Origin of the sequence: Rhodanobacter sp. MP7CTX1, from assembly GCF_014205795.1 — a bacterium.
In the GTDB taxonomy this organism is placed as follows: Bacteria; Pseudomonadota; Gammaproteobacteria; order Xanthomonadales; family Rhodanobacteraceae; genus Rhodanobacter.
Window position 1 is genome coordinate 115,343 of record NZ_JACHCN010000008.1, and the last position, 98,549, is coordinate 213,891.

Sequence of the window (98,549 nt, forward strand, 5' to 3'; positions counted from 1 at the left end):
GACAGATGCCGCGCCGCACGTTCGGCCATCCGCCGCGTGTTGACGAAGATCAGCGTGGTGCGATGTGTCTGTACCAGCGCGGCCAATCGGTCATAGACCAGCTCCCAGCAATCGTTCGACATCACCGCTTCGAGTGGGACGGGTGGTACCTCGATCGCGAGATCGCGCGCGCGGGTGTGGCCCACGTCGATGATGGTGCACAGAGGTGCGGTGCTCTCTCCTCTGCGAGCGGGGGGAGGAGCAGAAACGGCGAGCGCCTTGCTATCGTCCGAACCCACCAGAAACCGCGCCACTTCCCCGATCGGCTTCTGCGTCGCCGACAAGCCAATTCGCAGCAAGCGCCGCTGGCACAGCGACTCCAGCCGTTCCAGCGACAGCGCCAGATGTGAGCCACGCTTGCTGCCGGCGATCGCGTGAATTTCATCGACGATCACCGAGCGTGTGCCGGCCAGCATCGCGCGACCGGAGTCCGAGCCAAGCAGTACGTACAGCGATTCCGGTGTAGTCACCAGAATATGCGGCGGCTGCTTGCGCAACAGTGTGCGCTCGGCCTGCGGGGTATCGCCAGTGCGCACGGCAGTGCGAATCGCCACGTCAGGCAATCCGAGCTTCTCGAGTTCGGCGCGGATGCCTTCCAGTGGCGCTTCCAGATTGATATGGATGTCGTTCGAGAGGGCCTTCAGCGGTGACACGTAAACCACCGTGGTGGCATCGGCCAGCACGCCACCATTCGCTACACCCTCACGCACCAGTGCGTCGATCGCCGCCAAAAATGCGGTGAGCGTCTTGCCCGAACCGGTCGGTGCGGCCACCAGCGTGTGATTGCCGGCTCGGATCGACGGCCAGGCCGCCGCCTGCGCCGCGGTTGGCGCGGCGAACGCGTGACGAAACCAGGCCGCGACGGCCGGGTGGAAATCGTCCAGGGGGCAGGGGTCCAGGCTCATCGGGATTTGCCTGTGCGGCGGCGAGCGGAGGGTCACGTCATCATATATGGGGCCGTCTTCAGCGTGGTCAATCGGCTGCCGGGGCCGCCGCTGAAGATGGCACTGCAAGCGTCACGCCGCCATGTCAATATTCAGCTGCGGCCGTCGCAACTCAGGACTCCCGACGGGGATTCCGGCGACGGCCTTCATGTGAAGGATGCCCATGCACGTTCTGGAAGTGGTTCTGCGGAGAACCGGCACGCTGATGCCGATGTGCCGCCGGCTGGCGTTGATTCTGCTCATTGGGGTTTGTGGTGTCAGCGCTGTCCGTGCTGCCAGCCTGGATCCTGAGGTGTTGCCGAAGATCCAGGCGGCCACGTTCGAGGTGGTCGCCGCCAAGCCGGTCAACGATCCCCTGACGTACGAAAAGCCGTTGCCGCTGGAACTGCTGCCGTATCAGGAACGCAGCGACAAATACTTCTCGATCGGCACCGCTTTCGCGCTCGGCAATAATCGCTATGTCACGGCGGCCCATGTGCTGCAGATCGGCATCGGCAGCCTGTGGGGTAATCCCGCATTGCGCGACGCCACTGGCCATGTGTATGCGATCGACAAGATCGAAAAGTACTCCCTGCAGCAGGATTTCGTGGTCTTCTCGCTGGCCGAACAGCCTGCAAACGCGGCGGCGCTGGAGGTCAATCCAAAACCGGCGTTGAACGAAGTGGTTTATGCCGTTGGCAATGCGCTGGGCACCGGCGTGGTGATTCGCGACGGTCTGTATACCTCCGACACCCCAGAAGATCAGGACGGCCGCTGGAAATGGATGCGCTTTTCGGCAGCCGCGTCGCCGGGCAACAGCGGCGGCCCGCTGCTGGACAAGGATGGCAAGCTGATCGGCATCGTGCTGATGAAATCGGCCAATGAAAACCTCAACTACGCGCTGTCGATAAACGATGTGCTGAAGGCGCCGGATCACCTGGCCGTGATGGATACACGGATGCCTTACCAGCTCGACATTTTCGATTCGGTTCAGAACGGCACGTTCAAGCAGCAGTTCGCGCTGCCGATGAGTTTCGCCGAATTCAGTGCGGCTTTCCGCCAGCGGTTCGACGCCTATACGGATATGCAGCTCAAGGCGCTACTGAGCAAGGAACCGGAGCGACTCTTCCCGCACGGCGAAGGCTCCAGCCGTCTGCTGCATAGCGTGCCCTGGCAAAGCGGCTTTCCGGCACTGATCACGCGCAGCAGCAGTGGCGAATGGGGGTTGTCGGCCAAACCGGCGCAAAAAATTTCGCTGTCTGCCAACGGGTACGTGGTACCCGGCATCGTCGGGCACAACTTCATGTTTCATCTGCGCAAGCCGGATAACCTGCCGGCTAGCGAGCTCTACGGCAACCCGGCGGTGCTGATGCAGCAGCTGTCGAAGGTGGGCTTTCTGCAGCGCGATGTCGGCACCGAGCGGGTGAAGATCACCTCGCTGGGCAAGCCGACCAGCGACACGATCCACACCGATGCATGGCAGCGGCATTGGCAGGTGCGCGTATGGCCAATGCCGTACATGAATGTACGGGTGATCGCGTTCTCGCTGCCGGTGCCCGATGGCTATGTGACGATGTTGCGCTTTGCCTCGCCAGGGCACGAATACGACAGCATGGCCGACTTGAATGCGATCACGGACTTCGTCAGCGTGGCTTACAACGGCACGCTGGCGCAGTGGAAGGATTACCTGAAAAACACTGCGCTGCTGCCGGCGGCGTTCAAGGACCTCAAGATCGATTTCGACTACGGCCATCGTTTCGGTTACAGCTCGAAGCGGCTGGCGTTCTCCTTCACGCCGGAGCTGCAGAAGATCGAGCAGAACAGCGAGCTGACGCTGGGGTTTGGCTACTTCGACGACCATGGCAAGGTGGTGTGGGACGTGGGCAACGTGCGCGTGGCCGCCAATGCCACTGATCCGGACCGGATCAGCATCCTGCGGCATGTGGCACCTTCCGCTGACCTTGATGACGAGTACAAGAGCGAGTGGAACAAGCTTGCGCATCAGCTGCACCCGTACGATGGGGTCGCCCAGAGCGACAACGACGAGATGAGCATCTCGGCGGTTGTCGATGCGTCGGCGGGCGCAGCGCCTGCGGTGCTCTACAGCGCGGTCTACGCTGTCGAGGGGACGCAACCGCAGGCCGCCATGAAAGCCAAGCTCGACCTGCTCATGAAAAATCTGCACGTCGACGAGCACTGACCCTGCTCGGTGTCGACGCCATCGTTGCTGGTCATGGCTTGCCTGGCCAGCATCGGGTTAGCGAGCACCCTGTGCAGCACGGGCCGATCGGGTTACGGTAACCAACTTGGGTAGCAGGGAGGGCAGCGGGTGGAGCAACGGGTACCAGCGGCGTCGCAGGATAGCGACGCGGACGGCAGCACAAGCTGGCTGGCTATGGCCGATGGCCAGCAGCTGTTTCTGCGTGACTGGGCGACGCCGCAGGCCCGCGGCGCCGTGTTGATCGTGCATGGGCTGGGCGAACACAGCGGCCGCTATGAGCGTCTGGCGCAATGGTTCAATCAGCGCGGCTATGCCGTGCGCAGCTACGACCAGCGCGGCCACGGACAGACGCCTGGCCAGCGCGGCGCGCTGCGGGATGGCGATGATCTGCTGGAAGATCTGGCCACGGTTTATATCGACTACATGAACGGTTTACCGCACGCCCCGCTGCTGCTCGGCCACAGCATGGGCGGCCTGGTGGCCGTGCGCGCCGTGCTGGATGGTCGTATCACGCCACCGGCGCTGCTGCTGTCGTCGCCCGCGCTGCGTACCTGGGAGTCGGCGTGGCTGCAACGACTGGCCCACCGGCTGACGCACATCACACCGAATTTGCCGCTGCGCAATGGGTTGAAGTTCGAGAAGATCTCGCACGACGAAGCCGTGGTCGTTGCCTATCGCAGGGATTCGCTGCGTACGGGCTGGATCACCCCGCGACTGGCGAATTTCATCTTCCGCGCCGGTCCGGCCTGCATTGCTGACGCGGCCAAACTAGCCATACCCACACTGCTGCTGGTCGCCGATAGCGATGAACTGGTCGATCCCTCGGGCAGCCGTGCGTTCTCGAAGAAGGCAGCGCCGACACGCCAGTTGACCACCCGGTATTTTTCAACGCTCTATCACGAGCTGTTCAACGAATCCGAACCGGGACGCAGCCAGGTACTGATGCAGCTGTCCGATTGGCTGGGCCGGCATGCGGGGTGAGCGGCGCTTGGCGAATTATGCTGCGCCGGCGTAGAGAGATCCGCCGGTTCAAGCTAGTTTTCCGATATCCGATGTCATCGAAAACCGTGCCCGAGCCACTGAAGTGCCTTACAACATGGCGGGCCATAGCGAAGCCCAAGTAATGACGCTGCGAGCGTAGATGCCGGCGACAGCCGAACTATGGCAAACCCGTACCGCTGCGCGCGTAGCGCGCAAGCGAGATCGTATCCAGCAGGCAGGGAAGCTCAACGGTGACGCTGTGGCCGGTGCGCTGGTACTCATCATGGGCGGCTTCGCGAGCGAGCTTGATCGCTGCTCCGATCTGTTCGGCCTCATACAGTACGTTGTCACCGCAGCAAACGCCCCACAAGCCCGCGGGCTGCTCCCTGATTGAATAGACAATCGGTGAATGCATGACCGCGGCCTCGCGTGAAGAGAGAGCGCCCGGTGCATCGGTTCAGCCGTTCGCGACGTGGCATCGTCCTGACTTCCCGGGCGTGCATAGAGTGCTAGCAACGGGTAGCCGACTGAAGCGGCGACTGACTCGGCATGGTGTAGGCGCTCGCCTACTTATGCTGTCCATCAGCGCGTACGTGATCTGGGCGGGGATTGACGGGGTACGAGGCTCAAGCCGGCCTCCGTCGCGTCGGCTTGCCTTACTGGGCGGCGTGCCGGGGCGCTTGGGACTGTTCAACGCAGTTCGCCAGTAGTGGTGGTGCGCCAGAATCACCCTCCCGGGTGAGATTGCCCAGTGGGCCTTTGGTCCACCATACGTAGGGACCCGACGCGTACTTCGCGCCGGACCCGGACATCACCGTGACAAATACATGCCGTGCGCCATCGACCGACAGGTAGGCAAACGAATCGCCGTCGGTCGCATTGATATACAAAACGCTGATTCGTTTGTTGCGGTCACACTGATAGGCCCTGACCTGCTTGTTCGCGACGACGACGTCTGGAAACGACAGGCTTTCGCTCGAGGCCGCGGCAAGCGATGGAAGCAGAAACATCACGGTGTACAGCAACGAAAGAGTTTTCATGGCCGAGACCTATGGGGTTGCACCGCAGACATCATGCCGCAGATCGAAGTTTCCGTCTGTGGGCATTTGCCAGGCAGTTGCATGAGCTCTCGTAGAACGCGCACGGAACGGACACTCGTTCGCTGCCCTGCAAAAAATGACGCAAGATTTCATTCACGCCGAGCGAGTGGCCTCAACGGGTGACACGCGCGAGGCACGCAGCGCCGGTGCCGGCACGGCCGCCATGTCGGCGGAACGCGCTTCCTGCATCTCGAAACGCTGCGCCACCTGCAGGAGTCGCTCGACTAAAATCACTTCCTGCGCATTCATCGCAGCACGGTGGTGAACGTGGAACGAGTCCGCGAAGTCCACGTGCTGTTCCAGGGTCATGCCGAAGTCGTGCTGCACGACGCAAACTGGTTAGACCTCAGCCGGCGCTTCCGTGCCAGTGCGCGCGCCATCCTCGGGCTGCGTTGACCCTCCGCACCGGCTTGTCCGCCGATGGTCGTTGCCTCTTCACTCTCCCACTGGCTCCGGTGTTATTCCAGGAATGGCAGCCCGTCCTTGTCCGGTCTTGATCCTGAAGGACTCATTCTCAGCGCGCTCTTGAGAGAGTCGTTCTCAGCACGAAAGGACGTCTTCTCTCGTCATGTCGCAGTCGGAGAAAATGCAGAAAATTTACGCAGCGTGGCCCATCTGCATATAGAGCCTTTACGCCAACGCGTGGCAACATTCCCCGCTCGCTGCGCGCATAGGCACGGGCGTGCCATGGCGGCCATCGTGATTGTCAGCGGCGCATGGGCGCCAGATCATCCGGTGATGAACTTTCGGGTGATCTGCGGCCTTTGACATATGTCGCGGGCTGCGGCGAAGGGCTTGGCGCCGATGCGTGGCCTTACGCGATCTGATTAGACCGACTTGCTCGCCCGCCGTACGTGTCACCGCATTCACGGAAGCAAGTCATGATCAAGCATTCCATTCGGGCCGGCGCCGACAAGGTGGCCAGCAAGGACGCAGTCGCTCCGCAGCGGGTTGCCGTCGCGCTGGAGGCGTTCCGCGCCAACGACGCACTGCTCGCCGCATTGGATTCCACCATCGCCGGCCTCGATGAACCACAGATCGCCGAGCGGCTGGATCGCGATGGCTTCAACGAGGTGTCGCACGAGAAGCCACCGCACTGGTTGCTCCAGTTGCTGCGCGCGTTCAAGAATCCGTTCATTGTCGTGCTGCTGGTGCTGGCTGGCGTGCAGCTAGCCACGGACCCCACGAATCTGACTGGCCCGACCATCATCTCGGTGATGGTGGCGATCAGCGTGCTGCTCAGCTTCAGTCAGGAATACCGCTCGTCGAAAGCTGCCGAAAAGCTGAAGGCGATGGTGCGCAACACGGCCACGGTGACACGTCGCGCCTCGGACGGTCATAGCGAACGCATCGACGTGCCGGTCGGCGAAATCGTCGCTGGCGACATTGTGCATCTGGCCGCTGGCGACATGGTACCTGCCGACTTGCGCCTGCTCAGTGCGAAAGACTTGTTCATCAGTCAGGCCATACTTACGGGTGAATCGCTGCCGGTTGAGAAGTCGGCGCTGCAGAATGGAGCGCTTCCGGACGCGACGGGGCAGACCGCAGTCGACAGTCCCCTGGATCTCGCCACAGTCTGCTACATGGGCACGAACGTGGTCAGCGGCACGGCGGCGGCGGTGGTCGTGGCCACGGGCCCGCGCAGCTATCTGGGCTCGCTGGCGCGTACCGTCGTCGGTCAACGTGTGCAGACCAGCTTCGACCGTGGCGTCAAGAGCGTCAGTTGGCTGTTGATCCGCTTCATGGCGGTGATGGTGCCGATCGTCTTCATCATCAACGGTCTGGACAAACAAAACTGGGGACAGGCATTTCTGTTTGCATTGTCCGTCGCGGTTGGACTGACGCCGGAGATGCTTCCGCTCATTGTCACGGCGAATCTCGCCAAGGGTGCCATCGCCATGTCGCGCCGCAAGGTGGTGGTGAAGCGTCTCAACGCGATCCAGAACTTTGGCGCGATGGACGTGTTGTGCACCGACAAGACCGGCACGCTGACGCTGGACAGGATCGTCCTGGAGCGACACCTGGACCTGTGCGGCGAGGAGTCGGAAGAGGCGCTGGAATACGGCTACCTCAACAGCCGTTTCCAGACCGGCTTGAAGAATCTACTGGACAAAGCGGTACTGTCGCATCGAGACCTCGAGCCCACCGCTGCGCATTACAACATCGTCGACGAAATCCCGTTCGACTTCCAGCGCCGTCGCATGTCGGTCGTGGTAGGCGATGGCGATGGCCAGGAGCTACTGGTGTGCAAAGGCGCTGTCGAGGAAATGCTTTCGATCTGTGCGTATGCGAAGGCGGGCGATCGGATCCTGCCGATGACCGACGAGAAGCGCGCCCAGATCAAGGCGATGACCCATCATCTCAACGAGGACGGATTGCGCGTGCTGGTGGTGGCGATCAAACGTCAGCCGCCGACGAATCGTGCTTACAGTGTTGCCGATGAGAGCGGGTTGATCGCCGTGGGCTGCCTGGCGTTTCTCGACCCGCCAAAGGACACGGCCGCCACCGCCATTGCCGCGCTTCACCACCATGGCGTCGCGGTAAAAGTGCTCACCGGCGATAACGAAGCGGTGACGCGAAAGATATGCCGCGAAGTGGGCCTGGATGTGGAGCACTCGACTCAGGGCGGGCTCATCGAGTCGCTCGACGACACCGAGCTGGATGCGCTGGTCGCACGCACGACGGTGTTCGCCAAGATGTCACCGCTGCAGAAGGCGCGCGTGGTGAAGTCGTTGCAGCGCCAGGGTCACACCGTGGGTTTCCTTGGTGACGGCATCAACGACGCACCGGCGTTGCGCGAGGCGGACGTGGGCATCTCCGTGGACACGGCTACCGATATTGCGAAGGAGTCGGCCGACATTATCCTGCTCGAAAAAAACCTGATGGTGCTGGAAGAAGGCGTGATCGAAGGCCGCGTCACCTTCGGCAACATCATCAAGTACATCAAGATGACCGCCAGCTCGAACTTCGGCAATATGTTCTCGGTGTTGATAGCGAGCGCGTTCCTGCCGTTTCTGCCGATGTTGCCGCTGCAGCTGCTGGTGCTGGACCTGCTCTACCACACCTCGCAGTTGTCGATCCCCTTCGATCGGATGGACGAGGAATATCTGCGCAAGCCGCGCAAGTGGGATGCCAGCGACATCGGACGCTTCATGGTGTGGATCGGTCCGGTCAGCTCGATCTTCGACATCACCACCTTCTGGCTGCTTTGGCATTATTTTGGTGCGAACGGGCCCGCACATCAGTCGTTCTTCCAGTCCGGCTGGTTCGTCGAAAGCCTGCTGACGCAAACCTTGATCGTGCACATGATCCGCACCCGCAAGATCCCGTTCCTGCAGAGCACGGCAGCTGCGCCGGTATTGGGGTTGACCGCGGCAGCCATGCTCGTTGGCATCGTGTTGCCGTTCACGGCATTGGGCGCGAAGTTCGGTATGGTCGCGCTGCCGCCGGTGTACTTTGCCTGGATTGCGCTGACCTTGTTCACTTACTGCGTTCTGACCCAGTTGGTGAAGTCAATCTACATCCGTCGCTATGGACGGTGGCTCTGATTGGAACGCAGCTCTCTTCCCCAGGGATCTGGCCGACCTGACCGTCTTCGAATAGAGCATGTCGTGCCGGGGTCTACGTTGGGCGAATGCGTCGCAGTAGAGGCGTGGTGGGCAACGTGCCTCTGACGAGGCCCTGCCCCTGAAGTGGTTGTGCTTCGGCAGCGGCACTCATCGAGATTTGGGTGGGGAGATTTCGGTGAGAAGTTCACGAATTGCCAGTGAGTGACTTAAAAATGAAGGCTACCTACTATAAAAAAATCGTATTCGTCATGTAGGCAACTTGGTGGCGGATGCGCGTTTCAGTGATGGTAGTGAGGAGCTCTTGAAATCAGCGTCCTACCTTAAAAGGTCAACTCGTTGGTTGGGTGGGCACTCTAGTTCTCAATTCTGGGGAGGGGAAAAAATGTCATATTTTTGTCGTAGCGGCTTGCTCGCTACAAGTTTTTTATTGCTCGGCGGTGGGGTGCCGCTGGGTGCGCACGCGGCCAACGCGCCGCCTACACCGGCTTTTGCGCCGGATACGGCTCGGATCACCGAGGCGGTTGACAATACTCATCTGGTTGCCGTGAAGGGCAGCCGGTCGCTGCGGACGCTCACCGCCACTGACGCTGGCGCGCTGCCGGATAGCAAGCCGATCCGCAACATGAACCTGATGCTGAAGCGCAGTGCGGACAAGCAGAGCCGCTTCGACGCGTACGTCAATCAGCTGAACAACCCCGCCTCGCCGAACTATCACAAGTGGCTGACCGCCAAGCAGGTCGGCAGCATGTTTGGTCCGGCGCAGTCGGATATCGACAAGGTCACGACATGGCTGGCCTCACAGGGCCTGACTGTCAATGGCGTCTATCCCTCGGGCACGAGGATCAGCTTCTCGGGCACCCCTTCGGCAGTGAACCGTGCCTTTCATACCCAGCTGCACAGCTTCAAGAGCAACGGCGAATCGCATTTCGCCAACGTCAGCGAGCAGCAGATTCCCGCCGCGCTAGCCCCCGTCGTCGCGGGTGTCGCCTCACTGGACAACTTTTTCCCGAAGCCGCAGTACCGCAATGTCGGTGTGGTCAGCAAGGACAAGCGCAGCGGAAAGTGGAAGCAGGTGTCCACCAGTCCGGACTTCACTGTGCCGCCCGGCGGCCTTCCGCAGGATTCCCAAACGGCCTATGACGTGGTGCCGGCGGACTTCAACAAGATCTATAACGTCGAGCCATTGTGGACCCAGTCCACGCCGATCCGCGGCGCTGGCCAGACGGTCGCGGTGCTGGAACGCACGGATGTGCAACCCGCTGATATCGCGACGTTCCGCAGTGCATTCCTGCCGGCGGATGCCCAAGGCGTCGTCAGTTATGTGAATCCGCAGGCAAGCTATGTTGAGGCGCCGGGAGGGCTTTCGTTCGGCGCCTGCAATGATCCGGGCCTGAATGGCGACGAGGCCGAAGCGGCACTGGATGCCGAGTGGATCGGTGCGGCCGCACCGGATGCAAACGTCCTCTTTGCCTCGTGCGACGACACCAACAGCCCGGAATTCGGTCCGTTCACCGCGGCGCTGGCTTTGCTCAACAGTGCTGACGGTACCCCGCCACCGCCGGTGTTCAGCCTCAGCTACGGCGAATGCGAAGTCCTCAGCATCACCAACGTGGTCAATGACGCCGGCGAGCTGTGGGAGCTGGCCGCGTCTGAAGGCGTGACGGTATTTGTGGCGTCGGGCGACGCCGGCTCCGTCGGTTGCGATCAGAACCAGAGTGCGGCGACGTTCGGCATCAACGTCAATGCGATGTCCTCGACACCATGGAACGTCTCCGTGGGCGGTACCGACTTCGACGACTATGGCAAGCAGAACAACTACTGGACCTCGACGAACCTGACCAATGGCCTGTCGGCGATCAGCTATGTCCCGGAGCAGACCTGGAACGATTCCTGCGCCAGCAGCAAGCTCGATGCGGTCTTGAAACTCAGCGATGGCGTGACCGCGTGCAACACGGCGACCGGTCAGCAGTTCATGAATACGGCGGGCGGCAGCGGTGGTCCCAGCGTCTTCTGGTCGCAGCCTGCCTGGCAGGCCGGCGTCTACGGTGTTCCAGCCAACGCCACTACCCGTATGCAGCCAGATCTGTCCCTGTTTGCGGCCAATGGTCTGTACGGTCATGCGTTGGTGTTCTGCATGTCCGATCCGAACGCCGGTGGCACGACCTGCGACTACAGCAATCCAGACAACGTGCTGTTCAACAGTGCCGGTGGTACATCGTTCGCCGCACCGGCGATGGCGGGCGTCCAGGCGCTGATCAACCAGGCAACCGGTCAGAGCAACGGTCTGATCACGCCGACGCTGTATGCCCTCGCCGCGAAGGAATATGGCACGAACGAATCGCCGAATTTCGCCTCGTTGAATGCGTGCAATTCATCCAGCGGCGCGGCGATCGGCAGCACCTGCGTGTTCAACGACGTCACCCAGGGTGACAACAATGAGCCCTGCTATGCAGGCACGTCCGACTGCTACTCGGGTGCGCTGGGTAATCAGTTCGGCGTCGTGAGCCATGGCGGCGATGTCACGCTCGCACCGGCGTGGAAGACGAACGTAGGCTACGACTATGCAACCGGCCTGGGCAGCATCAACGCGACCAACCTGGTCAACGCGGTGGTCAAATACAACCAGGCGGCCAAGCGTGGGTATGCGGCACCGGGCGACTTCCTGTCCTCGTACTTTCCCGGAACCGATGGCAATAGCGATATCGCCCTGGTCGATCCCGTGCAGGGCATTTTCACCGGCATCTCCATGAAAGGCAGTGTTGCGATACGTACCCAGTCGCAGGCGGTTGCCAAGGGCTATACGGCCCTTCCCGGCTTCTTTTATCCGCACATCAACAGTAACGTTGGCGGTGGATCGTCGCTGGCTCTGACGTTGTTCAATCTGGCCAGCCTCGCCTGGACGGGGCCGGACAATCAGCTCTATGTGTGGCTCTCCGATGGCGATGGTTCCAGCGCTGGTTACCTACGGCATGCCGTAGGTAGTCCCTATCCGGCGGGCTGGACACTGGTGGGCGCAGGCGACTTCAACGGACCCGATGGCACGGGTGTCACCAGATCTGACTTGCTCTGGCGTAACGACAGCACCGGTCAGATCGGCTGGTGGCAGCTGAACGTGGGACTCCTCTTCCGTCAGCATGCATTTGAAGTGAAATTCTCCAATGACGTCTCGCCGATAATGAGTGCCGCATCCGGCTACGTGCCCACCATCGCGGACGTCAACGGTGATGGCTATGCCGATATCGTGTGGACCAACCCCAACAACAACAGCGTCTATGTCTGGATCAACAACCAGGCAGGTGATTTCGTCCGCCGCCAGATCCAGGACCATCCGGCAGGTTTCACCCTGTACGGTGCCGGCGATATCACGGGCACCGGCAAGACGGATCTGATCTGGACCAACCCGACTAGCAACCAGATGTCCTGGTGGGTCATGAATGGGTTCAACGTGGTCGATCAGCAAACGCGCAGCGTGGCTCCGGGCTACACGATGTCCAGCATCGCGGACTACGACGGCGACGGTCTGGCCGATATCCTGTGGGTCGGTACCGCTGGCGATGTTTACGAGTGGCAGAGCAACGGCAGCAGTTTCACGTCGCTCCGCGTTAGCGACACCACCGGTGCACCGATTGTCATTCCTGCGGGTGCCAAGGTGCAGCCGATTCGTCTGCAAGGCACGATTGCCTCGGGTGGCGTAGACACGGGCGGGCTGTAAAATTTCACACGACCACCGGGCGATGCCTGGTGGTTCGTGGTGTTGAAGCAAGGCCGGGCAGCGATGCCCGGCCTTTTTCTTGTTGGGGACTTTGTCGATCCCGGGCAAATCTTTTGCCAGGCTAAATTCGAGGTAGCCTTGCCACGCTGTGTCCACAACTCGGTGTGCATGGGTTGCCAGCTGAGTTGGCTACGGCAACACACTTGCCATCTCGCTCTACATGAAGCTGGGAGCGCGCACAGACGCTTTGCACTTTGATATCGCCATGGCTGACGGCCATGGCAATGCACAGCATCCGATCGCAGTTTGCGCAGCGCCCGGTCTGGGCATCAGGCAGACCAGGGCGAGGTGTCGCGCCGAAGCCGCGCCATCAAGCGGCTGCGCCGGTGGCGGGACATTGAGCGACCTGCCAAAGTGAGGCTCGCCTAAGGGTGCACGAGGAGGGGGTGCCGTGGCAGTTTCTGCATTTAAGGGGTCGAGGCTTCGAGCAATTTTGAAGACAAAACGGATTGTCGGGCAACCATGCTCGTCGTCGGCGATTCACACGTTCGTTCGATCCGGCATCGCGGTACTCCTTTGGCTCGGACTGTCGCCAGCCGTATCCGCGGCGGCAACTCAAACGGCGGTCGCTGAAATTGCGGAGCAATTCGACAACCACCCACTGATCATGATCGGGGAGCTGCATCGCAGCAGGGAAATACACGCTTTCCTGCAGCAGATGCTTCGCGACCCAGTGTTTATCTGCAGAGCGGACGACATCGTTGTCGAATTCGGAAACTCGCGCCTGCAACATCTGGCGGACACCTATATTTCAGGTGGCAACGTCACGCAAACCCAACTGCAAAGTTTATGGCGGGAGACGGCGGTGCCGCTCACATGGAATTCGCCTCTCTACCAGCAATTCTACGAAACCGCACGCGACATCAATGAGAAGCACCTCTGCACGCATTCCATTCGAGTCGTGCTTGGGGATCCGCCGCTGGATTGGTCGAAAATCAAAACCGTAAAAGACTACGCACGGTTTACCGACCGCGACGGCAGTTATGCCGATGTCGTCGAGCGAGAAGTCCTCTCCAGACATCATCGCGCGTTGCTGGTGGCCGGAGAGCTGCATGCGATGAAACAGCTACCCAAAGACTATCAAAGCCAACCCGAGGACCCGACCGTCGCCCAGCGCATCGAGCGCAAGTACCCTGGCGCGCTGTTCAGTATTGTGTCCGTGCCCTTGCCGAATGCCGCAAAAGCCCTGAGCCTGGGGCCGGCCCCAAGCTTCAGCGTCGTGCGGGGAAGCGCGCTGGAGCACGCGGACTTTCAGTTGACCGACTACGACGCCACGGTGACGCTGGCTTCCGTCAACGGGAAGGAGGTCTGGAAACTGGAACCCGCCAAGCATTGGCCACCGATGGGCAACGTCGTCGATGGACTTTTGTATGTCGGTGGCAATCACAGCTTGTATCCCTCGCCAACGATTTATTTGGACCCGGTTTATCAGCGGGAGCTTCGCCGCCGCGCCTTGATCATCAAGAACTACAACGGTCAGGATTTCATGCCGGGAATTGATGAGCTTGTGAAGGAAGGTAAGGCCTTGGAGAAGAACAGCCATTGAGTGATGCGTTTTGAGGCCGATGGCTGCGGGCTCAGTCAGACAATTTTGACGGGCCGTAAAAGGTGATGAATTGCGCCGAAGTCCAGACCTTGGTGGTTCTGACCACCATCGCGCTCGCGATCTATGGCGTGTTCGTCTTCAAGCATCAGATAATAGGTGTCAGCAGCACGCGGGATACTGTGCGGGCGAACTTCCAATTCCAGCTGCAACTGATGCTCGAGCCACGCGCTACCAGCACTTTTGCTTCGAAAACACTGACATATCAGGCCCGCGTGAAAGCAATCCCACGACTACCACCGAGCCAAGATCATTCGCGAGAGTCAATCATCTTGTTTCATGTAGTTTTTCGTAGCACGAAGCTACTTGTCGTGTTGATTTCACCGCCTTGCATTTTGAAAGCACTCCTGGCGTTGGCTGGCCCCGTTGTAGGCGATCGTATCTGATGACCGTAACCGCGAGTTCCCTTTGCAGAGAGTCCCGATTCGATGGCTGTGCGGCATGGTTACGCCACCTGGCAATGGTCCTCCTTGCTGCGGTCATAGCCTTCGCAACATTTCTGGCCGAACGCCACTGGGGTTTCGGTCTTGCCGATGAAAGCTATCTTTGGTACGGCACACAGCGCCTGCTTCAGGGTGAGGTACCTGTACGCGACTTCATGTCCTATGACCTTGGTCGCTATGCACTGGCTGGTGCCTGGATGTGGCTGGAAGGCGACAGCGGTATTCTGGCACTGCGTGATCTGTTGGGTTTGGTGACGGTAGTCGGCGTCGTACTGGCCTCGATGCTGGTTGTGCGTGCGAAGCGACTCGATGGTGAAAGTGCTTGGCGAATTGTCCCGGTGGCACTGCTCTTTGCGCTGTGGATGGCTCCGCGTTACAAAGTATTCGACCTGACAGCTTCGATCGTACTGGTTGCCGGCATTAGCTGGATGTTGGCACGACCGAATCGCGCGCGGTTCTTCGGACTGGGTCTGCTGATTGGATTGCTTGCCGTGTTGGGGCGCAATCATGGTGTCTATGCCGTCATGGCAACGGGCCTTGCCTGTGCCTGGCTCATTCGTCATGGAGAATTGCCGTGCTGGTGGCGTGCGTTTGGTTCGCTCCTTGCGGGGCTTGCTCTGGGTTACGCTCCGGTCTGGGTCGGTATGCTCTTGATCCATGGATTCGTTGCGGCGATGTGGCAGAGCGTGCTGCTCATGTTCTATCAGGGCGCGACCAACCTGCCGCTGCCGGTGCCATGGCCCTGGAAAAGCTTGTCTGCCAGTCACCCGGATATCGGGACGTTAATAGCAGGATGCTTTTTCGTGGGTCTGCTGATGTTCGATGTGACTGGAGTGCTGCTGCTTTCGTTGCGAAAACGTAGCGCGTGGATGTCACCGGTCTTCATCGCGGCAGTTTGTACATCCATCCCATATACACACTATGCCTTTTCACGTGCAAATATCAGTCACCTCAGTCATGGCGTGATGCCGATGCTGATTGGCCTGTTAGCTGCATGCAACGGCATTCAGTCACAAACGGCTCGGCGCTACTTTCTGCCCCCACTGCTGCTGGCATTGTCCATGCCGACGGCATTGCGCCTGCATCCACGTTACGATGCCTTGCAATACGGTGATCACTGGCGCCGCGTGAGCATTGGTGCTGATGCGCTGATGCTGTCACCACAGGAGGCATCCAGCGTTGATCTGATCGAGCACTTGCGCAGCACCAACCATGCCCAGGGCCCAGTGTTTTTTGCTCCGCTTTGGCCTGGAGCTTATTCACTCTATGAACAGCGCTCCCCGGTGTGGGAGATACTGCCTTTGGTTATGCGCCCCATCGCCCTTCAGGAAGAAGAAATTGCGCGGCTACGCGCAGCACGAATCAGCATGGCCGTTATTCTCGATACGTCAATCGACGGTCGCGATGTGTTGCGGTATCGGAATAATCATTCATTGATATTCGACTATCTAAGTCGTTGCCTCACCCTTCGGCCACCGTCACTGGAGTCCCCTCTCGTGTTGGTATTCGATGGACCCCTCCACTGCAACTGATACGCGCTGCCCATGGACAAAGTATCTTTCATCGCGCCTCCCTCAAGTATGAAATCTTCGATTTTCAAGCTCCAGGGCGAATTGCTTCCTGATGCCGAAGCTTCGGTGGCGCCGTTGGCACCGCGCCAAATTCGCCCAGGCACGGTGGTCGCGGTTGACGGTTAAACGACCTGGCAAGCGCGGTGGCATGAAAGTAGAGGAACAAGGATGGCGATTGCCCTTTCAAATGATGCGTGGCATCGATGAGCTCATTTGCTACCAGGGAAGAATTCGGTGTGGGTCTCGGCCGTTCGCCCGAAGTAAAGGACACGCTTGCCGGGAAAGGACACGAGGTAGCCCGCGCAGCCGGCGCCCGTGACTGCCTTGCAGAAACCGCCATACGTATAGCCGGCAACCCGCCGCTGGGCATCTCGGATGGCTTGGCGAACAACCTCCACGTCAAATTGCTCGGCAATGGGATGGCCGACCTGCGCGGCTTTGAGCTGGACCAGGTCGCCATCCGGTAGGTAGTACGTGATGCTGCCTTGGCGGAAGTCCACCAGGTAGCCATCGAAGCCAGCCGCGATGAGCGTCTGCACGATCTGGGGGAACGTCATGCTGCCGGACTCGGCGCCGTTCATACATGACTGGGCCATGTCTTGAAGTTGCTGTTTCATGGATAACCTCGTTGCCATTCGGCAATCGCGTCTTCTTTAGCTAGTGGGGGTGTCCCGCAGGTCTTTGGCCTTGGCGACTCGCTGCATCAGTACCATGAGCATCGAGCGCTCGCTCGCGCTGAGGTCGGCGAAGAACTCCTCATCATTGGCATCGGCCAGTGCCGCGAGCACAGGCACAGCTCTCTGCCTTTTCGGGTGAGGGCCAACGTGTGCGCCCGGCCGACCTGCTCGTGGGCGATACAGGTAAGCAGCTTCTTCGCGAGCAGGCGGTCGGACAATTTACTGATGGCGCCACGCGTGATGCCTGGCGTTTCCGCCAATGGGCTCGGCGATACGTCCTCTCGTGAAATGAGCGCGCGCAGGAACACCCATTCGGCAACGGTCACACCTGCGTCCCCGACCTTGCGGGCAAAGGCCTGTGACACATGGTTAGACACCAGACGCAACCAATAGCCGAGGTGGGTGATGAGATCAGAGGTTTGGTTATGGGTCGACATTGGCGCCATCTAGTTTCCTAGTAAACGAGATACGCCTGGGTTGAAAGTCAATGACCAACGGACGCGGCATCAGCCACGTGTATCTGCAAGGCGCAGGAGCGTGATGGGCGGTGATTCAAAGCGATACGCGAGATCGCGACCTCGCACTTGCCAGTGTTCGCCGCATAGTCACCGCGCAGAATTATTTGGCCTCGACACTCAGGAGGTGGGCACGGCTCACGTTTCCAGGTGCGCGCGCGTGGAATTTCCATGTCTGGCCGGGCTCAAGGTCGTGCACCTCATCCACAGCCAGTCCAATTCCGCGCCCCGTCGCGTCAAACAACCTGAAACGGACCTTGGCTACGCGAACCGGTGCTCGGCTGACATTGGTCAACGTCCCCACCACCTTATTGCGACCGGGCGTTATGTCCCGCTCAACACGGAACGAATCGACTCGAACGCGATGTTTCAAAGGCTCGCCGGCAAAGGCGGCCGATGAGGCCAATCCAGAAACAAGCAACAACAGAGGTACGGCGAAACGGAGCTTCATCAGGGAATTCGAGCTTCAAACGGTGCCACGTAGATTAGCTCACGAACTCTCGTCCGTCCGTTGTCGGCCGCTCAGTTTCCAGTGGACAAACCATGCTTTCCGCGACACAGAGTGCATCCCGTTAAAGATTCAGAGTCCTGTTCAGTGAAGCTTGAGCGATGTGGTGAGGCAGGTACATTCCCACCGGAAGGTCCGCTCTCGACTGAGGGGGAGCGGCTCAACCTTTATCGCACCGGATACGCCGTATAAATGTAATCCTGCGACGCCACGGGCGTGTGGCAAGCATATCCACACTCTGGTCCCGTCACTGATGGTTTGAACGTCCGCGATGGCGTGTCGTAAGTGAATTGGGCATAGGCCCACCCATGCGTGTTCGGGAATCTTTTGGAGTCCTTCTCGATAAAGGAGAGCGACTTCAAGGTGTCCGGTACGTGGACGAAGTATGGGGCTTTCGTATTGACCTTCTTGAGCCATTCTATTTTTACGACCTTGGAGCCTTCAGGGAAGGTCTTGCCGTTACTCGGAACGCCATCTTTGTAAGCCTGGATCATCGTGTCGTTAGCCAGTATCGCTTTCACGCTGGTCTTGGTTTCACTGACTGCGACAGTTTGCCAACCGTCGTATCCCCTGAAATCAGAAAACGCGAGGCCCCCACCGGGAACGGTCAGAGAGTACCTGTCCTGCGTTGAATTATCCTGCGCGGCGAGTGCAATGCTTCCAATGCTGCCGATAACAGCTACCGTTGCGGCAACGCCTACGACTTGGGTGATGTTTTTTGACTTCATATCAAGTCTCTCTCATCCAGGAAGGATTGATCGCTCAATAGAAGTGCTCGCTGCGCGGGCACCTTCCACGCGAACCCCGTGAATATCACGCGCGGCGTCACAAGGAGGTCGCATCAAGGTGAAAAGCATCTTAAGCAAACGTCGCGCAATGAAAATCGGCGAATCCATCGTGATTTCAGAGCTACAACGATTTGTGGTACCGGTCTGAACCTCGGCCGGCGCTTCCGCGCCAGTGCTCGCCTCATTCCCGGGCTGCGTTGATCCTCTGCACCGGCCTGTCCGCCGGTGGTCGGTGCCTCGCGGCGGCTAGTTTGGTAGCGGGGGTTCTTCCAACGGTGGCAGCCCGCCTTTATACCGTCTTGATACGCCAGGGCAGATTCTCAGCGCCATCTTGAGGCACGCGTCCCTAGCATGAGAGGTCTTCTTCTCTTGTAGGCACGACGATGCACGCCATCCACCTATCGTTACCACCCGTGGTTCCCGCCGCGATGTCCCCGATCGCGTGGCCGTTTGTTTCTTGCTCGAGGCAGACGCCGTGATCTGGCTGGGCGTGCTCTGCCTGGCAGCCCTATTTGGGTACTTGCTCTACGCCTTGATCAAGCCCGAGCGCTTCTAGTTCGCGCCCTCGCCATCCAGGACCAAGGAAATTTATGTATGACTTCGTATTTGTCGCGGTGACGCTGGCCTTCTTCGTCACCACGGCCGCGTTCATCGTCGCGATGGACAGGATCTGAGGACACCACCACATGTCACTTGATTACGCACAATTTGCCATCGTCGTGGCGGGGATGCTTTTGTTGGTAGGCGCCGGAGGCACCTGGCTGACGCGTGTCCTGACGAGTCCTCACCACGGCTCACCCGAACGCCTGACGTATCGGTTGCTCAGCGTCGACCCCGGCGAAGCCATGGGTTGGAAGCGCTATGGGCTGGCCTTGCTTCTCAGCAACGCCGCTATGCTGCTGCTCGGCTATCTACTGCTACGTATCCAGGGTCTGCTGCCGTTCGACTCATTGCAGCGTGCCGCGCAGACCCCCGACTTGGCGTTCAATACGGCGGCCTCGTTCGTCACCAATACCAATTGGCAGTCTTACTCGGGCGAGTCGAGCCTGTCGAACTTCTCGCAAATGGCCGTCATCACTTTTCTGATGGTGATGAGTGCGGCGGCGGGCATCGCTGGCTGCGCGGCGTTCATTCGCGGACTGAGCCGCAAGTGCACGAACGATCTCGGCAACTACTGGGTCGATCTGGTTCGGGTGACCTATCGCGTGCTGCTGCCAGCATGTCTTGTGCTCGCGCTGGTCTATGTGTGGCAGGGCATTCCGCAGACACTGACCGACGCCGTCAACGCGACGACGCTGGAAGGGGTGAAGCAGCAGATTCTGATGGGTCCGGTCGCCAGTCTCGAAGCGATCAAGCACATCGGCACCAACGGTGGTGGCTTCTTCGGCATGAATGCTGCACATCCGTTCGAAAATCCCACGCCGCTTACCAACACGTTGCACATGCTGGCAATGCTGCTGATTCCTTCGGCACTGACCTACACCTTCGGCAGCATGCTGATGCGCCGTCGCCAGGGCTGGGCTTTCCTTGCCGCATTTCTGGTGATGTTCGTCGGCTTCCTGGCGCTGGTCTACCACGCCGAGCAACAAGGCAATCCGATGCTCACGCAGGCAGGTGCCGATCAGCAGTGGAGCGCACTGCAATCGGGCGGCAACCTGGAAGGTAAGGAAATGCGCTTCGGCATCGCGCAGACCAGCGTGTTCGTGGCCGTCACCACGGCGGCGACGACGGGTTCAGTCAATGCGATGCACGATTCACTCACGCCGATGGGCGGGCTGGTTCCGCTTGCGCTGATGATGATGAATGACGTCTTCGGTGGTGTCGGCGTGGGGTTCATCAACCTTGTCGGCTACGCCATCCTGACCGTGTTCCTGGTTGGCATGATGATCGGGCGAACGCCGGAGTTTCTCGGCAAGAAGATCGAGGCGCGTGAGATGAAGCTGGTGATGTTTGCCGTGCTCGCGCATCCGTTCTGCATTCTCGGGCTTACGGCGTTGGCGGCGGTGTGGCCTACCACGGCCGCAAGTTTGAACAACACCGGTCCGCACGGTTTCAGCGAATTGCTCTACGCCTATACATCGGGCACGGCGAACAACGGCTCCGCATTCGGCGGACTCAATACGAACACGCCTTTCTTCAACACCACGATCGGTCTGGCGATGCTGTTTGGCCGCTATTTCACCCTGCTGCCGATGCTCGCCGTGGCCGGATCGCTGGCTGCGAAGAAGTCGGTTCCCGAAGGTCCGGGCACGTTGCCTACGGCGACGCCGCTGTTCACCGGCCTGTTGATCTTCGTCATCCTGGTGGTGGGTGGTCTCACCTTCCTGCCGGTACTCGCACTCGGACCGATCATCGAGCACTTGCTGATGTCGGCCGGTCAATTGTTCTGAGGGTTTTACCATGATCGATAACCGATCGACCTCGCTCGCTCCTGCTGGAAACGTGCGTCAGCTGATCCGTCCCGCCCTGGTATCGGCCGTGCTGTTCATGCTGCTCACTGGGCTAGCCTATCCGCTCGCGACCACCGGCCTGGCGCAGTTATTGTTTCCTGTGCAGGCGGGCGGAAGCCTTATTGGCCATCACGATCAGTGGAGTGGCTCTGCCCTGATTGGCCAGGATTTCAAGCAGGCGCGTTACTTTCATCCACGTCCCAGCGCCACGACCGGCACTGATCCTGCCAACGCCAGCCTGACCGTTGACCAGCCGTACAACGCGGCCCTCAGTGGCGCGAGCAACCTGGGTCCGACCAGCAAGAAGCTGTTTGATCAAGTGAGCGCGCGAGCGCGCGCTTATCGGAACGAGAACCATCTGGCCGCGGCCGCACTTGTCCCGGTGGATGCGGTCACCGCGTCTGCATCGGGGCTTGATCCTGATATCTCGCTGGCCAACGCGCACCTGCAGGTGGAACGCGTTGCCAACGTGCGTGGATTGTCCGCGCCGCAAGTGCAGGCGCTGGTCGATAAACAAACCTCGCCGCGCCAACTTGGCGTGCTCGGCGAGCCGCGTGTGAATGTGCTCCAGCTCAACCTGGCGCTTGACGCCATGGCGGCGCGCGCCGTCGCGACGCCGTAATCAAGAGGCAAACCTTTATGTCGCAGAACGAAACCTTGCTAGCAACCAACCCTGTCACGCGGCCGTACGCCACGTCGCCCGGCTGGGCCTCTGTGATTGCCGATGCATTCAGGAAGCTGGCGCCACAGGCGCAGTGGAAGAATCCGGTGATGTTCGTTGTCTACCTCGGCAGCATGGCTACCACGCTGCTATGGGTGCGCGCGTTGCTGGGTCACGGCGACGCGCCGACCGGATTCATCTTCGCGATTGCCGTGTGGCTGTGGTTCACGGTCATCTTTGCCAATGCGGCGGAAGCGCTCGCTGAAGGCCGTGGCAAGGCGCAGGCTGCCGCCCTGCGCGCATCGCGGCAGCGGGTGTACGCCAAGGTGCTGCGTGAGCCGCGTTTCAACTCCAGCTGGTACATGGCGACCAGCGAAGAGGTCACCGCGGGCATGCTGGTACTTGTTGAGGCGGGCGATACGGTTCCTGCGGACGGCGAAGTCGTGCTTGGAGTGGCATCGGTCGACGAGTCGGCCATCACCGGCGAGTCTGCGCCGGTGGTGCGTGAGTCCGGCGGTGATTTCTGCTCGGTCACCGGCGGTACGCGTGTCTTGTCCGACTGGATCATCGTAAGGGTGACTGCCAACCCCGGCGAAACCTTCCTCGACCGCATGATCGCGATGGTCGAAGGGGCCAAGCGCAACAAGACGCCCAACGAGATTGCGCTGACGATTCTGCTGGTCGCGCTGACGCTCATCTTCCTGATGGTCTGCGCCACGTTGCTACCGTTTTCCAGCATGAGCGTGGCGCTCAATGGATCGGGCAAGATAGTAAGTGTCACGGTGCTTATCGCGCTGCTGGTGTGTCTTATCCCGACCACCATCGGTGCCTTGCTGTCTGCCATCGGCATCGCGGGCATGAGCCGCATGCTCAAGGCCAATGTCGTGGCGATCTCGGGACGCGCGATCGAGGCAGCTGGCGACGTCGATGTATTGCTGCTCGACAAGACCGGCACGATCACCCTGGGAAATCGCGAAGCCTCGGCCTTTCTGCCGGCGACCGGCATAGATGAGGCCAGCCTGGCCGATGCTGCCCAACTGGCTTCGATGGCCGATGAAACACCCGAGGGCCGCTCCATCATGGTGCTCGCCAAGCAGCGTTTCGGCCTGCGCGGGCGATCGCTTGGCGATAGTCAGCCGGTACCCTTCAGCGCACGTACGCGTATGAGTGGCGTGGACATGGATGGTCGATCCATCCGCAAAGGCGCGGCATCCGCGATCCGCGAGCACGTCCAGTCACTCGGCGGTATCTATCCCGCCGATGTCGAACGTAGCGTCGATGAAGTGTCGCGCCGTGGCAGTACGCCACTGGTGGTGGCCGATGGCTCGCGCATTTTGGGCGTGGTCGAGCTCAAGGACATCGTCAAGGGAGGCATCCGCGAGCAATTCGCCAAGCTGCATCTGATGGGTATCAAGACGGTGATGGTCACCGGCGACAACCGGCTTACCGCAGCGGCCATTGCGGCCGAGGCGGGAGTGAACGATTTTCTCGCCGAAGCGACGCCAGAGGACAAGCTGAAGCTGATTCGTCAGTACCAGGCAGAAGGCTGGCTGGTAGCGATGACTGGCGATGGCACGAACGATGCGCCCGCGCTGGCCCAGGCCGACGTGGCCGTGGCGATGAATAGCGGCACGCAGGCGGCGAAGGAGGCGGGCAACATGGTCGACCTCGACAGCAACCCGACCAAGTTGCTGCAGGTCGTCGAGGTGGGCAAGCAGATGATCATGACGCGCGGCGCCCTGACGACATTCAGTGTCGCCAATGATCTGGCCAAGTACTTCGCGATCATTCCGGCGGCGTTCGTGGCGACGTATCCGCCCCTGGCCAAGTTGAACGTGATGGGCCTGCACAGCCCCACGTCGGCGATCCTGTCCGCCGTGATTTTCAATGCCTTGATCATCGTCGTGCTGGTGCCTCTGGCATTGCGCGGTGTGCGCTATCGCGCCGCCTCGGCCCAGCAGCTGCTTTGGCGCAATCTCCTGATCTACGGCGTGGGCGGTCTCATCGCGCCGTTTGTCGGGATCAAGCTGATCGATCTTCTGCTCACGCCGTTCATGTGAGCTGGAACGCGGGTCCTCCGGTCGTGTCGTCCGCGCGAGTATCATGGGTGTCATCCGTCCGGAGGCGGCGGCACCTCATGACAAGCGATAGACGGCCAGATCCGGACCAGCTTCTCGAAGCCATCACCGGCGAATTCAAGCGACAAGCGGGCGGCCGCCTCAGGATTTTCTTTGGCGCCTGCGCGGGGGTCGGCAAAACGTACGCGATGCTGCAGGCTGCGCATCGACAGCAGGAGAGCGGAGTTCACGTATGCGTCGGCGTGGTGGAGACCCACGATCGCGCACCGATCAGCCGGTTGCTCGATGGCCTGCCGCAGCTGCCTGCTCGCGGGTTGCCCCATCAGTCGCCATCGCCGCAGGAGTTCGATCTCGATGGCGCTTTGGCGCTGCATCCGGACCTGGTGCTGATTGATGAACTGGCGCATGCCAATGCGCCGGGCAGTCGTCACGGCAGGCGCTGGCAGGACGTCGAGGAACTGTTGCGTGCGGGGATCAGCGTGTACACCACGCTCAACGTCCAGCAGCTGGAAAGCCTGAACGATGTCGTTGGCGACATCACCGGGATCCGTGTGCGCGAAGTCGTGCCGGATCAATGTTTCGATGCGGCGCATGACGTAGTGCTGGTGGATCTTTCGCCGGAAGACCTGCTGCATCGGCTGGAGGACGGCGAGATCTACCCGCCCGCGGCCGCACAGCAAGCCCGTAATCATTTTTTCCGCAAGGGCAATCTCGTCTCGCTGCGCGAGCTGGCGCTGCGGCGTCTGGCCGACCGGGTCAGTGTGGATGTCCGTGCGTACAGAAACCATCACGCCATCGACGGCGTCTGGCCAACCGATGAACGCCTGCTGGTCTGCGTGCGGGCGGATGTCGCTCACGAAAAATTGATACGCGAGGGCTCACGGCTCGCGCAACGGCTGCGTGCCGACTGGATGGTGGTGCATGTCGATGAGTCGCGGCGTAGCCGCCACCCGTTGGAACGTGAGGCGTTGCTACGGCTGGCAAAGCTGGCCGAGAGCCTCGGTGCCGAGTTCCTGAGTATCCCGGGCGAGCATGTCGCCGACGCGTTGCTTGAATGCGTGCGCACCCGCAACGCGACCCGGCTTGTGCTGGGGCACCGCGAGGCGCGTTGGCGTTCGCCATGGCGCAAGTCACTTGCGCGTGTCATCGCTGAAGCCAATCCCGAGGTGGGGCTGATTCTTCTGCAGCCGTCGCCACCATCGGCCATCCCGAGAAAGCGTATATCCAGGCCCAGCGTCGGGGCGAAGGCGCTCCTGCTGTCGCTACTGGCCTGCGGGCTGACCACGTTCGTGGCAGCATTGCTGCTGCGCGTGTTCGATCTGTCGAACGTCGTCATGCTGTTTCTGCTGACCGTCGTGCTCGTGGCGCTGCGTTGGGGCAAGGCCGCTGGCGCACTCGCGGCACTGGTCAGCGTGGCGAGTTTTGACTTCTTCTTCGTGCCGCCGATTCTGTCCTTCCATGTTTCCGACACTCAATACATCTTCACCTTTGTGTTGATGCTGGTCGTGGCACTGGTCACCGGTCAACTGGCGGCGAGGCTGCGTTCGGAGGCGACGCTGGCAACAGCAGGCGAACGCCGTGCCACCGCACTGGCGCGTGTGGCGCGCGATCTGTCGGCAGCGATGACAACCGAACAGATCGTGGCGGTATGTACGGATACCATCGCACCGATGTTTGCGTCGCGCGGCGCCCTGATGCTGCCGGATCTCGACGGACGCATACCGAACGACGCCGCGTTCGATGCCGGGGTCGCCCAATGGGTATACGAGCACGTGCAGCCCGCCGGCCACGGCAAGTCCACGTTGGCGAGTGCCGATGCCGAGTACCTTCCGTTGAAGGCCCCGCTGCGCACCCGAGGTGTGCTGGCCTTGCGTGCGGAAGGCCAGGCATCGGCCGCGGAGCCCGATGATCGCCGTCTGCTCGACGCCTGTTGCGCGCTCATCGCGCTGGCGCTTGAGCGCATCCATTTCGTCGATGTCGCACGCGACACATTGGTGCGGATGGAAGGGGAGCGACTGCGCCACACATTGTTGGCCGCCGTCTCGCACGACCTGAAAACTCCGCTCACCGCCATCCGCGGTATGGCTGAAACCCTCGAAACCATGGAAGGCCTGTCGCGCGACGAACGTGATCTGCTCGCGCGATCCATCCACCAACAGGCCGATGCGTTGCACCGACTGGTCGTCAACTTGCTGGATCTTGCGCGGATGCAGAGCGATGGCGTCCGGCTCAACCTCGAGTGGCATGCCGTGAGTGAAATCGTCGGTAGCGCGCTGGCAAGCCTGGGTACGACACTGGGCGATCGGCGCGTTCATGTCGATCTGCCGGCAGACCTCCCGTTGGTTGAGCTCGATGCGAACCCGTTCGAGCGCGTCCTGGTCAACCTGCTGGACAACGCGGCGAAATACACGCCGGCCGAGGCCACGATCTGGATTCGCGCGATGGCCATGGGCGACACAATGTACCTGTGCATTGACGATGATGGCCCCGGCCTGCCGTCTGGCTCCCAGCCGGAAGCACTATTCGAACCTTTTACCCGTGGAGTGAAGGAATCCTCGATCACGGGCGTGGGGTTGGGCCTCGCGCTGTGTCGCAGTATCGTCGCCGCACACGGCGGGACGATCGAGGCGATGCCACTGATGCCGCGCGGTGCACGCTTCGAAATCCGCTTGCCGATCGGCAAGCAACCTGAAGTTGAAAGCGAGATGTTGCCATGAGCAAGCCGAGGATCCTGGTCGTCGAGGACGAAGCCGATATCCGCCACTTCATCCGCCTGTCGCTCGAGCGCGAGGACATGACGGTATTCGAGGCCGGCGACGCGATGCAGGCACGTATCGATGCGGCCAGTCGGCAGCCGCAGCTCGTCATCGTGGATCTCGGTCTGCCGGACGGCGATGGAAAGACATTCATCCGGCAATTGCGCGGATGGTCCACGGCGCCCGTCATCGTGCTTTCTGCGCGCGATCATGAGCAGGAAAAAGTCGACGCTCTTGAAGCCGGCGCCGATGACTATCTGGTGAAGCCGTTTGGCGTACCGGAACTGGTCGCCCGCGTCAGGGCCCAGCTGCGTCGTGCAAGCATCGTGGCGGGGGATGGGGTGGCGCCGTCGGCGCTGGTATTTGGTGCCGTCCGCGTGGACCTCGCCACTTACGTCGTCACGCGGGATGGTGAGCCGGTGCATCTCACTCCCATCGAATTTCGACTGCTTGCGGCGCTGAGCCGGGGGCATGGCAAAGTCCTCACCTATCGCCAACTGCTGCTCGACGTGTGGGGACCCGGTTACGCCGATCGTCCTCACTACGTGCGCGTCTACATGGCCAATCTGCGACAGAAGCTCGAAGACGATCCGGCGCGACCGCAGTACCTGATGACTGAATTGCAGGTCGGTTACCGTCTGGCCGGTTTGGGGAAGGGGAGCTGATCTCCGGTCAGCTCCCCTGCGCGAGATCGTCACGCGCATCCCGGGGCGTCTTTAGAACGTTGCCTTGAGCGCGGCGACCACGCGCGATTGATAGATATCGCCCACGGCATGCTGGTCAGTGTCCCAGTAGCGAATATCCAGCGACGTGTGGTCGTTGATGGCGTAGGTGATGCCGGCGTTCCAGGTGTTGTAGTTGAAACTCTCGGCACTCCCGCTGGCGGAGAGTGAAGCGTTCGCTTCGGTCTGGCGACCCACTGCAGCCGAAGCCGTCCAGGCCGAGTTGATGGCGTAGGCGATATTGGCTTCGGTGTAGAGCGCATGCTTTGCCATGCCGGGGAAGTTCGGCGAATACGCGACACCGCCTCCCAGCGTTACTGGACCAAACGCGTGAGTGGCGCGCAGATAACCCTCGGCATAGGACTCGCGGATATCCTGCGGCTGGTTTTTGTAGCCGTAGTAGATGTAGCCGAGATCGAAGTTGATGCCAGCCAGCGTCGGCCGCCAACCACCGTAGAGATCAACCTCCTGGCTGGTATGCGTATCGCCCGAGGGGCTGAAGTCGACATTGGACGACCATGCGCCGACATACCACTGGCTGAGATAGGTGGCATCGGCGCCAGCGAATCCCGACGGGTGACCGTTGGTCTGGCTGATGCCCCGAAAGACGTAGTCAGACTGGGCGCCGACGTTATAGGTGATCTGCCAGTCCGGCGTCGCAGCTGCTGCAGTTGTAGTGGTAGGGGTGGATGCAGTGGCGTCTTGTGCAAGAGCATGGCTGCAAACGGCGAGTGGCAACAGGGACAGTACAAAGAGGGGAACCAATTTCATCGTTATTCATCCGGGTGTTGGACATGCGAACCGAGGTCGCATGTCGGAAAGGAACGGAGCGGATGTTAGAAACGACGGTCTAAAGATGGCGCTGAGTTTTGACGCAGGCCATCAAGACGAAATAAAGACGACAGCAAGCGATCAGGAGGTCATCCACTACCCAAAGGCATGGGACGCAATGCGCATCGAGCACTCGCGCTAGCCAGCGGCGGTCGACGTCGGTCGGTACGGTCACTTCGCGAGAGCCCGGGAACACGTCGACCTGACAGCCGAATCGGGTCAGCGCATCGGTGATCCTCTGGATCGCGCACGGGTCCTCGCGGCACAGGTGCAGCCGTCCGGGTGCAGCCTCGACCATGCGGCGCACGGTTTCTTAAGCACTGACACCGAATCGTCAGATGGATGCCGGGCCGCACTGACCGGCTGAAACCGCCACCGGAGGCAATGGGATGGACTCCTCCTCACCTACGGCATCGTTGAGTGCCAGACTGGAATCGCGACACCCCAGTCACGGCGTTGAAGGCCTCAGGGTCGCTAACAGAGCTGGCGGAAACGCGATTCGACACCAGGCCAGCCAGTAGTCGCGTCGCCAACTCCGGCCTCATACTGCGAAGCATCCTCAGCCTCGTTCCGGAGTCTCCATGCGTCGTCGCGACTTTCTCACTGGAACTGTAGCCGCCACCGCCGCCGCGTCCACCGGCCTTTTGCTCGCCGGCCGGCCGGCGCAGGCTGCGCCTGCTGCAGCTACCGGGCTGGCCGGATTGGCTTCCATGACCGCCGGCGCCAAGCCGATTTCGGTGGACGAGCGCCTGGCGCGGATCGCCAAACTGCAACGGCTGATGGTCGATCAAAAGATTGGCGCCTTGATCCTGGAGTCGGGCTCGAGCCTGGACTACTTCACCGGCGTCCAGTGGCATCGCTCGGAACGTACGACGGCGGCCGTGATCCCGGCCCGGGGTGACATCGTCGTCGTGACCCCGGCCTTCGAAGAGCCGTCGATCCGCGAGACCCTGGCGGTGAAGGGCGATGTGCAGCCCTGGAATGAGCATGAGAGCCCGTTCGCCCGGCTTGTTGGCGCGCTTCGCGATCGCGGCGTTAGCTCCGGCCCGATCGCCTTCGAAGCCACCACGCGTTTGTTCATCGTCGACGGGGTGCGCGACGCAAGCGGCGGGGCCTACCGAGTGGTTTCCGGCGACGCCCTGGTAAAAGCCGTTCGGCTGATCAAGTCCCCGGCCGAACTCGCGCTGATGCAAACCGCCAATGACGTCACCCTGGCGGCGCTGCGCTACGTCCATGGCAACGTCCGCCCCGGCATGCGCCCTGACGAGATCGGCGCCATGATGAACGCCGCCACCGTGGCCCTTGGCGGCGCACCGGAGTTCGCCCTCGTGTTGATCAACGAGGCCAGCGCCTACCCGCATGGCTCGCGCCAGCCGCAGACCCTGCACGAGGGTTCAGTCATTCTGATGGACGTGGGCTGCACCGTGCATGGCTATCAATCGGACATCTCGCGTACCTGGGTGATGGGCCAGCCGACGGCGAAACAGCGGAAGGTCTGGGACACCGTCAAGCGAGGCCAGGAGATCGCGTTGAGCACCGCCAAGCTGGGCACCCCGGTGGGCGCCATCGACGATGCCGTGCGCGCCTACTACGAAAAGGAAGGGTGGGGTCCCGGCTACCATCTGCCAGGCCTTCCCCACCGCACCGGCCATGGCATCGGCCTGGACGGCCACGAGCCGCCCTATCTCGTACATGGCGACTCCACGCCGCTGGCACCCGGCATGTGTTTTTCCGACGAGCCGGGGATCTACATTCCCGGCGAATTCGGCATCCGGCTGGAAGACTGCTGGCACATGACCGAAGCCGGTCCGAAGCTTTTCACCGAGCTCGCCAAGTCGATCGAAGACCCGATCTGATCGGTTTCCTTGCGAAAAGTGTCAAAACTGCCACTTATCGCTGGGAAGACCAACCTTGTGTGGCGGAAAGCATAGTTTGGCCGTCACTGGAAAGCATAGATTGGCCGAGCTACCCGAATTCATTTGCTGCCAGGGAAGAGCTCGGCGTGCGTCTCGGCGGCTCGCCAGAAGCAAAGGATGAGTCTGCCGAGGAAGGACACAAAGTAGTCCGCACAGCTGGTGCTCGTGAGTGTCTTGCAGCAATTCCCGTATTTGCGGCCGGTACGGGCCAGGTTGCCTGACTACACGATCGTCTTCGCTGCCGGCAACTACAGCCAGACCCTGAAGCCCACAGAGAATCCGGGTGTAACGCGTGCCCGCGAGGCTGCAGCAGAGATCGGCGTCCTGGTCGCTATGCGGAGGAGCCTGGTTACGCGAAGGGAGTTGCAAAGAAGTTCGCTGATCTCACTGCGGGTAGCACTGCTCTGCCTAACACGGGACGCGCCAACAACGCGATGGCCTCGACGGTGCCGCAAGATCAAACGTTTACTTTTGATCACAACATCACATTGCATTATCCGAACGGCCAACCCGCCGCAGCGCCGCTATCGATTTCCAAGACCATTGCTACGCCGCAGCCGTTCGGGCGCGCAAATTGAAAGTTGCGAGCGCCTAGCCATGTCGAACCGCGAAGCGGAGCGCCGGTGCTCTCGGACGGCAGAACCCCACCTAGTGGAAGCGTATCTGGTGCATGACTCCGCCGAGTCCCTTGCATTCACTTGGCGGGCTCTGATTGCTTGGGTGACAGTTGGCACCACATGCGCGATGATGAGGACCGCGATGGTCAGGACTGACCGAGGGGGTCGCATGATTCCGCAATTTAACCAGTCGGGGGTGTTACCACCTTTTGACCCGGCTTTAGGGCCGAATACCCAGGCGGGACGGTCCCCGTACAAAGCTAGCACTGTCGACCTAGTCCGTAGATTTGGCACAAGCGCGCCCCGCAATACACTCCTGGGCGGCTTGCTTGAGTATCGAAAGGACCTGCGCAGCATCGGTGTTACCGAGGGCTTCCAATGGATAGATGGAAGCTTTGTCGAAAACGTCGAGATGACGGGCGGTCGCGATCCGCGAGACATAGACATAGTTACACTTGCCCATCGGCCTGCAGGTTTGAACGATTCGGATTGGCGCAGTCTGGTTTCGCGAAGTGGTGATCTGTTCAGTCCTAAGTTGGCCAAAACAAAGTATTTTTGTGACGCATATTTCGTCGACCTTGGCAGCCCCCCGCAATACATTGTGGAGGTTTCGTCGTACTGGAGTGGCTTGTTTTCGCATCAGCGCAACACCAGTCTCTGGAAGGGATTAGTGCAGGTTCCGCTAGTTTGCGACGACGATGCTGCAGCCGCGCTACTAGCCTAGGCGAATCACTATGGTCAAGAAGCTGGAAATCGAAGCGCTTACCTCAGACCTCGCTACGACACTGTCGCTGCTCGAGTCCGCGCGTCACAACCATGACTTCATAGGTGAGGCGCAGCTTACCGAACGTTCCGACGGCCTGTCATTGCAGCTGCAACAGCTCGAAGAATCGCCAGAAAGGGTGGCATCTGTGGCGTTGTTCTTTGGTGGACGACCGGTGCTGGGTTCAAGAGGTGTAGACGCCAAATTTGCGAGCGATGCGCTGGAGAGTTATCAGAGCCTTGTCGCAAAGCACTTCGCATCGATGGAATTTGATGATGCGCTCGGTGCGCGGGGGCGTATTCGCGCATCTAGCGAAGCAAAGCTTATGGTTACCGACGTTGCGCGTGGCTCGTTCGGCTTTCTCATGGAGGAGGCGCCCGAGCAAAGTCAGATCGTGGAAACGAAGGTTGGCGAAGCAATAGAGTCTTTGTCAGCTGCGATGTCCAAATTGTCCTCTACTGATGACGATTGGTCAGACGCAGTTGAGACGCTTGATCAGCGCGTTGTCAGCGCTGTGCATCGGTTTTTCGAGGTGCTGGACGAGGCCGATGCCACGGTGCGCATCGTCGAGGGAGCGCACGATCGCCTTCTCTCCGCCGATGACGTGAAACGAGCCAGACTAAGGACGGAGAATACTTCGATTAGCGAGGTTGAGACGGACTTTATCGAAGGTCAGATTGTTGGATTCTCGAGCAAGGTATTTGAGTTCGCTTATTCGAACGGCGAGAGAGTCTCGGGACGAATCGAAAATGGGCCGGCTCGGAAGATAGCTGAGGCAGGCGAGAGCGGGCACATTCAGTCGCTGTTGTTCACTACGGTTAAAGCGAAGTTTCGGGTTCGTACACTAACCCAGGCGAACTGGATGCGGACGTATCACACTCTAATTGCCATTGACGATCGCGCCGATTCGCTTCGCAGCCATTGAAGCGACAAGTTGGACGTGTTTGACAGGATTCAGTTCGCGCCATCGCGGATGATTCACCGCTGCCACTTATCCTTCGGCTTGGGCCAGTTGCTAGCCTTCAGTCCGTGGTGACCCGATAGTCGCGGAGCTCTTCGTCGTACACAAGTGAAGATCTTCGAACGTAATCTGAGCCGACGAGCCGAAATACTTTTTGAATCTCTTGGACAGATACGCGGTAGATCGCTTTGCGCGCCTCAAAGTCGGAGCAAAGAAGAACTTCTGACCAGTTGCGCGTCTTGTCTCTCATAGTAAATATTGCACGAGAGTGCACAAACTGGTTGGACAGAAATGCAATTGAGACGTGTGATGCTTCTTCGTTCTCCCACCGATATAGGTCACCGATGAGCCAATGATTGAGTACCGTTATTTGCTTACCGTTCCAAGGGGATCTACCCAAGGGAACCTGATATTTGCGAGATCTTGAGGAAACCTTACCTCGCTCAAGAAGAGCTCGAATCATGAAAAAGGAGATCATCAGCTCCTTTTCAAAATTTACGACAGCTCGCTCCGACCAACGTCCCGGTCTTTGGACCGGCGTCAACCGGCTCGCGTGAGCAAGAAGATCTTGCTTCCAGTAGTAAGACTCAATCATTGCCCTACCGGCTTCGGAGCGGAGCAGTTTTCGAATAGCATTGTTTCCTTTCCGTCTGCCGCTATTGAGAGCAACTTCCAACTCGAGAAAAGTGACGACTTATCTGGCTGATCCCAGCTAACCGATCCAGAGAGCAGCTCTACGTAGACGTCCTCGGAGTCGCTGGTCATCGGCCTGGGTGATTTAGCCAGGATGCTCGACCTTCCCGCCCCAGACAGCTAGTTGCCTGCGCGCGCGAGCTCAACGGTTGTACATTGATCATTGCTCAACCTCACGTTCAACCGGTCGACCGGAACGACGATTGCAGGTTTCGCCGCATCGCCGAATGCTGCGTTGAACCAATGCGCTTCGAATGGGCGCTCACCGTTCAGTGTCATGTATCCCTGGGCACCCCCACTCAACGTCTAACACCCGCTACCTACGCACTACAACTGACCGCGAGAGCGGCTACGATGACATCAGGACTCTGAAGGGGGCTGCTACTCAAAGCGGGGGCGTCGTGTTGACTACGAGCTTTCGCTCGAAATCTTAAATGCTCGGTACGATTGCGACAACAAATATTTCAAGGTCGGTGATGGTGTGCTTGACCAATGTGTGGGGACGAGTGAGCTGTAGCTGGTCCCTCCAGACTTCCTTAGATGAACACGACTTTTTAGGAGAGGCGTCGATGGACCTTACTACGGCCTTAAAGCCCGATATTTACCGCGTGGTGGCTGTTGTCATGGTTCCGGGTTTTGTCGCCGGCGCGCCATGGGTCGCCGGCGTCTTCTGGCCGTCTCTCCAAGACTCATCGACGTGGGAGCATGCGTCACTGCCGATTTCGATAACGGCGTTTGGGATTGTGCTCGTGCTTGGCTTGGTTCTGGAGAATGCCGGGTCCAGGATAGAGTCCTTAATAGACGGACTGCGGAAGAGCCGGACCCATCCTTCTATCTATGCCACTTGGGAAAAATACTTGGCGATCCCCGCGACTCAAGAACGGATTGGCAGTGGGTACCTGCGCGCTATTCTGCTCCGCTATAAATTCGAACTGTCTATGATCCCGGCGACCATTGGTGCCCTCGCCGGCCTGTGGGTGAGTCAAGCGTGCGGGCACGGATTGGGAGCGATCAAATCTTTGGTCCTTTGTATTGCGCTCTTTTTGTCGACCATTTGGTTTTCCTTCGAGGCATACGGCAGCGCTGGGGTTTTACAGCTTTATCGTGGCACGAGGCCGGTCCTCGCTTGCGATGCTGGCCTGCATCGCAGTCCTAGGCATTCAAATTTACTTTAACTAAAGGCCTAATCCTGCCGCCTGATTGAAACCCCGGGATGTCCGCTTCTGGCCGGAAGCGGAAGTTGCGCAGCGAACGGCAAAACAGCAATCTCGAAACGTCCGCCGTCCGCCGTCCACACTCGACATTTCCGTTGGCCCTTCCCGGTAAAGTTAGGCGACACCGAACCGCTTTTCAGGTGGCGCCAACAGTTCGCCCAATCAGCAACAGAATTCGCGTCCTGCCGAGACACGCAGTGTTGCAGACCAGGCCATACGATCTAGCGACGCTCTAGCAGTACCTCGAGTGGCTCACCGAGATACACGTGCTTCGCTCAACAATGCTGGCCAAATCGTCCAACAGGCTGTTGGACGATTTATGAGGCTTCGATGTTGTTGACCAATTGGGCTCGGCGCAGCCCTTGAGCCTATTTGGGCAGCAGGTTGCTGCCTTAATGGCGGGGACGGAATAGGGATGAGCGCCGCGTAGCCCATGGATCATTCCCCCGCGCTGGTAAGTGACCTCGAGATCACAGTGAAAGGGGCGTTGAAAGACGCGCAGAGCCTGCTTTCCGCGATAGCTGGCATTGACCCGGGCTGACGAATGGCGGCCCGATGGCTCACCGGTACCCGAGGCCTGCGCGGCCAAACTATGCTTTCCAAGAAATCATAATTTGGCCATTCCGGCCAAACTATGCTTTCCGCCACACTTGGGCCATGCGGGGTATGAATTGGTGGGCCCACGAGGACTCGAACCTCGAACCAAAGGATTATGAGTCCTCTGCTCTAACCATTGAGCTATAGGCCCGTGCAAGACGGGAAGTTTACCGTAGCGCGCCCGTCGTGCACGAGGGCAGGCGTTGGAAGGTCGTCATGCTGAGGGGTACGCTTACGTTCCCCTCATGTCGGAGAGTGCGCATGAACACCGTGACGATCGCCAATCGGTTGGTTGAGCTGTGCCGGGAAGGGAAGTACGAGGAAGCGCAGAACGAGCTGTATGCGCAGGATGCGGTAAGTGTCGAGATGGAAGGGTTGCCTGAGGGTGCCCTGGGCAATGCTGTGGGATTGCCGGCCATCCGTGAGAAAGGACGCGTCTGGCGGGAGAGCGTTGAAGCTGTCCACGGAGGCGAGGTGAGTGACCCAGTGATCGCCGACAGCTGGTTCAGTGTATCGATGCGGGTGGATGTCACCTACAAGGGTAGGGGTCGCACCGATATGCGCGAGATTGCCGTTTATCGCGTGCGCGACGGCAAGATCGTGCATGAGCAGTTCTTCTACGACATGGGTTGATACGGTCGTCCGCGCCAGGCCTTGGCTGAGTTGGTGGCCATGAAACGAAGAAGGCCCGCATCGGCGGGCCTTCTTCGTTATCGCGGTGTTGTATTGCTTACTCGACGTCGAGGAACGAGCGCAGCTGTTCGGAGCGGCTCGGGTGGCGCAGCTTGCGCAGTGCCTTGGCTTCGATCTGACGGATCCGTTCGCGGGTGACGTCGAACTGCTTGCCGACTTCTTCCAGCGTGTGATCGGTGTTCATGTCGATGCCGAAGCGCATGCGCAGCACCTTGGCCTCACGCGGGGTGAGTCCGGCGAGCACGTCACGCACGGTTTCCATCAGGCCGGTCTCGGTGGCCGAGTCGATGGGCGAGCTGGCGTTGCCGTCTTCGATGAAATCGCCCAGATGCGAGTCCTCGTCGTCGCCGATCGGGGTCTCCATCGAGATTGGTTCTTTCGCGATCTTCAGCACCTTGCGGATCTTGTCTTCGGGCATCTCCATTTCCTTGGCCAGTTCTTCCGGCGTGGCCTCGCGGCCGAACTGCTGGAGCATCTGGCGGGAAATGCGGTTGAGCTTGTTGATCGTCTCGATCATGTGCACCGGGATACGGATGGTGCGCGCCTGGTCGGCGATCGAGCGGGTGATCGCCTGGCGGATCCACCAGGTTGCATAGGTCGAGAACTTGTAACCACGGCGGTATTCGAACTTGTCGACCGCCTTCATCAGGCCGATGTTGCCTTCCTGGATCAGGTCGAGGAACTGCAGGCCGCGGTTGGTGTACTTCTTGGCGATCGAGATCACCAGGCGCAGGTTCGCCTCGACCATTTCCTTCTTCGCACGACGAGCCTTGGCTTCGCCGCTGGCCATGGCGCGATTGATGTCCTTGATGTCGATCAGCGGCAGGAACAGCTTGCGCTCGATGGTGGCGAGCTTCTCCTGCTCGGCGTCGATGGCCTCGCGGTGGTTCTTGATGTTCGGCGACCACTTCTGACGCTTGCGGCCCAGCTCGGCCACCCATTCGAGGTTGCCCTCGTTGCTGGGGAAGGTCTTGATGAACTCGGCCTTGGGCATCTTCACCTGCTTGACGAAGATGTCCATCAGCACGCGCTCGTGATGGCGGATGTCGTTGACCACTTCGCGCAGCTTGCGCACGAAGCCGTCGATCAGCGCGGACGGCAGCTTGAGCTTGAGGAACTCCTCGGCCATCTGGTCGCGCAGCTTGACGATCTTCTTGTCGGTGATGCTGGCGGCTTTCGGCGCGGCCTTCTGGAACTTGCCGTAGTAGTCGCGCAGCAGCTCCATGCGGCGCTTGACCTCTTCCGGATCGGGACCGGTCGGGCCGGCTTCTTCCTCGTCCTCGGTGGCGGTCTCTTCGTCGGCGTCGTCAGCATCGTCTTCGCTGACTTCGGGTTCCGGCGCCAGCAGGGCGGCGGCTTCTTTTTCCTTGCGGGCGAGGTCGGCGGCTTCTTCCAGATCGAGGAAGCCGGCCAGGATTTCGCTGAGGCGGCGCTTGCCGTCCAGGTGCTGGTCGTACTCTTCCAGCAGCAGTTCGATGGTCAGCGGGAAGCTGGCCAGCGCGGTCTGCACCTGGCCGAGGCCTTCCTCGATGCGCTTGGCGATGGCGATTTCGCCTTCACGCGTGAGCAGCTCGACCGTACCCATTTCGCGCATGTACATGCGCACCGGGTCGGTGGTGCGGCCGACTTCGGCGTCGACGGCGGACAACAGCGCCACGGCTTCTTCGGCGGCGGCTTCGTCGTCGGTGCTGCTGCCGGCCTTGTCGGCCAGCGGGTCGGCATCCGGCGCGGCGTCGTGCACTTCGATGCCGACGCCCTTGAGCACCGCCATGATGTCTTCGATCTGCTCCGGGTCGACGATGTCGTCCGGCAGGTGATCGTTGATTTCGGCGTAGGTCAAATAACCCTGCTCCAGACCTTTGGAGATGAGTGCTTTGATTTCCGACTGTTGCTCGTGGGGAGCTTTGCTATTCATTAACCGACCGCCGCGGGGTTCAAGAACCGGACATTATAGCGATGTGCTGCTTTTTTGACCAGTTTTCAAGTGGGAAAATATTCTGAAAGCACACGCAAAAATCGCGCCAAATCGCGGTCTTGCGCTACTTCTTTCAGGGATCGCGTCGCGCCTGGCCTGCGCTTGTCCATTCAACTGGTGTCGAGCCAGAAAGTCACCGGTCCATCGTTCACCAGCTGGACCTTCATATGGGCGCCAAAGCAGCCGGTTTCCACCCCCGGATGCGCCACGCGCGCGAGTTCCAGTAGCCGGTCGAACCAGCGCCTGCCGTGCTCCGGTGACGCCGCACGCGTGAAACTTGGACGCATGCCCGAACGGGTGTCGGCGGCGAGGGTGAACTGGCTGACCAACAGCAATCCGCCGCCGGTATCGGTAAGCGAACGGTTCATGCGGCCGGCGTCGTCGGCGAATACGCGATAGCCGAGCAGGCGTTCGAGCATGCGTCTGGTCTGGGTTTCGCCGTCGTCCGGCTGCACCGCCACCAGCGCCAGCAGGCCCGGGCCGATTGCGCCGATGGTGGCCTCGTCAACGTCGACGCGGGCGGAGAGTACGCGCTGGATCAGGGCAATCATGGCCGCACGGAGAGGGGCGAGGCGCTCAGCTTAAAACCACCGTGCGGCAGGCGAAAGCGGCCGGGCGTTAGCGCGGCAGTCGGGCCGGTTGAAGTGTCCGCGGGCTAGTCCCGTAAACTGGGCGGATGCGTATCGACATGTACCTCCTCTATCTCCTCTTGCGCCTGCTGGGTCGGTTGCCACTGCGCGTGTTGCATGGCATCGGCAGCGCAGTGGGACGGCTGACGCTGTGGTGGCGCAGCCGCATGGTGCAGAACACCGCCGTGAACCTGCGTATCGTGCGACCGCAACTGGACGACGCGGCGCAGGCGGCATTGCTGCGCGAGGTGCTGATCGAAAGTGGCAAGTCGGCCACCGAGATCGTGAAGATCTGGGGCGGCGGTGCCGAGCGGGCGTTGCAGCTGGTTCGTGAAGTGCGCGGCGAAGCGTTGTTCGATGCCGCGCTGGCGGCGGGCAAGGGCGTGATCATCGCCGCACCGCATCTGGGTTGCTGGGAGTTGTTGAATTATTGGCTATGTCGCAAGACGCCGATGGCGATCCTGTATCGGCCACCGCGGATCGCCGCGATCGAGGGGCTGATGCGCAAGATGCGTGGTGCGCTGGCGCCCGAACAGGTGCGCGCCGACGGTGCCGGCGTGCGCACGTTGTACAAGCGGCTGGCCGCGGGTGGCACGGTTGGCATCCTGCCGGATCAGAAGCCGCGCGCCGGTGAGGGCGAGTTCGCGCCGTTCTTTGGTCGTGATGCCTTGACCATGGTGCTGCTGCCGCGACTGGCCGCGCGAACCGGGGCGACTGTGCTGTTTGCGTTCGCCGAGCGGTTGCCGCGCGGTGCGGGCTATCGCATTCATCTGCTGCCGGCGCCACAGGGCTTGACGGACGCCGATCTGACGGTGGCCTGCGGCGCGCTAAATCGAGGTGTGCAGGCCTGCGTCGAGCTGGCCTTTGCGCAGTACCAGTGGCAATACAAACGTTACTCGGCTGACGATAGGCCCAGCCCTTACGATCGTGAGAACGGGTAGGGGCGCGCTGGCGTAGAAGCTACGCGTCACCCCTGTGGGAGCGACTTCAGTCGCGATGCTTTTCCCGTCGCCCCAGAGCATCGCGACTGAAGTCGCTCCCACAGGGTTTCGTGCTACTTCCACAGGGTTTCGTGCTCCTACGGCTTTTCCAGGCGGCGCAGGAAGACGGTCATTTCCTTTTCGGCCTGCTTGTCGCCGCGTTGCGCGGCAGCGGCGATCCCACTGCGCCAGACATCGGCTGCCGCCTGTGGCTGGTTGGCCTCGAGACAGGCTTTGCCGAGCAGTTTCCACGCCGCCGAATAGGTCGGATCAAACGCCAGTGCGCGGCGCAGCTCGTCCACCGCTGCGGTCGCGTCACCGCCACCGAGCAGCGCGTTGCCCAGTGAGAAGCGCAGCAGTGCGCCGTCGCGTGGGCCGCCGCACTGCTGGCGCAGGCTCGCGATCAGGGTCGCGTTCATGGCTGGGTGTGATAACGCCAGCGGTCGGATGGATAGATCTGGGTCGGCTGTGCCGGTTCCGCTGGCGTGCGTCCGGCGCGCACGTCAGCCAGTGACGTGGCCGGCCAGATCACCACCCACGACGAGCGGAACGGCTGCACCAGCAGCGCATAACGCAGATCGTTGGCGTCGAGCTTTTCCGGATGCGTCACGATCAGCCCGTTCGGGTGAGCGTGCGCGAAGTCCTGCAAAGAATCACCTTCGGTCAGGATAGTGATCGGATGCAGCAACCGGCCCGCGAAATGGAACTCACCTTCGTAATCGCCGGCGTAGCCGATCGCTTGGTTTGCGCTGTCCGCCGCATGCAGCAATTGGGCGGAAGGGCGCAGGTCATATTGGGGCCACAGGGTCAGTGTGAACAAGGTATTGAGGGTGAGTGTGCCGACCAGTCCGGCGACTGCCAGGCGGCGCAATTCGCCACGCCCGCGCAATAGCAGCAAACCCCCGATGAGCAGAAACACCACACTGAAGTAGCGGCTGTAGGGCGCGGCTGCATCCAACCATTCACCGTGCAGGTAATTGTTGGCTACCAGGATCGGCAACAGGAACAGGGCCAGCGCAAGGCCGATGCCGCCCACGCCCAGCGGCCAGGTGCCAAGCCAGCTGTTGTCGGCCAGCGCCGGACGGCGTTCGCGCAGAACGGCGATGGCGCCGGCCATCAGCAGCACCATGCCGGCAAGCTCCGGCAGCAAGTAATACAGCTGCTTGCCGCGGATCAGCGAAAACACGATGAAGGTTGGTAGCACCCAGCACAGTGCAAAACGCAGGCCCGGCTCCAGCGGTCGGCGCAACGTGCCCAGCGCGACCCAGATGCGCGGCCAGCCAATAAAGGGAAACAGCAGCATCGGCAGCATCAGCAGATACCACACGACAGGATGGGCATGGCTCTGCAGATGTTGTTCCGTGCTCACGCCATGAACCACCCGCGCTGCCGTCTGGGTGAAGAACAGTCGGTGCCGGTACTCCTCGCCGCCGGCAAGGCCTGCCGGCAGCGCCCATGCCAGCAACATCGCAAGACCGAGCAGCACCGACAGCACGCCGCGGCCATACCAGCGCGCGCGATGCTGGCGTGCCCAGTCGCTCCACAGCGGGCCGAGCAGCCAAGGGAAAATGACGTGCAGCAGCATCACCGGGCCCTTGGTCAACAGGCCCGCGCCGATGCACAGCCCGAACAGCAGCCAGCGCGGCTCGGCGCGATGTAGCTTCGGGGTCAGGCATAGCAGCGCCGCCAGCGTCCATACCGCCAGCAGCACGTCGTACATGATCTGCAGGCCAAACAGAAATGCGTAGCCCAGCGCCAGCAGCATCCATGGCGCGGCCTTGGTCATCCACGGCCGGCTCGGAAACAGCCGACGCGCAAGCATCGATACCAAGACGAGTTGTGCGCCACCAATCAGTACTTCAAGCACCCGCGGCCAGATATCGTCGACACCGAAGACGTACCAGCCGGCATGGATCAGCCAGAACAGCAGCGGTGCCTTCTCACTGTAGGGTTGTCCGTTGTTGTACGGCACCAGCCAGTGGCTGTGACTCCACATCTCCCACGCCACAGCCAGGGTGCGCGTGGAATACAGCGGCATCGGGCCATGCGAAAAGATCGCCAGCAGGGTGACAAAGGCCCACAGCGGGAGCCAGGGCCACACGGCCCGCAGGTGTTCGGAACGGCTATAGGCGCTGACGGACACAGGCAGACTCTTGGGAGGTGGTATTAAGTTGATTCTAGCCCGCCCTGAATGGTCGCAAGGCCATCGGTGGGTGATCCGTTCCGATCTTAGGCCGGACCCCAATAGCCGATGCGCCGACGGATCCTCAGCTTTCGCCACAGGTTCAGTGGCTTGTGACTGCGATTGCGCGCACCCGCGGCAACGAAGGCATCGATTGCATCCAGCACGCGTTCGCTGGAATGGCCATCACGGTAGGGGTGGATAGCGTCAGCATGGTCGTGAATGGCCTTGAGCAGCTCCGCGGGTCGCGCCAGCGCGCGCTCGATCGCCGGCTCGAATTGCGTCGGGTCGTCGATGTCGATCAGCTGTGGGCCGGGCTGACGGTTCTTGAAGGTCACCACCGGCTTGCCGGTGAGCAGGAATTCGCTGAGCGCGGACGACGTATCCGAACACATGAGGTCGACCTGTGGAAACAGCTCGAGGATGTTGTCGTTCTCGGCGAACGAGAGGAAGTCGTTTTGCAGCGCCTTGTAGCGTGCCACCGTCTCCGGATTCATCTTGGGATGGAAGCTGACGATCCAGCGCCAGCGCCCGTCGCGTGACAGCCGCTTCACTTCTTCGTACAGCGTATCGGCCGCACTCCACTTGGGTGAAAAGGTGGAGTGATAAAGGATCACCGGTGGCTTGCGAACATCAGGCAGCGGACCGGCGATTTCGCGCATGAACGGGTCGAGTTTGGGCCAGCCGGTCTCGGTGACCGTGAAGTGACCAACTCGATCAGCGATCGCCTTGAATTGCGCGGTATCGCGCGGACCGGTGGTGCAATACAGATCGAAGAAGCCGCGGATGTAGATGTGCCGCGGCTTGCCGGCGTTGAAGCCGTGGAACGTCTCCACCTTCACGCCGGGAAAGAAGTGCGGCACGGCATTGCTGGAGGTGATCACCGCCAGCGGGCTCCATGCGCGTACTTCGGCCACGCTGAGCAGGCGCTCGCCTTCCACCAGATCCTCTGCGCCGGGCCCGTCGAAGAACCACGCTGCTTCGTCGCCGCGCGCGCGGATGGCTTCCTGCAGCGGACGCAGGATCGCCAGCGCGTAGCGCTCGGACCCGTACAGCAGGTATCGCTTCTTTGAGGCCGGCCTTTTTGAAGCGGGCTGGTTTGAAGCTGACTTGTCTGAAGCTGGCGTTGGCATGGTCAACGGTCGATTCCGTGCCGGGTGAGGGAGGTCGCCGCCAGCGGTAGCGATTCCGGGTTCTGGCGTATCTCGTAGTAACGCATGCGCTTGTAAACGGCATACACGGCCGCGGTGTGCGCGATCAGATAACCGCGCCAGCCATCCAGAAAGCCGAGCCGGAAAAAATAATCCTTGATGAAGGTCAGCAAGAACAGGAACGGGGTCTGCCACATCCGCACCGGCTTGTTCTTGTCGTTCCAGTCCCGGCACTTCAATTCCGAGTAACGCAACGACTTCAGCTGCTTGTGCACCAGCGTCGGGTTGTTCACATGGTTGAACGGTGCGCGCAGCGTCGGCGCGGGGCCATCGAAGCGCAGCGATTCATGGACCCGTGCGTCGGTCCAGCGCGCGCGATCACGGTGATACAGTCGCGCCATTTTTTCGCCGACCGCGGGCCGATACCAGCGCATCGGCGCCCCCATGAAAATGGTGCTGCGACGCAGCCATGCGGCGCTTGCGTCGCTGGCCATCAACTGGGGCAGCCGCTGCAGCAGTTCGGCCGCCAGCTCAGGCGTCAGATATTCGTCCGCGTCCAGCGCGAGGATCCAGGTATGGCTGCACAGGGTGGTGGCGAAGTTGCGTTGTGGACCAAAGCCCAGCCAGTCCTGGTGGACGACCCTTGCGCCATGCGCGCTCGCCACTGCTACGGTATCGTCATCGCTGCCACTGTCGACCACCAGCTTTTCGGCCGCAAACGGTACGCTGTCAAGGCAGCGCGCAATATTGTCGGCCTCGTTATGGGTTATGACGACAAGGGTCAGTGGCAGGGTTGGCATCGGCGGATTCTAGCTGATCCGTTCTGGTCGGTTCGGCCGGAAGTCCGCCCCCTGCATGAGGGAAGAATTACCCAGATGGGAGATTCACCGCGATGGCTGGCCTGCGTTCGGTATGATACGGGCACGGTGCAAGCCACCCCTGCTGGAATTTCGAGATTGATCAGGCGGAGAACGGGTGTCCATGAGCAACAGTGTGAATGAGGCCGCGATCGCAAGAGATGGCGGCTGCCCCGGCGGGCGACAATGTTCCCGGCGCCTGTCAATAAAGGCCGCTGCATGAGCATCCAGACTACGACCTTCGCAGTCGTCATCACCAGCTACAACTATCGCGATTTCGTGGTGGAGGCCGTCGAAAGTGCACTTGCGCAGAGCCGCAAGCCGGCGCAAGTAGTCGTTGTCGACGATGGCTCGACCGATGGGTCGGACACCCTTCTGCGCCAACACTATGGGGAAGACGAACGTGTCACGCTGATCTGCGGCACAAACGGTGGGCAGTTCGAGGCATTCCAGCGTGGCGTTGCGGCCGTGCAGGCGGAGGTAGTCTGCTTTTTGGACTCCGATGATCACTGGGCACCTGACTACCTGGCTCGGCTGGGCGAGCTATACGACACGCGCGCCGATGTCGGTTTTGTTTTTTCGGATATGCGGCACTTTGGCCAGGAGGACCGGCTCGTCGGGTTCAACCGCAGCGCCGTCGATCTGGGACACACCGCGATCATCACGTACGCCATGGCGCGTTGGTATGGCGCCCCCACGTCAGCGCTGTCGACGCGCACAAAGTGGGCGCGCAAGGTGCTCGATCTGCCCGACTCCTTTCGTGAGACGTGGCGGCTGTCGGCGGACAATTGCCTGGTCTTCGGCAGCAGTGTGCTCGGTGCGCACAAATACTATCTGCCGACCGGCAGCGTCTGGTATCGCATCCACGGCAAGAACGGCTGGTGGTCCAACCTGGGTCCATCCCAAACCTACATCAATCGTTTGCGTTCGCGCGGCCTGATCAACCACTACGCACGAGTGGCCGGGATCGACGATTCCTGTATCGCGCTGTGCAAACTCGAATACCGGACCAAGCCCGCCCCGCTGTGGGCCGAAACCAAGCGCTATGCTGCGCTAGCCTTGCGAAGCCGCGCGCCCTGGTGGAAGCGCATCGAGCACGCGATTGCGATCCTGCTGGGGCATAGCAAGCAGGCCTAGGGACTGTGGCGGGCACTTGCGCGGGCCACTTGGAGACCTTGAACAGGCTCCTACAACAACTGCTCTAGCGACTCCTGCAGCAGACCTGCAAAGGTTCGCTCATTCGTCTCGAACCACGCGCGCGCTTCGGCGCCGATCGCCACACATTGTGCATAGTCCAGGCTGCGCGTGAATTCGATCGCTGCTTCCAACGAAGCTTCATCGAAGTGATAAAGCATCGCGGCGTTCAGCTGCCCGACTGCGGTGGCACTGACCAGTAGACCGCGCCCCGGGCGTACCATTTCGTTCATCGGCGGCACGTCGCAGGTGATCACCACGGCGCCACAACTCATGGCCTCGGCGATGTAGTGGCCCCAACCCTCGGCCTCGGACAGGCAGAGGTGGAAGACGTGGCTGTTTTGCAGGCGACGAACCTCGTCGATGTCGTCGAGAGTGGCGATCCGGTGCTCCACGTTGTCCCGTGCCGGCGTGCTCGGAATGCTCTGGGCGGTCTGTGGTGCTTGCAACACCAGCAACGGCGGCCATTCGGGATGGCGCCGCCATAGCGCCAACAGGCGCCGCGTACCCTTCATCCGGCTGGCCCCGGCCAGGTGCAGGAAGCGTGGTTGCCGGGGTACCTGCGAGATCAGGCAATCGGTACTGCGAAAGCCGATATACAACGTGCGGATGCCGCGGGCCTGAAAGATGCTCGCCGCGACCCGGGTCTTGGCAAGCAAGGCGTCGATCTGGTGCAAATGACGCTCATCTCGCTGCGACATCCATTCCGGATTGGGAATGAACAGGTTGCGCCGTGCCAAGCCCAGGTAGGCCGGGCGTACATGCTCCAGCATGATGTTGGCGTCGAACTTCCAGGGTCCGCGACAGCCACGAAGCAACCAACGCCACAGCAGTCGTATGCACAGCAGCACGGCCGCCGGCGTAAGGCGATGTCGTTTCGGTCCGGTGGGAGTGAAATGGACCTCGTGACCCAGCGACTCTAGCGTTTCGCGCAGTAGCCGCAGGTCATGGCTCAGGCCACGGCCGTTGTCCCAGCCGATCAGGTTGATGCGTGCCCTCCGCCGTTGCTCAACCATGCGGTGCAATCTCCTGCGGCGGAGCGAGCTGACCGATCGATACGGCGAATCCGAGGACCAGAAAGAAATACAGGGAATGCGGCATGGCGCGATAGAATACATTGTCGCTCAACGCACACAGCGCATACATGCTGACCACGGCCAACCCGGCGTTGGCCAGAAGGGCCACAGCACCGTCGGTATGTCTTGAATGGCGGACAAAGTAGCCCAGCGGGAGCCCGAATATCAGCAGCAAAACCAACAGCCCGGGCACACCTCCGGTTGCTGCTGCCTCCAGATATTCACTGTGCGGATGCTCGTACTTTGCGATCGCGGGATTGGCGCGACCGGCCGCCACTTGCTGGCCCACATACACACCGAACTGATCGATGCCAACGCCGGCCAGCGGATGGTCGAGAAAGGCCCGGCTGGCCGTACGCCACATTTCCAGGCGTTCGCGCACGGCACCTGTTGCAAGGGTCTGGTGATCGTAGCTCGACATTTCCGTCTGCACCGCGGCGAGTCGGCTCACGACGACGCCATGCACACTTACTCCAGCCAGCACGCCGCCAACAACAATCGCGCCAATCAGCAGCAAGCTCTGGCGCCAGCGCCGGGTACGTCGCGCGTAAATCAACAGCAGCAGCAGGAGCGCCGGAACGAAAGCCAGCAACGGCCCACGGCTCTGGGTCAGCAATGCGCCATACATGCCGAACACGGCGCCGGCACCGTGCACGCCAGTCTCTAGAGGGCGACTGGCCTGGTCGCCGCCGACCGGATAAAGCACTTGCAGTATCGACATCAACGACAGCGTCAGCATGACCATGGCGAATTCGATGGCGCCCCAATCACCGCCATTCAGGCCATAGGCGCGGTCGACGCCAAAGATGAAATGTTGAACGATGCATACGCCGCCAAGCAGGATGGCGGTGAGGCTGAAACCGAGCCATATCCAGCGCATCCGCAACGGCAGGCTGAAAACCGCAGCCGTCAGCATGAACAGCAGAATGTGCGACGGTACGTCGAATGCGCTCCAGCCGATCCCATGAGCGAGGATGTTGAGCGCCGGATAAAGCAGCCCCAGACCACAGGCGACGAGCACCGACCAGGCATGGCGATAGCTGCTTCGCGTCGCCGCGCGGCTGGCCAGCAGGCCTAGCCCGGTCAGCAACAACACGGCCAGCGGCAGCACTTTTCCGTGCCATCGGATGGCGAACGACAGCGGCATCAGGGCAACCAGCAACGACAGCAGCCCGAGCCAGCATGCCCTCAACTTTTCATTCACCCGGCGCCTCCCTTCAGTCGATGATATCCATTGGGCTGTACGGAAGACCCCCATCTCCAGCATCGGCCAAGCGATACCCCATGGTACTTTAGGCGGCTTCCACGTCCATGTGTGGCGAGTGGCGGCATAACGGCCACGTTCATGTAATTTGTGGTGACCTCGCTCCGTCGACATTTGATCTTGCACGCACAGGCCGACCCTTGAAACTCCTGTTCACCAATTTCCATGACGACGATGGAGGCGGCCATACGACCTATGTGCTGACCCTGGCCAAGGCGCTTGCGAAACGGCATCAGGTGCACGTGGCGGCCCCGCCGACCAGTCGACTGCATCAGGAAACAAACGTGTTGCCCGGCGTGCACGCCTGGGCACAACCGTTCCCGAATGGCCTGAACAAGCTGGCCGCACGTCGCCGCGCGCGCAAACAGTTGGCAGCGCTGCTGCGTGAGTACGATTTTGATCTGGTGCATGTCGCCGGTTCCGCCGACCATCGGTTGGTTATCGCGGCCATGCAGGGGCTGGCGCGCCGGCCGCGGATCGTGTTGACCAAGCACAACTCCAAGCCGATGACCGGGATAGGGCATTGGTGGCGTGCGCGGCGCGGCACGGATGCGGTGATTGCGGTTAGCGACTTCACCTACCGGGCGCTGGCGGTTTCGTCGTACCGGCGCTGCCTGTTGGCAACCGTGCACAACGGCGTGGATATCGAGCATTTTTCGCCCTGGCCAGCCGAGGCGGCGAGCGCGCAACGGCAACGCTGGGTCGGTGAACGGCCGGTGCTGTTGTTGGGCAGCAACGCCGGCACGGCAAGCTACAAGGGCTGGATGGATCTGGTCGAGGCGTTGGCGTTGTTGCCGCTGGATCAGCGCGCGCAGGTGCATCTGCTGATAGCAGGCAAGCCACCGGAAGCGGCTTCGCATCAACGCATCGCTGAGCTGGGGCTGACCGAACAGGTGCATTTCCCCGGGTTGCTTGCGGATGTGCGACCCGCTGTGGCTGCGATCGATGCCGGCTTTGTGCTGTCCTGGGGAGTGGAGACGATCTCGTTCGCCTGCCGCGAAATGATGGCGATGGGCAAGCCGGTGCTGGTCAGTGAGTACGCGGGCCTGCCCGAGAACATCCGTCCGGATGCCGATGGCTGGCCGGTGCCGCCACGCAACCCTCCGGCCATCGCCCAGATGCTGCAGCGGTTGTTGCAGCAGCGCAGCAGGTTGCCGGCTATGGGCGTAGCGGCTCGCCAGCATGCCGAGGAAGCGTTTGGGTTACCCCGCTTCGTCGAGCGCACCGAAGCGGTCTATGAGCAATTGCTCGGGACGCGCTGAGCTTTCGTTCAATCGGTTGAATCGTTGTCGTCAGTACTCGGTACGCAACCGGGCACGACGGCATCGGCCTTGAACATCCACCACGCGCGGCGGTTGGCCAGCCCGACATAGGTGGCTCGCCGGCGATCCACACATCGGCCCATGGCGTCGTCGAGGCTGAAGATCCAGCGCTGCGTCGGGGCGGCCTGCAACCAAGCGATGGCGTCGACATACTGCTGCGGCCAGGGCTTCAGGAAACCAAATTCGGTGACCGGACCCTGCGCCATCAGCAGGTTCTGCTCTTTCCAAGCGAGCAGGCCGATCGTCGCTTCGGGCCCGGCGATGGCGCGTGCGCGAACCATCACATCAAGCGCCGAACGGTCACCGTTGAGCATCGGGTAGCCCCATAGGCCATACAGCGGCCACAGGACGGCAGCGAACAGCAGCCAGCCCAGCGGCGCGCGCTGCACCCGGGTCAGTGCGACGATGAGCAAGCCGGCCAGTCCCACAGTCAGCAACAGCCACCAGATGTGCGGGTTCAAGCTTTGTTCGAGCTGGACCGCCCAGGTTGGATGCTTGCGGATCGCCCATGTAGCGGCGATGGTCGAGGCGATACCCAGCAGCAGGGTCAGCGCGAAGATCGACAGGCGCACGCCGCGCCGACGCAGCAGGCCAGGCAGCAGCGGGGCGAGCACCAGTGCGGTCATCGGCAGCAGCGGCAGGATATAAACATCGCGCTTGCCCGGGCTAATCGAAAAGAACAGCAGCAACAGCACGGCCCAGCCCAGCGGCAGCAGAAAGCGCGCATCGCGACGCTTGATCCGTCGCCACCATGCCGGCAAAGCCCATGGCAACAGCAGCGACAACGGCAGCCAGTCGAACGCGATGATGCCGAGGAAATAAAACGGCGAATGGAAATGCGCCGACGGTGCCGCGTAGCGATGCACGGTCTGACCAAACAGGATGTTCTGCACGTAGGCGGCGTGCTGCAAATCCCCGTCGGCACGTGCGGCAAGCAGCATCGGCACCAGCCACGCCAGGATTGGCACGAAGAACAGCGCCAATCCGCCAGCCCAGCGCCAGCCCCCGGTGGGTATGGCGAGCTGATGCCAGTGGCTCCGCCGCGCAAAGACATAGGGAATCAACAGCAGCAGCGCCAGCACGCCGACGCCCTTGGTCGCCACGCCGACACCTGCGAAAAAACAACCCAGTGCAAACCAACGCCACGATGGTCCCAGCAGCAGATGACGCAGCAGGCCGTAGTTGGCCAGCGTGATCCAGCCCAGCAGCAGCGGATCGATCTGCGCATCGCGCATCTGGTAGGTGAAGTGGATGGTGACCAGCAGCGTCGCCGCCGCAAGCAGCGCGCTGCGGTGATTCCAGAGACGGCGCGCCAGGTCATAGACCAGCGCCAGCACGCCCAGGCCCGCGGCGAGCGACGGCAGCATGAAGGCCACGCGCCAGTTGCCGGTGAGCATGAAGGCCAGCGCCTGCAGCCACATGAAGACTGGCGGCTTGTCCGGGTACAGCTCGTTACCGCGATGCGGGAACAGCCACTGGCCGTGTTCGACCATCAGCCGCGCGACCAGGGCGAAGCGCGGCTCGTCCGATGGCCATGGATCACGCAAGCCGATGCCGACACCCAGCACCAGCAACGCGAACAGCGCGAACAAGAGCAATTCCCAGCGGGCACTGCGCAACCACAGCGGACGCGCTTGGGACAGGGGGGTGTAGGGCTTCACGGCTGAGCGGGTTCCATCAGCGGACGGGCAGCAATACAAAGACAAAGATGAGCCGACAAGCGCCCGGTCCGAAAATCAGAGCGCTCTGCGCGGCAGCGTCGACACGGTGTCACGTCCGGCTTAGTCCTTCCTTAAAGACGCTTCTGCAGAACAGCGTAGTACATCCCGTCCAGATCGCCGTCGCCAGGCAGGATCTGCCAGCCAACCGCAGCGGCGCGTCCGACCGGCAGCGTGAACGCCACGGGTTGTGCATCGGGCTGCGCGGCCAGCAGTTCGCCTACGATCGCCTCGTTCTCTGCGCGCAGCACGGAGCAGGTGATGTAGACCAGTCGCCCGCCCGGGGCCAGCAGCGGCCACAGTGCCGACAGGATCCGGCGTTGCTGTTCGTGCATGGTGGCGATGTCGCTTTCGCGCCGATGCAGACGTACATCCGGCCGCCGTCGCAAAACACCGGTGGCCGAGCAGGGCGCATCGATCAGGATTCGGTCGAATGGCTGGCGCTTCCACCAGCCGGCCGGGGCACCCGCATCACCGATCACCACCTTGGCATTCAGTCGCAGCCGCATCAGGTTCTGGCTGATCCGTTCGGCGCGTTTGGGATCGGACTCCAGCGCGGTCAAATCGATTTCCGCGCGTTCAAGCAAATGGCAGGCCTTGCCACCCGGTGCGGCGCAGGCGTCCAGCACGCGCAGTCCATCCCTGAGATCGGCCAGATCAGCGGCCACTTGCGCGGCGCCGTCCTGCACGGCGAATGCGCCGTCCTCGAAGCCGGGCATGCGCGTGACATCGGTGCTGTGTGGCAGCACCAGTGCGTCAGCCAGCCATGGATGGGCGGTTGCCGCGTAGCCGGCGGCCTGCAATTGCTCAATCAATGCCGACCGCTCGCTGCGCTGGCGATTGACGCGCAGCATCAGCGGCGGTTCGCGATTGTCGGCGGCCATCACCGTCTCGGCCTCGGCCGGCCAGTCGCGGGTCAGCGCGGAGGCCAGCCATGCCGGATGCGCGTGGCGCGTCTGTGGCTTGGCGTCGAGTTTGGCCAGCAGGGTTTCGCGCTCACGCTGCCAGCGACGCAGTACGGCGTTGACCAGTCCGGCCAGCTGCGGCCGCTGCAAGGCGCGCACGGCTTCGACCGTCGCTGCCACCGCGGCGTAGTCCTGCAGCTGGAGGACTTCCAGCTGCACCAGCCCCAGTACCAGCAGTGCGTGGACCGCCGGATCCTTGTGGCGCAGGGACTTTTCCAGCAGCCCGTCGATGGCGGCGTCGAAGCGCAGCCACCAGCGTGCGCCTTCACTGAGCAGTGCCATCAGCAGCGCGCGATCGCGTGGATCACGCAGCCGTGGTGCGTTGCGCTCCATCACGTCGCGCAACGAGGCGCCGCGCATGGCGACTTCGGACAGTGCCCTGGCGGCCAGTGCGCGGGTATCGGTGGTCATCGGGTGCGCAGCTCGGGTCGTGCGTTGAGATAGTCGATCGCGCCGATACGCTTGCCGCCAGCACGCTGCAACGCGGTGACGCGCAATGCGCCCAGACCACAGGCGAGGTCGATGCCGTCGCGGCTGGCGGCCAGCACGCTGCCGGGAGTGGCGTGGTGATCGACTTCAATGGCGCGCGCGGCCCAGATGCGCAATGGCTCGCCGGCGATTTCGCCCTCGGCAACCGGCCATGGATCGAAGGCGCGCACCTGGCGTTCCAGTTCGAGCGCCGGTCGGCTGAAGTCGAGCTTTGCTTCGGCTTTGTCCAGCTTGTGCGCATACACGACGCCGGCCTCGACCTGAGGTTGGGCGATCAACGATTCGCCGGCCAGCAGCCGGGTCAGGCCTTCGGCCAGTGCTTCGGCACCCAGGACGGACAGGCGATCGTGCAGCGACCCGCCGGTATCGTCGCGGGTAATTGGCGTGCGGCGTTCCAGCAGCACCGGGCCAGTGTCCAGGCCTGCTTCCATCTGCATCAGGTCGACGCCGCTTTCGGTATCGCCGGCGAGGATTGCGCGCTGTATGGGCGCGGCACCGCGCCAGCGCGGCAACAGGCTGGCGTGCACGTTCCAGCAGCCGCGGCGCGGAATGGCCAGCACCTTGCGCGGCAGGATCAGGCCGTAGGCGACCACCACCAGCAGATCAAGCCGGTATGCCGCCAGGGCCTGCTGCGCCTCGGCGGATTTCAATGATTCGGGTTGTTCGACCGGGATACCGGCTGCCAGTGCGGCCTGCTTGACCGGGCTGGGCGTGAGCTTGCGGCCGCGTCCCGCGGGTCGGTCGGGCTGGGTATAGACGGCGACCACGTCGGCGCCGCTGGCACGGCAGGCTTCCAGACAGGGGACGGAAAACTCCGGCGTGCCTGCAAATACCACTCGCAGAGGTGTTCCGCGCAAGCCCGACGGGCTTAATGGCGAACTACTCAAGCAGTGGCCGCCTGTTTACGCTGCTTTTCCAGTCGCTTGAGCAGTAGCGTGCGTTTCAGCGCGGACAAGTAGTCGACAAATACCTTGCCGTCCAGATGGTCGAGCTCGTGCTGAATGCACACTGCCAGCGGCCCTTCGACCTCGACGATGATCTCCTGACCATCAACGTCCTGCGCCCGGACCTTCACCTTCAGCGCGCGGGTCACGTCGGCGTACAGGCCGGGAAACGACAGACAGCCTTCCTGATAGACCTGCGAGCCTTCCTTTTCGATGATCTGGGCATTGATCAGCGCCAGCGGATGCTCGCGGTCATCGCTCATGTCGGCGACCAGCACCCGCTGGTGCACGTCGACCTGGGTCGCGGCCAGTCCGACGCCATTGGCGGCGTACATGGTTTCAAACATGTCCGCGACCAGCTGTTTGAGCTTCGCATCAAACGTGTGCACCGGTTCGGCACGAGTGCGCAGGCGGGGGTCGGGGAATTCGAGAATGGATAGTTGGGACATGCAATCACCTCGGCGTCAAAAATGCGGGCGGCTTGGTAAAAATGCCACCCCGACGCGATCTAGAATGTTTCTCATTGTACGTCGGCAAGCACGCGAGTGCAGACGATTTTTGCCAACTGAGACCTGTTGCGCGTGTTAACCATTCGGTTACACTCGACCGAGCATCTGGGGAAGGGGGATTCCCGTCAATGATCAGAAAAATTATCGTGTTGCTGGCCGGCATGCTGGTCACCGTGGCCGTCTATGCGGCTGGCGTGCAGCTACGGACTAATCATCCCGACAGCTACGTCGTGCGCCGCGGCGACACCTTGTGGGATATCTCCGCCAAATTCCTGTCCAAGCCATGGCTTTGGCCGGAGATCTGGCAGGCCAATCCCCAGGTCCGCAATCCGCACCTGATCTACCCCGGGGACGTGCTCAATCTGTCCTTTATCAACGGGCCACGACTGACGCTGCAGCAACAAGTGCGCGTTGAAACCGAAGCCGTACCGGCGATCCCCTTGTCCGAGCTGCGCATGTTCCTGAAGGAAATGCGGGTCATGGACTCGAACGCCGTCAGTGCCGCGCCGTACGTGGTTGGCCTGGAAGAAGGCCAGTTGCGTGCCACGGTCGGCCAGAACCTTTATGTGCGCGGCCTGCAGGGTGCACCGGGCCAGCGCTGGGCGATCGTGCGGCCGAGCCATGTATTCCGTGGTTATGACCAGGACGATGCGGAGAACGCCGATCTGGTCGGCCATGACCTGGACAGCGATGCCGCCATGGTCACTTCGCCATGGCATGAAGATTCCCGCGTCAGCACGCAGACGATGTGGTCCCACGACGACCACATCCATCACACGCGTGGTCAGGATCTCGGGGTCGAAGTCAGCGTGATTGGTACGGCCGAAACGCTGCGTATGGGCGATCCGTCAACCTTGCTGCTGCTCGGTTCGACCAGTGAAATCCGCAGTGGCGACCGCATCATGCCGATTGATGATGCGCCGTACGACGCTTACTACTATCCGCACGCGCCGAAGTCGGTGCCAAACAACGCCCGCGTCATCGCATTTGCCGATGCGCTGGCCGCGGCCGGCTCACGCCAGGTCGTGGTGTTGTCGATCGGCTCCAAGGACGGTGTCGACAATGGCCAGACTTATGCGATGTACGAGCCGGGCAGCAACATCCACGACGACGTGGCCAGCAACAGCTGGACCCGCGACCTCGGCAAGCGGGTCACGCTGCCGGATGAGTACGTCGGGCATGTGATGGTGTTCCGCACCTTCGACCGTGTCAGCTACGGCTTGATCATGGATGGCTTGCGCCCGATCGAAAAAGGCGACCGCCTGCGTCTGCCGGAGTAGTGATCGGCTAACGATCAGGCCACGACGCCGATCGGTATTTTCCTACAGTACGGCGCGGTCTCACCGCGCCGTTTCTGTTTGCACCCAGTCCCTAAACTGCAACGCATGAACGACATGGATGAACTGCGTGCGTGGCTGATTGCCTTGCGCATGCCCGGCCTTGGGCCGGCTGGATTGCGCGAGCGGCTGGATGCGGCGCAGGGTGATATTGGGCGCGCGCTGACAGGTCTGCGGGCTCATGCGGCAACGCTCGGCGAGCCGGCACGGGTATGGCTGGATCAACCTGACGAGGCGCGGTTGGCGGCTGATATGGCCTGGCTGGCTGAGCCGAGCCATCGCTTGCTGCGTTGTACCGAGGCGGATTTTCCGCCGCAACTGGAAAATATTCCCCTGCCGCCGGCGGCGCTGTTCGTTGTCGGCGACGCCAGCCTGCTGCTGTATCCACAGGTGGCGATTGTCGGCGCACGCAACGCCAGCGCGTCCGGGCTGGCGCATGCCCGCGCGTTTGCCTGCGCGCTGGCGCAGGCCGGGTTTGCCATCACCAGCGGCATGGCCGACGGCATCGACGGCGCGGCCCACAGGGCGGCGCTGGATGCCGGTGCCATGACGCTGGCCGTGGTGGGTACCGGGCCGGACAGGGTCTACCCGCGCAAACATCACGCGCTGGCGCAGCGGATCGGCGCGCAAGGCGCCCTGGTCAGCGAGTTTCCGCCTGGCACGGCGGCGCGTGCCGATCATTTTCCACGACGCAACCGGATCATCTCCGGGCTGGCGCTGGGTACGCTGGTGGTCGAGGCAGGCCTGCAATCCGGCTCGCTGATCACGGCGCGGCTGGCTGGCGAACAGGGGAGGGAGGTGTTCGCGCTGCCCGGCTCGATCCATAATCCGCTCGCCCGCGGTTGCCATCGTCTGATTCGTGATGGGGTTCGACTGGTGGAAAGTCCCTCCGAGATTATCGAGACATTGGCGCCGGCAGCGCGCATGCTTGGTGGTGAACTGGCGGCCCGGTTGTCGGCGAAAACCGACAGCCATGTGAGTCAGTCGATGGCTGCAAACGGCAATTCCGTCACTTCAACGGTACGCCCATCGTGGCGGGAAGATCCTGAATATCGCCGATTATGGGCCGCTATTGGCCATGAACCAGCGACGTTGGACGAACTTGCCTTGCGCACCGGAAACTCGGCAGCGGCACTGTCAGGGATGTTGTTAATGTTGGAACTGGAGGTCCGTGTCGAGAGTTTGCCAGGCAACCGCTACCAGCGATTGCCGGACTGAGCGCCGCGTGCGGGACGGTGTTTGTCCAGCGGTTACGTAGGAATACGGGCTTGACAGTCGTTGGCGCGGCGTGGTTTCAACTATATATAGATGTCCGGCGCCTCAAGCGCCGGTGGTTCGCTTCTGGAAATCCAGCTTCATGGCAAAAAACCTGCTCATCGTCGAATCACCGGCCAAGGCCAAGACGATCAACAAATACCTCGGCAAGGACTTCCAGGTCCTGGCCTCCTACGGTCACGTGCGTGACCTGAAGCCGAAGGAGGGCGCGGTCGACACCGAGCACGGTTTCACGATGGCCTACGAGGTGATCGAGCGCAACGAGAAGCATGTCGACGCGATTGCCAAGGCAGCCAAGGCAGCCGACGACATTTATCTCGCGACCGACTTGGATCGCGAAGGTGAAGCGATCTCCTGGCACATCAGCGAGATCCTGAAAGAGCGTGGCCTCACCGAGGGCAAACGGATGCACCGCGTGGTGTTCTCCGAGATCACCCCGAAGGCGATCAAGGCCGCCGTGGCCAACCCCCGGCAGCTGTCGCACGACCTGGTCGATGCCCAGCAGGCGCGTCGCGCGCTGGATTATCTGGTCGGCTTCAACCTGTCGCCCGTGCTGTGGCGCAAAGTGCAGCGCGGCTTGTCCGCCGGCCGCGTGCAGTCGCCCGCCTTGCGCATGATCGTCGAGCGCGAGGAAGAGATCGAGGCGTTCAATGCACGCGAATACTGGAGCATCGAGGCGCAGCTGAAGCACGCGGACGGGGATTTCACGGCTCGTCTGAGCAAGCTCAACGGCAAGAAATTCGAGCAGTTCGACCTCACCAACGAAGCGGATGCCTCGGCTGCGCGCGATGCGTTGAAGCAGGCTGCCCACGGCCGCCTCACTGTCAGCGACGTCGGCTCCAAGGAACGCAAACGCCGCCCCGCGCCACCGTTCACCACCTCGACCTTGCAGCAGGAGGCCGCGCGCAAGCTTGGCTTCACCACCAGCCGCACCATGAAGGTGGCGCAGGGGCTGTACGAGGGCGTAGCGCTCGGTGACGAGGGCAATGTCGGCCTGATTACCTACATGCGTACCGACTCCACCATGCTCGGTGACGATGCGCTGGCCGAGTTGCGCGAGCTGATCGCGCGCGATTTCGGCAAGAAGGCGTTGCCGGACGCTCCGCAGGTCTACAAGACCAAGTCAAAGAACGCGCAGGAAGCGCATGAGGCGATCCGCCCGACCTCGGCGATGCATACGCCGAAGTCGGTTGCTGCGTTCCTCAACGACGACCAGCGCAAGCTGTATGAGCTGATCTGGAAGCGCACCGTCGCCTGCCAGATGATCCATGCCACGTTGAACACCGTCTCGGTGGAGTTCGCCGTGCGTGATGTCGTCGGCGGCGACGCTTCGTTCCGCGCCAGCGGCACCACCGTGATCGATCCGGGCTTTCTTGCTGTCTACGAGGAAGGCCGCGACCAGAAGACCGCCGAGGATGATGACGAAGGCCGTCGTCTCCCGCGGCTCACCGTGGGCGAGCAAGTGCCGTTGCACGACATTGCCGCAGATCAGCATTTCACCGAGCCACCGCCGCGCTACTCCGAAGCCAGCCTGGTCAAGGCGCTGGAAGAACACGGCATCGGTCGACCCTCGACCTACGCCAGCATCATCCAGGTGCTGCAGAATCGCGAATACGTTTATCTCGACAGCCGCCGTTTCAAGCCGAGCGACGTCGGCCGCGCCGTCAGCAAGTTCCTGACTGCGCATTTCACCCGCTACGTCGACTACGACTTCACCGCCAAGATGGAAGACGAGCTCGACGCAGTCAGTCGCGGCGAGGAAGCCTGGGTGCCGCTGATGGAGCGCTTCTGGCTGCCGTTCAAGCAGCAGGTGGACGAAAAAACCGAATCGGTCGACCGCAACGAGGCGACCGGCGCGCGCGAACTGGGGACCGACCCGAAAACCGGCAAGCCGGTGTCGGTGCGCCTGGGACGCTACGGGCCGTTTGTGCAGATCGGCACCAAGGAAGACGAAGACAAACCGACCTTCGCCAGCCTGCGCACCGGCCAGAGCATGCATACGATCAGCATGGTCGATGCGCTCGAGCTGTTCAAACTGCCGCGCAAGCTGGGTCAGGCCGAAAACGGCGACGAGGTCAGCGTGGGCGTGGGCCGCTTCGGTCCGTTTGTGAAGCAGGGCAGCACCTATGCTTCCCTCAAGGCCGAGGACGATCCGTACACCATCGAGTTGCCGCGCGCGCTGCAGATCGTGCAGGAAAAACTGGAGATGCTGGCGAACCGGCTGATCCTCGATTTCGGCAACGGCGTGCAAGTGTTGAACGGCCGCTATGGCGCCTACATCACGGATGGCGAAAAGAACGCGCGCATCCCGAAGGAGCAGGAGCCGAAAGAGCTGACCGAAGCGCAGTGCATCGAGCTGCTCGCTGCCGCGCCGGTGCGCAAGGGCGGGCGTTTCGGCAAGAAGACCGCCTCCAAGAAAACCGCTGCCAAGAAGACCGCGACCAAAAAGGCCGCTGCCGAAAAGGCGCCTGCGGTGAAGAAAGCGGCCACAAAGAAGACGGCCACCAAGAAAACCGCCAGCAAGAAGACCGCGTCCAAAAAGACCGCTGCCAAAAAGGTAGCGGCCAAGAAGGCCGTGGCAAAGAACGCCGAGGCCTGAGTGCTGCGGCGCTTCACGCTTGCCGAACTCGATGCCGCTGCCGCCTTGCTGCATGGTGGCGGAGTGCTGGCGTACCCCACCGAAGCGGTGTTCGGCCTCGGCTGCGATCCGCATGATCGCGCCGCGTTCGAGCGGATATTTGCGCTGAAGCAGCGGCCGCCCACCCAGGGCGTGCTGCTGATTGCGGCGGACTTTGCCCAGGTCGAACGCTACATCGAGCTTGCCGCGGTGCCTGACGATGCCATGCGGCGGGCGCAGGCGAGTTGGCCGGGCCCGCATACCTGGATCTTTCCGCGATCCTCAGCCGTGCCGGCCTGGGTGGCCGGTGGGCATGCCGGCATCGCCTTGAGGGTCACCGCGCACGAACCCGCCGCCGCCCTGTGCCGGGCGTTCGGCGGCGCCCTGGTCTCCACCAGCGCCAACCCGCACGGCCAAGCGCCGGCGCGCTCGGCGCAGGCCGTGGAGGCTTGTTTCGGCGACGAGCTGGACGGCCTGCTGGACGCCCCGTTGGGCTCCCAGGCCACTCCCACCGTGATCCGTGACGTGCTCTCAGGCGCTATCATCCGCGCGTAAGTGTCGAGGGGAGCGCGCTGGATCAGAGTTGCCTTACCGGCAATCTGAACTGTCGCGTGACGGCAGCTTATGCCATTCACGCCGCCGTTCATCGATGGCGGCGATGCTATCCCTCGGAGCGAAGAAGCAGGTTTCCGGGAGATTGCGGCGTGGCCATCGATTACGACACCTTCCAGCGCGAGGCACAGCCGCAGCTATCCCTGCTGAGCGCGGCTGATCCGGCCCGTGTGCTGGCATGGCGCGACGGCGAGGCGATCAGCGCCGCACAGTTTCTGGCCCATGTGGAAATGGTTGCGGCCATGCTGCCGATAGCTGCGGCCGCGGTGAACCTTTGCGAGGATCGCTACGCGTTCCTGGTCGCATTCTGTGCCATTGCGCTGCGCGGCCAGATCAACCTGCTGCCCTCGTCACGCGCACCGCAGGCCGTAGAGGAGGTGATGGCGACTCACCCGGGCTCTTATGCGCTGGGTGAGCAGGCATTGGTGCCAGCGCCGCCGGGCTACCGCCAGTTGCCGTCGCTGAAAGGTACGCCAGCGCTGGAAGCGGACGCGGTATGGCCGTTGATTCCTGCCGATCAGGTGGTCGCGATTGGCTACACCTCTGGCTCCACCGGCACCCCCAGCGCGAACCTGAAGACCTGGCACAACTTCCATGCCAGCAACGCCGGCAACCTGGCGATGCTGCATGCGGCAGTCGGGCCGCGCTTCGAGGTGGTCGCCACCGTACCGCCGCAACATATGTACGGGCTGGAAATGTCGGTGCTGCTGCCGCTGCTCGGCGCGGTGGGCGTACACGCCGGTCGGCCGTTTTTCCCGGCCGATGTCGCGGTCGCGCTGGCCGAGGTACCGACGCCACGCGTGCTGGTGACCACGCCGGTGCACCTGCGCGCGCTGGTCGAATCCGGCATTGCATTGCCGCCGATCGCCGCGATGCTTTCGGCCACCGCGCCGCTGCCGGTCGAGCTGGCGCGTGCGGCTGAGCGATGCTTTGGTGCGCCGGTGCTGGAAGTGTTTGGCTCCACCGAGACCTGCGTGGTGGCCAGCCGTCGCCCAACCGTAGACGAGGACTGGTCGCTGTACACCGGCGTCGTTCTGCATCCGCAACCCGATGGCACCTCGGTCGTGGCACCGCAGCTGGCGGCCCCGGTCACGCTGGCCGACATCGTTCATTTATCGGAAGACGGTCGTCGGTTTCGCCTGCACGGGCGTCAGGCCGACATGCTGGAGATCGCCGGCAAGCGTGCCTCGATCGGCGATCTCAGCCGTCGCCTGCTGGCGATCCCCGGGGTGCAGGACGGCGTAGTGTTCCAGCTCGACGGCGCCGATGCCCTGGGTGTACATCGGATTGCTGCCTTGGCAGTGGCGCCGGGGTTGGACGAGCACGTGATCCTGGACGCACTGCGCCGTGCGATCGATCCGTTGTTCCTGCCTCGTCCATTGCGCCTGGTCGATGCGTTGCCGCGCAACGAGACCGGCAAGCTGCCTCGAGCAGCGCTGCTGGCGTTGCTGGAAGCCCGCGAATAACCAAGCGCAAGCCTTCTCTCCTCGAAGGGGAGAGGATTGAGGTGAGGGGAGGGTGCTCGCCATGCAGCCGACCAAAGCACGCTTCGATGTGGAGTCCCCGCAAGACTGGCCCCTCACCCCATCCCTCTCCCCGCAAGGGAAAAGGGGGCAGCTCCGCACACCCGCAACGGCTCCAACCACCCCTAACGCGCTGCGCAAACCGTAGTCAGCCTCTACAATGCCCAGCTGCGCCGACCCAGGCGCGACCCCTGGTAGTGGAGCAAGCATGAAAGTTCTCGTCATCGGCAGCGGGGGGCGCGAGCACGCTCTGGCGTGGAAGCTCGCGCAATCCGCGCAGGTCAGCGAAGTGATCGTGGCGCCCGGTAATGCCGGCACGGCACATGAGCACCGCGTGCGCAATGCGAACGTTGCGGCGAACGACATCGATGGTCTGCTCAAACTGGCGAAGGACGAGAAGATCGGACTCACCGTGGTTGGTCCCGAAGTGCCATTGGTAGCTGGTGTGGTCGATCGTTTCCGGGCGGCCGGCCTGCGCATCTTCGGTCCGCGCGCGATCGCTGCCCAGCTGGAAGGCTCCAAGGCATTCGCCAAGGATTTTCTGCATCGGCACAACATTCCCACCGCGCGCTACGCGGTGTTCACCGAACTGAATCCGGCATTGGCCTATGTGCGTCAGCACGGCGCGCCGATCGTGATCAAGGCCGACGGCCTCGCCGCCGGCAAGGGTGTTGTGGTCGCGCTGACCAAGGCCGACGCCGAGCTGGCGCTGCATGACATGCTCGGTGCGCACAGTTTCGGCGACGCCTCGGCGCGAGTGGTGATCGAGGAATTCCTGGACGGTGAGGAAGCCAGCTACATCGTGATGAGCGATGGGAGCCATGCGCTACCGATGGCGAGCAGCCAGGATCACAAACGTCGTGACGAAGGCGACCTGGGTCCCAATACCGGCGGCATGGGCGCGTATTCGCCAGCGCCGGTGGTTACGCCCGAGGTCGAGCAACGCATCCTCAAGGAAGTCATCGAGCCGACCCTGCGTGGCATGGCGGCGGAAGGCGCTCCCTTCATGGGCTTCCTCTACGCCGGGTTGATGATCGACAAGAGCGGTGCGCCCAAGGTGATCGAGTTCAACGTGCGCTTCGGCGACCCCGAAACCCAGCCGATCATGCTGCGATTGAAATCCGATCTGGTCGAACTGATCGATGCCGCGCTGGACGGTCGTCTGGAAAACACCCACGCGCACTGGGACGTACGTCCGGCGATTGGCGTGGTGATGGCAGCCGGCGGATACCCTGGACGGGTGCGTGGCGATGACGTCATCGATGGTCTCGACGCGCCGCTCCATCGCGATGTGAAGATTTTCCACGCAGGCACCCGACTTGACGCCCAGGGTCGCGCTGTCACCGCCGGAGGACGCGTGCTGACTGTATGCGCGCTGGGCAGCGACCTTGCTGCCGCCCGTGAGCATGCCTACGCCGCGATCAGCAAGATCCATTACGAAGGGGCTTTTTGCCGCCGCGATATAGCGCACCGTGCCTTGCGGCGGACCTGAGGGCACCCAGGGTTGCCCGTTGCGCCGTTCGGCTGGTCTGGGTCGGAACCTGATATCAGGGCGCGTCATGCCCGACAAGCGTACGCCTGCGCATGGATAGGGCGTTGGTTGGGTTGACTTTTCCGCACCGGTATTTTTGGGCTATGCTTCGAGCTTCCCCCCGCGAAAATGTGACGGCGCACAGCGCCTGACCCCTTTCGTGTTTGTTTTCACGTCGATGAGGTTTTCCCATGCGCAAGATGGTTTTGTCGCTGATGTCGGTAGCAGCCGTGGCTCTGGCCGGCTGCAACAATTCTTCTCCTTCACAGCAGACAGACGCTGGCGCGTCTGCCCCGACATCTGCGTCTACGGCGGCTGCCGCCGCGCCCGCGAATGAGGTGAGCGGCACCATCTCGTTGCGCGAGCCTACGCAGCTGTCGCCGAATGCCCAGCTGGTGGTGAACCTGGTCGACGTGTCCGCCACTGCCGCGGGCGCGGCGCCGCTGGCGAGCAAGACGGCTCCAGCCGGTTCGTTTCCGCAGCAGTTCCAGCTGACGTTCAATCCGGCCAACGAGAAGACGGATGACATCTACGTGGTGCAGGTCACCCTGACCGATGGTGATCGCCACTATGTGATGCCGATCCAGGCACCGGTGCTGACCAAGGGTGCCAAGAACACGGTGTCGATCCAGCTGATGGCCGAGCAGACGCCGGGCGAGAAAATCCTGGCCGCGTTTACCGATGTGCAGAAGCAGATCGGTGGCATGAAAGTCAGCAATGGCACCAAGCTCGAGGCGAACATCTCGCGCGGCTGGCAGGTGTTCCGTCAGGCCGGCGAAGTGAAGTTCATCCGCGAACTGGTGGACTCCGGTGACAAGGGTTTCACTAGCACCGACTATGCCTACAAGAACGGCAACCCATGGGCTGTCGTGCAGCAGACGAAAGCGAACAAGGATGCCAAGCCCAGCGCGATCGACCGTGCTGGTTGGGATGACAGCGGCACGCTGGTGCTGAAGCAGCATCAGGTGGGCAGCGGTGAGGTGCAGACGCTCGATGACGGTACCGCCGCCAGCCTGCACAAGCAGGCACTGACCATTCTGAATCTGGCGACGGGTGGCAAGAACAAGTAAGCCGTCCAGCAAGATCGAACAATAAAAAAGGCCGTCCGATTTCGGACGGCCTTTTTGTTGTGTGCTGCTTGACGCGTACCGCTGAAATCAGAAGCCGACTTTTACGCCGATGTTGACGCTGTCGTATTGCTGGCTGTTGTCATTGAAACGGCCGCTGTAGCCGATCCAGCTGGTCACGCTGGGGCTGAGCTTGGCGGACAGGCCGATGTCGGCCGTGCCCCAGTTCTTGTCGGGGCTGAAGCCGGTCAGCTCGAACGTGCCGTTCATGCTGTTGAGGCCGGCACTGAGCGAGTCGGGGTTGGCCTTGTTGTCGTAGTTCCATGCCAGCTCGGCGTACGGCGAAATCACCGTGTTGGCGAACTCCCAATTGCCTTGCACGCGCCAGCCGGCGGTCGCGATCAGTGCATCGCGCTGCTGCTTTCCAAACCACATCGCGGTGCTGTCGTTGCCACTTTCGTTGTAGCTATCGACCTTGTTTGTCTGCCACTCGAGGTTGGCGAACGGCCCGGTGCGCAGGCCGCTGAAATCAAACCACCAGCCGCCGGTCACGCCGCCACCCAAGTGCGAGCCATCGGTTTTGCCGCCCTCGGTGCGCCGCATCGTACCGAGATCGATGACACGCTCGATATTCGTGAAACCGGAATGGCCGAAATTCGCGTAGCCACCGACGTAGCCACCACCGGCCTGATAGGTGACGTAGCCGAGGCCGCTGATGTCCTGCAGCTTGTAACCACCACCGCCGGCAAAATCGGCGTTGTTCTGGCCAATGCCGAGTGCAATGCCGGCCGAAACATGATCAGTGGCGTGCGCATCGACACCCAGCGTCAAGTTGAAATTGTTGGCGTCGGTCCTGGGCGAGCCGTTGCTGGAATCGAAGCGCTGATCGCCATAGGAGAGGTCGACGAAGGCACGCGTGTCGGCGCCGTTGCTGTCAGCCAGCATCTGGTTGCGGATGCTCTTGGTCTGGGCGGTACTGTCGGCGAGCGCTGTTTCACTGAGCAGGGAAATTTGCGCCGGTGCCTGGATGATCGACAACACGTACTGCGTGAGCAACATGTCGGCGCCGGTGGTCGGATGCACGCCGTCGGCGAACACATAGCTCAGGTTGGTGCCGGGAGCATAGGTATACGGCAGGCCCGAACCCTGGGGTCCGCACGCCACCGAACTCGAGCCGACGCCGCAAGCCGGTGTGCTGGCATTGGTGAAACCGTAAGCGCCCGGATTGCCGATCACTTCTGACAGCAGGCTGTACGCATTAACTGGAATGATGCCTTTGCCCAGCTGTGCCAGGCCGCTGTTGAGCTGGCCGTTGAAGATCAGGCTGAGCCCGGTCAACGAAGCGGCAGCGGAAGCGCCCTGCTCGGTAGCGTCCGGAGTCAGGCCGATATTGGGCAGGTTGAACACCAGGATGTTCTTGACGCCGGCGCTCTGCAGCTGGCCGATCAGCTTCACTTCCTGCTGCGCGGCAGCCGCCACGTTGGCTTGCGCCTGGGCCGCCGTTTGCAGTCCGGCGACGCCGGCTTGTGCGGCAACGGCAGCATCGACCTGCGCGGTAACTATCGGGGTGATCTGTGCAACGAAGGCCGGAACCGCACTCGCCGGCAAGCCCTGCGCTTCGGCACCAGCAACCTGGGCGGCAATCGTCTGCGCGATCAGTTGCTGCGCAACGGCGTTGGCGCCGGCTGCGGTGGCGGCCGAGAAAATGTCATTCGCACCACCCCAGACCGAATACAGCGCATGGCTGTTGATCGTCGGGTTGCTGGCCAGATACGCGGTGACCTGACTGGTCAGGGTCGGCACCACCGACGGCGTGCCGGGCGAGTTGGTGAGCACGCCGGCGCCGCCCCATGCGTAATCACTACCACCCACCAGCGATGGGCTGAGCGTGCTGCCGATCCCGAGCCCATTGGCGATGTCTTCAATCGCCACCAGGCCGGGATTGGTCGTGAAGCGCAACGGCGGCTGCACGCTGGGATTGGTCGCCAGCGAAATATTGCCGTCGTCGCTGAGGCTGTCGCCAAACACGACGACCTGACTGAAATCGGTGGCGACAGCGACACTGCTGAACAGCAAGGTGGCAGCGATGGCGCTGGCGAGGTGGCGGGTGCGAAGCATGGGTGGGACTCCCCTAGACAGACCGGAATGGTCTTGTTATTTGTCCGTTACGTTAATGCACCCCATACGGAAGCGCATGCTGCATCGCAACGCAGTGCGATGCAGCCGCTTCGTCAGCGCTTTCCGGCCCGCGCCAACGCGTCGGCAAATGCGCTGTTGGCCGGTGCCGGCGCCGGTTTCGGCATACCGCCGCCGGGGCGACTGCCGTTACGGCCATCGCGCGGGCCGGCGGACTTTGCGTCGGCCGGCCGGCCGGCGCGGGGCTGTCCTGGCTCATCGTCCAGCCGCATACTGAGGCCGATGCGCTGGCGTGGCAGATCGATCTCCATCACCTTGACCTTGACGATGTCACCGGCCTTCACCGCGTCGCGCGGGTCCTTCACGAAGGTGTGCGACAGCGCAGAGACGTGCACCAGTCCGTCCTGGTGCACGCCGATGTCCACGAAGGCGCCGAACGCAGCGACGTTCGTGACGCGACCTTCGAGGATCATGCCGGGCTTGAGATCTTTAACGTCTTCGACGCCTTCGGCGAAGCTCGGCGCGACGAACTCCGGTCGTGGGTCGCGGCCGGGCTTCTCCAACTCTTTCAGGATGTCCCGCACGGTCGGCACACCGAAGCGCTCGTCGGTGAACTGCTCGGGCTTGAGTGCGCGCAGGAAGCTCACGTCGCCGATGACGTTGCGTACCTCTCGACCGCACTGCGCGATGATCCGCTCGACCACCGGGTAGGCTTCCGGATGCACCGAGCTCGCGTCCAGCGGGTTGTCGCCGTCTGCTACGCGCAAAAAGCCGGCGCATTGCTCGAACGCCTTGTCGCCAAGGCGGGGCACCTTGAGCAACGCCTTGCGGTTCGCAAACGGACCGTTCGCGTCGCGATGCTTCACAACGTTCTCGGCGACCGACGCGGACAGGCCGGCGACGCGCGAGAGCAGGGCAGCGGAAGCGGTGTTCACGTCCACGCCGACGGCGTTGACGCAGTCCTCCACGCGCGCATCCAGTGCGCGCGCCAGCTTCACCTGGTTCACGTCGTGCTGGTACTGACCCACGCCGATCGCCTTCGGCTCGATCTTCACCAGTTCGGCCAGCGGATCCTGCAACCGGCGCGCAATGGAAACGGCGCCACGCAGGCTCACGTCGAGATCCGGAAATTCCTTCGCCGCCATTTCCGACGCGGAATACACAGACGCGCCGGCTTCGCTGACCACGATCTTGGCGAGCTTCGTCTCGGCCACACCCCTGTCAGCCAGGAGTTTGATCAGTTCGCCGGACAGCTTGTCGGTCTCTCGTGAGGCGGTGCCGTTGCCGATCGCGATCAGGTCTACGTGATGCTGCGTGCACAGTTTCGCCAATTGCACGAGGGATTCACGCCATTGCTTGCGTGGCTCGTGTGGATAGATGACGTCGGTGGCAAGCAGTTTGCCGGTCGCGTCGACCACCGCCACTTTGACGCCGGTGCGGATGCCGGGATCCAGACCCATGACGGTTCTTGCACCTGCCGGCGCGGCCAGCATCAGATCCTTCAGGTTGTCGCCGAACACGCGAATAGCTTCGTCCTCCGCGCCTTCGCGCACGCGGCCGAACAAGTCCAGGGTGAGGTGCAGATGCAGTTTCACGCGCCAGGTCAGCCGCACCGTTTCGCGCAGCCAGGCATCGGCGGCGCGGCCGCGGTTGTGGATATTCGCATGCGCGGCGACGCGCCCTTCGCCTTCGACATGACCCTGCTCGCCATCGGAGGCAGGGCTGAGTTCCAGTTCGAGGATGCCTTCGTTGCGCGCGCGCATCAGTGCGAGCAAACGGTGTGAAGGGATCTTGCTGATCGGCTCGATGTGATCGAAGTAATCGCGGAACTTCGCGCCTTCGTTTTCCTTGCCTTCAACCAATTTCGCGCGGATCTGTCCCTGCGCCCACAACCAGTCGCGCAACTCGCCGACCAGATGGGCATCTTCGGCGATCGACTCCATCAGGATCGCGCGTGCGCCGTCGAGCGCGGCGCGCACGTCGGCGATGCCTTTTTCGGCATCGACAAACGACTCAGCGAACGCTTCCGGTGATTGCGTCGGATCTTCGCGCAAGCCGAGTGCGAGCGGTTCCAGGCCGGCCTCGCGGGCAATTTGCGCCTTGGTGCGGCGCTTGGGCTTGTATGGCAGGTACAGATCTTCCAGCCGCGCCTTGGTATCGGCGTTGAGGAGCTCGTTCTTCAGCACATCGTTGAGCTTGCCCTGTTCCTCGACACTGGCCAGGATCGCCGCACGACGTTCCTCCAGTTCGCGCAGATAACGCAGACGCTCTTCCAGCAGGCGCAGCTGGGTATCGTCGAGGCCGCCGGTGGCTTCCTTGCGGTAGCGTGCGATGAAGGGCACCGTGGCGCCGCCGTCGAGCAAATCTACCGCTGCCTGCACCTGGTCGGTTTTTGCAGCGATGTCCTGGGCAATGCGTTGTTCGATACTGAGCATGAGTTGCTGTCGATTCCTTGCAACGACGCGAAGCGCCGGGTGAGATGATCAAGCCCCCGATCATACCAAGCGACCCCGTCGACGGACGTGATCGGCGCACACAAAAACGGCGCCAGAGCGTGGCTCTGGCGCCGTTGCGTTCAGCGCTGAATCAGGCGCTGAACGAACTGTTGCTTCCGCTCGATGCCTGCGTCGGCACGAATTCGCTGGCGCGACCGTTCAGCACCAGAGTGCTGGCGATCAGGTCATGCAGGCCCTGCTTGCGCTTGGTCCAGGCAACCATCAGGAAGCCGATGAAGAAGATCAGGGTGCTGAGATATTTTGCCGGATAGCGACCCAGCGCACGCGGAAAGCTGATTCGTCGGCCCTGCATGTCGGTGACGCGTATACCCAGTGCGAGCTTGCCCACGGTCGCCTGCCAGGCCGAGCTTTCGCAGAACGCAAAGTACAGCCAGGTGAGGACGGTGATGATCAGCATGGCTGGCAGCATCGTGCTGTAGAACTGGCCAAACGCGGTAAGCATCGCCTGGGGGTCGCCCGGTGAGGCCAGCTCCGCCTGTTTCATCGCCGCTTCAGCGGCATCGCCGCCCATCATCTTCTGGATGAGCATGCTGGGGATGTACAGGATGATGGCATCGAGGATGTAGGCGGCCACGCGCTTCCAGAAACCCGCATAGTCTTCCAGTACGGCCGAAATGATCGGTGCCGGCGGCATGCCGACGGCGGCAGAGGGCGCCGCCGGTGGTGCGCTCGTCACGGCATCGGGAAACAGCACCGACAGTGGCTGCCAGTCGGCGAGGCCTTCGTACCAGGCCAGATCCTCACGGCTCACCTGGCCGCTACGCAGCCATTGGCGTACATCGTCTTCCTTGTACGGGCCATGTCGTTCACCGTTGCGACCGATCCAGATTTCCATCGTGCACGCTCCCCATGGCTGTTCAAAGTGCGCATGATGCCATGAGCAGGTGGGCCAGGACGGTGTGGGACAGGCATCGCGGCGGCCGTGCGTCGTTGGCGCGCAGGTGCACAGGACGCCAGATGCCGCAGCGAATCAGGCGGCGTCCCGACGCTTCAGGTGCACCAGCAGCAGCGAGATCGCCGCCGGCGTGACACCGCTGACGCGCGCGGCCTGGCCGATCGTCGCCGGCAGCGTACGCTTGAGCTTGAGCAGCACTTCGGAGGACAGCCCGCGCACCTTGTCGTAGTCGAAGCTGGTGGGGATCGCGGTGTGCTCATTGCGGCGCTGGCGCTCGATCTCCTCGCGCTGGCGTTCGAGATAGCCGGCGTATTTGACCTGCACTTCGACCTGGGCAGCAACGTCCTCGCGTTCGACGGCGGGGCCGAGCTCGGCGACCGTGGCGAGTTTTGCGTAGTCGAGTTCCGGCCGGCGCAGCAGATCCAGCGCGCTGGTTTCGCGGCTGACGGCGATGCCGAGCTGGCGTTCGATTGCTGCGCCCAGCGCATTGTTGGGTGCAGCCCATAGCGTGCCAAGGCGCTGCATTTCGCGCTCGACCGCTTCGCGTTTGGTGCGCAGCGCATCGAAGCGTGCCTGCGGCACCACGCCGAGTTGATGGCCGGTCTCGCTGAGGCGCAGGTCGGCATTGTCTTCCCGCAGATGCAAGCGGTATTCCGCGCGCGAGGTGAACATGCGGTAGGGCTCGATCGTTCCGTTGCTGGTCAGGTCGTCAATCAGCACGCCCACGTACGCCTCGTCGCGACGCGGGAACCATGGCGCCTTGTCCTGGGTTGCGAGCGCGGCATTCAGGCCGGCGATCAAGCCCTGCGCGGCGGCTTCTTCATAGCCCGTCGTGCCGTTGATCTGGCCGGCAAAATACAGGCCGCCGATGGCCTTGGTTTCCAGCCACGGATTGAGCCCGCGCGGATCGAAATAGTCGTACTCGATCGCATAGCCAGGGCGCGTGATGTGGGCGTGCTCGAAACCCTTGATCGAGCGCACCAGCGCAAGTTGCACGTCATACGGCAGCGAAGTGGAGATACCGTTCGGATAAATCTCGAACGTGTCCAGGCCTTCCGGCTCGATGAAGATCTGGTGCGAGGACTTTTCGGCGAAACGCACCACCTTGTCTTCGATCGACGGGCAGTAACGCGGGCCGACACCTTCGATCTGGCCGGTATACAGCGGCGAGCGATCCAGTGCGCCGCGGATGATCTCGTGCGTCTGCTCACTGGTATGAGTGATCCAGCAGCTGACCTGGCGCGGGTGTTCGTCGCGCGTGCCAAGGTAAGAAAACACCGGCGCGGGGTTGTCGCCGGGCTGTTCTTCCAGCCCGCTGAAATCGATGCTGCGCAAATCGATGCGCGGCGGCGTGCCGGTCTTCAGTCGATCGGCGGCGATCGGAAGCTCGCGCAGCTTGGCAGCGAGCGCGCTGGCTGGCGGGTCACCCGCGCGTCCACCGGCGTACTGCGCCGGGCCGATGTGGATCTTGCCGGCAAGGAAGGTGCCGGCGGTGAGCACCACCGTTTTTGCGGCGAACGACAGGCCCATCTGCGTGACCACGCCTGTGACGCGGCCGTTCTCGATCAGCAGATCGTCAACCGCCTGCTGGAACACCTGCAGATTTGGCTGGGTTTCCACCAGGCGGCGGATCGCCGCCTTGTACAGGCCACGATCGGCCTGACAGCGGGTGGCGCGCACGGCAGGCCCCTTCGAGGCGTTCAGCGTGCGCCACTGGATACCGGCGCGATCGGCTGCGTGGGCCATGGCACCGCCGAGTGCGTCGATCTCCTTGACCAGGTGCCCCTTGCCGATGCCGCCGATCGCCGGATTACAGCTCATCTGGCCGATCGTCTCGATGCTGTGGCTGAGTAGCAGGGTGCGCGCACCCGTACGCGCCGCGGCCAGCGCGGCCTCGGTGCCGGCGTGGCCGCCGCCAATCACGATGACGTCGTAGTGGGTCGGGTGGCGCATTGAACTGCCCTGGAAAGGGTAAAAAGTGACGAAACAGGTCGCTATGGTAACGCGATCAACGCCTTGCGGCCGGATCGGACGGAGTGGCATGTTTCCTGCTTGACTATTTCCAGCACTTTCACAGGCAGACGCTGCGCGATACGCGCGCCGAGATCGAACGGACAGGGGTTCGATTGCGTACTGGGAAAGGAAGCAAGACGGCACCTCTCGGGGTGCCGTCGTCTTTTGGCGAGGCCAAAAAGACAAAACCCCGCAGATTCAGTGCGGGGTCTTGTGCTGATAGATCTGGCGCCAGGCGGTCTCAGGAACAGGGGGAATCCAGGATGACCGTGTTGCCGGGCGCCAGAAACTGAAAGTCTTGGCAATGATCAGACAGCGCTGCTGTCGGAGAGCTTGGGGTGCATAGTTATCTCTCATGCGTGAACAAAGGGTGACTGAGAGGTGAATTTGTGTCAGCTCGCGGCAGCAGATGACCCGCAGCGTCAGTCGCGCGGCCAGCTATGCCACATAACTGTGACGCCCCTCACACATTGGCATGGCCGTTGCTTTGTCTGGCTACCAACTGGTTTTCCGTCAATGGGGGTGTGACATGGACATGAATTTCAATTTTGAGCCGGTCTATCCGCGTCACGATCTGATGGTCGAACTTAGCCAGGTCGAGATGGCGATGGACAGCTTGAGCGAAAGCGACGACACCGAACGCGGTGTGCTGCAGCCGGATCTGGAGTCGCGCATGAACAGCCTGCTCGAAGCGCTGGATCATTTGGCCATCTAAAGCATCACCCGTGTGCATGGCGACGATGCCAAGTACATCGAGATTGCCTGTCAGGGGAGCGGCCGCGCGAGAGTGGCCCGGCCGATGATGGCAACCTGTCCAACGTTTCCGGGTAGCTCGCCTTGAGCTGCTGTGGCCGCCATGCGGCGGTGCGTCGCTTGCACCTTCACCGGTGCGCCGCCTGATAGGGGATCAGGTCAAGCCTTGCGCATGCCGCATGGCGACCACAGCAGCTCAACCGTACGTCTGCTTGATTGGGAGCCGGTCTGCGTGCCTCCGGATTTAATGTGCAAACGGATCCCGGCGTAGTCACTGGAGAGCCTTGGAAAGGCTCTAGTGAATGAACACGCTGTCGACAATTTCGGTCAGGTTGCGCGAAAGGCCCTCGTGCCCCGCCAGTTCGGCAATGGCCGCGCGGGCTGCCGCGCGACGCTGCGGTTCCAGTCGCTGCCAGCCATTGAATGCCGTGGCCAGTCTCGCGGCGAGCTGAGGGTTCAAGGCATCGAGTGTGACCAGCCGTTCGGCGAGGAAGCGGTAACCGGCACCATCGAGTCGATGGAAACCGCTGGGATTGATGCGCACGAACGCACCGAGCAAGGCCTGCACGCGGTTCGGATTCTTCAGGGTAAATGCTGGGTCGTTTTCCAACGCGAGTACGCGATCCAGCGCGCCATCGCCCGGCACCTGCGCCTGCACGGCAAACCACTTGTCCAGCGCCAGCGCGTTGTCGGCATAGCGCTCGCGAAAGTAGAGCAAGGCCGGCGCAGCCTCGGGCGCATTGCCGCGTAGCAGCACGGCGAGTGCGGCGAGCCGGTCGGTCATGCCGGGTGCGTCATCGTATTGGGATGCCGCGAGCAGGCGCGTACCGGGCCCGTCGATCAACCCCAGCAATTCCAGCACGCGGCGTTTCAGTCGACGCCGCGCCTGGCTGACAGCATCGAGTGCTGCATTGGTGTCGGCGGCCAGCGCCTGATAGCGCCGGCGAAGCGCCTCTGCGCCGAGCCTGGCGGCCAGCCGGCGCAGCAGACTTTGGCGCAGTGCATGGATGTGCTGCGGGTCGACCGCTTTCTCGCGCTCGGCCAATTCGACTTCACCCGGCGGCGTCAACAAATCGGCCAGCAAAGCGTCGTCGATGGTGCTGTTGTTGAACAACTGCGCCAGCGACTCGCACCAGGCCTGCAGTGCATCAGTAGCCGCGCCGTCGCGCAGGTTCTCGTAGGCGCGCGCCGCAAGTTGCTGGCTGGCCTCCCACCGATTGAAGCCGTCGGCGTCGTGGCCCAGCAGCAGCGCCAGTTCGTCCGGGGTGTAGTCGCATTCCAGGATCACCGGTGCGGAAAAACCGCGCAGCAATGACGGGACCGGTGCAGAGGGGATGCCAGTGAAGACGAAGCTTTGCTCGGCGCCAGTCAGGACGATGACCCGTTCGTTTACTTGCTCGGACGTCTGGCCGTCCATATGCAGCGGTAGCATGTCGCCGTTGCGCGCAAACAGCGCAAGCTTGACTGGGATCGGCAAGGGAAGTGCGGGCTCATGGTCTGCCCCGGCCTGGATGTGCTGCGCCAACGTAAGCGTGTATTCGTGCCGTGCTGCGTCGTACTGGCCATGCGCCTTCAGCCGTGGCGTGCCGGCTTGCGCGTACCAGGCCAGATACGGTGTCAGGTCGATCCCGTTCGCGTCGCCCAGCGACGAGAGAAAATCTTCCAGCGCTGCGGCGCGGCCGTCATTGCGTTCGAAGTACAGATCCATGCCACGACGAAAGCCGTCAGTGCCAAGTCGCCCGGCCAGCATGCGCACCAGCTCGGAACCTTTCTCGTACACCGTCGCGGTATAGAAATTGTTGATTTCACTGTATTGCGCCGGCCGTACCGGATGCGCCAGTGGACCGGCGTCTTCGGGAAATTGGGCGCGCCGCAGCAGCGAAACATCCTCGATGCGTTTCAGTGGCGCCGAGTTCATGTCGGCCGAGAAGCTCTGCTCGCGAAACACCGTGAGCCCTTCCTTCAACGACAGCTGAAACCAGTCGCGACAGGTCACCCGGTTGCCACTCCAGTTATGGAAGTACTCGTGGGCCACTACCGCCTCGACATGTCGGTATTCGTCGTCGGTGGTGCTGTCCGGGTCGGCCAGCAGGCACTTCGCGTTGAAGATGTTGAGACCCTTGTTCTCCATCGCGCCCATGTTGAAATCGTGGGTGGCGACGACGTGGAACACATCCAGGTCGTAATTGCGGCCGTACGTCTGTTCGTCCCAGCGCATCGACCGCTCCAGCGCATCCATCGCGTAGTCGCAACGGCCGATGGCGTCGGCCTCGGCCCAGATATTCAGTGTGACGGCGCGACCGTCGGCGGTGACATAGTCGCGCACGATTTTTTCCAGTCTGCCGGCAACCAGCGCGAACAGGTAGCTCGGTTTCGGATGAGGATCGACGAAGCGCGCCCAATGCCGATCGCCGTCGAGCTCACCGGCACCGTCGGGATTCCCGCCAGCCAATAGCACAGGGAAACGCTCGCGGTCGGCGCGCAGGGTGACGGTGTAGCGAGACTGCACGTCAGGGCGATCGGGGAAGAACGTGATGTGGCGAAAGCCCTCGGCCTCGCACTGGGTCAGCAGAAAGCCGGCTTCACGCGAGCCGGAAAGATACAGGCCTTCCAGTGCGGTATTCACGGCCGGCCGCAGCCGCACGCGCGTCTCCAGGACGCTGCCGTCACGGACGTCGTCGATTTCCAGCACGCGGTCGGCATAGCGGTAGGCGGTGGCTGGCAGCGCCTGGCCATCGAGCATGATCGACAGCAGCTCGAGGTTCTCGCCGTCCAGCCGCAGCGGCTGCGTTTGCGTGCGATCGCGGCGCAACAGCAGGCGCGCGGAAAGTTCAGTGGCATCGATGCCGAGATCGAAATCCAGGTCGACCGTTTCGACTCGCCATGCGGGTGCACGATAGTCGCTGAGACGAATCAACGCGGCTTGCTCGGGGGATACGTTCATGCGACCAGCTGATGTATGGGGAGGGATCACGCTAACATGTAGCGCTTTAACGGCAGGATACTTCAATGACGCGATATGCCGCCGAAAACGCCCGGCTGGGCGAGCAGGAAATCGTGGTTCTGACGGATCACGTCGATAACCGTCGATTGCGCATAGCGCGTCATGGTGCCGCACTTCTCAGCTACGAGGTGGCGTTCGGCGGGGTGACGCAGGACCTCGCCGACGGCTACCGCGATGCCGCCGAGATAGCTGGCCGCCCCGGTTCGCGTTTTGCGGTCATGGTGCCGTTCGCCGGGCGCATCGCCGATGCCCGCTACACGTTCGACGGCCAGCCGCAGGATCTGCAACCAGGCGTCGTCGGCGCGGAGCGGGCCAGTCGGCATGGCTTTGTGCGCGACGCGGCATTCGACGTCACCGCATTGAGCGCTGACGAGAACGGCGCGCAGGTGACGCTGACCACGAAAGCGATCCGGCCACAGCCCGGTTATCCGCATTCGATCGACCTCAGCATCACGTTCATGCTGAACGCTGGCGGCCTCACGCTGGAAGCATCGATGCGCAATGTGGGTGATAGCGCGGCACCTTGTTTCTTCGGCTGGCATCCGTACTTCCGGCTGGCCGCAAGCTCGGTCGATGGCTGGCAACTGCAGATCCCGGCACAGACACTGATCCGCTCCGGTGCCGACCTCATCGCATTACCCGGGGAGGCCGCATACGTGTCGCTGGATGACGTGCCCGCCCTTGATTTTCGCGAACCGCGGCTGCTCGGCGACAGCATTCTCGATCATGAGTACACCGATCTGCATGCCGAAGCGGACGGCCGCTTCCGCACCCGCCTGCGCGATCCAGCCAGCGGACTGGGCATCGCGGTGTGGCAGGAAAGCGGTGTGATGCACGCGTTCACCGCCGACACGGCGAGCCGCGATGCGCGGCGCGCCATCGCGCTTGAGCCGATGGAATGCATGGCCAATGCATTCAACCGGCCCGAATGGGCGCAAGCGATTCGCTTGCTGCCGGGCGCCGAACGCCACTTCCGCTGCGGTGTGGAGGTTGAATTGTCATGAGTACGCTTTTGACCACGCTCGCGCCGACCACAGTCAGCTTGCCAACGTTCGAACAGATCCGAGACGCAGCAGCACGTATCGCACCCTATGCGCAGGTAACGCCGGTGCTGCGCAGCGCGGCGCTGGATGCGTTGAGCGGTTCCGAGCTGCATTTCAAGTGCGAGAACCTGCAGCGCGGCGGCGCGTTCAAATTCCGCGGTGCCTGCAACGCGGTGTGGGCGCTGTCCGATGCGCAGGCGGCGCACGGCGTGGTTACGCATTCTTCCGGCAACCACGGCAACGCACTGGCGCTGGCGGCTGCGACTCGCGGCATCGCCGCCCACGTTGTTGTGCCGGATGGTGCGGTGCGCGCGAAGGTCGAGGCGATCGAGCGCGCAGGGGCAATTCTCCATCGTTGCGCGCCGACCCAGGCAGCGCGCGAGGCGATGTCGGCCGAGGTGCAACGGGCCACGGGTGCTGTGCTGGTGCATCCGTATGCCGACACCCAGGTGATGGCCGGGCAGGGCACGCTCGCACTGGAGTTGCTGCAACAGGTCGCTAGGCTTGATGCGCTGATCACGCCGGTCGGCGGTGGCGGCCTCGCCAGTGGCGTGGCGATTGCCGCGCACGGCATCGACCCCGCGCTGACGCTGTTTGGTGCCGAGCCGCAGGGCGCCGATGATGCCGCGCAGTCGCTGGCGCGCGGTGCGCGGGTGACCACGGTCGTGCCGGACACCCTGTGCGATGGTCTGCGCGCGCTGATCGGCGAACCCAATCTCGATGCGTTGCGTGCGCACCAGGTGGACGTGATCACGGTCAGTGATGCAGAGACGATCGCGGCGATGCAGTTGCTGTGGTCGGAGCTGAAGCTGGTCGTGGAAGTATCCAGCGCCACCGTGCTGGCGGCGGTGCTGCAGCAGCGCGAGCGGTTTGCCGGTCGCCGGGTCGGTGTGGTGCTGACCGGTGGCAATGTCGATCTGCAGGCGTTGCCCTGGTAGTGCGCATCGAGGCGCCGTAGCGGCATTCCCCGTCTTAGCCCAACGCCCCTTCCACCGAAGCGTTGCTGCTGGTCTTCTCCGGCTCAACGACGGCTGCGTTATGCGGCGTTCGTTCGAAGACATGCAGATCCAGACGGCTGACCGGAATCGGTCGGTAATCTTCGCCGAACGCGACTTCACCCGGCGTCCATCCCTCGATGCAGCGCACCGCACCCCAGAAGCGCCTGAGCGCGGCCCAGTGCAGGCCGACCAGGCCATAGTTGTTGTCGGCGTCGACCATCGGGTCACCCACGCCGGTCGGTCGCGCCGGTTCGCCGTAGAGCGAAGTGCCGAACAGCACGTCCCAGATCGAGAGCACCTGCCCGTAGTTGCACACGTGCAGCCTCGGCCGTTCGGGATCGACCAGCATGTGATGCAGGCGATGGAATTTCGGATCGACGAAGATCCGGCCGAACACACGGCCAAATCCGATCCGCGCGTTGATGTGCGAGAAGTTCTGCACCAGTTCGCCGATCAGTATCAGCCAGGCGAACTGGTCCGGATCCACACCGATCACCAAGCCCACCACGGCCAGTACCATCGACTGGATGAAGCCGTCGACGAGACTGCCGCGATCGTTCGTCCAGCAGCTCATCTGGCGCGTGCTGTGATGCATGCTGTGCAGTGCCCACCACCACGGGATCGCGTGCTGGGTGCGGTGCATCCAGTAGTACACGAAGTCGTAGACCAGGTAGTAGACCCCGAACAGCACGAACGGATGCTGGTTGAACCAGGGCACCCAGTGCACCAGCGCGAACGGCGAGCCGGTGCTGGAATCGTCGCTGCCGCCGAACAGGTGACTGAACGGCGTGAGCACCAGATAGGTGAACAGCGGAAAGATGCCGAGCAGCATCAGCAGCGTGTAGTTGCGATCGACCAGGGTCAATCGGCGGTCGGTCCATTGTTCGGCAGGAAAGAACGTTTCCAGCGGACGGAAGATGAAGCCGATAATGCTTACCTGCAGCGCAGCAATCAGCAGCGAGGCGGCAATGTCATCGGGATTGCCGGCCAGCTCGGTCAGATGCAGCGCATCCAGCAGCGGCACGACGGCATGGCCGCTCAGCCAAGCCACCAGGTGGGACCAGAGTTGGGTCAGATCAAACATCGCATTTCTTCATCTTCATCAGCGGCCCATGATATCGCCGTGCGCAACCCCTGATGCTGAATGGCCGGCTCCACCGCAACGTCTTGCGCCCGCCATTTTGCTCCTGCCCCTGCTCGCAGGGGGAGGTTGGGAGGGGGGATTTTGATCGTCGGACAAAGAGCGACCCTACCCCTACCCTCCCCTGCAAGCAGGGGGGAGAAACCCGCAGAGTGGATGTCCAGGCCGCCATCAGCCGAACGCCGGCGGAACGGCGCAGCCAGTACCACCAGCGCACACCTGCGCAAGCCCGTAAGATGACGCTTAGGTTAAGGTCGAGTCCTACAGGGGGACTTTCAATCCATGCATCGCATTTCGTTACGCTTCACGCGGCCCCGCGTGGTCTCGCTGTGTGCGCTGGTTTTCTTCGCTGCCTGTGCCGGCGCTACCGCGCTGCAGGAGCCCAAGGCGTTGCAACAGGGCTTCATCCTGGCCCTGATGCTGTGCGTGGTCGGTGTATGGCTGTTTGCGTTCGCGCGATTTGCCACCGCGCTGGTGGTCAGCGGCGCCTTGTTCGTCGCGCTCAAGTTTCTGGCGGTACTGAAGCTGCAGTATCTCGAAGAGTCGCTGATGCCGTCGGATTTCATCTACTACGCCGGCACCAGTCTGCTCGACACACTGCGCCACTATCCACACCTGTATGCCCTGGGTATCGGCATCTGCGTGGTGGTGCCGCCGCTGCTGTGGCTGATCTGGCGTTGGGATTGGCGCGTGCTGACCGGGTTCCGCTCATGGCTCGGGGTTGGCGTTCGCGTGGGCGGAATCGCTTTGTGCGCGCTGGCGTTCTGGGTCTGCATGCTGCCCAACGGACCCTTCGCGACCGTGCATCAGCGGGGTGTCTGGGAGAAATTATCCGATGACGCCCAGCTGACGAATTTCTTCGTCAACTTCGACGACGCCAAAGTCCATCTTCCGGCGATGGCCAGTGATGCTGCCGCGGAGCAGCAGTGGGGATCGACTGCAGCGGGTGAGCCGGGCACGACCCATCCGCCATATCCCGACATCGTGCAGGTGCTGGAAGAGAGCACGTTCGATCCGTCGATCTACACCGCCTGCACCGCGCCGGAGTGCAGTAGCGTGCAAATGTTCCAGGCCGATGCCCGCACCCGTGGCACCGGTGTGCTGCGCGTGCATACGTTTGGCGGTGGCACCTGGGTCAGCGAGTTCGCGACGCTGACCGGCATGCCGCAGGACATCTTCGGCCCCGGCGGCATGTATGCACCGTACGTGCTGGCGCCGCACGTGCGCGACGCGTTGGCGATGCAGCTGCGTCGGCTCGGTTATCTCACCATCGCGATCTATCCGACCGAGGGCAGCTTCATCAACGGACGCAATGCATACAGGTCGTATGGTTTCGATCACCTGTACGACGTCAATGAGCTCGGCCTGGACGAATGGGAAGAGACCGACAAGCAGATGTTCGACGCCGCCAAGCGCGTCTACGACAAGGTGAAGAAACCGGGCCAGCCGGTGTTCGTGATGATCCTGACGATCAACCAGCACGGCCCGCACAATGATTTGCCTCTGGACAAGCTGCCGCCGCCGTTCAATGGCGGCAAGCTGCAGGGACTGTCAGCGGCTGCGGAAATCAACTTCAGCGCCTACCTGTCGCGCCTGCATGATTCCGATCAGGCCATGCTCGGGCTGGAACACGATTTCCTCGATCGCGAGCAACCGACGCTGTTGATGCATTTCGGCGATCATCAACCGTCTTTCGAGGGCATGATCCGCGGCATGTCGCGCACGCTGCCGCCCGCGCTGCAGCCGTACCGTGACTACCTCACCTACTACATGCTGAAAAGCAACTTTGCCGCAACGCCACTGCCGAGTTACCCCATGCTCGACATCGCGTTCCTGCCCAGCATGGTGCTGCAGGCCGCCGGCCTGCCGAAGGATCCCTACTTTTCCGCCTTGACGGTACTGCGCACCCGCTGCAATGGGCTATACGACGACTGCACCGTGCCGGGCCTGGTGGACTCTTACCACGCGTGGACGTTTGGACGGCTGCACGTATATCAATAAGTAGTGGATTTGGAGTGTGGTATAGGCAGCGACGTAGCGTTGGCCGGTTGAATCCGTAACCTTAAGCGGATATTGCATGGCACTTAATGCGCAGCGATAAAACCGCCGTGCTGCATCCGGTTATGCATCCGATTGTTAGTCGAATCCAGTACGGATAAGCTCCCCGTGGATCAAGCCGTTACGCTTGAACCTCCGGACGTGATCAGGGATGTATGGTCGGACCCACGAGTCTGCATATTAGGTAGTTAGACCGCGTGAAACCCGAAGCCGCCAAGCACTTCGCAATCTTGCTCGCTGTTGTCATTGCAATAGCGTTGCTGCTTTCGCTCGCGTGGCATGTCCCAAAATGACCCGTCAAATCGTGTTCACACCAAAGGCGGCCAAGCCGCCGCCGACTTATAGCCAGGCGGTCAAAGCTGCCGGTCTGGTCTTCGTATCAGGCACAGCTCCAATTGATCCGGCCACGGGTGCGATCAAGGGCGCAACCATTCAGGAGCAGACTCGGCAGTGTCTGGCCAACATACAGGCCATCCTGGAGGAGGCGGGCAGTTCTCTGGACAAGATCGTCAGCGTCACGGTCGTATTGGCGGATGAAGACGACTTCGCTGGCATGAATGAGGAGTGGCTCAACTGGTTCCCTACCCATCCTCCAGCTCGGCAGGGTGCCAAGCTGCCTGCGCGCATTCCTGGGCTCAAGGTCTCCATTGCGGCAATCGCCGAGATCTAACAGCTCATTCTAGGCGGACGGCTTCGCCGCCGCTCAACTCCGGCGTTGGACCTCATGAATATTTCGGTGCAAATTCGTCGCTACATGCCAGGTGAGGAGCGGGCGCTATTTGAGGTGTACTACTCCGCCATTCATCTCACGACCAGCCGCGACTACACGCCCGAACAGATACAAGCTTGGGCGCCCAAGGATCTGGATATGAATCTTTGGGAGAAGCGCATTCGCGGCATCAATCCCTTCGTCGCCGAATTGAACGGGGAGGTTGCCGGATATGCCGATCTCCAGGCGAACGGCTACATCGATCACTTCTTCGTGTCTGGTACCCATTCTCGCAGAGGCATAGGATCGCGGTTGATGGAGCATCTTCTCGAAGAGGCAAAGGCACTTGGACTGTCTGAGTTGACCTCGGACGTAAGTCGCACTGCTCAGCCGTTCTATGAGAAGTTTGGCTTTGTGGTGGTTGAGCAGCGCTGGCCAGAGCGTCGCGGCGTCATCATCCCCAACGCGCTCATGAGGCGCTACGAGGTATGAGTCCACTGAGGCCACGGGTTGATGCCTGAGAATTCATTCAAGCCGACGCCGCTTCGTAGCGCGGCTCGATTCAAACGTCACGCCCCAAGAACCTTGAAGACGAACGAGTGGCATCATCGGGAGAATTTATGACCAACAAGACCGCGCTATCGCAGTACCTAGTCATCTCCCGCGGGCAGTGGGACAAAGACAGATCGCCCGAGGAAATACAGAAGTCGATTGACGACTTCTACGTCTGGCACGATCGACTCGTCAGCGAAGGGAGGCTGAAAGCGGGACAACGGCTCGCCAGAGAGGTGAAAGTTGTCTCGGAGCTCGGCGTGAGTGATGGCCCCTTTGCCGAATCCAAGGAAGTTGTGGGCGGCTACTGGTTTTTCATGGCCGGCAGCCTTGACGAAGCGGCGGCACTTGCCGCGCAGAATCCTTGCCTGGCCTTCGGTTTGATCAACGAGGTTCGACCCATTGAAGAGGAAAAGGCCAGCGCATTCAGGTTGAGCTGTGAAACGCCTGGGAATGCCGGCGATAAAGAATGACTTGCCGTGGAAATCATTGCGCGCGGCAAACTAGCCCTGCTCGTTAGATAGAGAATGCCGACATGTCAGCTTGGGCGAATAGTTCGCCTATGCTGGATTTTCTTTCTTGCCACCAGGAATGTTGGTCATGTCCGTAGTCGCGCACGTCGATGAGAAGCCGCTCGCGGCGAAGGTGGTTGTGATCGGTCACCGGGGCGCCAGCGCGCTGCGGCCGGAACATACTCTGGCTTCATACGGTCACGCGATTGCCGACGGTGCCGACTTCATCGAACCGGACCTGGTGGTGACGAAGGACGGCGTCATGGTCGCGCGGCACGAGAGCGAATTCGGCGGCACTACTGACGTTGCCGAGCATCCTGAATTTGCCGCGCGCAAGACGACAAAGACGATCGATGGCCACGCGGTCAGCGGCTGGTTCGTGGAGGACTTCAACCTGGCCGAACTGAAGACTTTGCGCGCGCGTGAACGACTGCCACAGCTTCGCAGCACGCGCCACGACGGCGAGTTCCCGATTCCTACACTGGAGGAAATCATCGCGTTCGTTGCCGACGAGTCGGCGCGGGTCGGTCGGCCCATCGGCATCATTCCGGAGATCAAGTGCGGCAGCTATTTTCGCAAGCTAGGCCTGCCGATGGAGGACAAGCTTCTGGCGACACTGGCCGCACACCCGTATACGCGTAGTGCCCCGGTGGAAATCCAGTCGTTCGAGATCGCCAATCTCAAGTACCTGCACGACAAGCTCGGTGGGACTCAGAGACGCCATCGGCACCCGAATATCCGTCTGCTGCAGTTGATCGGCGCGGCGGACGCACAACCCTGGGACATAGTGGCGGCAGGCGGACAACTCACTTACGGCCAAATGATGACGCCGACCGGCCTGCGCGACATCGCCAGTTATGCCGATGCGATCGGTCCGGGCATGCGCGCGATCATCCCGCTCGTCGCCGACGGCACGCTCGGCAGGCCCACCACGCTGGCGCATGACGCGCATGCGGCGGGGCTCGAACTCCACCCTTATACATTTCGCCCGGAAAACCAGTTCCAGGCGAAAAACTTCTGGCTGGGCGGCGACCCGGCCACTCGTAACGAGGCTGGCTCGATCGCCGAAATCCGCGCGTACCTCGATGCCGGCATCGATGCGTTCTTCACCGACGATCCGGCGCTCGGCCGCAAGGCAGTCGACCTGCGCTGAGCGTCGCAGGGTAGTGCCGCGCACATCGGCATCCAGCCTTGGCTATGATCGACCGCAGCCCTTCACGGTTACCTGCATGGTTGCGATGCCCTCCCTGATTTTTCCGAACACCCGCCCGCGCTGGCTTTTCCCGCTCATCGCCTGCGCGGCGGTAGGCGCGATCGTGGGCGGGCTGGCGATGGCGCAGGATCCGGCCAGCCCGTGGCGTTGGTTGCACTGGATCGGCAAGCCGCTGGCCACCGTATTCATCTTGCTGTTGGTGTGGCTCACACGGTTGCCGGTATCAGCGCGCTATCGACGCTGGATCGCTACCGGCATCGGCTTCTCGTTGATCGGCGACGTCCTGCTGATGCTGCCAGCTGACTTGTTTGTGCCCGGGCTGGCGGCTTTCCTGCTGGGTCATCTGTGTTTCATTGCGGCGTTTGTCGGTGATAGCCGGTTCGCTGCGCGCCCCATCCTGTTACTGGCCAGTCTCGGCTACGGTGCGATCAACCTGTGTCTGCTGTGGGGCTCGATCGGGGTGCCGCTGCGGTTGCCGGTGATCGTCTACGTGATCGTGCTGACCGGCATGGGCGGGCAGGCGATGGGGCGTGCGCAAGGTTTTTCGATGCATGGTGATCCGAGGGTACGCGGCGCCAGGTTGGCGGCCATTGGAGCGCTGACGTTCATGCTCAGCGATAGTCTGCTGGCGTGGAACCGCTTTCACGCAGCGATCCCGTGGGCCACTTTTTGGGTGCTCTCGACGTATTATCTGGCTTTATGGTGGATCGCATGCTCGGTGCAGAGCAGCAACGAAGCGACTAAGGCAGGCGCAGCAAAGCCGCTACATTGAATCGGGCATATTGAACCGGCCACATTGAATCGGGCACATTGAATTGAACACGCAGGAACTCATCATCACCTGGGCCACGCCGGTGTTCTTCGCGTTGATCGCGCTGGAACTGCTGGTGGCGAAGCTGCGCGGCAAGCGCGCGTATGCCAGCAACGATGCGATCAACAGCATCGGGCTGGGCGTGATTTCGCAGATCGTCGGCGTGTTCAGCAAGTTGCTGACCTTCGGTATCTACGCCTGGTGCGTGCAGCATCTGGCGCTGATCACCTTGCCGGAGGACAACCTGGCGGTGTGGGTCGGTGCGTTGCTGCTGTACGACTTTTGCTACTACTGGCTGCATCGCTGCGGGCACCGGGTGAACATCCTGTGGGCCGCGCATGTGGTGCACCACCAGAGCGAGCACTACAACCTTTCCACCGCGCTGCGCCAGACCGGAAGCGGCGTGCTGCTGGGCTGGCTGTTCTATCTGCCGCTGGCGCTGCTGGGGGTGCCGCTGAAAGTGTTCGTGATCGTGGCGCTGATCGACTTGCTCTATCAGTTCTGGGTGCATACCGAACAGATCGGCCGGCTCGGCTGGTTCGATCGGGTGTTCTGTTCGCCGTCGAACCATCGCGCGCATCACGCGGTGAACGATCGTTACCTGGACCGCAATTACGGCGGCATCCTGATCGTGTGGGACCGGCTGTTCGGTAGCTTCATCGAGGAAGACGATACCGACCCGCCGGTCTACGGCACGCGATCACCGCTGCGCAGCTGGAACCCGCTGTGGGCCAATGCCGAGGTGTACTGGAGCACCGCGGTGGACGCCTGGCACGCGCGGCGTTGGCGCGATAAGTTGCTGCTGTGGCTGAAGCCGCCAGGCTGGCGGCCGACGGATGTGGCGGAGCGTTACCCCAAATCGGCGTTCGTGATGAGCAGTGAGCGTTTCAATCCGCCGGTGTCGCGCGCGCTGACGATTTACGCGTTGCTGCAATTTGCGTTGCTGCTCGCGATGACCACGCAGTTTCTCGGCATGACGAGTACCGCGAGCTTCCCGGCGATGCTGGCTTACGCGGTGTATCTGGTGGCCAGCCTGTGGGTGCTTGGGGCACTGATGGAAGCACGGCGCTGGGCGCCATGGGTGGAAGGGTTGCGTTTGCTGGCGACGGCGCTGGTGCCGGCTTTGAGCGGTCAGTGGTTCGGCAACAGCCATCTGGACGGCCATATCGCGATGGCTATCGCAGCGCTATTCGGACTCAGTGCACTCGCGCTGCCGTGGGTACTCGGCAACCGCCATGCCGATACGTTGCCCGGCAACCCCGCGCCGTTGTAGGAGCGCACCCTGTGCGCGATTTGCGCTGGCGGAAGGGCGTCGCGCATAGGGTGCGCGCCTACCCCCAGGCGCCATGGGAGATTTGCCTGTGGCTCAAGGCATGCAGGCATGGGCGGCAGTATTCGCTATGATCGCCGCTTGCTTACGGGGGTCATGCGATGGGTTTTTTCAGCAAGCTGGTGCGCCACAAGACGGTTGAGCAGTTGCAATCTGAGGTCGGTAAGCGCGGCGATTTCCGCCGTGTGCTGGGGTTGTGGCAGCTCACCGCGATCGGCATCGGCGGCATCATCGGCGTGGGTATTTTCGTGCTGGCTGGCCAGCAGGCTGCCGCCAATGCGGGCCCTGCCGTAGCGCTCAGCTTCATCATCGCCGGTCTCGGCAGCGCCTGCGCGGCGCTGTGCTATGCCGAATTCGCCGGGTTGATCCCGGTCACTGGCAGCGCCTACACCTACGGTTATGCGGTACTCGGTGAATTTGTCGCCTGGATCATCGGCTGGGATCTGCTGCTGGAATACGCGCTGGTGGTGGCGGTGGTGGCGATCGGCTGGTCCGGCTACGTGCAGGTACTGCTGAACTCGGCCGGCGTACATTTGCCGGAGTGGGCCCAGCAGAGCATGAGCACACAGACGATGCAGTACTACCTGCAGCAGGTCTTCGGCGCGCACGGCGCCCAGGCGATCGCGGGACCCAGCGACGGCCACCGTTTCAACGTGATTGCCGCGGGTGTGTCGGTGGCGGTCGCGGTGCTGCTCACCGTGCGCACCGAGTGGGGCGCGCGCTTCAACACGGCGGTGGTGGCGATCAAGGTGATCGGCGTCATGCTAGTGGTCGGCGTGGGCGTGTTCTACATCAACACGGCGAACTGGCATCCGTTCATTCCTGCGCGCATCGTCGACGCCACCACGGGCATCGGCCACTTCGGTTGGCAAGGTGTGCTGACCGGCGCCAGCGTGGTGTTCTTCGCGGTGTTCGGCTACGACACTCTGACCACGGCCGCCGAAGAGGCCAAGCACCCACAGCGCGATCTGCCGCGCGCAGTGCTGCTGTCGCTGGCGATCGCGATGGTGCTGTATATCGCGGTGTCACTGGTGCTCACCGGCATCACGCCTTACAGCCATCTGAGCGGCGAAGCGTCGGTCTCCGATGCATTCGAGTCGATCGGTCTGCACTGGCTCAGCATCACGATCGCGGCCGCCGCGGTGATCGGCGTCACCAGCGTGCTGTTTGCGTTCATGCTCGGCGCGGCGCGGATCTGGTTTGCGCTGGCGCGCGACGGCCTGCTGCCCGGCTGGTTTGCCAAGGTCAGCCCGCGCTTCGGCACACCGGCGCGACCGACCATCATCCTGGGCTTGTTCACCGCGCTGGTGGCCGGCCTGCTGCCGATCGGTCAGGTGGCCGAGCTGGTCAATATCGGCACGCTCAGTGCGTTCATCATCATCTGCGGCTCGATCATGTTGCTGCGTGCGCGCCGACCGGACCTGCAGCGCAACTTCAGGACGCCGGCCGTGTGGTTTACCGGGCCGCTCGGCATCATCTTCTCGGTTGTGCTGATCTATGGCTTGCCGTGGATCACCTACGAGCGCTTCATCATCTGGATGGGGCTGGGCTGCGTGATCTACTTCGGCTATGGCATTCGGCACAGCAAGCTGGAACAGGGCAATGGAGCATGAGGCCGTTGGTGAACTGGTTCGGCTGTCGATAAGCGCTGCTTGCGGCAGGGATCAATGGGCATTGACCGCCCGATCGCGGCCGTCAAACTTGGCGCGACGCATGGCCTGGTCGGCGCGCGCCAGCAAGGCTTCGATATTTTCGGCGGCATGAAGGCATTCGGCGACGCCGATGCTGACGGTCAGCGGGCCGTCCGGGCGTTGCACCGCGTGCACGGCGAGCCGCAGCTGCTCTGCCCTGCGGCTGGCCTGGTGCAGATCGAGACCGGGCAGCAGCATGGCGAATTCCTCGCCGCCGATGCGACCAATTAGGTCGCTTTTGCGCATCTGCGCGCGCAAGGTGGCGGCCAGTGCTATCAGTGCGGCATCGCCAGCAGCGTGGCCGTGGTCGTCGTTGAGCTGTTTGAAGTGGTCTGCGTCCAGGAACAGCGTGGACGCCGGCTTTTGCTGACGATGCGCCTCGCCGAGCGCGAGCCGCGCCAGCTCAAGAAAGCGGTTGCGCAGCAATAATCCGGTCAGGCCGTCAGTATTGGCCTGCTCGCGCAGCTGCCGTTCCAGCCGGAACTGTTCGAACAACGTGCGCGCCATGAACGCGCGCAGCACGGCCGACAGCGAAATGGCAATGGCCATGTAGACGGCGTACTGGACAATCTGCACGCCATCGGCTGCGCCGAGTACCAGCATGGACAGTGGTCCGAAGGCACATAGCGCCATCGCAACGGTGAAGTCCCACAACCCGAGCCAGATCACCGACGACGCCACCGGCAGCAGCAAGCCGGGCAACACCCAGGGCTGTCCCCGCACGTGGCCCATGCCGTTGAGGTTGATGCCAATCTCGAGCAACAGCACGCAAGACAGTGCCAGCAGACTGAGCGATAGCGGCCGCCGCACGCGCGTGGCAGCCGTGGCCACCAGCAGCAGCGGCAGCGCTGGTGTCAGCCTCAGCAGCAGCGGTAGGGATGAAGCAGCGACCAGGGTGCTGGCAGCCGTCGCCGCCACATAGGCCAAACAGGCAACCAGCATCAGCGCCTGGATCATCGGCCGCATGCGCTGGGCCAGATATTGCGTGTATTCGCGGCGCTGATCAGGTTCGCAACTGTGCTGCGGGCTTATGGACAAGGCGTGCATGGCATCTCGGTTGAAAGGAGGACGTGCGGATATTGCCGATGACTCCAGCAAGATGAGTGCCATGATCGTATCGGCCGGAACAGGCGCCGCTTGATCGCAAGCGCTCCCATGACCTTCGGCATGGGTTAAGCGTGGCGGGACCGGTCTAGCATCGACGCCTTGAGTCCATGTCGTGGCAGGTATACGCGTCGTGGATTCCCCCCATCGTCCACCGGAGAACGCATTGAAAGTCACCCGCCTCGCTTCCGCCCTCGTTGCCGCCGCTTTCGGGCTGGGCAGTTTCGCCGCGCTTGCCGATGTACCGGCACCGCAGGATGTGCCGTTTCAGGGCACCTTGAAGATCAATGTGGATGCCACAGACCTGGCCCATCGCGTCTTCCGCGTGCATGAAGTGGTGCCGGCGCAGCCGGGTCCGCTAACGCTGCTGTACCCGCAGTGGCTGCCGGGCAACCACTCGCCGAGTGGCCCGATCGACAAGCTGGCGGGGCTGGTGGTGACGGCGAACGGCAAGCCGCTGCCGTGGAAGCGCGACACGCTGAACGTATACGCGTTCCATGTCGACGTGCCGCAGGGTGTCAATAGCGTGGAGGTGTCGTTCGAGTATCTGTCCGCACAGAACACCCGCGAAGGTCGCGTGGTGATGACGCCGGAAATGCTCAACCTGCAGTGGAACGCGAACACGCTGTATCCGGCCGGCTACTTCAGCAGGCGCATCATGGCCGAGGCCAGCGTGAAGTTCCCCGTCGGCTGGCAGTTCGGCAGCGCGCTGGAAGTGGCTTCGCACGATGGCGACACGGTGAATTTCAAGCCGATCGGCTACAACGATCTGGTCGATTCGCCGATCTACGCCGGCAAGTATTTCAAGCGCGTCGATCTCGATCCGGGTTCGAAGACACCTGTGCACATGGACATCGTGGCGGACGCCGCGAAGTATCTTGAGATCACGCCGGCGCAGCTGAAGTTGCATCAGAATCTGGTGCAGCAGATGTACAAACTTTACGGCGCGCATCACTACGATCACTACGATTTCCTGTTTTCGCTGAGCGATAAGATGAGCGGCAATGGACTGGAGCATCATCGCTCCAGCGAAGATGGCGTGGGCACGGATTACTTCACCGAGTGGGACAAGAATGCGGTGGTCCGCGACCTGCTTCCGCATGAGTTCAACCACTCGTGGGACGGCAAATACCGTCGACCGGCCGACCTGTGGACGCCCAATTTCAATGTGCCGATGCAGGACTCCCTGCTATGGGTATACGAGGGCCAGACCCAGTTCTGGGGCTACGTAATGGCAGCGCGCTCGGGTCTGTGGAACGAGGATCAGGCGCACGACATCCTGGCCCTGGTGGCGGCAACTTATGATCGCGGCCGTCCGGGCCTGGCCAGCTGGCGCAACATCCAGGACACCACCAACGATCCGATCATCGCGCAGCGGGCGCCGCTGCCGTACCGCAATTACCAGGCGAGCGAGGATTATTACTCAGGCGGCCAGATGATCTGGCTCGACGTGGACGCCAAGCTACGTGAGCTGAGCCATGACAAGCATTCCATCGACGACTTCGCCAAGGCGTTCTTCGGCATGGACAACGGCAGCTTCGTCACCAATACCTACACGTTCGACGAGGTGGTGAAGACCCTCAACGACATCCAGCCGTTCGACTGGACCGGCTATCTGCGCGGCCGTCTGGACGGCCATGGTCCGCTGATCGGCGGCATCGAGTCGCATGGCTGGAAGCTGGTGTACAGCGACAAGCCCTCCGCCGCGGTCAAGGCGGTGGAAATGCGTCGCCACTCCGCTGACTTCACCTATTCGCTTGGCGTCTCGGTCGGCAAGGATGGCGAGATCGGCGACGTACTGTGGGATGGTCCGGCGTTCAAGGCCGGTCTATCGCCAGGCATGACGGTCATTGCCGTCAACGGCCATGACTACAACAGCGATGCGCTGAAGGACGCCGTCACCGCGGCAGCGGCAGACAAGAGCCAGTCGGTCGAGTTGCTGGTGAAGAACTTCGACGAGTACAAGACGGTGCGTATCGATTACCACGATGGCCTGAAGTACCCGCACCTGGTACGCGATACCGGCAAGCCCGACACCCTGGGCCTGCTGCTCAAGGCACGCTGAGGCGATCCGCTTCCCGCTTCCCCGAGTCAGTTCGGGGAAGCGCGTTGATTCGGGTGGGCGGAATCCCCCAGTCACGCCCTACGGCAACTCGGCTATACTGCGCTCCCGCGGTATGAGCCTCCGGCTCGGCACCGCGTCGGCCACCATGCGCTCGTAGCTCAGCTGGATAGAGTACTGCCCTCCGAAGGCAGTGGTCGTGGGTTCGAATCCCGCCGAGCGCACCATTCCTCCCGTGACATCTTCCATTCCCGATCCCGGGCAAACAGGTCCGGGTATCGCGTAAGTCAGCAGAGAACCTCGCAAGCCCATCAAGAGGCGTGCGGATTGCCTGTGTTCACCCCTCTCGCAGCGGCTCGCCCTGGGCGCGAAAGTGAGCTGAAAGTGGCAGTGAATGGGTCGCCGCCGTCATCAAAAAAAGCGCAGATCAGATCGACGAATATCATCGCCTGGTTGGCCCTTTCGCGGATTTGCCCTACATTCTGCGTGCCGAGCAAAAAATTCCGGCAAATCATCCATCCAGTACGCGGGGAAATGTATGGCGAAGACCCAGAAGAAAGTAGTGAAAAAGGCAGCTCCGAAGGCTGCTGCGAAACCGGTCGCTAACAAGCCGATCAAGGAAGTCCTGAGCAAGTCGGGACTGGTGGCGCATCTGGCTGAGACCAGCGGCGTGGTGGCCAAGGACGTTCGCGCGGTGATGGCGGCGCTCGAAGGTGCAGTCGTTGCATCCATCCATAAGAAGGGCGCGGGCTCGTTCATGCTGCCCGGCCTGTTGAAGATCTCCGCCATCAGCGTGCCGGCCAAGCCGAAGCGCAAGGGTATCAATCCGTTTACCAAGCTCGAGCAGGTGTTTGCCGCCAAGCCGGCAAGCGTCAAGGTGAAAGTGCGTCCGTTGAAGAAGCTCAAGGACGCGGCAGCCTGATAGGCGTGCCGACAGATGCGGTGACTTCGGTCACCGCATCTCCTGACCGATGGCCGATCGATCTGGCTCGGATCAGCCGGGCTCGAATCAACGCTTCGTGATGACAAAATCCTGGTGGGCCACCGGCCTGCCGTCGAGCGAGATCTCGACCTTGTATTTGCCCTCGGGCCACAGATCAGGATTCTCCACCTTGAAGGTGGTGACCGCCGGACCGTCGGTGGCGATCGATTCGGTGATGCTGCTGATGAGCTGCCCCGGGCCTTCCAGATAGCTCCATTTGGCGTTGAGCGTGGCACCGCTGCTGCGACCTTCGGTGGCGACGCTGGCGTAGATGATCTTGTCGTTGAACGCGAAGTTGTTGCTGGCGTGCGTCACCTCATGGGCGGCATTGACCGCATTGCCGAGCGTCAGCTTGGCCACCGTGAGAGGCGTATTCGCCGACGCTGTTACTGCGGGGCTTGCAACGGATGCGGCAACCACCGCCGAGCTGGCACTAGTTGTGGCGCTGCTGATGGTCGCCGCTGCCTTCGGAGGCGCTGGCGTGATGGCGTTTGCAGCGGCGGGCGTGGTGGGAGCGGCAGCGTGGCTGGCCGCCGGCTCATGTTTTCCGCAGGCGCTGAGCAGCAGCAAGCCGGCGAGTGCAGCGCTGTACGGTACGGCCAAGCGTGATGAACGTGTCATGTGGAAACTCCATGGTCGATGACGTGACGAGTACCGATCCCACCATTGCTCTTATCTAAGACGACACCCTTTATCCAGCCAGCCTGGCCGCACGTGGTGATTGCCAAAGGGAGGTCCGTGCGCTTTGGCCGGTTCACCGAAGCTAACGCCTCCGATCTGAAGCGCCGGTTACCGGGGGAGCGGGGCGCCTGGGGTTTCACCTGGTCACTGGGCGCGCGGCAGAGAGATCATCGGCAAGCTCGTTGCCTGCCACCCGAATCCGATCGGGTGGCACTCGCACACAAAAGGCGAAGCTGAAACAGCGTCTACTGGCGTGCAGTACGCGGGTTGCCCGGCGTTTCCGGGGTGCTGCTGCGAAATGGATTGATGTCCAGGCCGCCGCGCCGGGTGTAGCGCGCGTAAACGCTGAGCTGCTGCGGAGCGCAACGTTCCATCAGGTCGACGAAGATCCGCTCGATGCATTGCTCGTGGAATTCGTTGTGATTGCGGAACGAGACCAGGTAGCGCAGCAGCCCGGCATGCTCGATCGGTGGCCCGCGATAGGTGATCTGCACGCTGCCCCAGTCCGGTTGGCCGGTGACTGGGCAGTTGGAGCGCAGCAGGTGCGAGACCACGGTTTCCTCGACTGCGATGGCGCTGTTGTCCGCGCTCAGAAATTCGGCTTGTGGAGGGCCGTAGTGGTCAATGTCGATCGACTGGCTGTCGAGCAGCCGGCCGTCCAGATCGGTAACCGGATACGCAGCTGCATCGGCCTCACTCAATTGCACGCCGACCAATGCCCCTGCTGCCGCGGACAGGTCGTGCATCAGCGTGGCAGCCAGCGCGGCCGCATCGACAATGCGTTCCTGCGCAAAACCATTCAGATACAGCTTGAACGATTTGGACTCGATGATGTTCGGCGAGGCCGCCGGCACGCGGAACTCGGCCAGCGCCACCACGGGCTTCCCGCGCAAGTCGAGCCACGACAGCTCGTACGCGTTCCAGATGTCCACGCCATGGAATGGCAGCAGTTCGGCCACGCCGATTTCCGCACGCTTCTCGGCGCGCGGTATCGCAAATAGCAGGCTTGGGTCGTAGCGGTCGGCGTAGGGGGTGTTCTTGCCGAGCGGGGAATGTTCAGGAGTGCTCATGGGGAGAAGTTTAACGTGTGTTCGCGACACGCAACCCTGCTTTGCTCCTCCCCTGCCTGCAGGGGGAGGCCGGGAGGGGATGCTTTTGATCTCCAGACGAAGACCGGCCCCACGCCAACCCTCCTCTGCAGGCAGGGGAGGGTTGGCGTGGGGCGGGCGGGCAGCGGGCGGGCAGCGAAAGGTTTTACACGTTGACCATGTGCATCATGGATCTGACATAGCGCTCGCCTGCGGCGGCATCCGGCGGAAACACCGCATCGATGGCCTCAAGCTCGGGGGCGCTGAGTTGCACATCGAGCGCACCGAGATTTTCGTCCAGCCGCGAACGACGCTTGGTGCCGGGAATGGCCAGCACGTCCTTGCCCTGCGCCAGCACCCAGGCCAGCGCCAGCTGTGCCGGCGAGCAGCCCTTGTCCGCAGCCAGGACTTTCACCTGATCGACCAGCTTCAGGTTGCGGGTGAAATTCTCCCCGATAAAGCGCGGGCTCTTACGGCGATAGTCGTCGGCGTCGAAATCATCCGGTTTGGTAATCGCGCCGGTGAGAAAGCCACGGCCAAGCGGTGAATAGGCGATCAGGCTGACGCCCGACCGACGGCAGGCGTCGAGCACGCCGTTCTCTTGTGGATCGCGCGTCCACAGCGAGAACTCACTTTGCAAGGCCACGATCGGATGCACCTTGCAGGCACGCTCCAGCGTCGCGCCGGAGGCTTCGGACAGACCGAGATAACGCACTTTGCCTGCCGTCACCAGCTCCGCCATCGCGCCGACGGTTTCCTCGATCGGCACGTTCTGATCGACGCGATGTTGGTAGTACAGGTCAATGGTCTCGATGCCGAGGCGCTGCAGGCTGGCGTCGCAGGATGCGCGCACATATTCCGGGCGTCCGTTGACCCCGCGCACGGCTGGATCTTTAGGCTCGCGCACGAAGCCGAACTTGGTGGCGATAAAAGCCTGCTCGCGGCGCCCCTTGATGGCCTTGCCGACCAGCACTTCATTGGTGTGCGGTCCATAGACGTCGGCGGTGTCGAGCAGATTGAGGCCGCGCTCCAGCGCGTGGTGGATGGTGGCGATGGATTCGGCGTCGTCGCGCGCCCCGTAGAAATCGCTCATGCCCATGCAGCCGAGGCCGAGGGCGGAGACTTGTGGACCGTTCTTCCCGAGAGTGCGGGTTTGCATGGCGGGTTGCTCGTGGTGGGTGGGGGTGGACGCATGGTGCTCCTCGCCGTAGATCAAATAAATGCTCAATAATGACTATCACTATTCCATTTGCGACAACAATTACCATGGACCGACTCGAAGCCATGCGGTTGTACACGCGGATCGTCGAGCTGGGCAGCTTCACTGCCGCGGCGGACGACTTGAACCTGCCGCGCGCTACGGTCACCCATGCCATCAAGCGGCTGGAAGTGCGGCTCGGTGCGCAACTGCTGCAGCGAACCACGCGCCGTGTACGCACCACCCGCGACGGCGAGGTGTATTACGGCCACTGCGTGCGTCTGCTGGCCGACATGGACGAGGTCGAGACGGATTTCCGTGAGGCGTCGGTGCAGCCGAAAGGGCGCCTGCGCGTCGATCTGTCGGCGGCATTGGCGCGACTGCTGGTGATCCCCGCTTTGCCCGCGTTCTGCGCGCGGTTTCCGCAGATCGAACTGGATATCGGCACAGGTGACCGTTTCGTCGATCTGGTGCGCGAGGGCGTGGATTGCGCGGTGCGCGTCGGCGAGCTGGGAGATACCGGGATGGTTGGTCGTCGCGTCGCCACGTTGACGCAAATCACGGTGGCCAGCGTCGATTACGTACGTCGGCATGGCCGGCCGGAATCGCTCGCCGCCTTGCATGACGGTCACTACGCGGTGAACTGGGCCTCGCCGACGACCCGCCGTGCGGAACCGCTGGAGTTCATGGTCGGCCGCAGGCGGCGTGAGGTGAGCGTGCCTGGAAAAATCACTGTCAGCGGCGCCGATGCGTACCTCAGCTGTTGCAAAGCCGGTCTCGGCATCGCGCAGTTTTCGCGCTACCGCATCGAGCAGGAACTGGCGAGCGGAACGATGTGCGAGCTGCTCGCGGATACGCCGCCGCCGTCGCTGCCGATGACCGTGCTGTATCCACCACAGCAACAGATGCCGGCACGACTTCGCGTCTTCGTCGATTGGCTGGTCGAGCTGACGGCGGGGCAACGGTGAGGCGCACAGATTTTCTGCGCCAGTGCGCAAGGGAGGTGTAGATCAGTCGCCGTCGCGGATCGTGCAGGAAAAGCTATGCGTAGCGCGCTACGCCGCGTCGGGGCGCGCTGGTTCCCAGGGTATCGCTGGTCAGCGGGGCACCGGCGGCCATCAATGCGCTGCGTTGCTCGGCCTGCGGTAGACGCAATATGCAATCCTCCAGGCGGGCGAGCTTCTGAAACACCGGTAGCGCCAGCACCTGCGCGACGAACGCGGCGGTGCGCGGCCAGCGCTCGGCATCGACCGCGTAGCGCACGAACGAGGCCGTGCGGAAAAAACAGGCGATGCTGATGTCGGCAATCGACAGCGCGCCGAACAGGAAACCGTCGTCCGGCAACTGGCTTTCCAGATAGTCCAGCACGGAAGGAATCTCCACATCGCGTGCCTGCCGCACGATCGTCTGATCGGCATCTTCGCCAAAGATGTATCGCCTGAGTGCGAGCTGATAAAACAGCCGCCAGACCAGCGCATCGGCTAGCCGGGTGTCGGCGTACTCCTCCAGCCAGCGTGCCTGCGCGCGATCGCTGATATTGGCGGGATAAAGCACCGGCGACGGGTGTTTATCCTCCAGATACTGGCAGATGACTGACGAGTCGTTCAGTACGAGTCCGTCGTCGACCAAGACCGGGATGCGCCGCAGCGGACTCAGCCGGGAGAAGTGATCGTTGCCGACGAACGGCGCGATCGGGTCGATCTCGTAGTCGAGGCCCTTCAGCTCCAGGCAAACCACCACCTTGCGCACATAGGGCGAGATGTAGTTGCCGATGATTTTCAGGCGAGCAGGCATTTGACGGCTCCGCTGTGCAACAGAACATCAGCCTGAGCGGCGTGCCGGCCACGCGTCAAGTGAATGGCGGGGCCGAGGCGTCAAGTGTTTAGGCTGGCGACAGCCAGCGCCGGGATCGGGGCCGGCGAGCCGTTGGAATCCAGCGCGATCATCACGAAGCGGCCGGTAGTGCACACGCGACGATCACCAGTGAGCAGATCTTCAGCAGTCATCTCGACCTCGACCTGCATCGAACTTCGGCCGACCTTGACGACGCTGGCGACCAGTTCCACCAATTGACCCGTACGCACCGGCACGCGGAAGTTCACCTCTTCGGAGCGCGCGGTGACTACCGTGCGTCGCGCATAGCGCGAAGCCACGATGAACGCGGCCTTGTCCATCCACGCCAGCGCCTGCCCGCCGAACAGCGTGCCGAGATGGTTGGTATGGTCGGGGAAAACCATTTCCAGCAGGCGCGCTTCGATCAGGGCAGTCGTCATTTGGTCATCTGTGTCAGGAGGGGGGGATGGGCAGGCGGCAGTGTAGTTTGTTTGCCTTACACGACCGGGTCCCATGACGGTATGGACCTCTGGCACAGGGTGATCGTGACGGTATCGAGTTAGCATCGCCCTTTTGGGCGTGAACGTGGCTACCAGATCGCGCTCGCGCCGTTCGGTTTCCCGTGGGAGGAAGTGCATGCATTCAATGATTGGCAAGTCGCGCCTTTTTGGCGTCGTGGTGTTGGGGCTGCTTTCTGCTGGCGTCGCCGCGCAGGATAAAACCGCTGCGCAAGATAAAATGCTGAGCGCCCATGACTACGCACAGGCTGAGCGCTTCATGGGTTACAACGTTACGCCGCTGGTCGATCACGACGTGCGCCGCGCGAAATGGCTGGATGACAGCCACTTCTGGTATCGCGACCACGACGTCGCTGGCGATCACGTCATGCTGATGGATGCTGCCACCGGCCACGCCGCCCCGGCGTTCGACCAGGTCAAGCTGGCCGCGGCCTTGAACAAGGCCAGTGACAAGCCGGTGGACGCCAAGAAACTTCCGCCGCTGCTCGACTACAGCGTGAAGCCGGATGGCCGCTACGACGTCGATCTCGAAGGCAAGCACTATCTGTGTGACCTCAAGGGGGCCGGCACCTGCGTCGACGTGGCCAAGCTGGTGAAGACCGGCACGGAGCCTGGCGTGCTGTCGCCGGACAAGCAGACAGCGGCCTTCATTCGTGACTGGAATCTGTGGCTGCGCGACGTTGCCAGCGGCAAGGAGACCCAGCTCACCACCGACGGCGTGGCGAATTTCGGTTACGCCACCGACAACGCGGGCTGGAAGCACAGCGACAACGCCATTCTCGAGTGGTCGCCCGACTCCAGGCGCATCGCCACCTTCCAGCAGGATCAACGCAAGACGGGCGACATGTATCTGGTCAGCACCGGCATCGGTCATCCGAAGCTGGAGGCCTGGAAGTACCCGATGGCCGGCGATAAAGACGTGACCATGATCGAGCGCGTGATCATCGACGTGCCGACGCACAAGATAGTGCGCCTGCAGATGCCGCCCGACCAGCACCGCTCCAGCCTGTGCGACGACGTCAGCTGCGGCCCCGACGGTGGCTGGGACGACGTGAAGTGGGCGCCTGACGGCAAGACGCTGGCGTTTGTCTCCACCTCGCGCGATCACAAGCACGAATGGTTTCGCATCGCCGATGCCGGCACGGGTGCGGTGCGCACCGTTTTCGAGGAAAGCGTACCCACCGATTACGAGAGCGGCAATGACGCGGTGAACTGGCGCTACCTGCCGGAAAGCCACGAGGCCATCTGGTTCAGCGAGCGCACGAACTGGGGCAACCTTTATCTGTATGACCTGGGCACAGGCAAGCCGAGGCAAGCGATCACCAGCGGCGACGGCAATGTCACCCAGGTGCTGAAAGTCGATCCGAAAACGCGCACCGTGTGGTTCCGCGGCGTGGGCCGCACGCCGGGCATCCACCCGTACTACCAGCAGTTCTGGAAGGTCAGTCTCGATGGCGGCGAGCCGACCTTGCTGACGCCGGAAGCCGCCGACCATTCCGTCACGCTGTCGCCGGACGGGAAGTATTTCGTCGATGCCTATTCGACCTCGACGACGCCGACGGTCACGGTGCTGCGCGACGCAAACGATGGGCACATTGTCACTACCGTGGCCAAGGCTGACATCAGTCGCCTCACCGCCGCCGGCTGGGTGCCGCCGGTTCCGTTCACGGTGAAAGCGCGCGATGGCAAAACGGATCTGTACGGCATCATGTACAAGCCGTCGAACTTCGACGCGCACAAGAAATATCCGATCGTCGACTACATCTACCCGGGTCCGCAGACCGGCTCGGTGCGTGGTTACAACTTCATGGCGGCAAGCGGTGACAACCAGTCGCTGGCGGAACTGGGCTTCATCGTGGTCGCGATCGACGGCATGGGAACACCATGGCGCTCCAAGGCATTCCACGACACCTACTTTGCCGACATGGGCGACAACACGCTGCCCGACCAGGTTGGCGGCATCAAGGAACTCGGCCAGCGCTATCCGTGGATCGATCTGGATCGCGTCGGTATCTGGGGTCACTCTGGCGGCGGCAACGCCACGGCCGATGCGCTGTTCCGTTACCCCACGTTCTTCAAGGTCGGCTGGGCTGAAAGTGGCAACCACGAAAACCGCAATTACGAAGACGACTGGGCCGAAAAATGGCAGGGCTTGCTGGTCACCAACAAGGATGGCACGACCAACTACGACAATCAGGCCAACGAGAACGAAGCGAAGAACCTCAAGGGTCGCCTGATGCTGGTGCACGGCACGATGGACGACAACGTGCCGCCCACCAACACGCTGCTGATCGTCGATGCGCTGATCAAGGCGAACAAGGATTTCGACCTGCTGATGATCCCCAACGCCCATCATGGTTATGCCGCCGCCACGCCCTACACCACGCGCCGGCGCTGGGACTATTTCGTGCAATACCTCGCCGGCGAAACGCCGCCGAAGGAGTACGCGCTGAAGCCGTGGCCGTGGATGTAATGCGGCCGACGCAGGACGTGTAGGGATGGATACGTGCTAGATGCCGGACGCTCCATTGATAGAAGAGGTCCAGCGGCGGCGATGGCCTACAAAAGGAAGGATGCGTGGATGGCAGCCGGATGCCGACGCGCAGCACACTATGTGTTTGTCCGGTGAGTCAGTCGTCTTGGGTGGTTCCTGGTGCGACTGAGGCATTGGACACCCCCCGAACAAACCTGCCCCGGTTTGGGGAGACGGCCCCTTCGGGGCCGTCTTTTTTTTGGTTCTTCACGGATTCCCGGGGAAGGCCGCTTTGATCTTCTTGAAGAAGTACTCGCTGTCACGGTAGCCATAAGCCATCCGTTTGATGACCTTGA

At 62.1% G+C, this 98,549-nt stretch carries 75 protein-coding genes and 2 tRNA genes (1 of these 77 cut by a window edge); 42 read left to right on the top strand and 35 right to left on the bottom strand.

Features of this window, described 5'->3' with window-relative positions; all coding sequences use genetic code 11:
- Positions 1-944: the 5' portion of a DEAD/DEAH box helicase gene (locus HDE77_RS11790; protein ID WP_184417529.1), read on the bottom strand. The gene continues 3,628 nt to the left of window position 1, outside the view; only the first 944 of its 4,572 coding nucleotides appear in the window; the start codon lies at positions 942-944; its stop codon lies off the left edge, out of view.
- 202 nt (positions 945-1,146) lie between these two features.
- Between HDE77_RS11790 and HDE77_RS11795 the strand changes: the two genes are divergently transcribed.
- Both HDE77_RS11795 and HDE77_RS11800 read left to right on the top strand, forming a co-directional pair.
- Positions 1,147-3,162: a trypsin-like peptidase domain-containing protein gene (locus tag HDE77_RS11795; RefSeq protein WP_255482685.1), complete on the top strand. Its 2,016-nt coding sequence runs from the start codon at positions 1,147-1,149 to the stop codon at positions 3,160-3,162.
- A gap of 129 nt (positions 3,163-3,291) precedes the next feature.
- On the top strand, positions 3,292-4,164 hold the full coding sequence (locus HDE77_RS11800) for a lysophospholipase (protein WP_343206105.1): 873 nt from the start codon (positions 3,292-3,294) through the stop codon (positions 4,162-4,164).
- Between the two features lie 178 nt (positions 4,165-4,342).
- On the opposite strand, the gene HDE77_RS11805 is transcribed toward HDE77_RS11800, so the two are convergent.
- The 3 genes from HDE77_RS11805 to HDE77_RS11815 form a co-directional block, all read right to left on the bottom strand.
- Positions 4,343-4,579: a hypothetical protein gene (locus HDE77_RS11805; protein WP_184417530.1), complete on the bottom strand. Its 237-nt coding sequence runs from the start codon at positions 4,577-4,579 to the stop codon at positions 4,343-4,345.
- Between the two features lie 241 nt (positions 4,580-4,820).
- Positions 4,821-5,204, bottom strand: a complete 384-nt coding sequence (locus HDE77_RS11810) for an MliC family protein (RefSeq protein ID WP_184417531.1) — start codon at positions 5,202-5,204, stop codon at positions 4,821-4,823.
- Positions 5,205-5,357: 153 nt separating this feature from the next.
- The gene (locus tag HDE77_RS11815; RefSeq protein ID WP_184417614.1) at positions 5,358-5,591 is read right to left on the bottom strand and encodes a hypothetical protein; all 234 of its coding nucleotides are present in this window, start codon (positions 5,589-5,591) and stop codon (positions 5,358-5,360) included.
- Positions 5,592-5,747: 156 nt separating this feature from the next.
- Between HDE77_RS11815 and HDE77_RS11825 the strand changes: the two genes are divergently transcribed.
- The 4 genes from HDE77_RS11825 (at position 5,748) to HDE77_RS11840 (ending at position 14,151) form a co-directional block, all read left to right on the top strand.
- Positions 5,748-6,032 (top strand): hypothetical protein, encoded by a 285-nt coding sequence (locus tag HDE77_RS11825; RefSeq protein ID WP_184417533.1) that lies wholly within the window; start codon positions 5,748-5,750, stop codon positions 6,030-6,032.
- 113 nt (positions 6,033-6,145) lie between these two features.
- Complete coding sequence (mgtA, locus tag HDE77_RS11830; RefSeq protein WP_184417534.1) at positions 6,146-8,812, top strand: magnesium-translocating P-type ATPase; 2,667 nt, start codon at positions 6,146-6,148, stop codon at positions 8,810-8,812.
- A gap of 403 nt (positions 8,813-9,215) precedes the next feature.
- The gene (locus HDE77_RS11835) at positions 9,216-12,545 is read left to right on the top strand and encodes a protease pro-enzyme activation domain-containing protein (protein WP_184417535.1); all 3,330 of its coding nucleotides are present in this window, start codon (positions 9,216-9,218) and stop codon (positions 12,543-12,545) included.
- Positions 12,546-12,996: 451 nt separating this feature from the next.
- Positions 12,997-14,151 carry a hypothetical protein gene (locus tag HDE77_RS11840; protein WP_184417536.1) on the top strand — a complete coding sequence of 385 codons (1,155 nt, stop codon included), beginning with the start codon at positions 12,997-12,999 and terminating at the stop codon, positions 14,149-14,151.
- A gap of 35 nt (positions 14,152-14,186) precedes the next feature.
- Here HDE77_RS11840 and HDE77_RS11845 read toward each other — a convergent pair whose 3' ends face one another.
- Positions 14,187-14,360 carry a hypothetical protein gene (locus HDE77_RS11845; protein WP_184417537.1) on the bottom strand — a complete coding sequence of 58 codons (174 nt, stop codon included), beginning with the start codon at positions 14,358-14,360 and terminating at the stop codon, positions 14,187-14,189.
- A gap of 233 nt (positions 14,361-14,593) precedes the next feature.
- Between HDE77_RS11845 and HDE77_RS11850 the strand changes: the two genes are divergently transcribed.
- Positions 14,594-16,183: a hypothetical protein gene (locus HDE77_RS11850; protein WP_184417538.1), complete on the top strand. Its 1,590-nt coding sequence runs from the start codon at positions 14,594-14,596 to the stop codon at positions 16,181-16,183.
- 248 nt (positions 16,184-16,431) lie between these two features.
- Here the strand turns inward: HDE77_RS11850 and HDE77_RS11855 are convergent, their stop codons facing one another.
- The 4 genes from HDE77_RS11855 to HDE77_RS11870 form a co-directional block, all read right to left on the bottom strand.
- A complete protein-coding gene (locus HDE77_RS11855; RefSeq protein WP_184417539.1) occupies positions 16,432-16,839 on the bottom strand; it encodes a DUF1398 family protein in 408 nt (135 codons plus the stop codon).
- Between the two features lie 86 nt (positions 16,840-16,925).
- A complete protein-coding gene (locus tag HDE77_RS11860) occupies positions 16,926-17,336 on the bottom strand; it encodes a MarR family winged helix-turn-helix transcriptional regulator (protein ID WP_221444253.1) in 411 nt (136 codons plus the stop codon).
- Positions 17,337-17,517: 181 nt separating this feature from the next.
- On the bottom strand, positions 17,518-17,865 hold the full coding sequence (locus tag HDE77_RS11865; protein WP_184417540.1) for an FxLYD domain-containing protein: 348 nt from the start codon (positions 17,863-17,865) through the stop codon (positions 17,518-17,520).
- Between the two features lie 224 nt (positions 17,866-18,089).
- Entirely contained in the window at positions 18,090-18,650 is a 561-nt protein-coding gene (locus HDE77_RS11870) for a cytochrome P460 family protein (RefSeq protein WP_184417541.1), read from the bottom strand.
- Positions 18,651-19,396: 746 nt separating this feature from the next.
- Here HDE77_RS11870 and kdpA point away from each other — a divergent pair.
- The 5 genes from kdpA to HDE77_RS11900 all read left to right on the top strand — a co-directional run bounded on the left by kdpA (position 19,397) and on the right by HDE77_RS11900 (position 27,320).
- Complete coding sequence (gene kdpA, locus HDE77_RS11880; protein WP_184417543.1) at positions 19,397-21,100, top strand: potassium-transporting ATPase subunit KdpA; 1,704 nt, start codon at positions 19,397-19,399, stop codon at positions 21,098-21,100.
- 10 nt (positions 21,101-21,110) lie between these two features.
- The gene (kdpC, locus tag HDE77_RS11885; protein ID WP_184417544.1) at positions 21,111-21,782 is read left to right on the top strand and encodes a potassium-transporting ATPase subunit KdpC; all 672 of its coding nucleotides are present in this window, start codon (positions 21,111-21,113) and stop codon (positions 21,780-21,782) included.
- 17 nt (positions 21,783-21,799) lie between these two features.
- Positions 21,800-23,881: a potassium-transporting ATPase subunit KdpB gene (gene kdpB / locus HDE77_RS11890; protein WP_184417545.1), complete on the top strand. Its 2,082-nt coding sequence runs from the start codon at positions 21,800-21,802 to the stop codon at positions 23,879-23,881.
- A 77-nt stretch (positions 23,882-23,958) separates the two neighbouring features.
- Positions 23,959-26,616, top strand: coding sequence for a sensor histidine kinase KdpD (locus HDE77_RS11895; protein ID WP_184417546.1), 2,658 nt, complete (start codon positions 23,959-23,961; stop codon positions 26,614-26,616).
- A complete protein-coding gene (locus HDE77_RS11900) occupies positions 26,613-27,320 on the top strand; it encodes a response regulator (protein WP_184417547.1) in 708 nt (235 codons plus the stop codon). The genes HDE77_RS11895 and HDE77_RS11900 overlap by 4 nt, the downstream gene beginning before the upstream one ends.
- A gap of 51 nt (positions 27,321-27,371) precedes the next feature.
- Here HDE77_RS11900 and HDE77_RS11905 read toward each other — a convergent pair whose 3' ends face one another.
- The gene (locus HDE77_RS11905) at positions 27,372-28,148 is read right to left on the bottom strand and encodes a TorF family putative porin (RefSeq protein WP_184417548.1); all 777 of its coding nucleotides are present in this window, start codon (positions 28,146-28,148) and stop codon (positions 27,372-27,374) included.
- Positions 28,149-28,789: 641 nt separating this feature from the next.
- Between HDE77_RS11905 and HDE77_RS11910 the strand changes: the two genes are divergently transcribed.
- From HDE77_RS11910 to HDE77_RS11920, 3 genes are all read left to right on the top strand, one after another.
- Positions 28,790-30,064: a Xaa-Pro peptidase family protein gene (locus tag HDE77_RS11910; protein WP_184417549.1), complete on the top strand. Its 1,275-nt coding sequence runs from the start codon at positions 28,790-28,792 to the stop codon at positions 30,062-30,064.
- Between the two features lie 1,411 nt (positions 30,065-31,475).
- Positions 31,476-32,429, top strand: a complete 954-nt coding sequence (locus tag HDE77_RS11915) for a hypothetical protein (RefSeq protein WP_184417550.1) — start codon at positions 31,476-31,478, stop codon at positions 32,427-32,429.
- Positions 32,430-33,727: 1,298 nt separating this feature from the next.
- Positions 33,728-34,333, top strand: a complete 606-nt coding sequence (locus HDE77_RS11920) for a hypothetical protein (RefSeq protein WP_184417551.1) — start codon at positions 33,728-33,730, stop codon at positions 34,331-34,333.
- A 711-nt stretch (positions 34,334-35,044) separates the two neighbouring features.
- On the opposite strand, the gene HDE77_RS11925 is transcribed toward HDE77_RS11920, so the two are convergent.
- Positions 35,045-35,120, bottom strand: a tRNA-Ile gene (locus HDE77_RS11925).
- 110 nt (positions 35,121-35,230) lie between these two features.
- Between HDE77_RS11925 and HDE77_RS11930 the strand changes: the two genes are divergently transcribed.
- Entirely contained in the window at positions 35,231-35,602 is a 372-nt protein-coding gene (locus HDE77_RS11930) for a nuclear transport factor 2 family protein (RefSeq protein WP_184417552.1), read from the top strand.
- A gap of 97 nt (positions 35,603-35,699) precedes the next feature.
- Here HDE77_RS11930 and rpoD read toward each other — a convergent pair whose 3' ends face one another.
- Positions 35,700-37,577 carry an RNA polymerase sigma factor RpoD gene (gene rpoD, locus HDE77_RS11935; RefSeq protein ID WP_184417553.1) on the bottom strand — a complete coding sequence of 626 codons (1,878 nt, stop codon included), beginning with the start codon at positions 37,575-37,577 and terminating at the stop codon, positions 35,700-35,702.
- A 170-nt stretch (positions 37,578-37,747) separates the two neighbouring features.
- Positions 37,748-38,188, bottom strand: a complete 441-nt coding sequence (gene dtd / locus HDE77_RS11940; protein ID WP_184417554.1) for a D-aminoacyl-tRNA deacylase — start codon at positions 38,186-38,188, stop codon at positions 37,748-37,750.
- Positions 38,189-38,313: 125 nt separating this feature from the next.
- Between dtd and HDE77_RS11945 the strand changes: the two genes are divergently transcribed.
- A complete protein-coding gene (locus HDE77_RS11945; protein WP_184417555.1) occupies positions 38,314-39,207 on the top strand; it encodes a lipid A biosynthesis acyltransferase in 894 nt (297 codons plus the stop codon).
- Between the two features lie 137 nt (positions 39,208-39,344).
- Here HDE77_RS11945 and HDE77_RS11950 read toward each other — a convergent pair whose 3' ends face one another.
- The 4 genes from HDE77_RS11950 to HDE77_RS11965 all read right to left on the bottom strand — a co-directional run bounded on the left by HDE77_RS11950 (position 39,345) and on the right by HDE77_RS11965 (position 43,379).
- Complete coding sequence (locus HDE77_RS11950; RefSeq protein WP_184417556.1) at positions 39,345-39,665, bottom strand: tetratricopeptide repeat protein; 321 nt, start codon at positions 39,663-39,665, stop codon at positions 39,345-39,347.
- Positions 39,662-41,389, bottom strand: coding sequence for a glycosyltransferase family 39 protein (locus HDE77_RS11955; protein ID WP_184417557.1), 1,728 nt, complete (start codon positions 41,387-41,389; stop codon positions 39,662-39,664). The genes HDE77_RS11950 and HDE77_RS11955 overlap by 4 nt, the downstream gene beginning before the upstream one ends.
- Before the next feature lie 86 nt (positions 41,390-41,475).
- Positions 41,476-42,561 (bottom strand): CDP-glycerol glycerophosphotransferase family protein, encoded by a 1,086-nt coding sequence (locus HDE77_RS11960; protein ID WP_184417609.1) that lies wholly within the window; start codon positions 42,559-42,561, stop codon positions 41,476-41,478.
- A 2-nt stretch (positions 42,562-42,563) separates the two neighbouring features.
- A complete protein-coding gene (locus HDE77_RS11965; protein ID WP_184417558.1) occupies positions 42,564-43,379 on the bottom strand; it encodes a glycosyltransferase family 2 protein in 816 nt (271 codons plus the stop codon).
- A gap of 276 nt (positions 43,380-43,655) precedes the next feature.
- Here HDE77_RS11965 and HDE77_RS11970 point away from each other — a divergent pair, with 276 nt between their 5' ends.
- Positions 43,656-44,573, top strand: a complete 918-nt coding sequence (locus HDE77_RS11970; protein WP_184417559.1) for a glycosyltransferase family 2 protein — start codon at positions 43,656-43,658, stop codon at positions 44,571-44,573.
- Positions 44,574-44,623: 50 nt separating this feature from the next.
- Here HDE77_RS11970 and HDE77_RS11975 read toward each other — a convergent pair whose 3' ends face one another.
- The gene (locus HDE77_RS11975; protein WP_184417560.1) at positions 44,624-45,646 is read right to left on the bottom strand and encodes a glycosyltransferase; all 1,023 of its coding nucleotides are present in this window, start codon (positions 45,644-45,646) and stop codon (positions 44,624-44,626) included.
- Positions 45,639-46,910, bottom strand: a complete 1,272-nt coding sequence (locus HDE77_RS11980) for an O-antigen ligase family protein (protein ID WP_343206106.1) — start codon at positions 46,908-46,910, stop codon at positions 45,639-45,641. The genes HDE77_RS11975 and HDE77_RS11980 overlap by 8 nt, the downstream gene beginning before the upstream one ends.
- Positions 46,911-47,110: 200 nt before the next feature.
- Here HDE77_RS11980 and HDE77_RS11985 point away from each other — a divergent pair, with 200 nt between their 5' ends.
- Entirely contained in the window at positions 47,111-48,232 is a 1,122-nt protein-coding gene (locus tag HDE77_RS11985) for a glycosyltransferase family 4 protein (RefSeq protein ID WP_184417561.1), read from the top strand.
- Between the two features lie 8 nt (positions 48,233-48,240).
- Here the strand turns inward: HDE77_RS11985 and HDE77_RS11990 are convergent, their stop codons facing one another.
- The 4 genes from HDE77_RS11990 to def all read right to left on the bottom strand — a co-directional run bounded on the left by HDE77_RS11990 (position 48,241) and on the right by def (position 52,857).
- Entirely contained in the window at positions 48,241-49,953 is a 1,713-nt protein-coding gene (locus HDE77_RS11990) for a glycosyltransferase family 39 protein (RefSeq protein ID WP_184417562.1), read from the bottom strand.
- Between the two features lie 131 nt (positions 49,954-50,084).
- Positions 50,085-51,386 carry a 16S rRNA (cytosine(967)-C(5))-methyltransferase RsmB gene (gene rsmB, locus HDE77_RS11995; RefSeq protein ID WP_184417563.1) on the bottom strand — a complete coding sequence of 434 codons (1,302 nt, stop codon included), beginning with the start codon at positions 51,384-51,386 and terminating at the stop codon, positions 50,085-50,087.
- The gene (gene fmt / locus HDE77_RS12000) at positions 51,383-52,321 is read right to left on the bottom strand and encodes a methionyl-tRNA formyltransferase (RefSeq protein WP_184417611.1); all 939 of its coding nucleotides are present in this window, start codon (positions 52,319-52,321) and stop codon (positions 51,383-51,385) included. Before fmt ends, rsmB begins: the two co-directional genes overlap by 4 nt.
- A gap of 26 nt (positions 52,322-52,347) precedes the next feature.
- Positions 52,348-52,857 (bottom strand): peptide deformylase, encoded by a 510-nt coding sequence (gene def / locus HDE77_RS12005; RefSeq protein WP_184417564.1) that lies wholly within the window; start codon positions 52,855-52,857, stop codon positions 52,348-52,350.
- Positions 52,858-53,045: 188 nt separating this feature from the next.
- Between def and HDE77_RS12010 the strand changes: the two genes are divergently transcribed.
- From HDE77_RS12010 to HDE77_RS12040, 7 genes are all read left to right on the top strand, one after another.
- The gene (locus tag HDE77_RS12010; protein WP_184417565.1) at positions 53,046-54,197 is read left to right on the top strand and encodes a LysM peptidoglycan-binding domain-containing protein; all 1,152 of its coding nucleotides are present in this window, start codon (positions 53,046-53,048) and stop codon (positions 54,195-54,197) included.
- A 105-nt stretch (positions 54,198-54,302) separates the two neighbouring features.
- A complete protein-coding gene (gene dprA / locus HDE77_RS12015) occupies positions 54,303-55,472 on the top strand; it encodes a DNA-processing protein DprA (protein WP_184417566.1) in 1,170 nt (389 codons plus the stop codon).
- 139 nt (positions 55,473-55,611) lie between these two features.
- Entirely contained in the window at positions 55,612-58,128 is a 2,517-nt protein-coding gene (locus HDE77_RS12020) for a DNA topoisomerase I (RefSeq protein ID WP_184417567.1), read from the top strand.
- A complete protein-coding gene (locus HDE77_RS12025) occupies positions 58,129-58,701 on the top strand; it encodes a Sua5/YciO/YrdC/YwlC family protein (RefSeq protein WP_184417568.1) in 573 nt (190 codons plus the stop codon).
- A 149-nt stretch (positions 58,702-58,850) separates the two neighbouring features.
- A complete protein-coding gene (locus HDE77_RS12030) occupies positions 58,851-60,224 on the top strand; it encodes an AMP-binding protein (protein ID WP_184417569.1) in 1,374 nt (457 codons plus the stop codon).
- A gap of 265 nt (positions 60,225-60,489) precedes the next feature.
- Positions 60,490-61,773 carry a phosphoribosylamine--glycine ligase gene (gene purD / locus HDE77_RS12035; RefSeq protein ID WP_184417570.1) on the top strand — a complete coding sequence of 428 codons (1,284 nt, stop codon included), beginning with the start codon at positions 60,490-60,492 and terminating at the stop codon, positions 61,771-61,773.
- Between the two features lie 230 nt (positions 61,774-62,003).
- On the top strand, positions 62,004-62,882 hold the full coding sequence (locus HDE77_RS12040) for a YbaY family lipoprotein (RefSeq protein WP_184417571.1): 879 nt from the start codon (positions 62,004-62,006) through the stop codon (positions 62,880-62,882).
- An 87-nt stretch (positions 62,883-62,969) separates the two neighbouring features.
- Here the strand turns inward: HDE77_RS12040 and HDE77_RS12045 are convergent, their stop codons facing one another.
- From HDE77_RS12045 to mnmG, 4 genes are all read right to left on the bottom strand, one after another.
- Positions 62,970-64,997: an autotransporter domain-containing protein gene (locus HDE77_RS12045; protein ID WP_184417572.1), complete on the bottom strand. Its 2,028-nt coding sequence runs from the start codon at positions 64,995-64,997 to the stop codon at positions 62,970-62,972.
- 113 nt (positions 64,998-65,110) lie between these two features.
- Complete coding sequence (locus HDE77_RS12050; protein WP_184417573.1) at positions 65,111-67,450, bottom strand: Tex family protein; 2,340 nt, start codon at positions 67,448-67,450, stop codon at positions 65,111-65,113.
- A gap of 151 nt (positions 67,451-67,601) precedes the next feature.
- Positions 67,602-68,366, bottom strand: coding sequence for an RDD family protein (locus tag HDE77_RS12055; RefSeq protein ID WP_184417574.1), 765 nt, complete (start codon positions 68,364-68,366; stop codon positions 67,602-67,604).
- A 135-nt stretch (positions 68,367-68,501) separates the two neighbouring features.
- On the bottom strand, positions 68,502-70,379 hold the full coding sequence (gene mnmG / locus HDE77_RS12060; RefSeq protein WP_184417575.1) for a tRNA uridine-5-carboxymethylaminomethyl(34) synthesis enzyme MnmG: 1,878 nt from the start codon (positions 70,377-70,379) through the stop codon (positions 68,502-68,504).
- 595 nt (positions 70,380-70,974) lie between these two features.
- Between mnmG and HDE77_RS12065 the strand changes: the two genes are divergently transcribed.
- Entirely contained in the window at positions 70,975-71,154 is a 180-nt protein-coding gene (locus HDE77_RS12065) for a hypothetical protein (protein WP_255482686.1), read from the top strand.
- A gap of 333 nt (positions 71,155-71,487) precedes the next feature.
- Here the strand turns inward: HDE77_RS12065 and pepN are convergent, their stop codons facing one another.
- Complete coding sequence (gene pepN, locus HDE77_RS12070; RefSeq protein ID WP_184417577.1) at positions 71,488-74,136, bottom strand: aminopeptidase N; 2,649 nt, start codon at positions 74,134-74,136, stop codon at positions 71,488-71,490.
- Positions 74,137-74,201: 65 nt separating this feature from the next.
- On the opposite strand from pepN, the gene HDE77_RS12075 reads away from it, so the two are divergent.
- Positions 74,202-75,200: an aldose epimerase gene (locus tag HDE77_RS12075; protein WP_184417578.1), complete on the top strand. Its 999-nt coding sequence runs from the start codon at positions 74,202-74,204 to the stop codon at positions 75,198-75,200.
- Positions 75,197-76,177, top strand: a complete 981-nt coding sequence (locus tag HDE77_RS12080; RefSeq protein ID WP_184417579.1) for a pyridoxal-phosphate dependent enzyme — start codon at positions 75,197-75,199, stop codon at positions 76,175-76,177. The genes HDE77_RS12075 and HDE77_RS12080 overlap by 4 nt, the downstream gene beginning before the upstream one ends.
- Before the next feature lie 34 nt (positions 76,178-76,211).
- Here HDE77_RS12080 and HDE77_RS12085 read toward each other — a convergent pair whose 3' ends face one another.
- Positions 76,212-77,321: a sterol desaturase family protein gene (locus HDE77_RS12085; protein ID WP_184417580.1), complete on the bottom strand. Its 1,110-nt coding sequence runs from the start codon at positions 77,319-77,321 to the stop codon at positions 76,212-76,214.
- Positions 77,322-77,660: 339 nt separating this feature from the next.
- On the opposite strand from HDE77_RS12085, the gene HDE77_RS12090 reads away from it, so the two are divergent.
- The 8 genes from HDE77_RS12090 to HDE77_RS12125 all read left to right on the top strand — a co-directional run bounded on the left by HDE77_RS12090 (position 77,661) and on the right by HDE77_RS12125 (position 86,176).
- On the top strand, positions 77,661-79,379 hold the full coding sequence (locus HDE77_RS12090) for an alkaline phosphatase family protein (RefSeq protein ID WP_184417581.1): 1,719 nt from the start codon (positions 77,661-77,663) through the stop codon (positions 79,377-79,379).
- Between the two features lie 346 nt (positions 79,380-79,725).
- Positions 79,726-80,106, top strand: a complete 381-nt coding sequence (locus HDE77_RS12095) for a RidA family protein (protein WP_184417582.1) — start codon at positions 79,726-79,728, stop codon at positions 80,104-80,106.
- A gap of 54 nt (positions 80,107-80,160) precedes the next feature.
- Positions 80,161-80,637 (top strand): GNAT family N-acetyltransferase, encoded by a 477-nt coding sequence (locus HDE77_RS12100; RefSeq protein ID WP_221444254.1) that lies wholly within the window; start codon positions 80,161-80,163, stop codon positions 80,635-80,637.
- 128 nt (positions 80,638-80,765) lie between these two features.
- Complete coding sequence (locus HDE77_RS12105) at positions 80,766-81,170, top strand: YciI family protein (protein ID WP_184417583.1); 405 nt, start codon at positions 80,766-80,768, stop codon at positions 81,168-81,170.
- 127 nt (positions 81,171-81,297) lie between these two features.
- A complete protein-coding gene (locus HDE77_RS12110) occupies positions 81,298-82,362 on the top strand; it encodes a glycerophosphodiester phosphodiesterase (protein WP_184417584.1) in 1,065 nt (354 codons plus the stop codon).
- Positions 82,363-82,447: 85 nt separating this feature from the next.
- A complete protein-coding gene (locus HDE77_RS12115) occupies positions 82,448-83,194 on the top strand; it encodes a lysoplasmalogenase (protein ID WP_255482687.1) in 747 nt (248 codons plus the stop codon).
- Positions 83,195-83,237: 43 nt separating this feature from the next.
- The gene (locus tag HDE77_RS12120) at positions 83,238-84,506 is read left to right on the top strand and encodes a sterol desaturase family protein (protein WP_184417586.1); all 1,269 of its coding nucleotides are present in this window, start codon (positions 83,238-83,240) and stop codon (positions 84,504-84,506) included.
- A 158-nt stretch (positions 84,507-84,664) separates the two neighbouring features.
- Positions 84,665-86,176: an amino acid permease gene (locus tag HDE77_RS12125; RefSeq protein ID WP_184417587.1), complete on the top strand. Its 1,512-nt coding sequence runs from the start codon at positions 84,665-84,667 to the stop codon at positions 86,174-86,176.
- A gap of 51 nt (positions 86,177-86,227) precedes the next feature.
- Here HDE77_RS12125 and HDE77_RS12130 read toward each other — a convergent pair whose 3' ends face one another.
- Positions 86,228-87,301, bottom strand: a complete 1,074-nt coding sequence (locus tag HDE77_RS12130) for a GGDEF domain-containing protein (protein WP_184417588.1) — start codon at positions 87,299-87,301, stop codon at positions 86,228-86,230.
- Positions 87,302-87,524: 223 nt separating this feature from the next.
- Between HDE77_RS12130 and HDE77_RS12135 the strand changes: the two genes are divergently transcribed.
- From HDE77_RS12135 to HDE77_RS12145, 3 genes are all read left to right on the top strand, one after another.
- Positions 87,525-89,423, top strand: a complete 1,899-nt coding sequence (locus HDE77_RS12135; RefSeq protein WP_184417613.1) for a M61 family metallopeptidase — start codon at positions 87,525-87,527, stop codon at positions 89,421-89,423.
- Between the two features lie 147 nt (positions 89,424-89,570).
- Positions 89,571-89,647 (top strand) — tRNA-Arg (locus tag HDE77_RS12140).
- A 311-nt stretch (positions 89,648-89,958) separates the two neighbouring features.
- Entirely contained in the window at positions 89,959-90,342 is a 384-nt protein-coding gene (locus HDE77_RS12145) for an HU family DNA-binding protein (protein ID WP_184417589.1), read from the top strand.
- 87 nt (positions 90,343-90,429) lie between these two features.
- Here the strand turns inward: HDE77_RS12145 and HDE77_RS12150 are convergent, their stop codons facing one another.
- The 3 genes from HDE77_RS12150 to HDE77_RS12160 all read right to left on the bottom strand — a co-directional run bounded on the left by HDE77_RS12150 (position 90,430) and on the right by HDE77_RS12160 (position 93,330).
- Entirely contained in the window at positions 90,430-91,023 is a 594-nt protein-coding gene (locus HDE77_RS12150) for a hypothetical protein (RefSeq protein WP_184417590.1), read from the bottom strand.
- A gap of 305 nt (positions 91,024-91,328) precedes the next feature.
- Positions 91,329-92,153 carry an NADPH-dependent 7-cyano-7-deazaguanine reductase QueF gene (queF, locus tag HDE77_RS12155; protein ID WP_184417591.1) on the bottom strand — a complete coding sequence of 275 codons (825 nt, stop codon included), beginning with the start codon at positions 92,151-92,153 and terminating at the stop codon, positions 91,329-91,331.
- Positions 92,154-92,337: 184 nt separating this feature from the next.
- A complete protein-coding gene (locus HDE77_RS12160) occupies positions 92,338-93,330 on the bottom strand; it encodes an aldo/keto reductase (RefSeq protein ID WP_184417592.1) in 993 nt (330 codons plus the stop codon).
- A gap of 107 nt (positions 93,331-93,437) precedes the next feature.
- On the opposite strand from HDE77_RS12160, the gene HDE77_RS12165 reads away from it, so the two are divergent.
- Positions 93,438-94,337 carry a LysR family transcriptional regulator gene (locus HDE77_RS12165; RefSeq protein WP_184417593.1) on the top strand — a complete coding sequence of 300 codons (900 nt, stop codon included), beginning with the start codon at positions 93,438-93,440 and terminating at the stop codon, positions 94,335-94,337.
- A 73-nt stretch (positions 94,338-94,410) separates the two neighbouring features.
- Here the strand turns inward: HDE77_RS12165 and HDE77_RS12170 are convergent, their stop codons facing one another.
- Together HDE77_RS12170 and HDE77_RS12175 are read right to left on the bottom strand one after the other, a co-directional pair.
- Complete coding sequence (locus tag HDE77_RS12170) at positions 94,411-95,163, bottom strand: glutathione S-transferase family protein (protein ID WP_184417594.1); 753 nt, start codon at positions 95,161-95,163, stop codon at positions 94,411-94,413.
- 80 nt (positions 95,164-95,243) lie between these two features.
- Positions 95,244-95,642 (bottom strand): acyl-CoA thioesterase, encoded by a 399-nt coding sequence (locus HDE77_RS12175; protein ID WP_184417595.1) that lies wholly within the window; start codon positions 95,640-95,642, stop codon positions 95,244-95,246.
- Between the two features lie 298 nt (positions 95,643-95,940).
- Between HDE77_RS12175 and HDE77_RS12180 the strand changes: the two genes are divergently transcribed.
- Positions 95,941-98,193 carry a S9 family peptidase gene (locus tag HDE77_RS12180; protein ID WP_255482695.1) on the top strand — a complete coding sequence of 751 codons (2,253 nt, stop codon included), beginning with the start codon at positions 95,941-95,943 and terminating at the stop codon, positions 98,191-98,193.
- Positions 98,194-98,549 lie beyond the last annotated feature (356 nt).

What these genes read in the sequence shown, in the direction of transcription:
- HDE77_RS11795 (WP_255482685.1), top strand. Translation starts at nt 1,147, where the DNA reads ATGCACGTTCTGGAAGTGGTTCTGCGGAGAACCGGCACGCTGATGCCG.
- HDE77_RS11805 (WP_184417530.1), bottom strand. Translation starts at nt 4,579, where the DNA reads ATGCATTCACCGATTGTCTATTCAATCAGGGAGCAGCCCGCGGGCTTG.
- HDE77_RS11810 (WP_184417531.1), bottom strand. Translation starts at nt 5,204, where the DNA reads ATGAAAACTCTTTCGTTGCTGTACACCGTGATGTTTCTGCTTCCATCG.
- mgtA (WP_184417534.1), top strand. Translation starts at nt 6,146, where the DNA reads ATGATCAAGCATTCCATTCGGGCCGGCGCCGACAAGGTGGCCAGCAAG.
- HDE77_RS11835 (WP_184417535.1), top strand. Translation starts at nt 9,216, where the DNA reads ATGTCATATTTTTGTCGTAGCGGCTTGCTCGCTACAAGTTTTTTATTG.
- HDE77_RS11850 (WP_184417538.1), top strand. Translation starts at nt 14,594, where the DNA reads ATGACCGTAACCGCGAGTTCCCTTTGCAGAGAGTCCCGATTCGATGGC.
- HDE77_RS11855 (WP_184417539.1), bottom strand. Translation starts at nt 16,839, where the DNA reads ATGAAACAGCAACTTCAAGACATGGCCCAGTCATGTATGAACGGCGCC.
- HDE77_RS11860 (WP_221444253.1), bottom strand. Translation starts at nt 17,336, where the DNA reads ATGTCGACCCATAACCAAACCTCTGATCTCATCACCCACCTCGGCTAT.
- HDE77_RS11865 (WP_184417540.1), bottom strand. Translation starts at nt 17,865, where the DNA reads ATGAAGCTCCGTTTCGCCGTACCTCTGTTGTTGCTTGTTTCTGGATTG.
- HDE77_RS11870 (WP_184417541.1), bottom strand. Translation starts at nt 18,650, where the DNA reads ATGAAGTCAAAAAACATCACCCAAGTCGTAGGCGTTGCCGCAACGGTA.
- kdpA (WP_184417543.1), top strand. Translation starts at nt 19,397, where the DNA reads ATGTCACTTGATTACGCACAATTTGCCATCGTCGTGGCGGGGATGCTT.
- kdpC (WP_184417544.1), top strand. Translation starts at nt 21,111, where the DNA reads ATGATCGATAACCGATCGACCTCGCTCGCTCCTGCTGGAAACGTGCGT.
- kdpB (WP_184417545.1), top strand. Translation starts at nt 21,800, where the DNA reads ATGTCGCAGAACGAAACCTTGCTAGCAACCAACCCTGTCACGCGGCCG.
- HDE77_RS11895 (WP_184417546.1), top strand. Translation starts at nt 23,959, where the DNA reads ATGACAAGCGATAGACGGCCAGATCCGGACCAGCTTCTCGAAGCCATC.
- HDE77_RS11900 (WP_184417547.1), top strand. Translation starts at nt 26,613, where the DNA reads ATGAGCAAGCCGAGGATCCTGGTCGTCGAGGACGAAGCCGATATCCGC.
- HDE77_RS11905 (WP_184417548.1), bottom strand. Translation starts at nt 28,148, where the DNA reads ATGAAATTGGTTCCCCTCTTTGTACTGTCCCTGTTGCCACTCGCCGTT.
- HDE77_RS11910 (WP_184417549.1), top strand. Translation starts at nt 28,790, where the DNA reads ATGCGTCGTCGCGACTTTCTCACTGGAACTGTAGCCGCCACCGCCGCC.
- HDE77_RS11915 (WP_184417550.1), top strand. Translation starts at nt 31,476, where the DNA reads ATGGTCAAGAAGCTGGAAATCGAAGCGCTTACCTCAGACCTCGCTACG.
- HDE77_RS11920 (WP_184417551.1), top strand. Translation starts at nt 33,728, where the DNA reads ATGGACCTTACTACGGCCTTAAAGCCCGATATTTACCGCGTGGTGGCT.
- HDE77_RS11930 (WP_184417552.1), top strand. Translation starts at nt 35,231, where the DNA reads ATGAACACCGTGACGATCGCCAATCGGTTGGTTGAGCTGTGCCGGGAA.
- rpoD (WP_184417553.1), bottom strand. Translation starts at nt 37,577, where the DNA reads ATGAATAGCAAAGCTCCCCACGAGCAACAGTCGGAAATCAAAGCACTC.
- dtd (WP_184417554.1), bottom strand. Translation starts at nt 38,188, where the DNA reads ATGATTGCCCTGATCCAGCGCGTACTCTCCGCCCGCGTCGACGTTGAC.
- HDE77_RS11945 (WP_184417555.1), top strand. Translation starts at nt 38,314, where the DNA reads ATGCGTATCGACATGTACCTCCTCTATCTCCTCTTGCGCCTGCTGGGT.
- HDE77_RS11950 (WP_184417556.1), bottom strand. Translation starts at nt 39,665, where the DNA reads ATGAACGCGACCCTGATCGCGAGCCTGCGCCAGCAGTGCGGCGGCCCA.
- HDE77_RS11960 (WP_184417609.1), bottom strand. Translation starts at nt 42,561, where the DNA reads ATGCCAACGCCAGCTTCAGACAAGTCAGCTTCAAACCAGCCCGCTTCA.
- HDE77_RS11965 (WP_184417558.1), bottom strand. Translation starts at nt 43,379, where the DNA reads ATGCCAACCCTGCCACTGACCCTTGTCGTCATAACCCATAACGAGGCC.
- HDE77_RS11970 (WP_184417559.1), top strand. Translation starts at nt 43,656, where the DNA reads ATGAGCATCCAGACTACGACCTTCGCAGTCGTCATCACCAGCTACAAC.
- HDE77_RS11975 (WP_184417560.1), bottom strand. Translation starts at nt 45,646, where the DNA reads ATGGTTGAGCAACGGCGGAGGGCACGCATCAACCTGATCGGCTGGGAC.
- rsmB (WP_184417563.1), bottom strand. Translation starts at nt 51,386, where the DNA reads ATGACCACCGATACCCGCGCACTGGCCGCCAGGGCACTGTCCGAAGTC.
- def (WP_184417564.1), bottom strand. Translation starts at nt 52,857, where the DNA reads ATGTCCCAACTATCCATTCTCGAATTCCCCGACCCCCGCCTGCGCACT.
- HDE77_RS12010 (WP_184417565.1), top strand. Translation starts at nt 53,046, where the DNA reads ATGATCAGAAAAATTATCGTGTTGCTGGCCGGCATGCTGGTCACCGTG.
- dprA (WP_184417566.1), top strand. Translation starts at nt 54,303, where the DNA reads ATGAACGACATGGATGAACTGCGTGCGTGGCTGATTGCCTTGCGCATG.
- HDE77_RS12020 (WP_184417567.1), top strand. Translation starts at nt 55,612, where the DNA reads ATGGCAAAAAACCTGCTCATCGTCGAATCACCGGCCAAGGCCAAGACG.
- purD (WP_184417570.1), top strand. Translation starts at nt 60,490, where the DNA reads ATGAAAGTTCTCGTCATCGGCAGCGGGGGGCGCGAGCACGCTCTGGCG.
- HDE77_RS12040 (WP_184417571.1), top strand. Translation starts at nt 62,004, where the DNA reads ATGCGCAAGATGGTTTTGTCGCTGATGTCGGTAGCAGCCGTGGCTCTG.
- HDE77_RS12045 (WP_184417572.1), bottom strand. Translation starts at nt 64,997, where the DNA reads ATGCTTCGCACCCGCCACCTCGCCAGCGCCATCGCTGCCACCTTGCTG.
- HDE77_RS12050 (WP_184417573.1), bottom strand. Translation starts at nt 67,450, where the DNA reads ATGCTCAGTATCGAACAACGCATTGCCCAGGACATCGCTGCAAAAACC.
- HDE77_RS12055 (WP_184417574.1), bottom strand. Translation starts at nt 68,366, where the DNA reads ATGGAAATCTGGATCGGTCGCAACGGTGAACGACATGGCCCGTACAAG.
- mnmG (WP_184417575.1), bottom strand. Translation starts at nt 70,379, where the DNA reads ATGCGCCACCCGACCCACTACGACGTCATCGTGATTGGCGGCGGCCAC.
- HDE77_RS12065 (WP_255482686.1), top strand. Translation starts at nt 70,975, where the DNA reads ATGAATTTCAATTTTGAGCCGGTCTATCCGCGTCACGATCTGATGGTC.
- pepN (WP_184417577.1), bottom strand. Translation starts at nt 74,136, where the DNA reads ATGAACGTATCCCCCGAGCAAGCCGCGTTGATTCGTCTCAGCGACTAT.
- HDE77_RS12075 (WP_184417578.1), top strand. Translation starts at nt 74,202, where the DNA reads ATGACGCGATATGCCGCCGAAAACGCCCGGCTGGGCGAGCAGGAAATC.
- HDE77_RS12080 (WP_184417579.1), top strand. Translation starts at nt 75,197, where the DNA reads ATGAGTACGCTTTTGACCACGCTCGCGCCGACCACAGTCAGCTTGCCA.
- HDE77_RS12085 (WP_184417580.1), bottom strand. Translation starts at nt 77,321, where the DNA reads ATGTTTGATCTGACCCAACTCTGGTCCCACCTGGTGGCTTGGCTGAGC.
- HDE77_RS12090 (WP_184417581.1), top strand. Translation starts at nt 77,661, where the DNA reads ATGCATCGCATTTCGTTACGCTTCACGCGGCCCCGCGTGGTCTCGCTG.
- HDE77_RS12095 (WP_184417582.1), top strand. Translation starts at nt 79,726, where the DNA reads ATGACCCGTCAAATCGTGTTCACACCAAAGGCGGCCAAGCCGCCGCCG.
- HDE77_RS12100 (WP_221444254.1), top strand. Translation starts at nt 80,161, where the DNA reads ATGAATATTTCGGTGCAAATTCGTCGCTACATGCCAGGTGAGGAGCGG.
- HDE77_RS12105 (WP_184417583.1), top strand. Translation starts at nt 80,766, where the DNA reads ATGACCAACAAGACCGCGCTATCGCAGTACCTAGTCATCTCCCGCGGG.
- HDE77_RS12110 (WP_184417584.1), top strand. Translation starts at nt 81,298, where the DNA reads ATGTCCGTAGTCGCGCACGTCGATGAGAAGCCGCTCGCGGCGAAGGTG.
- HDE77_RS12115 (WP_255482687.1), top strand. Translation starts at nt 82,448, where the DNA reads ATGCCCTCCCTGATTTTTCCGAACACCCGCCCGCGCTGGCTTTTCCCG.
- HDE77_RS12125 (WP_184417587.1), top strand. Translation starts at nt 84,665, where the DNA reads ATGGGTTTTTTCAGCAAGCTGGTGCGCCACAAGACGGTTGAGCAGTTG.
- HDE77_RS12130 (WP_184417588.1), bottom strand. Translation starts at nt 87,301, where the DNA reads ATGCACGCCTTGTCCATAAGCCCGCAGCACAGTTGCGAACCTGATCAG.
- HDE77_RS12145 (WP_184417589.1), top strand. Translation starts at nt 89,959, where the DNA reads ATGGCGAAGACCCAGAAGAAAGTAGTGAAAAAGGCAGCTCCGAAGGCT.
- HDE77_RS12150 (WP_184417590.1), bottom strand. Translation starts at nt 91,023, where the DNA reads ATGACACGTTCATCACGCTTGGCCGTACCGTACAGCGCTGCACTCGCC.
- queF (WP_184417591.1), bottom strand. Translation starts at nt 92,153, where the DNA reads ATGAGCACTCCTGAACATTCCCCGCTCGGCAAGAACACCCCCTACGCC.
- HDE77_RS12160 (WP_184417592.1), bottom strand. Translation starts at nt 93,330, where the DNA reads ATGCAAACCCGCACTCTCGGGAAGAACGGTCCACAAGTCTCCGCCCTC.
- HDE77_RS12165 (WP_184417593.1), top strand. Translation starts at nt 93,438, where the DNA reads ATGGACCGACTCGAAGCCATGCGGTTGTACACGCGGATCGTCGAGCTG.
- HDE77_RS12170 (WP_184417594.1), bottom strand. Translation starts at nt 95,163, where the DNA reads ATGCCTGCTCGCCTGAAAATCATCGGCAACTACATCTCGCCCTATGTG.
- HDE77_RS12175 (WP_184417595.1), bottom strand. Translation starts at nt 95,642, where the DNA reads ATGACGACTGCCCTGATCGAAGCGCGCCTGCTGGAAATGGTTTTCCCC.
- HDE77_RS12180 (WP_255482695.1), top strand. Translation starts at nt 95,941, where the DNA reads ATGCTGAGCGCCCATGACTACGCACAGGCTGAGCGCTTCATGGGTTAC.